This is a genomic window from Acinetobacter lwoffii, assembly GCF_015602705.1.
GTDB lineage: Bacteria > Pseudomonadota > Gammaproteobacteria > Pseudomonadales > Moraxellaceae > Acinetobacter > Acinetobacter lwoffii_E.
Genome location: NZ_CP059081.1, coordinates 115343 through 230685, shown reverse-complemented (window position 1 = coordinate 230685; position 115343 = coordinate 115343). Strand labels below are relative to the sequence as shown.

The window sequence follows — 115343 nt, the reverse complement described above, 5'->3', positions numbered from 1 at the left end:
TCATCGACATGGCAAATTCACGACCTGCAAGTAATCCCAGGAATACCCAAGTGGTACTCATTGGAATATTGCTCCACTCTTTGAAGATCAACAGGATAATGGCATACAGGAAGTCGATAATCGTCGCAGCACGAATGTCGGTCACACCGGTTTTGGTATCGACAATTTTCTGGATGGCCCCACCACGTTGATACAGAATCACGCCCAGCAACACTACGAATACCGCAATCGCAAACATCAGGAATTCAAACGGTACCTGACGCGGCACATACACGAAGATGTTAGCCAGATCCTGAATCAGCCATTGACTCCACAGGAAACCGGTAGAAACCCACTGCAAGCCCATCCAGACCTTGGAGTGCTCCTGATGACGTGTCTTGGCAAAATGCCGTGCCAGCTGCTTGACCACAAAACGATAGATGACAATCGCTACAATAAAGGCGACGGCATAGCCCATCATCGATTTGACCATCATCGAGCCTAAGCTGGCGGGAGAGAAAATCGTAAGCACCAGGAAAGTGGTACTGACTGGAATCCCGTATCTGGTCAGTAGTAACAGGAGAATTGGCGGCACAATATACAGCCAGGTAATACCACCTTCAGGGAAAGGAATCGTTTCTAAACGACCGTATGAGGCATCACCCACCCCAGATGCATACCAACCATAGACCAATACGACAATTAAAATTGAGCTGATATAAATCCACAACACCCACCATGGGCGATGTGAATTCGAAGAAATAAATGTCCCTAGGGTTTGAGGTACATCATTTCCGACAATAGAGTAAGCGGCCAAACAGAAGCCGATCACCATCAAAATCTCGATTGTCATAAAAACAAACCTATACGCGAGGAGATTTCAGCATTGCTGAAAAGTTGGCCCAAGATTATGACGGTTTTATTTCATTTTAATGACAAAAATGTCATATATGCGGTCACCTTACAAAAAAGAGCACCGAAGTGCCCTGAATTTAAAAGCTTTTGACTACTTGAGATTTACTTGATAAATCGTGGTACTGCCACTGACTTCATGGCCGACCACCAAGAGTGGTTTCTTATTCGGGGAGTCTTTTGCAGGAATAAATACCAAACCTTCCGGTCCTAAATCACCGGCTTGTCCTATTTCAATCTGCTCTGTGGTCGCTTTAAAATCACGTGAATTGATATATTGCACGAAGATTGGTGATGCAGGTGTAGACACATCATAGACCATGATGCCACCGACACGCTCCAGCCCAATAAAGGCAAAGGTTTTTTGACCAATCTGCCCCAAGGTCACCCCTTCAGGTTCCGGCCCTTTATTGTCACTGCGATTATCCAGTCCGGCTTCTTCATGATTAAAGTTGAAAATCTCAGGATGATGTTTGGCAATATACTGCTCAAACTGACCGCCCGAATCCCATACCAGTTCTAAACCGGTCTGCTGATCATTTTCCACCCAGATACTGACCGAGCGTGTACCAAAGCTATATAAATGATCATAGACCAGATTGCCCCGTTCATTCAGTTTGGCTGTACCATCGGCATTTTTTTGATAGCCTTCGGTCCACGTAATATTTAAACGGCCCAACAGATGATCTTCACGGCAGTCTTTGGCATCCCCTACAATAGCACCGCAGTAGGCAAAGTTAGTTGGATTGAGTTCTGCACCTTTGGCCAATACCCGAAGATGAGCTGGTAAATCATCACCCAGACGGCGGTCAAAGCCTTTAGCATGCACCAAGTGTTTCACCCGCCATTCTTCTACAAAGCCTTGGCTTGTATCGTTATTGAAATATGCAGGATTGTTTTCATCCCAGGCACGGGCATCGCCTTCATTGGCAGACACAATATAGGTTTTACCCGCGACCTCGAAACTTGCAATCGCATCTGGCATATATAAGCCACGGACATTGGCCCAAGTTTGAATATCGATTTTGCCTTTACCCTCGACACCATCCGCATCGCTGACATCCATACCATGACCCTTCATGCCATGATCTTTAAAGCCAAATGGATAAACAGCGAGCACCTTGGCAGAAGCCACATCAATTTTGGCCAAGGCATTGTTTTCCTGTAAGGCAACCCAAGCAGTTTTTCCATCTTTTGAAACAGTGATGTACTCAGGTTCAAAATCCTGAGCTGTGCTGGCCTTTGGTCCGAAAATGCGGATGCCCTGTTCACGCAATGCTGCTTCCCATCCATTAAAGGCCTTAAAGTCTGCTGTACGAACGATCGGGGCTTTTAAATTGGCCAGACTAATGACAGACACTGAACCTTCTGGATCGACCTGATAATCATCAGAAGGCTCGCCTTCATTGGCCACCAGCAAGCTTTGACCATCCGGTGTGAAAGTCAACATGTCCGGCAAGGCACCCACCTGTACGTGGGCCAGCTTACTCAGGTCTTTGGCCTGATATAAGGCCACATAGCCAGGATCGGTTTTCACAGCAGCCTGAATCGCAATGGCGACAATGCCATTATGTACCGCGACACTGTTGACCTCAGCCTCTGGCGCAATGTCATCGACCGTGATAGATGTTATTTTTTTCGGTTGATCAGGTCGACTTAAATCCAGTACATCCAATACGCCTTCTTTGGCATTGACCACGAATAGGCGTTGACTCTCGGCATCAAAGGCCGGAATTTCTGCTGCACTTTGCGCAAACATACCCGATTCATAAGCAGCTAATTTGCTTAACTCGATCGAGTTCGGTGTAGCCTCGACGATTGGAACCGGTGTTTCATTTTCATTCTCACTTCCACATGCCACCATCCCCACAGCCAGCATGGCCACTATCAAAGACTTTAATTTTAATTTCATTTTTTTGTTGATCTATCATGAAGAATTCGTGACCAATTTATAACCAGAGCATTGCAGTGCCATGACAGATCGGTTGCAGTTCCTTGACACAACACTGCTATAAAAGTTGAAACGCTTTATATACGACAGACTCGGCTGATTCCTTTAAACTATTCAAAATTTTCAGTTTTCCAGAATTATGAATGCCACGCCTACGCATCAAGCCTTAGATCCCGAGTTTAGATTGTTGGTCTTGTTGGTCTCGATTGGCTTTTTCATGCAGGGGCTGGATACCACCATTATTAATACCGCCTTACCTGCAATTGCCCAAAATTTGCAGGAAGATCCGCTACGCATGCACAGTGTGGTCGTGGCTTATGTGCTGTCTGTGGCGGCCTGCATTCCCTTAAGTGGCTGGCTGGCAGACCGGTTCGGGGTCAGAAATACCTATTTTGCTGCGATTATTATTTTCTCTTTGGCCTCTTTGGGCTGTGCCTGGTCAAGTAGCCTGAATGAATTATTGGTGTACCGGATCTTTCAAGGGATCGGTGGTGCGTTATTGCTGCCGGTCGGCCGTTTGGCGATGCTGAAGATCATTCCCCGTACCCAATTTCTGGCCGCCATGAGTCTGATGAGTCTGGCCGGTCTGATTGGTCCGTTGATTGGCCCGACCCTAGGTGGCTGGATGGTCGAATATCTGTCCTGGCACTGGATTTTCCTGATCAATCTGCCGATTGGCTTGCTGGGCGCACTGATTACCTTTAAGGCCATGCCGAATGTACTTGAACCTACAGTCGCCCATTTTGATTATTGGGGCTTTATCTTGCTGGTCGTGGCCATGGTGGGCCTCTGTCTCGGAATTGAAAATTTTGCCAGTCCACACAACTCGCTGTGGTGGAGCCTCAGCCTGATTCTGGCCGGTTTATTGGCCACCCTGATTTATGCCTATCATTCACATACGCATAGCAACGCGCTGTTTCGCAGCCAGCTGTTTAAAAATAAAATTTATGCGATTGGCATTTTGGGTAATTTCTTTGCCCGTCTCGGCGGCAACTCGATTCCATTTTTATTGCCTCTGATGTTGCAAGTCGCATTCGGTTTTGAACCTTTTATTACCGGTTTATTGATGATTCCGACTGTGCTCGGTTCGCTGGCCTCCAAACCGATTATCCGCAACATCATTCAGCGTTTTGGCTATCGTCGGGTCTTGCTGGTCAATACTTTGCTGGTGGGTCTGTGTATTGCCAGTTTTGCCCTGACCACGGCGGAAACCCCAATCTGGCTCCGTGCGATTCATTTCTTTATCTTCGGCATTTTAAATTCACTGCAATTCGTGTCGATGAATACCCTGACCTTAAAGGACTTAAGCCAGCAGGATGCCAGTAGCGGCAACAGTTTCCTGTCGATGATCATGATGCTGTCGATGAGTATCGGGGTGGCACTGGCAGGGACACTGGTGAACATGCTGAGTGCCTATTACGGCGCCGACAATCTGGTGGCTGCTTTTCATGTGTCACTGATCTGTTTAGGCTGTATCAATATTATTGCGGCCTATATTTTCTGGCATATTCCTAAAAACACCCCGGTTTGATGCGATCTATTCACTTTGAGCTAATTGTAAGTTTTAGGCTAAATCACATATAGACAAGGACTGAAATGCAAAAAAATCAGGCTCCGAACAGAGTTAATAAATCGCTCTTGATTGGGCTGGGCATTCTGATCACTGTGATCACTAGCGCCATGGTTTATCTCTGCCTGATGAAAGCACCCTCTGCCCATGCGGCCGATTATCCAATCCAGGGTTTTGATGTATCGCACCATCAGAAAGAAATTCAGTGGCAGCAGATTTCGCCTGAAAAATACCGTTTTGTTTATCTGAAAGCCACTGAAGGCGGCGACTTTAAAGATACCCGTTTTCAGGAAAATTGGTTGAAAGCACGTGAACGCGGCTTTTTGGTCGGTGCCTATCATTTCTACCGGCTCTGCCGCGATGGCAGCATTCAAGCCCAGAATTTTATTGACTCCGTACCCAATAAACCGGATGCCTTACCGCCAGTAATTGATCTGGAATATGACAGTAAATGCATCAATAGCTATTCTAAAGAGCAGCTTTTAAACGAAATTCAGGTGATGCACGATGCCCTGAAAAAGCATTATGGCAAGCAGCCGATTTTCTATATTTCTAAAGCTTTTTATAATATTGTACTGGCAGGACACTTTCCTAACGTACCACTCTGGGTACGTGAATACAAAGGTCTGCCTGATTTAAAAGATCAGCCTAAATGGGCGTTTTGGCAACATACCAGTCAGGGGAAAATTCCCGGTATTACCACACCGGTAGACCTGAATGTTTTTTATGGCTCAGAACAGCAATGGCTGGATTTTCTCAAAAAGAATGCGATTGTAGTACCTTCATCTGAGAATAAAGCGAAATAAAGCTGATCGCCTGAAAACAAGTTCTTTATAAAAACAACAAGGAAATAAAAAGATTGAAATGGATAAAAGGCATTTTACTCGGTCTGGTGATTCTACTCCTACTCATCGCGGGTATGCTGGCTTATCTGTTGCAAGCTTCGGGCAAGGTTAGTGACTTTAAAGCGTGGCAGCCGCAAACCGGTATATCCGTTCACGGGCTTACAGTCAAATTTTTTGGTGTGTCCATCCTGTTACTCGATGATGGCCACGATCAGATCCTGATCGATGGTTTCTTTAGCCGGCCATCTTTGCGGCAAGTAATTACTCGACCTATTCAAAGTGATAAGCTGCTCTTAGAACAACTGGTACAATGCCATGAATTGAGCCGAACCCAAGCCATTCTGGTCAGTCATTCTCATTATGATCATGTTCTGGATGTCCCGGCTTTACTAGAGATGCTTCCCGAAACTGCTGTGGTCGGTTCGCAAAGCACCCTGAATATCGCCCGGGCAAATCCCAAAGTTACTCCACAGCAATTACAGCCGATTAAGCCTGGGCAAGTACAGCAATGGGGGCATTTCCAGATCACTGCAATTCCCTCACAACATACCCCGCCCACAGTGGTAAATGATGATTTAGGCAAAGAGCTGCTACAGCCTTTAACCCTTCCGGCCAAATTTTCCGAATTTAAAGAAGGCGGCAGTTTCGATTACCTGATTGAGCATGCGAGATATAAAATTCTGGTCAAGGCCAGTACCGGATTTATCCCGGATCAATTTAAAAACCTACAGGTCGATACTTTATTTTTAGGCATTGCCCAGCTTTCCAGACAATCTTCTGCCTATCAGCAACAATATCTAGCTGAAACCCTGAACATGCTCAAGCCCAAAGTGGTGATTCCAATGCATTGGGATGATTTTTTTCAGCCTTTAAACCAGCCGCTGCAATTTTTACCTCGTCTTGCCGATGACACCCCAAAAAGTTTGCAACTTCTGATTCAGGCTGCCGAGGCACAAGGAACAAAAGTCGTTCTTCTCAGCGGACCGCAGCCCTATTTACTCAACTCAGCCTTCGCTTCCCAATCCGATTAAAGCCCCTTAAGATAGCGGATATGCGCAAAATTATTCATATTGATATGGATGCGTTTTATGCCTCGGTAGAGCTGCGTGAACGTCCAGAACTGAAAGACTTACCTGTGGTGATAGCCTCGCATCATCCTCGGGCGGTGGTCGCGGCTGCCTCCTATCCGGCACGGTTTTATGGCCTGCGTTCTGCCATGTCCATGGGGCAGGCGCGCAAACTGTGTCCTCAAGTTATCGTGATTGAGCCAGATTTTGCCAAATACCGGCAGGTATCGGCACAGATTCATCAGATCTTCCAACAATATACTTCCCTGATTGAACCACTGTCTCTGGATGAAGCCTTTCTGGATGTCACGGAGAATTTACAGCAGATTCCCAGTGCCACCGAAGTCGCCATGCGGATTCGCGAGGATATTTTTCAAGCGACCGGACTGACTGCTTCTGCCGGTGTGGCACCCAATAAATTTCTCGCTAAAATTGCTTCGGACTGGCACAAACCGAATGGCATCTGTGTAATTAAACCTTCGCAGGTACAGCGTTTTATCCAGGATCTGCCGCTGAAAAAAATTCCCGGCGTGGGAAAAGTCACTCAGGAAAAACTGAAAAGTCTGAATCTAGAAACTTTAGGCGATTTACAGCAAATTGATGAAGCCTTACTGATTCAACATTTTGGCAAATATGGCCGGCGGCTGTTTTTGTACGCTCAAGGTATTGATGAACGACCGGTCGAAGTAGAACGGGAACGCCAGCAAATTTCCAAAGAAACCACTTTTGATGATGACCTGCATCTGAACCAATGTCGCCCCTATTGGGAACCTTTACTTGGACAAGTATGGCAAAGTCTGCAAAAGAAACAGCTTTCGGCTCGCGGCGTTACGGTCAAATTAAAACTCAAGAACTTTCAGGTGATGCAACACAGTAAAAGTTTTAAACAGGTGCTGCGTAGCCCACAGGAATTAGCCCAAGCCTTGGACTTACTGCTCGACGACCTGCATATTGCCCCGCAGATGCAATTCCGGCTGATCGGTGTTGGCGTGTATCAGCTCAGCGTCCCCGAGACTGAAACCCAGTTATTGCTGCTCTAAACCTTTTTTGATCACGTTTTAGGCATCAGTTTAAAAATACGGCAACTTTGTTTTTACATTTTGATTTTTTAGAGTACTCTATCTGCGCAATGCATTATCCATGTATGTGCTGAGATGCTGAAAATCACCTTTACTTTCAGCATGCTGTCCTGTGATTAGCGTGACGATCAAATCCGAATATTACAGGGCAACTCTGATGTAACTCATGGAATCCCCTCCTGCATGTCTTCTGTAAATTCTTCTATTGTTCAAGAACAACGCGCACGTAAAGCTGCGCTATCTAGTTTTGTTGGTGCTGTTGTCGATTGGTATGATTTTCTCCTTTACGGCATTGTTGCAGCCTTAATTTTTAAAGATCAGTTTTTCCCTAGTATTGGCGAGAACATGGGCACCCTGGCGGCACTAGCCACCTTTGGGGTCGGCTTCCTGTTTCGTCCTTTAGGCGGTGTGGTATTTGGTCACTTTGGTGACAAGCTCGGCCGTAAAAAAATGCTGGTACTCACGGTAATCCTGATGGGAATTTCCACGGTCGGGATTGGTCTACTGCCAAATTTCGAGGCAATTGGCTGGTGGGCTCCGGTGCTGTTGGTGTTTTGTCGAGCCTTGCAAGGCTTTGCTGTCGGTGGTGAATGGGGCGGCGCAGCTCTGATGGCAGTTGAAAATGCACCCAAGGGTAAAAAAGCCTTTTATAGCAGTGGCGTTCAGGTCGGCTATGGTGTTGGCTTGGTATTGGCCACCGGTGCAGTGTCGATTATTATTGCGACACTGGGTGAAGAAGCCTTTGCCGAGTGGGCATGGCGTATTCCCTTTCTGGCCAGTATCGTATTGTTAGCTGTAGCGATGTGGATTCGCCGTGATCAGGATGAATCACAAGAGTTTGTAGAAAAGGTGGTGAAAGCAGATCATCAGCCAGAAAAGCTGCCGATCTTGCAGGCCATCAGTAAACACCCTAAAGCTTTCTTCTATATCATTGCTTTACGCTTGACCGAATTGCTAACCATGTATCTGGTCACCAATTTCGCCTTGAACTATTCGACCAGTAATCTGGGCATGGACAAACAGTTCTTCCTGAATATTACCTTGATGGTCGGGGCCATCAGCTGCTTCAGTATTCCCTTCTTTGCCTGGCTGGCAGATAAATTTAATCATCAGAAAATGTGTGTCTGGGGTGGTTTGATTGGTGCGCTTTCAGCTTTTCCCTTCTTTATGGCGCTCGATGCACAAAACACCTGGATGATCATTATGGGGGCAATTTTACTGGCGAACGTTGCCCATGATATGGTGGTCAGTGTCCATCAGCCGATTTTCACCTCATTGTTTGGCACCGAATACCGCTACAGCGGTGCCGGAGTTGGCTATCAGGTGGCGAGTATCATTGGTGGTGGTTTTACCCCATTTATTGCAGCGGCACTGGTGATTTGGGCAGATGGTTCATGGCATTATGTAGCCATCTATCTGGCGGTGGGTTGTCTGCTGACTGCATTGGTCGCAGCCCTGATGCCCAAAACTCAGGATGAACAACATGACAGTTGAACGTTTACACGTATCGAAACGCTTTTCGGAAATTGCCATTGCCGGTAATCTGGTGCATCTTGCCGGCCAGCTGGCCACAGATGTTGAACTGGATATTAAAGGGCAAACCCAACAGACTTTAGATATTATTGACCAGTTTCTGGCAGATGCCGGCACAGACAAAAGTCACATCATGTCGGTAACCATCTATTTGAAAGACATTGAAAAAGATTATGCAGCCTTCAATGAAGTCTGGGATGCCTGGGTCGCTGATATCGAAGCGCTGCCTCGTACCTGTGTAGAAGCAAAACTCTATGATCCACGGGTATTGGTCGAACTGACTGTCGTGGCGGTTAAACCGGAATAATGTTTCAAGATCGGTACTCATAAAAAAAGCATGCTTCTGGCATGCTTTTTTGTTTTAGCCCACAGCTTTGATTTTACTGCGCTCTAAATCCGAATATAAATAATATTTTTTCAGATCATTGCTAACTGTATATTTGGGCATTTTCTGCATTTGCGCTTGCTCCTGCAAGAAGTCCTGGCGCAACTGATAATATTCCGGCACATCATCGTAACGAATTACCCGATAACCTGCCATGGTTAGTAATGCATCCTGAAAACCCGTCTGCTGGGGACGCTTTAAGATTAAGGGATCATCTACTCCCACCACGGCCAGAATCTGGTGCTGCTGATCCAGAATTACAAAATCTGCAGTCAGGTTGCGGTACTTATGTCGAGTCCGGTTAAATTTAGTCGTCATTAAGGCATCATAGGAAACATGTGCCAAAATGATGTATTCAGGTAATACTTCCCTCAAACGGGTGAAGGTCAATTGCTCATTCAGGTTAAAAATAGCACGTTGCTTTAACGCACTGTCTTGTGGTTTGGAATTATTTCCGAGCTTTTTCCATGCCATGAGCACGACACAGAAGAGCAGGAAACTCCCAATCATAATATAGGTGGTCATGCCTAAATCCTTGAATTCTTATAATCATTTTTGTTTTATTGTTGTGCAGTATAAACCCACGCTTTATTTTAAATAGAGCTAACAACTAATCTGTTTAAATACCCATACAACTGGTATCAAAACTCGATTCTGTGTTACCTAAAGTGACATCTCTCTGGATGCCAATGAAAGTGGATTTAAAGTACTGATAATGCACTCTAAAACATCCATGGAATTGATCACAATACATATCTGCCCAACTGTAGGACAATTCCGACAAAGTGTTATTTTTATATCACTTTTTTAAAGAACTTAATGCAAATAATATATTCTTTTACACTTTCAACGAACAAGCTCAGGCTACGTTACTTTACCCAAGAGCTAAAAAAAGACACCGAAGTGTCTTTTTATTAACTTAATTATGCACGTGATTTGGGCTTCGCTTTAGGCTTTGGCCCACCAAACGGTTTTTTGGCATCGCCTGTTTCACGCGGCGGCAAACCTGTGTGCTGGGTCAGAATTTGCCCACGTTCAGGACGCTTCTTGGTATTTGAAGGACGAGACTGAGCTTGTGCAGCCTTGCTACGATTCCCTTGCTCACCAGTACGTTTTTGCGAATCACCGGCAACCGTCGAGTTTTTCTTACGCGCCGATTGATACTGACCGTCTGCACTGCCTACAGGCTGATAAGTCGGAATCAAATGCTGTTTCGAGTTACCAATCAAATCCTGACGACCCATTTCTTTCAGGGCTTCACGCAATAACGGCCAGTTGTTTGAATCATGATAACGCAAGAAAGCTTTGTGCAAACGACGACGCTTCTCACCTTTCACAATGTCGACATTTTCAGTATAACGCGCCACTTTCGCCAGCGGGTTTTTACCAGTGTAGTACATGGTAGTTGCAGTCGCCATTGGTGAAGGATAGAAGGTCTGTACCTGATCGGCACGGAAACCATTCTTCTTCAACCAAATCGCTAAATTCATCATGTCGTAATCGGTAGTTCCCGGATGCGCCGCGATGAAGTAAGGAATTAAGTATTGTTCCTTGCCTGCTTCCTTACTATAACGATCAAACATTTGCTTGAAGCGGTCATAAGTCCCAATACCCGGCTTCATCATTTTATTGAGTGGGCCTTTTTCGGTATGTTCAGGCGCAATTTTTAAGTAACCACCGACATGATGGGTGACAAGTTCTTTGACATATTCAGGGTTTAAAACCGCAAGGTCATAACGTAGGCCTGAACCAATCAGAATCTTTTTAATGCCTGGTAAAGAACGCGCTTTACGGTATAACTGCGTCAATGGAGCATGATCCGTATGCAAATTCTGACAAACGCCCGGGAATACACATGACGGTTTACGACAGTTCTTTTCAATCTCAGGATCTTTACAGGCCAAACGATACATATTGGCTGTTGGGCCACCCAAGTCCGAGATAATACCCGTGAAGCCCGGTGCGGTATCACGGATTTTTTCCACTTCACGCAGAATCGATTCTTCAGAACGGTTCTGAATAATACGACCTTCATGTTCCGTAATTGAACAGAAGGTACAACCACCGAAACAGCCACGCATGATATTCACAGAGAACTTGATCATGTCGAATGCCGGGAAACGTGCATTGCCATAAGCAGGATGCGGCAGACGTGCATAAGGCAGGTCAAACACATAGTCCATTTCTTCGGTAGTCAACGGAATTGGCGGTGCATTCAACCAGACATCACGTTCACCATGCTTTTGCACCATGGCACGCGCATTCCCCGGATTGGTTTCCAGATGCAGAATACGGTTGGCATGTGCGTAGAGCACTGGATCTGCAGCCACTTCTTCAAAAGCAGGCAAACGAATTACGGCCAATTCGCGCGGCGGTAACTTATGTTTAATCGCTTTAGAAGCCGGTTGCAGTTGCACAATTTGTGTATCAGGATCTAAGTCATCCCCTGCTCGCACAATCGGGTTAGCGACATGTTCTTTTTGAAAACCTTGGTACTGGCTAGAATCCTTGCCTTGTTCAATCTCACAACCCTCGATATCTTCAGTCATGACATACGGGTTAATAATTGGATCAACACGGCCAATGGCATCGACATCATTCGATGCAATTTCCACAAACTTGGCTTTAGAGGCACGGTTGTGTTTATTCACAATAAACGCTGTACCGCGAACATCAGTAATCTCGTGAATTTTCTCGCCACGCGCCAAGCGATGCATGATTTCAGTGATTGAGCGTTCGCCATTACCGTACATTAAAAGATCGGCTTTTGAATCCATCAAGACTGAACGACGGACTTTGTCTGACCAGTAATCATAATGTGCAATACGACGTAACGACGCTTCAATACCGCCGAGCAATACTGGTACATCCGGATAAGCTTCACGAACACGCTGGCAATACACAGTTGCCGCACGGTCTGGACGTTTGTTTGGCTGATTGTCTGGTGAATAGGCATCATCAGAACGGATTTTACGGTCAGCCGTATAACGGTTGATCATGGAATCCATATTCCCTGCTGTTACACCCCAGGCAATATTTGGTTTACCCAAAACGCGGAACGCATCCACGCTGGTCCAGTCTGGCTGTGCAATAATACCGACACGGAAGCCTTGTGCTTCCAGGGTACGGCCAATAATGCCTGAACAGAAAGATGGATGATCGATATAAGCATCACCACAAACTAAAATAAAATCACAGCTGTCCCAGCCGAGTTGATCCATTTCCTCGCGTGACATCGGCAAAAATGGCGCAGGGTCAAAACAAGACGCCCAATATTTGTCGTAATCAAACAACGCTTTTGGCGCAGTCTGCATGGTATAAGCAGTAGACATGGCTAGCAATTCTCGGCTGGCAGATGATAGGAGATCTAAAAATAAGATCAAAGATGAAAGCCGATTATTTTACCATGAATCGGCCCTAGCTTGCTTGATTATAATTTATACAAAATCAGAGACTAACTGAATCACGCTCTATTTGTCACTTGAATCTAAAGTTTAAATATTTCAAAAAAGAAATTGATTCTATTTATGAGGAGGAAAGCTTGGAAATAATCTCTAATTTGAACGGAGTTTTAAACTGAATGACAAACCCGTCAGTAATAACGCGGCAATAAACACAGTTAATCCTATCCAGCCATAATTTTCCCACACCAATCCGCTTGAGCTCCCCAACACACTTGAACCTAAGTAATAGCAAAATAAATACAGCGACGAACCGACTGCCCGATACTGTAACGACTGGATCGACACCCAGCTACTGGCGGTAGAATGGGCAGCGAAGAAAGAAAAAGTAAAAATCAGCAATCCGGTAAAAACAACAACCAACTGATTGATCAGCATCAGCGACAAGCCCACAAGCATCATCAGGATCATGGCTGCCAATATTCTAAATTTTCCGTAATGCCGCCCCCAATGTGCTGCTCGAGGGGAACTATAAATGCCGGCCAAATAAGTAATCGAAATCACACCAATCCAGACATGAGATAGCTCAAATGGCGCTTGGATCAAGCGATAGCTCAGATAATTAAATACCGAGACAAAGCAGCCCATCAAGATAAAACCTTGCAGGAATAAAACCCGAAGTTTTGGATCAGCTAGATTCTGTCTAAATGAGTTTTTAAAACGATTCAGCTTGATTGGATAGGCTTTAAAATGTTGCGAAGCGGGTAAGAGGTAATAAAATAAGCCTGCAATACAGAGATTTAAAATACCAATCAACAAAGTAGCAGATTGCCAAGAGATAAAATCAACTAAAACTCCGGCAATTAAACGCCCTCCCATACCACCTATCGCTGTGCCAGAAATATATAAGCCCATGGCAAAACCGATATCCTTTTCTGCAATTTCTTCCCCGATATAAGTCATCGCGACTGCTGCGACACCACTGACTGTCAATCCAATCATTACTCGTGTGGTCAGAAACACGGACCAGATCGGCAATATTGCACTTAATAGTAATAATACTGAGACTGAAAATAGAGACCAGACCATAATCGGCTTACGACCGAATCGGTCTGATATTAGTCCAGTAAAAATCAGGCCAACTGCCAAGGCAATGGTAGAAAAAGATAAAGGGAAACTGCTTTGAGTCGGGCTGACCTGGAAATAATCAGCCAGAATCGGCATCATCGGCTGTACGCAATACAGTGATGAAAAAATGGCAAAGCCAGCAAGGAATAAGGAAAAAAGCACTGCTTTAAAAGCAGAAGAGCCATATTCAATATGGCTTGAAGATGAATTTGAGGACATATCCGCTCCATAGACCGGTTCAGTATACGCCTCTCAATTTTATTTTTATGTGATGTTTCAGTCGAAATAGCACATAAATAACATTTATTTGACTAAATTCCACGCATAAAAAAAACACCCCCGGCCTTATGGTCGGGGGTGTTTAGGAATAATGAGCTGGCGATGACTTACTCTCACATGGGTAACCCCACACTACCATCAGCGCTAAGAGGTTTCACTTCTGAGTTCGGGAAGGGATCAGGTGGTTCACTCTTGCTATGGTCGCCAGCACAACTGTTTATGGATACTTGCTAGGTCTTATTGAGATGCCTTGCTTTCTACCAAATAGAATTCATTAACAGATTTATCTGAGTTGGATAGTTTGTTCGTTTAGCGTAACTAAATCAAGTCACTTTGTTTAATATCGAATCAATCGAGCTTTTATACAACAACTGTTTGGGTGTTGTATAGTCAAGCCTCACGAGCAATTAGTATTGGTCAGCTTCACATATCACTATGCTTCCACATCCAACCTATCAACGTCGTAGTCTTCAACGGCTCTTTAGGAGACATAAAGTCTCGGGGAAATCTTATCTTGAGGTAGGCTTCCCGCTTAGATGCTTTCAGCGGTTATCCCTTCCGAACATAGCTACCCGGCGATGCCACTGGCGTGACAACCGGTACACCAGAGGTTCGTCCACTCTGGTCCTCTCGTACTAGGAGCAGATCCTCTCAAATTTCCAACGCCCACGGTAGATAGGGACCGAACTGTCTCACGACGTTCTAAACCCAGCTCGCGTACCTCTTTAAATGGCGAACAGCCATACCCTTGGGACCTGCTTCAGCCCCAGGATGAGATGAGCCGACATCGAGGTGCCAAACACCGCCGTCGATATGAACTCTTGGGCGGTATCAGCCTGTTATCCCCAGAGTACCTTTTATCCGTTGAGCGATGGCCCTTCCATACAGAACCACCGGATCACTAAGACCTACTTTCGTACCTGCTCGACTTGTGGGTCTCGCAGTTAAGCGCGCTTTTGCCTTTATACTCTACGCGTGATTTCCGACCACGCTGAGCGCACCTTCGTACTCCTCCGTTACTCTTTAGGAGGAGACCGCCCCAGTCAAACTACCCACCAGACATGGTCCTCGTCCCGGATAACGGGACAGAGTTAGAACCTCAATATTACCAGGGTGGTATTTCAAGGACGGCTCCATCGCAACTAGCGTCGCGACTTCAAAGCCTCCCACCTATCCTACACAAGTAAGATCAAAGTTCAATGTCAAGCTGCAGTAAAGGTTCACGGGGTCTTTCCGTCTAGCCGCGGGTACACCGCATCTTCACGGCGAATTCGATTTCACTGAGTCTCTGCTGGAGACAGCGCCCCCATCATTATGCCATTCGTGCAGGTCGGAACTTACCCGACAAGGAATTTCGCTACCTTAGGACCGTTATAGTTACGGCCGCCGTTTACTGGGGCTTCGATCAAGAGCTTCGCTTACGCTAACCCCATCAATTAACCTTCCAGCACCGGGCAGGCATCACACCCTATACGTCCACTTTCGTGTTTGCAGAGTGCTATGTTTTTAATAAACAGTTGCAGGGGCCTGGTTTCTGAGGCTGTCGGCCGCTCAAGGAGCAAGTCCTATCACAGACAACAGCGTACCTTCTCCCGAAGTTACGGTACCATTTTGCCTAGTTCCTTCAGCAGAGTTCTCTCAAGCGCTTTGGTCTACTCGACCTGACCACCTGTGTCGGTTTCGGGTACGATTCCTGTGTAACTGAAGCTTAGAGACTTTTCCTGGAAGCATGGTATCAGCCACTTCACTGTACAAGTACAGCTTGCTATCAGTTCTCAGCATAGAGTACCCCGGATTTGCCTAAGATACATGCCTACAACCTTCCACCTGGACAACCAACGCCAGGCTGACTTAACCTTCTCCGTCCTCTCATCGCATTACACAGAAGTATTGGAATATTAACCAATTTCCCATCGACTACGCCTCTCGGCCTCGCCTTAGGGGTCGACTCACCCAGCCCCGATTAACGTTGGACTGGAACCCTTGGTCTTTCAGCGTGCGAGTTTTTCACTCGCATTGTCGTTACTCACGTCAGCATTCGCACTTCTGATACCTCCAGCAGACTTCTCAATCCACCTTCATCGGCTTACAGAACGCTCCCCTACCACGCATAATAAATTATGCATCCGCAGCTTCGGCATATAGTTTTAGCCCCGTTACATCTTCCGCGCAGGCCGACTCGACTAGTGAGCTATTACGCTTTCTTTAAAGGGTGGCTGCTTCTAAGCCAACCTCCTAGCTGTCTATGCCTTCCCACATCGTTTCCCACTTAACTATAATTTTGGGGCCTTAGCTGGCGGTCTGGATTGTTTTCCTCTTGACTACGGACGTTAGCACCCGCAGTCTGTCTCCCGGATAGTACTCATTGGTATTCGGAGTTTGCATCGGTTTGGTAAGTCGGGATGACCCCCTAGCCGAAACAGTGCTCTACCCCCAATGGTATTCGTCCGAGGCGCTACCTAAATAGCTTTCGGGGAGAACCAGCTATCACCAAGTTTGATTAGCCTTTCACCCCTATCCACAAGTCATCCCCTGGCTTTTCAACGACAGTGGGTTCGGTCCTCCAGTTAGTGTTACCCAACCTTCAACCTGCTCATGGATAGATCACCTGGTTTCGGGTCTATACCCAGCAACTAAACGCCCTATTAAGACTCGGTTTCCCTACGGCTCCCCTATGCGGTTAACCTTGCTACTGAATATAAGTCGCTGACCCATTATACAAAAGGTACGCAGTCACCGAACAAGTCGGCTCCCACTGCTTGTATGCATGCGGTTTCAGGATCTATTTCACTCCCCTCACAGGGGTTCTTTTCGCCTTTCCCTCACGGTACTGGTTCACTATCGGTCAGTCAGGAGTATTTAGCCTTGGAGGATGGTCCCCCCATATTCAGACAAGGTTTCACGTGCCTCGCCCTACTCGACATCATCATATAAGCCCTTTCGTGTACAGGACTATCACCGTCTACGGTCGCACTTCCCAGAGCGTTCCACTAGAACTTATATGACTTAATGGGCTCTTCCCCTTTCGCTCGCCGCTACTGAGGGAATCTCAATTGATTTCTTTTCCTAAGGGTACTGAGATGTTTCACTTCCCCTCGTTCGCCTTGCAACACTATGTATTCATGTTGCAATACCTACCTTATGGTAAGTGGGTTTCCCCATTCAGACATCTCCGGATCACAGGATATTTGCCGCCTCCCCGGAGCTTTTCGCAGGCTATCACGTCTTTCTTCGCCTCTGACTGCCAAGGCATCCACCACATGCACTTAATTACTTGACTATACAACCCCAAACAGTCGTTTATCCTTACAAGTGGGATAAGCAACAGATTGTGTCTTTCAACACTCTCATACAGTTGGCGTTTCGTAGATTCAACTACTGTACAGCTTCAATTAGATTCATATACCAAAACGCTTGATTCAGTTAATTTCGCTAGAACTCATTTCTTTAATCTTCACATCACAGTAATAAATCACTGTTAGTGTTGATCTTAAAAACGAGTTTGAACAAATTATTTCAACTCAAATATATTCTGTTAATGATTTTTCCAGCCTTCGTCAGGTCAGGAAACTGTGATAAATCACAGAGATTATCAAGTGCGCGTATCATAACGCTTGTACTTGTTAATCTCTAGGATCTAAACACCTGATCGCTTAGGAACTAAACAACTTCATCACTGTATGCTTACATACTGCGCGAAGCGTAGCTTCTTGCTTAAATTTCAAGTAAAAGCAGTGCTTTTATGATCTTGAAATTTGGTGGAGACTAGGAGAGTCGAACTCCTGACCTCCTGCGTGCAAAGCAGGCGCTCTACCAACTAAGCTAAGTCCCCAGCTTATCAATAAGTCAATGTATCGTTCTGTTCTGTTTGCTTCAGCACTTTCATGCTTCGTTAGTCAGATTTGGTGGGTCTGACAAGACTTGAACTTGTGACCCCACGCTTATCAAGCGTGTGCTCTAACCAACTGAGCTACAGACCCTCAGATACATCGTATGAAGAACAACTTGTTGTGGATTCTTACCAATCGTCAATCTTTCGTTAAGGAGGTGATCCAGCCGCAGGTTCCCCTACGGCTACCTTGTTACGACTTCACCCCAGTCATCTGCCACACCGTGGTAAGCGTCCCCCCTAAGGTTAGACTACCTACTTCTGGTGCAACAAACTCCCATGGTGTGACGGGCGGTGTGTACAAGGCCCGGGAACGTATTCACCGCGGCATTCTGATCCGCGATTACTAGCGATTCCGACTTCATGGAGTCGAGTTGCAGACTCCAATCCGGACTACGATCGGCTTTTTGAGATTAGCATCCACTCGCGTGGTAGCAACCCTTTGTACCGACCATTGTAGCACGTGTGTAGCCCTGGTCGTAAGGGCCATGATGACTTGACGTCGTCCCCGCCTTCCTCCAGTTTGTCACTGGCAGTATCCTTAAAGTTCCCGGCTTAACCCGCTGGCAAATAAGGAAAAGGGTTGCGCTCGTTGCGGGACTTAACCCAACATCTCACGACACGAGCTGACGACAGCCATGCAGCACCTGTATGTAAGTTCCCGAAGGCACCAATCCATCTCTGGAAAGTTCTTACTATGTCAAGACCAGGTAAGGTTCTTCGCGTTGCATCGAATTAAACCACATGCTCCACCGCTTGTGCGGGCCCCCGTCAATTCATTTGAGTTTTAGTCTTGCGACCGTACTCCCCAGGCGGTCTACTTATCGCGTTAGCTGCGCCACTAAAGCCTCAAAGGCCCCAACGGCTAGTAGACATCGTTTACGGCATGGACTACCAGGGTATCTAATCCTGTTTGCTCCCCATGCTTTCGCACCTCAGTGTCAGTATTAGGCCAGATGGCTGCCTTCGCCATCGGTATTCCTCCAGATCTCTACGCATTTCACCGCTACACCTGGAATTCTACCATCCTCTCCCATACTCTAGCCAACCAGTATCGAATGCAATTCCCAAGTTAAGCTCGGGGATTTCACATTTGACTTAATTGGCCACCTACGCGCGCTTTACGCCCAGTAAATCCGATTAACGCTTGCACCCTCTGTATTACCGCGGCTGCTGGCACAGAGTTAGCCGGTGCTTATTCTGCGAGTAACGTCCACTATCCAAGAGTATTAATCTCGGTAGCCTCCTCCTCGCTTAAAGTGCTTTACAACCAAAAGGCCTTCTTCACACACGCGGCATGGCTGGATCAGGGTTCCCCCCATTGTCCAATATTCCCCACTGCTGCCTCCCGTAGGAGTCTGGGCCGTGTCTCAGTCCCAGTGTGGCGGATCATCCTCTCAGACCCGCTACAGATCGTCGCCTTGGTAGGCCTTTACCCCACCAACTAGCTAATCCGACTTAGGCTCATCTATTAGCGCAAGGCCCGAAGGTCCCCTGCTTTCTCCCGTAGGACGTATGCGGTATTAGCATCCCTTTCGAGATGTTGTCCCCCACTAATAGGCAGATTCCTAAGCATTACTCACCCGTCCGCCGCTAGGTAATGTAGCAAGCTACATTTCCCCGCTCGACTTGCATGTGTTAAGCCTGCCGCCAGCGTTCAATCTGAGCCATGATCAAACTCTTCAGTTTAATACTATGTAGCACCTTAAAGGGTGCCAATCTTGGCTCATCAATTTTCTGACAAATATTTCTCAAATAAACTTCGAGTAATTTCTACCATCAATCAATGAAAATAATTTCGATCGATCAACCAGTAAAAATCCACACAAGTTGTTCTTCATAATCTTTTAATGATCTTCTTGCTGATTCGTCACCAGCAAGCTAGGTCGGCTATATTACTCTCTATCTCTAGAAAGTCAACCAGTAATGAAAACTATTTTTAAAATTTCTTTCTAAAACCCAACCCAATCAATCTTAACTAAGTCACTGTTTTATCAGAAGTTTTAATCTTCATCACCGCCGATGGATGTGCATTCTACAGTATTTCAGAGCCCTTGCAACACTTCTTGCAAAGATTTTTTATCATGTGTTTATTTTTCAAACCAATAAAAATATAAGTAATTGTTATATATAGTTAATTTATTTTCATTGTTTTTGAATTTTATTGAGCACATTCAATAAAACCCCTCCACAAACACAATAAGATATTGTTTTATTTCAATTTAAATTGTGAAAATTTTTATCACATCACTTATATCGTTCATTTCCCATTCTATTCTTGTTTGATTCTTCATCAATCTGGCGTTTATATACACAAAACTTGTTTTATTGGGTCTTCTTTCAATATACATAGGCCCTATTTAAATATGGAAATATTGATTGCAACGCTAAAAATTAAAAAGCCATCGCTATTGAGCAATGGCTTTTGGAGTACTGAGGAACAATTAGAATTTCATACTGACACGTGCCCAGTAATTACGTCCCATATTATTAAACTGCTCGGTTGTTGGTAAACCTGTCCCGGAAGCCCCCATTTTATTTAAGTGCTCGGTATAAGTCCGGTTTAGGACATTATCGACTCCGACTGATATATCCACGCTATCCATGACATGGTAGCTACCATTTAAAGACAAAGTGCCAAAGCCTGCGCTCTGCTTATTGTCATAACCCACAATATTACCTTCGTTACGACTGATCCGGTTTTGACCATCTACTACACGCCATAGCAATCCAAAATTATATTTGTCTTGAACATAACGCAAGTTAACACGGGCTTCTAAAGGTGAAATTTGTGGCAACGGCGTATTGTCTGTGGTGTTTTCACCCCAAGCATACATGGCACTGATATCTGCCTGAATTGCATCAGTAAACTGATAACCAATTCCAGCTTCTGCGCCTGCAATGGTTGCATCGATATTTCTTGAATCCGCACCATTGATTTTTACTGACTGCATTCCCCCCATATCACTCTGCATATGATGACCATGTCCAGAGTTTGCAGACTTAGGATAAGTCATCAAAATAAAATCCTGAATCACACCGGCATAAGCCGATACCCAAGAATTAAACGCGCCATGATGATGTTGATAGCCCAGATCGAGTTGTAAGGTCTTTTCTGTTTCCAGTTGTTTAAATGTATTTGCAGTTATTCCATGATAATCGGTCTTAAATAATTCCCAATAATCAGGCACACGCTCCACATACCCCAGTCCGATATAGGTTTTACCTTCATCATGTTCTGGATGGGTATTTTCAAAACGAATGAAGCCGCTTGGCAAGGTTTCCTGACGGTTCTGTCCAGTTTTTAAGGCATCAATGTCCACTTGATCGACCCGCACACCAGTAACCAATTTGTTGTTATCACTTAGTTCATGACTTAACTCAGCAAACGCTCCATATGACTGGAATTTCATATCTGGAGTGAGCGGCATATTCATGCTTGTGGATGTCATTCCTCCAGCATGCGTATTGCGCTGAGAATCCATCCCGGCAATCAATTGGTTTTGATCCCATTCACTCGTTAGCACCATACGGGTATTTAAAGTACGGCGCGTAACCTGCATTTCAGAGGGTGCTGGCTGCATGCTATGAGTATGCTCATCATGCTTCATCGGCACTGGACGCAGGCTAAAATTATCCATGATGTGGTCGTTATAGTTATAGTTGATCTGTGCCTCAACTTTCTGAATTACATCAGTCAGATTTTTCTTTTCAACACGTAAACCCAGACTTTCACGGGCAAACTGTGATCCATCCATATCACGACCAGCATAAACAGCTTCACCATCTGCCTTACCACCCGTCAATTCTACCCAAGTATCTGCATCTGGAGTCCATCCCAAAGCTAGATCCGCATTCCAGCGCTCCCAATCTGAAGGCACAGTGGTTCCATCACCATCTTGATAGCTATTCGATACCGAACGATTGGTATTGAGTCGGACATATTTCTGTTCATCGCCTGCTGCGACTTCCACATTATGATCAAGACGTCCGAAAGAGCCCATCAAGACACTGGCCTGACCACGATAGTTTTGATCTTGATCAAACTGTTCCGGTGTACGTTCAAAAATCACTGTGGCCGCAGAGCCAGTATTGGCATACTGAACCGTCTGCGGGCCTTTAATCACCGAAATACGGTCATAGCTTTCCGGGGAGATATAGGAGGTCGGCGAATCCATACGACTTGGGCAAGCGCCCAGGTTTTCGGTGCCATCGGTCAGGATCTTAATTCGTGAACCAAACATGCCGCGGAACGTCACATCACCATTGGTACCGGCACCGCTATTGACCGAACTAAAACCGACAATACTTTGCAAATAATCCGCACCATCACTGGCAGGAATCGGTTGAATCGGCTGTTTTGGATCAGCGCGAACAATCAGCCCATTGGCATCATTACCTGCTGCTGACGTCACCACAATCGGGGCAAATGTCTGAACCGGCATGGCGTCATTGGCCATCACCACCGAAGAATAACAAGCAACACAAATCGCAGCCGCAAGTGGCTGTAAAGAAAATTTAGGCTGAGCCATTTCTCTATCTCACTAAATACATAAATTAGGCACGGCTTGAGTCAATACCAACCCAAGCTGAAAAATGCAGATTTATGCAGGCAGTGGTGGCGCTCGCCCCTGAGGAATTAAGAAGAGTTGTTGAAGGACAAACCAGACATGCTTAAAGGTTTTTTGATAGGCAATTAAACGGACATGAATCCGGTCAAGTACCTGTTTGATGTCCAGATCCGGCGGTAAGACTAAATTGGCATGAACCTTACAGTACTGACACTGATGATTGGCATCATGATGATCATGTTGAAGATGATCAGATTGGACAAGGTGAGTATGCTCGCCGGCGCTATGCTGCGCATGGGCATCTGTTGCGATAAAAAGCGCACGCGTGATGGTTTCACAGACCGGAGCAACCTGATATTGCTTCGGTAACAAAGGCTGTAAAAATACAGCAATCTGTAGAAACACAGCTGCAAATGCAAATAGCAGCCCCGCGCGTAAAAACACAGGCTATTCCTAAAATATGCTTATGTTGATTATAGCAAAGCCCAATCAGAATTGGGCTTTGCTATACCATTTAAATAAACTTTAAAATGATCCTAGCGTTTCACTGCCACTTTGTCTTTATTACGCTGGCGGACCAGTTTTTCCACTTTTTCACGTGCACGTTGACGTTTTAATGGCGATAAATAATCGACAAATAATTTGCCATTTAAGTGATCCATTTCATGTTGGATACACACAGCGAGAAGTCCGTCAGCATCGAGCTCAAATGCTTGACCTTCCAGATTAATTGCCTCAATTTTTACGCGTGACGGACGATCAACTTTATCGTATATTTGAGGAACTGATAGACAGCCTTCTTCGTAGGGCTGCGTTTCTTCAGTCAATGGTGTGATTTTGGGGTTAATAAACACCATCGGTTGATCTTTATTTTCAGACAGATCCATAACAATCAGCTGAATATGACGATCCACCTGAGTCGCGGCAAGTCCGATACCTGGTGCTTCATACATGGTTTCAAACATATCCGCAGCGAGCTGACGAATTTCATCAGTCACTTCTTCGACAGGTTGTGCAATGGTACGAAGACGGGGATCCGGGAAACTTAAAATAGGTAATAAGGCCATACTGCGTCCTCAATTATGCCATTGATCAAAAAACCAAATGAAGGGAATGCTTCATCAAAAAAATGTGTGTAAGATCGTTATTATAACGCAACTACGCACATAATTTTAGGAATTATGATAATGAAAAAGGTTTTGAAGGGCATGCCATTTTTTAGTGCCTTGGGGTTTAAAAATCAGATGCTGGCACTTGCCGTTTGTGTAGGCGTCAGTATGGGGACCATTCATTCTGCCGAGGCAGCACCTGCACGCAACGTCAATCCACCGGCATTAAAAGCCAATGCACCGAACGTTTATGTGGTGAAAAAAGGCGATACGCTTTGGGACATCTCGAAACGTTTCCTGAAAAATCCGGTACGTTGGCCGGAAATCTGGGCCAGCAATAAGCACGTGAAAAATCCACACTGGATTTTCCCGGGTGACCGCCTGTTAATGTGCGATTACCAGGGCCGTCCAATTATTGGTAAAGACGAAGGTGATGGTTGTGAAGGTATTATCAGCCGCTATCTTGGCAGTACTTCTCTGCAACCCCAGATTCGGGTTGAATCTTTAAATAATACCATTCCAGTGATTCCGCTTGAGCATATCAAGCAGTGGCTGGAACGCTATACCCTTCTGGCACCTGATTCAGTTCAGGGCACACCCTACATTCTCGGAACTGCAGATCAGCGCGTACTGGCTGGCAAAGGCCAGAAAGTTTATGCACGTGGTCACGGTCTGGTAGTTGGCCAACGCTATGCGGTGTATCGTGAAGCGGAACCGTATGTATTTACGGATGCAAACGGCAAGAAATATACGGCTGCACTGGAGCTGCAACAGGTGGCATCTGGTATTGCAGTTCGTGGCGAAGGTGATGTGACCACACTTGAACTGACAGATAGTTACAATGCTGAAGTACGTCGCGGTGATCGTGTCTTACCTGAATACGATCCAATGTTACCGACTCTGTTCTATCCGACCAATGCAGAAAATATTGCTGCCGGTGGTCAGATTGTGCGTGTATTGGGGTCAATTGGTACAGCAGCACGTCATAGTGTCGTTACCATTGACCGTGGTACGGTACATGGGGTTCAGACTGGACATGTCTTTAGCGTGAATCAAAAAGGTGAAGTGGTAACTGATCCTAAAACCAAAGAACGGGTGCAATTACCGGGCGAGCGTATTGGTCAGGTCATGGTATTTAAAACCTTCGATCAATTGAGCTACGCTTATGTGCTGGAAAGTGAATTACCAATCAAGGTTGGTGCCAACATTCAGCCGCCACTATTAGAAGACTAAGCTTTTAAACGGGATGATGTGGATTGATCGGCATCATCCCTCTTGTTTGAACTCATACCCATAATAAGAAGACACCGAAATAGGTCTCACCATGTTGAATACATTGTCGACAGCGCAAATCCATGCCATTACGCTGTGGTATTTACTGCAACACTCCCTCAGCAGCTTTTATAAAATCAGTCAGCATTATGCAGACCTCGCCCATGCAATTGATGGTTCTCAAACCGAAACCTGGCGTAAGTTGGGCATTCATAAAAACCACATTCAGCGCCTGCAAGATTTCCAGTCAAGTGAGTCGCAGCTCCATTTTCAGCGCAGTCTTGAGCAGATCCAGTTGCACAGTGACTTTGTGCTTTTACATACAGATGCCGAATATCCACAGCAATTGAGCCATTATGCGCATAAGCCGCCAATCCTGTTCGGGCAAGGGTATGCAGATCAATTGCTGCAACCGCAAATCGCGATTGTGGGGAGTCGCAAGCCAAGTCTGCACGGCCGGCAAGTCGCTTATGACTTTGCTTTTTATTTGAGTGAACAGGGTTTTTATATTAATAGTGGCCTGGCACAAGGGATTGATGAAGCAGCACATCAGGCCGCATTACAACATCGGCGAACGATTGCAGTGATGGGCACAGGCATTGAACAGACCTACCCTGCCGCCCATCAAACACTACGTCAGCAAATCATCGAACATGGAGGTACGGTCATTACTGAGTTTTTGCCATTTACTCCCCCCTTACAGCAGCATTTTCCACGGCGTAACCGAATTGTCAGTGGCTTAAGCCTCGGGGTGATTGTGGCAGAAGCCGCCTTGAAAAGCGGTTCATTGCTGACCGCACAATGGGCAGCGGAACAAGGCAAGACCACATTCGCCATTCCGGGACATATTTACAGCGAGCATCATCAGGGCTGCCATCAACTGATTCGTGAAGGTGCAATTCTGATTGATCACCCGCAGCAGGTCATCGAAGAACTGGCACTGGCGACGCAATGGCAGGCTTTGGAAAATACTCCCAAACTGGAAGTCGCTGCAGCAGAATCACAACAGATCCCACCACATCTTCTTAGTCTATATAACCAGCTGGACTGGGTGGGACAGACTCTGGATCAGCTGGGAACGCAGGTGCAGCAAGAAGTATCTGCCTTGACCAGTCAACTGATGGAACTGGAATTACTCGGTTTTTGCACCCAGCAAGCCGGCCTGTATCTACGTTGTCGGATTCTTAAATAAGGTTCACAATAGCGCTTTGTTGTTTAATATAAGGTATCCACATGATCACTACCTCTGTTGCCGAAGCAGCAGCATGGCTTAAAGACGGACAAGTCTTGGCATATCCTACAGAGGCTGTTTGGGGCTTGGGTTGCGACCCCTATAATGAACAGGCATTTCATCAGATTTTAGAATTAAAACAGCGCCCGATTGAAAAAGGCGTGATTCTGCTGGCAGCTCATCTTTCACAGGTAGAACATCTGTTGCAGGATTTAACTGAAGAAATGCGTGAAAAAGTGATTGAATCCTGGAGCAATGACAAGCCTGCTGATCGCGCGACCACCTGGTTACTTCCTGCAAATAAAGACATTCCTGACTGGATTAAAGGTCATCATCCTAAAGTAGCCGTCCGCGTGACCACTCACCCGCTCTGTGTCGCATTGTGTCAGGCCTTTGGCGGTTTTATCGTTTCTACCAGTGCCAACCCTGCCGGTATGGAACCTGCCCGCTCACTGCAGGATGCGATCCGCTATTTTGCCCAGAACCTGAATTATCTGAATGGTGACCTCGGTTTAAGTCAGCAACCAAGCCGGATTATCGATGCAGTGACTGGCGTAGTTATTCGTGACTGAGTCCTGTCTGATTTAGTCGGGACACTCAAGCCCGACTAAAGTTTTAAGACAAAAAAAAGCTCAGCCATATAGGGATGGCTGAGCATAAAAAAGGATGTGCATAAATCACATCCAGAGGGTTCAGAAAATCTCTGGGAGTCTGATAAAACAAGGATTTTCTTGCTTGATCATTCTCGATGGGCGCATTATGAAAGAAACTGAATACAACAACAAGTACAATAAAACAATCAAATAATACATATTTTCTATTAATAGCAAACAATTTTTAACCAATATTCAAAATATCTTGCTCTTTCTATTCTCTTTTTAAAATAAAACGATATTTTTCTATTTGTTTTAACATTTGAAAATTAGCATTTAAAAGGGGATTTCAATTAAAAAAGTTTTGATCAACCGCTCAATATTTAATCAGAAAAAATGCTTAATCAGCTCTTTTAATTCCTGATTAAGCAGATCTTCCGGGATATTGAGCCCAGAGGATTCCGAGTAAAATGATGCCACCGCCGATACTGTGATACATGGTCCAGGCTTCACCTAACCACAAATATGCGACTACCGCGGTAAAGATCGGCATCAGGTTCATAAAAATACTACTGCGATTGGGACCAAGTTGCTGCACAGCCATCATCCAGAATAACGGCGCGGCAATAGAAGGGAAAATTCCGGCATAGATAATGCTGGCTGCATTAGCGTGATTGATGCTGTCCAGACCTAAAATCAATACCAAAGGAATATGATAGAGAAAGGCCATAAAAATCTGGATATACAGGCTCACTAAGAGTGGAATCTGAATCTGCCATTTCTTCAGAAACACGCCATAACAGGCATAGAAAAATACTGCGATCAACATCAACAGATCGCCAATATAACTTTCACCGACAGTTAAAAACTGCAGGCCCTGCCCTTGTGCCATGACATACATCAAACCAATAAAGGACAAGAGACTTCCCAGCACTGCAGCCTGTGTCGGGCGAATCTTTAAAACAAAAATACCCACGATAATGGTAAAAATAGGAATAAAGGCATTGATCAGGCCCATGTTGGTGGCAGTAGTGTAGTGTGCCGAGCTATAAGCCAGCCCCTGATACAGCACCATTCCCAGCGCACTCAAAATGGCAAAATGTCCGAGATGCGGACGAATCTGCGGCCACGCTGCTTTGACTTTGGGCAACATGAATGGAGTTAAAATCAGCAAGGCCAAGGCCCAGCGATAAAAACTGATACTGATGGGAGAAATATAATCTGCCACATAACGGGTAACCGTCATATTCAGAGACCAAATCAAAACTGCGGCCAGTGGTAAGGCCATGGCCCACCAGACTGCCTTTTGTTGCTGTGTCATACTTTCATCCATGATTCGCTGGTCTTGTTATTAAGCTATGCCTATTCGCGCATCCTAGCATAATAGATTTTTCACATAATATTGAGGCAATTTGCAGCTTTAAGTAACTAAGCTCACCTGTTTCTACTTGTACTGAAAGCGAATACCCGTTAAAACAAATACCGTTCAGTAGCAATAAACAGGAAATCTAATGACTCGCTCTGTATATGACATTCCAGTCAAAACCATTGACGGAACAGAAACCACTTTAAACCAGTACCAAGGTAAGGTTTTACTGGTGGTTAACGTCGCATCTAAATGTGGCCTGACGCCGCAATATGAAGGCTTACAAAAACTGTATCAGGACAAAAAAGCGGAAGGTCTGGAAATTCTGGGCTTCCCTGCCAATAACTTTTTGGAACAGGAACCCGGTAGCGAAGCCGAGATTCAGGAATTCTGTTCAGTAAATTATAAAGTCGACTTCCCGCTATTTGCTAAAATCTCTGTCGCGGGCGAAGACAAGCATCCTTTATATACCACCCTTACGCAAGCGATCCCGGAACGCATCGGTGAAGGCCCTTGGTGGAAAGATCTGGTCGATTATGGCCTAACGCCAAACCAGCCACCAGAAGTACTATGGAACTTTGAAAAATTCCTGATCAATAAAAATGGTGAAGTGGTGGCACGTTTTGCACCGGATATTACTGCGGATGATCCACGGATTGTCGATGCAGTGAACGCAGAACTTGCAAAATAATTCTCGATTATTCTCATAAGCTTCAAGCTTGAAATAAGTATCTATTTTTTGATAGATACTTATTTTTTTTATTTAAAAACGATTATTTAATTGCATTAAAATTCACCTAAAAACATTTTCAAAGTGATTGCAGGCCAAACAAGCCAATTTGGTGAGAGCAAAGTACTTCTTTACCAGCTTTTAATAATCTTTTTCTTGTTTTTGAATAGAGCAACGTTCGCAACCCAGAAGAATTGTTATGAGTTTGCAACAATCTTTTTTATCTCCATAGTTTGTCCTTATATTAAATACTACTCAAATTCCATCACCTGTATCGAGACCCTGATTCCATGTCCAAGATTCTTGCCAATGCTGTCCTTCCTTTCGCATTATTTAGCTCTGGAATTTTACTGATGGGCTGTGAACAGGCTGTCGAAGCACCGGCTGAACAGGCAGATACCACGACCTCAGATCTGGAACCAGCCTCTCAGCAACAGAGCTCAACAGCGCAAACCGAGCTTAAATCGGGCAATATGTTTTATATGGTTCGTGATGTCGCCGACTTGCAGCTCAAGGCCGGCAGTTATGTGGAACAGTTAAAACAGACCCAGACCGAACTGCAAACGGCGGTCGAAGCCAAGGATACCCAGCAACTGCAGTCCACTGCGACCCAGCTTCAACAGCAACTCAGCAGTTTTAATCAGGTGTTGAGCAACCTGAACTTGAAAAGTCAGGAAATTGACCAGATTCGTGACAACATTATGACCGCTAATCAGCAAGTTCTGGCTTCTCCCCTCTTAAATGGTCAGGTGGATTTCAGCCAAGTGAACTTGAAAAAGATTGAATCGCAGATGGTTAATGTGCAATCCGAAATGGTCAAACTGGCCGGCTTGCTGATCCAGAATCCAGATCAGGAAGCAGAGAACAATACTGATCAGGACAATACTTAAAATATTCAAAATCATATTTAAGGTGATTGATCGAAATACGTCTTCCTCAGTCGCCTTGCAGGCTATACACTGTTATGGATTATAAAAATTACATTTAGATCAAGAATTTTCATCCAATCGGATCATCAGGAGTTCAATCATGTCGAATTCAGTGCTGTATTCTGTGGTTCCAGTCACATCCCGGCTTGATCTGAAAGATCCTTTTATTTTTACCGTTCATCATCAAGATCATTATCCGCAAGGCAATTCTAAATTAGGCCCAGTTTCCCCGCCACAGCAGCATGAATATGACATGTATTATGGCGAGAGTATTCCTGGCTTTCCGGAGCATCCGCATACAGGTTTTGAAACCATTACCATTGTCGAGCGCGGTTATGTCGATCATTTTGACTCGCTGGGAAACTCGGGACGTTATGGTGCAGGTGATGTGCAATGGCTGACTACCGGCAATGGGGTGCGGCATTGCGAGATGTTTCCCTTAGTCCATCAGGATCAGGACAATCCTCTGGAGCTTTTTCAAATCTGGCTGAATTCCTCACCGGAACAGAAAAAGCAGCCGGCCGATTATAAAATGTTGTGGCGTGAACAGATTCCACATGTATTTTCAGCCGATGCGGCCGGACGTAAAGCGGAGATCCGGGTCATTTCAGGGCAGTTTAAAACAACTGAAGCACTGGACCGTCCAGCACATTCCTGGGCAGCACCCGTTGAAAACAGGGTTAATATTTATATGATCACGCTTGCGCCTGAGGCAGAGCTGATTATTCCGGCAAGCACTGCGAGTGCAACGCGGTTTTGTTATTTCTATCAAGGCAAAAGACTGGAGCTGGAAGGACAAAAAATACAGGTCAAGCATCTGGTAGAACTGAAACCAGATCAGGATATCCACCTCAAAGGCGGCCTACTAGAATCGCATATTTTATGGCTGGAGGGTGAACCGATCGGTGCACCGGTTGCTATGCATGGGCCTTTTGTGCTGAATAGTGCACAAGAGCTAGATACTGCTTTTCGTCGTTATCGTGAAACCCAGTTTGGTGGCTGGCCTTGGCCAAGTGCTGAACCGTCATTTCCACCAGAACACCCACGTTTTGCCAGTTATGAAGGTGGCAAACGTGAAGAATATCCAGACAAATAAGCCACTGAATAGTGGCTTATTTGATATCGGATCAGCTCATATTATTTTTTCGGGCTTTTGACGACGACCAGTTTCTTCTGCACAAACTCTCTAAAACCATCAATCGACAGTTCATGCCCATAACCGGAATTTTTGATTCCACCAAATGGCAATTCGGGCGTGGTGTCAGTAAACCAGTTGATCCAGATCATGCCAGTTTCTACCCGTGACGCCAGTTTTTTAGCGCGCTCGATATCCTGTGAATGAATCACGCCACCTAAGCCATAATTAGAATCATTGGCAATTTCGACAATTTCATCATCATCCTTGGCCACATAAATTTGTGCTACCGGACCAAAGAATTCTTCATACCAGGCTTCATTTTCACGCGTGATATTTTCCAGAATAGTCGGTGCATAGAAATTACCTTGATATTCTACAGCTTTGCCGCCAGTGACTACGGTCGCACCTTGTGCTACTGCCTTATCAACCTGTTTGCTGAGTTTTTCTAGCGCGTCTTTTGAAGACAGCGGTCCTAACGTCGTTTCAGGATCGAGCGGATCACCCAGTTTTAACTGTTCAAAAGCTTTCAGCATACCGGCTTTGAATTTTTCGGCAATTTTTTCATGCAGAATAAATCGTTTCGCCGCCGTACACACCTGCCCGGCATTATTGACCCGCGCCTGACAGCCTAACTTGATCGCGCGTTCCAAATCTGTATCATCGAGCACGATGAATACATCATTACCGCCCAGTTCCAGCGTTGATTTTTTAAGATGTTTCCCGGCCTGTTCAGCCACAGCACTGCCCGCACCTTCTGAACCTGTCAATGCCACACCACGCACACGCTTGTCTGCAATTACTTCAGCAACCTGATCACTGCTGATAAACAGATTGGTCCAGACACCTTTGGGTGCGCCTGCATCCAAGACTAGTTGTTCAAAGGCTTCCGCACATTGCGGTACAATGCCAGCATGTTTTGCCAGAACCGGATTACCAATCGCACAGTTCGGCGCAAAGACGCGCATCAGTTGATAAAATGGGAAATTCCACGGTTCCACCGCCATGATAATACCCAGTGGATGATGCTCAACCCAGGCCTCACCCAGTTCCGTTTCATAGGACACGGGCGCTAAAAATTCTTTGGCATGATCAGCATAGTATTCGGCAATTTTGGCGCAGGTTTCGATTTCACCTTCACTCTGCTTGATCAGTTTACCCATATCCAGCGTCATGAGTTTAGCGAGTTCAGATTTTTGCTCTCGCATATTGCTGGCCAATTTGCGCAGTACTTCAATACGAGTATCGACCTGTTGTGACCAGTCTGACTTTAGGATTTGTTCTGCTGTATCGAGTGCATTTTGAATATCTTGATCGCTATGGGATGGATAGTCTTTCAATTTTTGATTGGTAAATGGATTAATAGATTGATAAGCCATGATTTTCCCTTTTTCAATTATAAGTTTCGCCCGTTCAAAACCCAATCGCATCAAGTTATAACAAGCGAGTATCTGTTCGAATTATTTAACTTATCATTGATTTTTTTATGGCGTCTGTCTGCTTACAGATTGGTTCAAAACATTACTGAGAGCAGGTAAAAGTTATATTGAGTGGTACAAATTAAAAAAGTAATTCTATTTATAAGAGATTAAATACAATAAAAACTAGGGAATAAATTAGAAAACACTCAATAAATTGTTTTATTGAAATACTGCGTTTCATAGGTAAGATATTATATAACTAAATAACCAAATTATTAAAAATGAATAAACCTCAAATTATTTTCGATTTTCTTTGTAGAATTGAACTAATTGTAAAACAAAAGAAAGAGAGTCCTTTTGAATGCATGGCTAGAGGGTTAGAAATATCTGATTATAATGATCTAAATCTTTTAAGAATAAAATTAGCACAAAATGTATATGATGTTGCCGAATTCATAGAAGCTGATCATGGTATGGATTTACTGGATAAAACATGGATCAAAGATCTAATTTCTTTATTAATGGCTGATTTAAGCAATGCTCACGATTTTTATAATATAGCCAATAAACTTTTTCCATCGACCAAGAATTTTATAGGTTCACAGATTCGTCTTTGGAAATTGGTTAATGGTCAAAATGAAAAATTGGCTAGTGAATCTATATTAAAAATTAAAGAAAATACCAATCTTTTACTTCAAGATTTGGTTCAAAACTCATTGATAGATGATCATGTTAAAGCATTTTTAATAAAAAAATTAAGAAAAATTCTCGAAGCTTTGGATTACTACCAAATATATGGTAATGAAGGACTTATCGAAGTACTCGAAGAATCAATAGGTCATGCTTTTACAAATAAAAAATATGAAGATTTTCTAAAATCTGAAAATAGCAAAGCGTGGAAAGAATATTTAGTAATCGTTAGTACGACCTTGGCTGCATCTGATAGCTTTATATCTATTACAAATAATATCAGAAATTTTCTCCCATAAAAAAACCACCCTTTCGGGTGGTTTTTTCAATCTCAAACCGTCTCTTATTGAGCGCGGTTTTTGATTTTGCGGATCGTTTCCAACTGTGCAGCAGTTTCTGCAAGAGCAGCCAAAGCAGCAGCAGAGTCCAAATCGCTCTTTTGATTCGCAAGCAATGCTTCAGCGTGTTTACGCGCTTCAACAATAGCTGCTTCATCTAAGTTTTCTGCACGGACTGCAGTATCTGCAAGAACCGTAACAACATGCGGTTGAACTTCTAGAACACCACCAGATACATAGATCAACTCTTCTGTACCGTTTTCCAAAATAACGCGGATCGCGCCAGGTTGGAGCAAAGTTACCAACGGAGCATGGCCAGGCATAATACCCAACTCACCGCCAGCACCTTTTGCAATTAGCATAGTTATAGTGCCTGAGTACAAAGACTCCTGAACACTTACAACATCACATTGCATAGTCGCCATGAGAATCTCCTAAATTAGAGTAGCTAATTAAAGTTTCTCGGCTTTAGCAATAACTTCGTCAATACCACCAACCATGTAGAACGCTTGTTCTGGGATGTGATCGTATTCACCAGCTAGAAGACCTTTAAAGCCACGAATCGTTTCTTTAAGAGATACTAATTTACCAGGAGCACCAGTAAATACTTCAGCTACGTGGAACGGTTGAGAGAAGAAACGCTGGATTTTACGCGCACGGTAAACAACCAGTTTATCTTCTTCAGCAAGCTCGTCCATACCAAGAATCGCGATGATGTCTTTAAGCTCTTTATAACGTTGCAATACGTTCTGTACAGAACGTGCAATTTCATAATGCTCTTGACCAACAACTAACGGATCTAACTGGCGTGAAGTTGAGTCTAGTGGATCGATCGCTGGGTAAATACCAGAAGATGCGATGTCACGGCTCAATACAACAGTTGCGTCTAAGTGAGCAAACGTTGTAGCAGGCGATGGATCTGTTAAGTCATCGGCAGGTACGTATACCGCTTGGATTGACGTAATAGAACCAGACTTAGTCGATGTAATACGTTCTTGAAGAACACCCATCTCTTCTGCAAGTGTAGGCTGGTAACCTACTGCAGATGGCATACGACCTAGAAGTGCTGATACTTCAGTACCCGCTAGTGTATAACGATAGATGTTATCTACGAACAATAGTACGTCACGGCCTTTACCGTTTTCGTCTTTCTCGTCACGGAAATATTCAGCCATAGTAAGACCAGTCAACGCTACGCGTAAACGGTTACCCGGTGGCTCGTTCATCTGACCGTAGACCATTGCTACTTTGTCTAGAACGTTAGAATCTTTCATTTCGTGATAGAAGTCGTTACCTTCACGAGTACGCTCACCAACACCAGCAAACACAGATAAACCTGAGTGAGCTTTCGCGATGTTGTTGATCAACTCCATCATGTTTACAGTTTTACCAACACCGGCACCACCGAACAGACCAACTTTACCACCTTTCGCGAACGGGCAAAGTAAGTCGATGACTTTAATACCAGTTTCTAAAAGGTCAGTAGAAGCCGCTTGTTCTGCATAAGAAGGCGCTTGACGGTGAATTGGTAAACGCGCTTCAGTCGCAACAGGACCAGCTTCGTCGATTGGGCGACCAAGAACGTCCATGATACGGCCTAGAGTCGCTGTACCTACTGGTACAGAAATCGGCGCGTTAGTGTTAGTTACGTTCAAACCACGCTTAAGGCCTTCAGTAGAACCCATTGCAATAGTACGAACTACGCCATCACCAAGCTGTTGCTGAACTTCTAAAGTAGTTTCAGTACCATCTACTTGGAGAGCGTCATAGATCTTAGGAACGCTGTTGCGTTCAAACTCGACGTCGATAACCGCGCCGATGATCTGAATGATACGACCGCTATTCATTGCTGTCTCCTCAATTCAAAATAATGTTAAACGGCAGCGGCACCACCAACGATCTCAGAAATTTCCTGAGTAATCGCGGCTTGACGCAGCTTGTTATAAATAAGTTGCAGGCTCTTAATGATCTCGCCTGCGTTGTCTGTCGCTGCTTTCATAGCGACCATACGTGCAGACTGCTCACATGCGATGTTTTCAATCACACCTTGATACACCACAGACTCGATATAGCGAACCAACAAGCCATTTAAAAGCTCTTCAGCTTCAGGCTCGTAGATGTAATCCCAACCGTATTGACGGTTCAGATTCTTGTCTTCTTCAGCAGCAGCCAAAGGAACAAGTTGTTCGATCTTTTGATTTTGAGTCATGGCATTGACAAAGCCGTTTGACACTAGATAAATACGATCTAACTCGCCTTTATCATAAGCGTCCAACATCACCTGTACAGAACCAGATAACTGCTCAAGACTTGGGGCATCGCCGACTTGCGTCGTCGCACCAAGCACTTTACCGCCGTAGTTTTTAAAAAACGAAACCGCTTTTTGACCAATTAAAGCAAATTGAACTTCAATTGACTGCTCTTGTTGCTGTTGAACGTGTTTAACCACTTTCTTGAACAGGTTAATGTTCAAACCACCAGCAAGGCCACGATCTGAAGACACAATGATATAGCCAACGCGCTTAACCGGGCGTTCAACCATATAACGGTGTTTGTATTCAGGATTCGCTTGGACCAAATGAGCAATTACACGGTGCATATTTTCGGCATACGGACGGCCTTGAGCCATGCGCTCTTGCGCACGACGCATCTTAGAAGCTGCTACCATTTGCATCGCTCGAGTAATCTTCTGCGTGCTCTTGATACTAGCTACTTTGGCGCGAATTTCTTTTAAATTTGCCATACGCTTAACCTAGTATTCGAAAGCCCTTGCGAGCTTCCGAAGGTTGATTCCGTGAACCAAACCGACACTAAATTCAACAGAGGTTGAAATTAGTAAGTTTGAGTCGCTTTAAAGCTTTCAATACCTGCTTTGATTGCAGCTTCGATGTCTTTGTTGTAATCACCAGAGGCATCGATTTGTTGCATTAACGCAGCATGTTCTGAACGGAAGTAAGAAATTAACGCAGCATCAAAGTCTACGATTTTCTTAACGTCTACGTCAGCCATGTAGCCTTCGTTAGATGCATAAATTGAAACAGCTTGGTCAGCAATTGAGTATGGAGCATATTGTTTTTGCTTCATTAACTCAGTTACACGTTGACCATGTTCAAGTTGCTTACGAGTTGCTTCGTCAAGATCAGAAGCGAACTGAGCAAATGCTGCCAATTCACGGTATTGCGCCAAAGCAGTACGGATACCACCAGACAATTTCTTGATGATCTTAGTTTGCGCTGAACCACCAACACGAGATACAGAGATACCCGCGTTCACAGCAGGACGAATACCTGCGTTGAATAATGATGTTTCAAGGAAGATCTGACCATCAGTAATCGAAATTACGTTGGTTGGTACGAATGCAGATACGTCACCCGCTTGAGTTTCAATAATCGGCAATGCAGTTAATGAACCAGTTTGGCCTTTAACTTCACCGTTAGTGAATTTCTCAACGTAGTCAGCAGATACACGAGAAGCACGTTCAAGTAGACGCGAGTGTAGATAGAACACGTCACCTGGATACGCTTCACGACCTGGTGGACGGCGTAAAAGCAATGAAATTTGACGGTAAGCAACAGCTTGCTTAGACAAGTCATCATAAATGATTAACGCATCTTCACCGCGGTCACGGAAGTATTCGCCCATTGTACAGCCAGAATACGGAGCTAAATACAGCATTGCTGCTGGATCAGCTGCAGCTGCAGCTACAACAGTTGTATACGCCATAGCGCCAGTTTCTTCTAGCTTGCGTACCACGTTAGCGATAGTCGATTGTTTTTGACCGATTGCTACGTATACACATTTAATGCCAGAGTTTTTCTGAGCGATGATCGCGTCGATCGCCATTGCTGTTTTACCAGTTTGACGGTCACCAATGATCAACTCACGTTGACCACGGCCTACAGGGATCATTGTATCTACTGATTTATAACCAGTTTGTACAGGTTGATCCACTGATTGACGCCAAATTACGCCTGGTGCTACTTTTTCAACAGCATCAGTTAATTTTGCATCAATAGGGCCTTTACCATCAATCGGGTTACCCAAAGCATCTACTACACGGCCTAAAAGTTCTGGACCAACCGGAACTTCTAATACACGACCTGTGCAACGCGCTTTTTGACCTTCTTGAAGGCTTAAGTAGTTACCTAAAACAACGACGCCCACTGAATCCTGTTCTAGGTTCAGTGCCATACCGTAAAGGCCGCCGTCGAATTCGATCATTTCACCGTACATAGCGTCAGCTAAGCCGTGAATACGCACAATACCGTCGGAAACCATAACAATGGTTCCTTCGTTCTTAGCGGTTGCGCTGGTGTCCAGATCGCCGATACGCTGTTTAATGAGCGCACTGATCTCGGATGGATTCAGTTGTTGCATTGCGCTATACCTCAATCTTTTTAAAGTTCAGTCTTCTAAATGCAATTAAGCAAGAAGACGAGTACGCATTTTTTCAAGCTTGTTAAGCGCAGAATCATCTATCACTTGGTCGCCTGCACGAATAACTACACCAGCAATCAGCGCTGGGTTAACTTCTACAGAAACATTTACCGCCGCTTCGAATTTTTTCTCTAATGCGTGAGTAAGAAGTTGTTCCTGTACAGAAGTCAATGGGAATGCTGATTCAATCACAACATCCACAGTATTGTTATTCTGTGATTTAAGCTGCTCATATTCTGCTGCAATCTCAGGAAGAAGAACCAAACGGTTATTCTCTGCAAGCAATGTCAGGAAGTTAGACACTGCTGCAGTTTGGTCTTCACCTAAAACTTTCGCAAAAAGAGCCACCTGCTCAGCAGGTGTAAGCTCAGGGCGATTTAGATAAGCTGAAAATGCTTCGTCTTGCACCGCAGCACTGAGCAATTCAAGTGCTGTTGACCAAGAGTCAGTTGCACTTTGCTCAGAAGCGTAAGCAAATGCTGCTTTAGCGTATGGGCGTGCCAACGTCAAGAGTTCAGCCATAATCCGCCTCTCTTAAAGTTTAGCAGCCAGCTGAGTCAGCATGGCATTGTGAGCTTCTGCATCAACTTGCTGGCTAAGAATTTTCTCAGCACCAGTTACTGCAAGAGCAGCCACTTGTTGACGCAATTCTTCGCGAGCAGCATTGATTTCAGTATCAACAGCTTCTTTAGCCTGTTGACGAATACGCTCACCTTCAGCCGCAGCTTGGGTACGCGCTTCTTCGATCAATTGTGCACCACGACGGTTCGCTTGTTCGATCAATTGAGCCGCTTGTGCTTTTGCCGCGTCTAACTCAGCTTTCACTTGTGCTTGCGCATCTGCAAGGTCAGCCTTCGCTTTTTCAGCAGCATTTAAGCCATCAGCGATTTTACGCTGACGTTCACTAATCGCATTGATTAGTGGTGGCCATACAAACTTCATGCAGAATGCGACAAAAATCGCAAACGCAATCGCTTGGCCAAACAATGTGAGGTTGATATTCATTGCAAATTCCTCAAATAGTGAATTTCGGAATTAAGCTGATTAACCTACAAATGGATTAGCGAAGATGAAGAACAAGCCAATACCAACACCGATCATAGGCACAGCATCAAGAAGACCCGCGATTAAGAACATACGAGTTTGAAGTTGTGGAGCCAATTCTGGTTGACGAGCTACAGCTTCAAGGAAACGGCCGCCTAGAAGACCAAAACCAATCGCAGTACCTAAAGCACCGAAAGCGATCAAGATAGCAGATGCAATTGCAACTAGACCTAAAGTGAGTTCCATGATAATTCCTCAGAGGTTAGGTTTTATACCAAATTAAGTTAAAAAATTGTGTGCCCAACCATCCGTTGACAGTTAGGCAATACCATTAATGCTTTTCGCTTGCCATACTCATGTACACGATAGTCAACATCATGAAAATGAATGCTTGTAGCGTAATAATCAAAATGTGGAAAATCGCCCAAGGCACAGACAACGCCCACTGGATCCAGAACGGTAATAACGCGATAAGAATGAAGATTAACTCACCCGCATACATGTTACCGAACAGTCGTAGAGCCAATGAAACTGGTCGCGCCAAGAAAGTAGTCAATTCCAACAATAAGTTGAATGGAATTAAAAGCACTTTAGCAACTGGATTACTTGGGTTAAATGGGTTCAGTGCTAACTCACCAACGAAGCCGCCAACACCTTTCTCACGAATACTATAGAAAATAATTAAGAAGAATACAGAAATAGACATACCGAGGGTAATGTTTGGATCTGTAGTCGGAACAATTTTAAAGTAAACCTGATGAGGGTCTACACCCAGCATAGAAGCAATCGCGTGTTGAGCTACATAAGGAATAAAGTCAACAGGGATCAAATCCATCAAGTTCATGAGGAAAATCCACACGAAAATGGTTAATGCTAAGGGTGCAATTAATCGAGACTTCCCATGGAAGGTATCACGTACACTTGAATCTACAAACTCGATAATCATTTCAATTGCAGACTGGAACTTGGTAGGAACACCAGCATTAGCCGCTTTCGCAACCAACCAGAACAACAAACAGAAAATCAGACCCAGTCCGATAGACCAACCCATTGAATCCAAGTGAATAGCAGTGAACCCCATCTGTTGAGCTTCAGCACCGCTCTCGGCCAATTTCCACGTACCGTCCGGCATTTTGCCATAGGTCATGTTGGTCAAGTGATGCTTGATATACTCGGTCGAAGTAAGGGCATGTTCTTCAGCAGCCATAAATCACACCTGGTCAATGTCAAAAAACTAATAGAACAAACGAATATCGCGTGCTGCTTGATATCTCGCCTGCTCCTGAAAAACTTTTCAATTTCTTGTTGTGCTTATACTCATTTTTGTAGACGTGACGCCCAAAACGGAGCGACCCACGACATGGCTTGAACAAGTATAAAACCACAAAACAACGCCACCGCTGACAACGGTTTAACATTGCTTAAAATTAAAATGAAACCAACAATCACAATGGCAAACTTTCCCATCAAGCCTTTATACATGTTCGAAAGAACTTGTTTAGACGCGCGGGCTCCTGCTGCTCGAAACGATTGCCACGAAAAATAACAAGTCGCGAGCCAACATACCAGTGCACCTAATGCTGCACTCAAGGCTGCGGTTGAGTCTTTCACGACCCAGCCGATCAAGGCTGAAACAGGGATCATACAGGCTTGCAGGAGGACCAAAGCTTTCGCTAATCGTCGGTCAATCAAGCGACTAGTTCGGCTCATTATTTATTCACTCACAGCAATCATGCTTGACAAGTTTAACAGGTGATTATTTTTAATCGCAGGCATTATAGAGTTACACCCCTGAACATGCAATCTTTTCCCGACCTTAGTCGTGTTTTTTTAAATCGGGTCACTGCTGTTAAACTAATCAAAATCTGTCTATTTTTTAAACCATTAGCGTGCATTTAGTACACATTTCTGGGTTTCTGTAGCCAATTGCTGCCAAGCCTGCACAAAGTCCCTTGCCCCGCTCATGCTTTCATCGACATGCTGGAACAGTACCGGATTGAGTTTGCGGTACTGGTTTTCACTGGCATGACCTTCGGCCAGCAGACACATTTTGCGCTGTGGACGATGATCCTGTAAAAACTTGATTTGGGCTACGGTTGGCGAAACATGCGGATCATCGGTCAATGCCCCCATGAATTTTAAATTGAGTGGGCGCTCAAGATACTGGTAGGCATCGTGATAAGACCAATAAGGTTTGGCCTTGTTGCTTGAACTATAACGCTGGGCCGTAGCAAACATGTTTTGTGCAAAGTCACGGGCATTTTTCCAGTAGCGTTCACGATGCTCCGGCAGTTGCTGCGAACGTAGCGCCGCAATAAAGAAACCTATCCGTACCGCATTATTCGGATCGAGCCAGACATGCGTGTCTACCGTATTTTTTAAGGCCTCGCCACGCGGATTACGCATCGGCAAGGTCGTCAAAATTCCGGAGTCTAAAAGTGCGATACCTTTATTACTTTCATTCAGCACTTTCGCCAAGGGTGCTTCATGCGCCTGACCCAGCCAGATCACCAGACCTGCATTCTGAATAGTTTTTCGATGCGCCGGAGTCAGACTCACATCATGTCCACTTTGGTTGGCCAGCAATAAAGTCGGCTGTTCCACACCTTGGGTAATTTTCTTGGCAATCAGATGGATCGGCTGCGTAGACACCACCAGACTTTGTGACCAACTGAGTGTACTGAACAATGCGAGCAGACTGATTGCAAGAAGACGGAACATGAGTAGAAATCACTTAAAAACGATAAAAACAGGAAGTGTTATAATATAACAAAAATACAAAAATACCTATGCCCAATCGAAACTCAGAACGCTTCATGTTAAGATTTGAAATCTATTAATTTTCAGTTTCGCACTTGAGGTGAACTATGGGTTCCTGTTCGCACGAACACCACAACGCATTGCACGGCGTGCACGACCATCCCAATGTCGCACAACGTCTTGCTGAAGCGGAAAGTCTTTGTGCAGCAAGCGGCGCACGCCTTACACCTTTACGTAAAGAAGTGCTGGAACTCATTCTGAATGCGCATGGCCCGATGGGCGCCTATGATCTGCTGGCACAAATGAAAAATGCCAGTGATCGTCCTGCAGCCCCACCAACGGTGTATCGCACTCTGGATTTTTTATTAAGCAAAGGGCTGATTCATCGCCTGACCTCGATCAATGCCTATATTCCCTGTTGCCATCCGCGTGAAGGTCATCAGGCTGCTTTTTTAATCTGCACCGAATGTAAAGCCGTGAAAGAAGCGTCGGCTCAGGGCCTGCTCGATCAACTCGATGCACTGGCCAGCTCGGACGACTTCACGGCACATCACAGCATTATCGAAATTTCAGGAATTTGTCAGCAGTGCCGCAACAAAGCTTAAGTGCCTCTCCCTTGATTCAGCTTTCCAAGATCTGGGTCAAAATCGATGAGCGCGATATCTTAAAAGCCATTGATTTCTCGTTACAAGAGAAAGAAATTGTCACACTGATTGGTCCCAATGGTGCTGGTAAATCGACCTTGATTAAAGTCATGCTGGGCATACTGAAACCACAATCGGGTGAAATCAAAACTGCGCGCAAACTCAAATTTTCCTATGTGCCGCAAAAATTCAATCCCTCACATAGCTTACCGCTACGGGTAAAAGATTTATTAGCACTAGAAAAGTGCCCGTCCCAGATTAAAACTGAAATTATCCGGGATACCGGTATTAGTAAACTGCAAGATTCTAAAGTTCAGCAGTTGTCTGGTGGCGAACGTCAGCGGGTGCTATTGGCTCGTGCCTTATTACGTCAGCCGGACATTTTAGTTCTCGATGAACCGATGCAGGGTCTAGACATCCAGTCCGAAGCTGAACTGTATGAATATGTGCGTAACTTGCCGGAAAAATATGGCTGTGCCGTACTGATGGTTTCACATGACCTACAATGGGTGATGCAAGGTACGACTCGTGTGGTCTGCTTAAACAAGCATATCTGTTGTAGCGGGCTGCCGGAAAGCGTGCAGCAACATCCTGAATATCAGGCGATTTTTGGCACCAATCGCGTATTCTATCAACATCATCATGATCATTGCGCGCATGGCGATTCTGCCACACCCTGTCAGCATGATTCACGCCCTCATATCCACCCCGAGCCGGAAGCTTAAACCATGATGGATTGGTTACAACTCCTTTTACCTGCATGGATCATGGGAACGCTATTGGTATTTCTGACTGCACCGCTGGGCTGTCTTATGCTCTGGCGGCGTATGTCATTCTTTGCCGACACCATGGCACACGGTACTTTACTCGGTGTTGCCATTGCTGGAGCTTTAAGTTTACCGCTGTGGATGGGAGTCACTTTTATTGCCTTATTATTGGTCGGGATTTTGTGGGTACTGCATGACCCACGCCTGCCGAATGATGCCTTGCTGGCCTTATGTTCAGCAACACTGCTTTGCTCGGGATTATTGTTCATTCAGCATTTACCGAGTTTAAGACCGGAACTTCTCAGCTATCTATTTGGTGATCTACTGACGATTTCTTGGACGGACTTACCCACCTTTGCTATCGTGATTATTCTGGCCTTAGCCGTCCTCTATAAGAGCTGGCAAGCGCAGATTCAAATCGCGATTGATCCGGACATGGCGGTCAGTGAAGGTGTAAATGCCAAATGGCAACGCCTGATCTTTATGTTGTTATTGGCATTGTTTACCGTGCTTGCCCTAAAAGCAGTGGGTTCATTACTCATGGGGGCATTACTGGTGATCCCTGCTCTGACTGCACGACTCCTTGCACATTCACCAAAACAAATGGTGATCTGGGCATTCGTGATTGCGCAAATTGGGGTGACCGTGGGCCTATGGTCGAGTGCAGGTCTCAATACTTCGACAGGTTTAACCATTGTCCTGACCATGGCGGTGCTATTTGCACTGATCTTCTGTGTGCAGAAGTTTAAAAAGCTGAATTAATCTTTCTGTTAAATCATGATGATTTTCTAATGATCTATTCAGCCTCTCTCCTTTAAGGAGAGAGCAAACACTCGTTATTGATGCACCAAACTCAATAAAAATGCAGCACCTGCAAATAAACCGGCAAAAGTCCGGTTCATGACTTTTTGTTGTTTCGGTGATTTTAGTAGCCTTAAAACTTTAGCAGCCAATCCGGTATAACCCGCCATCACAATCAGATCAATCGTCACCATTGTTGCAGCCATAATCAAATACTGAATCCATTGTGGCTTAGACAAATCCAGAAATTGCGGCAAGACGGCCAGTAAAAATACGATGGCTTTAGGATTAGTGATATTAACCAAGAAACCATGCAGTACCAGTTTTCCTCTCGATTTTCGCGTCAATTCATGTTTAATTTCGATGTTCTGTGCAGGTGCTTTCCATTGCAAAACTGCCAAATATAACAGGTAGCCAACACCAAACCATTTCACCACTAAAAATGCCCATGGGGTTGTCGCAAACAAAACTCCCACGCCTGCTGCAACCACTGCAATCTGTACCAGTAAAGCCAGTTGCAGACCCAGCGCATTCCAGTAACCATGCCGAAAACCATAATTCAGTCCACTCGACATCGATGCAATTGCACCAGCGCCCGGAGAGACACTAATCACCCAGCAGGCCAACATATAGGCAAACCACATTTGATAGGACATGGATATTTAACTCAGCAAAACTTACCCAATATTATATGAATTTTCCAATAAAATCAGGCTAAAAACCTGCTTAAATATAAGGCACTGCACTATTCACTCTGTCTGGCTTCAGGCACAATATGTACATTAAAAAACAGGATCTATCCTTACAGGAGCCATGAATGACAGCCCAATCGGTAATCTTGCCACTTCCTTCAGATCATGCTCGCTTTATTGTGTTACGTCTTAAAGATTTGAGTATTGAAAAATTAAAAGAACAACTTGAACATCTGTTTACTTCACGTGATCGGCTGATCACGCAACACCCTCAAGCACAAATTAAAACAGGCGTAGCTTTTGGTCCTGAACTGTGGGAAAAACTTTATGATCAAGCTCCTGCAGGCTTTAAACAGCTTGAACCCATTCAAGGTTCGTTTGATATGCCGGTTGTTCCAGCAGATGTATTGATTCATATTGCCAGTGCCCGTGCTGATATCTGCTTTGCGCTCAGTCAGGCTTTTTTTGAAGGCATTCAGGACCAGGTTCAGGTGCTGGATGAGCGGGTTTGCTTCCGATATTTTGATGGTCGTGACATTACTGGCTTTATTGATGGGACTGAAAATCCGCAATTCCTGGATGATCGTGCAGAAGTCGCGTTATTAGGTGAAGATTCAGGTATTTTCCAAGATGGTTCATTTATTTTTGCCCAGCGTTACGCGCATAACCTGGAAAAATGGAAAAAGCTAAAAGTTGATACTCAGGAACAGGTTATGGGTCGTACCAAGCTTGAATCTATTGAATTGGATGATGAGGTCAAACCTGAAAATGCGCACGTAGCACGTACTGTAGTTGAAGATGAAGAAGGCGAAGAAATGGAAATTCTGCGTCATTCTCTGCCTTATGGTGACGGACGTGGTGACCAGGGTCTATTCTTTATTGCCTACACCAAAGACCTGAAAATTATTGATGCTATGTTAGAACGTATGTTCGGTACCTCTGGTGATGGAATTCATGACCGCCTGCTGCACTTCGTAACTCCGCTGGATGGCGCATATTACTTTGCACCGAGTGAGGAGCTGCTGGAAGAGGTTTTGGAAGGGTAAAAGTAAAAAAGCCGGCGAGAGCCGTCTTTTTTCTATAATTCTAATTTAATATTTTTCTTACTTCCTGAAGAATCGCTATAACTTAAATTAAATTTTTTATCTATAGAATAAAAATTTCCAATTCTTCTAACTTCAATATCAGGCTTTATTTTAATGAGATAATATACAGATGAAGACTCTTCATCTGTATCTTCATATTTTTCACCTATTAAATATTGAGATTTTTCTGAATAAGGTAAAAATTTAAAACCATCTAAATTCAGTTTTTTTATTTTTTCATTATTTAAAACATCTCCTATTTCTTGAGAGTTTTTCTTTATCTCATCAAATCTATAAATATGATTTTCTGAGTCACTAAGTTTCTCACACTTATTTTTCGAATTAATTTTCAAACATTGATTAAAGTAATCTGAAGAATTTGGCAACAAAATTTGTTTAAAGTTAGATAAACTTATATATTTTATATTTTCATCAATGCTTATTTTTACAAATGCATCCTCTATAATTCTAAAGCATATTTTTGAATCATTATAAGTATTCCGATAGCTATATAAATTACCGGTAACACATAAATTTCCATTGGAACTGGAGAATTTAATTTGTGATTTTTCTTTTTCAATTTTATAATTCAAGGGATAGATAATTAATGTTTTTTGGTTCAAAGCCGCTAGTCGAATATACTTCCCATCATCAATTTTAATAACTGTATAATTTTTATTGTAATTTACATTTTTACCAATATTATTTTCATATAACTTTATATTTTCAGCTTTACAATAATAATTGTCAATATCATAGTCAAATCCACAAGGCTGTACTTTTATTTTTGATGCCTTATTACTTTCAATTACTTTTGCATTACCACCCACTATACAAAAAAAACCAAAAAATAATAATATACTAATTTTTTTATTCATTCTATATCTCACACGTCTACTATTGTTTATGATATTTATTAATTTTTTCTAAAATTTCTTTAACTATTTCTGTTGATTTTTTATTAGCATGATTAGCAGTACTTTCATAAAAAGATTTAGTGCCATCTGAAACATGACCACCACAGTTTTGGCTAATTTGATAGCCTTTTGGAGTAGCGATGGATGCCCATTCTTTTGCTGCTTCATATTGAGCATCTTCCGTATTTCCAATCCCTTTAAGAACAAAATTTCCTAGTTTAGGCCTTTTCGAAGGAATCAGGTAATCTCGAAAAATTCTTTCTTGTAGATTTTCATCAAATTTCTCATTTCCGCTTAGTTTAAGTTTTAATTTTGCCTCTCTCATAGGATCTGGAGTTATCTGATATTTACCCACCGCAAACATTCTAGAAGTATCTCTAGGAGACAAAGTATAACTTTCAATAATTTGATTAATTGTTTTATTAGTGACTGTACCTTTTGCTGGATACAAAAAGGAATGTATCACTTTATTTTTAATAGTTCCTGTATTGTATGATTCGTAATTCCCTTCACCATGTGAAATTGCAGAACCTAGTTGCTTGATCAATTCTTCTAAAGAACTGTCCTTTAAAGCTGGGCTGTTCATAGGCGCAGCCGCAAGTCCAGTGCATCCTAAAATTGTACTAGCCTTACCGTCTCTTCTAAACAAATTAACTAGATAATCACCATTTAAACCATTTGCAGTCTTGGAAAATAACTTATCGATTTTAAATTCATCTGAAAACTCTCTTACGTCTAAATGAACCCAAGTAGTTGCTCCATGAGATAAGCGCTCTAATCCAAATCTATTATTCGACCACCCCATCGTTGCGTTTAAATATGTGCAAAACCATTCTTTTCTGACTGTATTTTCCAATTCATCTAGACTAACTACTTGACTATTTTTATTATAGATAACTATATCTATAGCTGTACCCATATGATTAGTTGTAGCTCTTCTCTTTTTTAAGTTATTATCTATACAACGATAACCTGATGATATTTTAGATATTTTATATCCTTGAGGATTACTTTTCTTATCAAAGTAGAACATCATTGCTTTTAACCCCCACACAAGGCTTCGATGCATCCCTTCTGATTCCTTAAGAGTTTTTTGAACTTTTACATATTTTCCTGAGGTTTTCTGATAGTTTTCGAATGTAAACGTACCGATCCGTCTCATTCCAAATCCACTACACTTACCGCATGAACATTTAAAAGAATCTATAAATTTAGCAATTCCATATTCATCACGGAACTTATCTAAAGCTGCTAAAAAACTTCCGCATATTTTTCCAGTTTCAGGAACCCCCATATAATCCCGTTGAAATTGTTTTATACATTCCGCTGTTAAAGGAGTAAATTCATCTGTAGGTAATGCGCCACCAAAGCCTGCTAGCCTGATATTAACCTCTCTAATAAGTTCACTTTTGCCTTGAGATATACATTGAGGATTAGTTTTACATAAATTGGAAGTATCAGTTTTCGGTGTTCCGCCATCCTGACTGCGATCCTCTTTCATATCAATTTTTATTGCATCCGATAAAGCTTTCTTACCTTCTTCATACCATTCATTAAGCTGCTCTAATGCTTTCTTCTCATACTCTTCAACTGTATTCACAATTCCTTTATCAGCCTGTTTAGTCTCTTTTTTACTTTTCTCTGATGATTGAGACTTATTATTTTGAGAAGCATTTTTTTGAGGGTTTGGCTTTCTATCAATACTTGTATTATTTCCTGTAGCAGGCATATTAATTGGAAGTTTAATTACTTGTCCTATGCTGATTTTATTGACATCTTTTATCCCATTCAGCCTTTCGAGCACTCGGATTGTGGTGTGATACTGTTGTGCAATAGATGATAAAGTTTCACCTTTTTTAACCTTATGTGTTTTACGTTTATAACTTCCTTTATTTCCATTATTTTCTACTGTTTTTAAATCCAAGAGAATTTTAGGACTTATAACCGTAACCAGCATACGGTCTTTCGCCATTATGAAGGTCTGAACTTTTTTCATACCTCCACCCAAAAGGCTTTTGACATATATGTCTAAAACCGTTCCTTTGTCTCTTTGAATTTCATAAAGGCACCCCTTGGAATTGGTAGAACCCTTTACTACATGTTGACCTGTCTTACTATTTTTGACTTCATATTGAACTTTAGGAATTGGATTGCCTAACAAATCTAGAATTTGTATGGTTGCTAAAGACTTATTTGTCATTTTTATATCCTATTTATTATTCTGCTCAATCAGGTCATCAACATCATAACCTTGGACACTTAATCCCCATTCATCATTGAGCCCTACCAAAATTTCTACTTTAGAGGGATCAGCTGTAGTAATTTTTCCAGTACGACCATGCGTATCAAGCTGACCTGAAATATACGAATTAGTATCAGGAATAAAAGCTTTATAATTTATTGAACTGAAATCGGACTGCCAAAATAGATCATATATATCTAGCCTATTGCTATATAAAGCATTATTCAGAAGCTGAGGTATTTCATAAGAGACTTTAGCCCCTCCCATAAAATTATGCTGCCCTGCCTTACACTCAAATTTTCCACCAGTTGTGACCATTACTCCACCGCCATTGATCTTAATTTGAGACCCTCCAGCGGTCAGTACGATCTCCTTCGGACTGGTGATTTCGATCTTGTCTTCAGTCGAAATAAGCTTGATTACCTTGCGGGCAATCGCTTCAATTGCATCATCTTGGGCTTGTATTTCAATTTTGCCTTGAGCTGCATAGACACTTACGCCTTCTTGAGCAGCGAACAAACTGATCCGGTCCTGTGCATGAGCAACTAAAGATTTCTGTGTGGAAAAATGAATATTGTCCCCCGCACTCTGATTGATTTGCTGATCAGCGGATAAATGGATATTTTCCTTTGTGCTCAGTGCAATCGATTGGGGTGCGGTTAACAGCATCACCGCCTGTTTAAATGCAGTAGCTTTGCCCCGGTCTTCAGCTTCAATCTGATTCAGAAACTGTTTTAAACTATCAAAAAATTCCAATGGATCAGCCTGCTGTTTTTCTGCAATATCACTCAAGGCTTTACTATGATTGAGATTCGATTCAAGCTGTTCTTTGGCTGGGTCAGCCTCTAGGTGATTGCCTGCTGCTGAATCTTGTCGATAAGTGGAAATCAGCAAGCCGTTTCCTGCTCGTAGGGCACCCCACTGGTCTGTCCTTAGTTCAAAACCTTCACCTCGACCTTCGCTGCTTTCACTTTCTTTAGGATGGCTTAGATTTCCCAGATTGAGCTGACTGGCTGCATGACTACTTTGCAGCTGCGCACTAATCTGTTCAGGGGTATCATCGAAACGCAGCTGGTTAAAGCCATCCCCATCGACCTCCTGAGAACGGATGCCACTGAGCTTTTTGGTCGCAGGAAGTTCTCCCTTCGCATCAAACATGGCCGGACGGCGTTCTGCTTCATGAATCCGCCCCACCACAAAGGGCCGGTCGATATCACCTTCAAAGAAATCAATCACCACAATTTCTCCAATTCGTGGATGCAACCTGATGCCATAACCTTCACCCGCCCAAGGGGTCAAAACATCTACCCAGGCAGAATCGCTATCATTGTCATTGCTGCCTGCACCGCCATCATGCTGATGATCCTCGCTCCGGGTAAACAGAAAACGAACTTTTACCCGTCCCCATGCATCGACATGAATCGTTTCACCCTCAGGTCCGACCACTCGAGCCCGTTGCGGATATGCAACAGGCCGATGAATAAAAGGCTGATACTCAGGTACGACCGGGATTTCACGGCGCACGATATGTAGTTCATTGGCTTGTCGTTCCTCCTGTGTCATCTGCCAACCACTCTTCTCAAGCAAACTGTCCAGCTGTGATAAAATATCTTTGGGTAAATTGTTCTGGTTATAAAACCGCTTAGCTAAAATCAGAAATTCACGTTCATGAGTAGGATGCTGATCAATTTCAGGATGCTGTTGCAGTTCAAACCAGTATCCGACCTGAGCATCTCTTACGCTGCTACTGGCTTTAAAATATTTGGACTGTAAAGCATGATAGTCACTGAGCTGCCGATTGAGTCGATCCAGTTGCGCTATACCAGATGCTGTCACCTGATCCTCATGATTTAAGTCGCCGGTCCAGGCCGGACTGATGTTCCATGCATCTTCAAGCTGAAGAGTGGCATTTGCGTGAATATCACTTTGATGATGATTACTGAACAAAGGGTGGCTTTGATCCTGGGCAAGTTGCTGGGCATGCCAACGCTGGGTCTGGGTACTATTCGGATTGAGCTGACGTACCGCAATCAGACTGTTCAGCGTGTCGAGCTGTTCGGTGGCATGACTGCGATGAAACCGGATGGAGCGGCGTTTTAAAGCTGAAAAATATTGGGAATGATCGACCAGTTTTAAAAGCTGATCTTGAATCTCGCTGGCTGATACAGGCACAGTTAATTGCCTTTCATCAATCAGCCAGTTAATTCCTTCGCTACGCCATAAACGGGTCAGAAAATCATAATCCGATTCATTCGACTGCATTACAAAAGGTCGGACATCATAGTCCCGGCTGAGTCCTGTCAAATCCAGGCTAAGACTGGCCGCGAATAATACACTTCTGTTTTGCCATTCACTGAACAGGATTTCACTGATCTCGCGCACCGTCTTATTCATAAAAACCCGACTGTTACGGCGCTTCTGCCAGAGTGCAGTCGGATCATTTAGCGTCAATTTATACAAGGTCAAAGCTCCATCATTCTGCCCTTGACTGGCTGCAGTAATAATGCCCGTAGTCCGGAAAAGTTCACCCCGGTCTGTGACCTGATCAATGGCCACCCGACAGCCGATAAACTGTTTCAAGGCAATATGAGCATGAGTGGAAAGACAGATCAGTTCAGCCTGCAGACCTTGATTGATCTGATGCTGACCCTCAATCCGCTGAATCAAAACCTGATGATTTATAGGGGGATGTGAAAACTGTAAATGTAGCGCACGATGCTGTCGCTTAAGCCCGAGCTGCTCCAGCAGCATATGGATAGGTTTTGGCATTTTATAGTTATAATTTTAAGCTTTATTATTGTGCGGCAAATTTTAGGAAAAGTTATCCATTTCGTCCAGTTCACGATGCATTTCACATAATTAGGCCTTTAATTTATGACTCTTCAATTAAAAATCTTAAATCGCATGTGGTACATCTTAATTAAAAATATTGCCCAATATGCCCTATTTTTCTGATTATCCTATACGGAACTTGCTGTTACACTCATTCAGATCTCATTCTTCAAGGCCAAAGACATGCTGAAACTCCCTTCTAAATTACCTGATTTGGGCGTGACCATTTTTAGTACCATGTCGGCCTTGGCACAAAAACTCGGAGCCTTGAATCTTTCTCAAGGATTTCCAGACTTTGCAGCGCCTCCTGCCTTGATTGAAGCTTTAAACCGGGCCAGCCAGAATGGATTTAACCAGTACACACCGGGAGATGGTCTGCCAGTCTTGCGAAGTCTGATGGCAGATCTCTATCAGCAGCGTGATCAACTGATTATTGATCCTGTCGAGGAAATCACGATTACCCCTGGGGCGACAATTGCGATTTTTTGTGCCATTCAAGCCACGGTGCGTGCCGGGGAAGAAGTGATTATTTTCGACCCGAGCTATGACAGTTATGGACCTGCGGTACAACTGGTCGGGGCAAAGCCAGTGCATATTGCTTTGCAGCATCCTGATTTTTCTGTGGACTGGAATCAGGTCAAAGATGCCATTAATGACCGTACCCGCATGATTATCGTGAATACTCCACATAATCCGAGTGGGAGTGTCTGGTCCAAGGCAGACTGGCAGCAACTGATCGAACTGATTCGCGAGCGCAATATTGTGGTGCTGTCCGATGAAGTCTATGAACATCTGGTTTTTGACGGCGTTCAGCACTATTCGGCCTGGTCATTTCCAGAACTTCGCGAGCGTAGCTTCGTAATTGGCTCTTTTGGTAAAACCTTCCATGTCACTGGCTGGAAAACCGGATTTTGTATTGCTGCACCGGCACTGATGAAAATGTTCAGACAGATTTATCAGTTTGCCAGCTTCTGCGGTGTGACACCCGTTCAGGTTGCCTTGGCGGAATATATGCAACTGCATCCTGAGCATATACCTGAACTGTCCTCTTTTTATCAAAATAAACGGGATTTATTTAACTCATCCATTAAAACATCACGCTTTAAATGGACACCTTCTCAAGGGACTTATTTTCAGAACTTAGATTATTCAGAGATTCGGCCTGAGCTCGATGATTTTTCCATGTGCCATTTTCTGGCAGAACAACATGGGATTGTCGCGATTCCAGTCTCCGCGTTCTACCAACACCCCCCTGCAGATTTACGTCTGCTCAGGTTCTGCTTTGCAAAAAAAGAACAAACCTTGATCCAGGCAGGTCAAATTCTTTCAAAGATTTAACTCATTTTTTAACTAAAAATCTCATAAAATAAATGCCTTAGTTACTTAAAAGCTAAGGCTTTTTTTTATATTCTGCCGAATAATAGCTGCATCAATAAATAGATGATAATTCAATCACAGGATGTCGCATGGCACAGCACTCACTGATTCATCAACAGAATTTATGGAAAGCCTTTCTGGTTTTTCTATTGCCATTAATTGCGACCAATATCCTGCAAAGTCTCTCCGGCACGATCAATACGGTTTTTGTGGGACAAATGCTCGGAGTGAATGCGATTGCTGCTGTTGCCGTTTTTTTCCCGATCCTGTTTTGTCTGATGGCCTTTGTGATTGGTTTGTCTGCCGGTTCTACCGTACTGATTGGACAGGCTTGGGGTGGAAAAAATATAGAAAAAGTGCGCTGTGTGGTCGGTTCAACTTTATTTATGACCTTGATTGGCGGCAGCTTGATTGCGCTTTTCGGGGTAATTTTTGCTGAGAATATTCTTTTGGCCCTTGGCACAGATCCTGATGTAATGCATTTGTCCTTGCCCTATGTACAATGGATGCTGGCGGGTAGTCCCTTAATTTTTATCTATATTATTTATACTTCCATCTTGCGTGGCGTTGGGGATAGTACCACGCCCCTGTTTGCTTCCGCACTTACCATTGGGGTCGGTTTGGTGGTGACACCGGTCCTGATTGCCGGTTATTTTGGCTTTCCTAAAATGGGCATTATCTCACCGGCGATTGCCACCATTCTGGGAAATCTGGCGGTTCTGTTGTTTTTAATCCTGTATTTGAACTATAGGCAACATCCGCTCAAGCTGGACTGGGCCTTATTAAAAAATATTCGTCATCAACCACAGTTGAGCAGAATGATCTTGAAACTGGGGGTTCCTACTGGTGTGCAAATGGTCACGACTTCAGTTGCCGGACTGGTAATTGTCGGACTGGTCAACCGCTATGGCGCAGAAGCAACAGCGGCCTATGGTGCAGTCAATCAGGTCTTAAATTATATTCAATTTCCGGCTTTGTCGATTGCAATTGCCGCATCTGTATTTGGTGCGCAAGCGATTGGCGCAGGTAAATCGGATCTGCTCAATAAAGTGACCCGGACTGCGCTGAGTATGAATATCCTGTTTACCGGCGGTCTGGTGATTCTGGCCTACCTGTTCTCCAAATATCTGATGGCGCTGTTTATTACCGATCCTAAGGTTGTAGTACTGGGACAACAACTGCTGTTTATTGTGCTGTGGTCGATTCTGTTCTTTGGTGCCAGTGCCATTTTTGCTTCGATCATGCGTTCAAGTGGAACGGTGACCATGCCAATGCTGATTAATATTTTTGCCATTCTCTGTATTGAAGTTCCCGCCGCTTATCTGTTTAGCCGGTGGTGGGGTCTGGAAGGTATCTGGTATGCCTACGCGTTGGCCTTTGTCAGCCTGTGTATTTTGCAGGGACTGTATTACCAGTTGGTCTGGAAGAAAAAAACGGTTGAAGCGTTGATTTAGATGCAGGTTTTTTTACGTGCCTAAAGCATTACAGGAGTTAATACTCTCATTTGCAAAAAATTAGCCCCTATCACAGCGATAAAAAAACCCGCTTTCGCGGGTCTGTTTTACAATTTCTTAAGCAGACTTTTTCTTCTTTTTGCCAAACTGGGTCGCCAGTGCAGTGACATGCTGATAACCGGTTGGTAAGATCCGCTGAATCAGGTCAATCGCTTTGGCATCATTGCCGATCAGCAGACGGCGCTTGTCTTTTTGTACCGCCTCCAGAATTTGACGTGCAGCTTCTGCAGGTGGACAACGCAATAATTTATTAAAATTACGGGCTGATTTTTCCGGATTCATACCTAAAGTGAGCAGGCTGTTATTCATTTTTGCGGCATTGGCAATGTTGGTACGGATACCCCCCGGATGCACACACAGTGCACTCACGCCACAATTTTCCAGATCCAGTTCCTGACGCAGGGATTCAGTAAAACCACGTACCGCAAACTTGGTTGCATTATAGGCAGACTGGGTCGGTTGTGCAGTCAGACCAAACAGGCTGGAAATATTGATGATATGACCATCGCCGGTTTTCTTGATCAAAGGTAAGAATTCTTTGGTTCCGTAAACTACACCCCAGAAATTGATTCCGACAATCCATTCCAGTTCTTCATAAGATGCCCCTTCAACGGTTGAACCCAGCGCGACACCAGCATTGTTAAAGATCATATTGACACTGCCATGATCTTGTTCGACCTGTGCCGCCCAGTTACGCACTTGTTCCAGTTCAGCCACGTTCACTTTTTGAATGGTGAGACGAACATCAGTCCCTTGGAGTAATTCCACGGTTTGCGCCAGACCCTGTTCATTGATATCACTCAGCGCCAGATGACAACCCTGCTGGGCCAGTAATACTGCCAGTTGCTGGCCAATACCTGAACCGGCCCCGGTAATCGCAGCGACTTTATTTTTAAAATTTTTCATTCAATTTCCTTATGTAAAGAACTGCCATTCCATGACAGCAGGATCTTGTTCTGTTGTTTCAGGAGCTAGCACAGATCCTCAATATAGTTTTGACAATATAGATTGTCAATAATTATCCCATGTCCTTAGAGGCCAAATTTCAGGGGAGTATTTCTATATAGGTCTAAGCGTGATTTATTGCTAAGATATTCAAAATCTTCATGCAGATGAGCACACAGGCCTTATGACCGATTCAATCGACTCAGCAGCAAAATTACGACCCTCCAAAACCAAGGAACGTCAGTTTAAAGGCCTGTCGATGGCTGAACGGCAGCAGGCACGTCGTGAGAAGCTGATCGAAGCCGGAATTGAAGCCTATGGCAGTTATGGTTTTTTTTCAGTTACCGTCAAAGATATCTGCAATGAAGCCAAACTGACTGAACGTTATTTTTATGAATCTTTCAAGAAAAGCGAGCATCTGTTTCAGACCATTTTTTTGAAACTGATTGATGAACTGCAACAGAATGTGATGCACGCCATGATGCAGGCCTCGACCGATCCGAAAAAAATGATCGAAGCCGGTCTTACTGCTCTACTCACTACCCTGCGTGACAATCCGCGCATGGCACGGATCATTTATATCGATGCCATGCTGGTACAGGAGCTGCATAATCAGGCCACTATTCATGAAACCATGTCACGTTTTGACCGCATGATTCATGCCTTTGTCATGTTGATGATGCCGCAGTTAAATCGCAGCGAGCAGGAAATTTCATTGGTGTCGACCGGTTTAAATGGCTATGTCACCCAAATTGCCATTCGTTGGGTGATGAGTGGTTTTAAGCATTCGCTTGAGGAAGTTTTATCGTCGTGCAGTGTGGTTTTTTTGGCGCTGCTCGAGTCATTTTCCGAGAAAAAATAGCTGTTAAATCCTGTGCTTAATCGGCTTTCCTGCATTTACCAGTGAGTTGAAGATTTATGCTGTACTACGGAAATGAGTAAAATTAATTTATGATTTTTTAACAAGTTTCTGCATTATATTTGTCACAAATCTTTGCGAATATCAGCAGTTTTTCCCTTTCTGCAATGATACTGTCATAATTAGTCTTTGTAATAAGCCTGTCATAAATATAAAACGGTTCACCGTTTACATGAAATAGGGTATTGCGTTGTGAAAGATGACTACATATTAATCGTCGATGACGAGCTCCCGATTCGGGAAATGATCCATACCTCTCTGGATATGGCCGGTTTTCAGTGCTTGCAGGCAGAAGATGCCAAGCAGGCGCATCAGATGATTGTGGATCAGCGTCCGGCACTGATTTTGCTGGACTGGATGATGCCAGGTGGCGTCAGCGGTGTGGACCTGTGTCGTCGTCTGAAACGTGATGAAAGCCTGTCAGAAATTCCGGTGATTATGCTCACAGCGCGCGGTGAAGAAGACCACAAGGTACAAGGTCTGGATGCCGGTGCCGATGACTACATGACCAAGCCATTCTCGACCCGGGAACTGGTCTCGCGGATTAAGGCAGTACTGCGCCGCGCCAATGCCCTGAGCGGTGAAAAAACCATTGATGCCAATGGACTGATTCTGGATCCGGTCAGCCAGCGGGTGAATTTTGGCAATAATATTCTGGAAATGGGGCCGACTGAATATCGTTTGCTGGCATTCTTCATGACCCATCCGGAACGTGCCTATACCCGTGCGCAATTGCTGGATCAGGTGTGGGGCGGTAACGTCTATATTGAAGACCGGACTATCGATGTGCATATCCGTCGCCTGCGTAAAGTGCTGGAACCTTATGGTGTAGACCGTTTTGTACAGACCGTTCGCGGAACGGGCTATCGTTTCTCGACCCGTTCAGATGTCGCTTTAGGTTAATATCTTTTAAGGTAAATCTTGTTTTATGTATGAACCCTACCCTGTCCCCGAACTGGCACGCGAACACAAAAGAATCCGTTACAGCAGTTTATGGGATTTTGCGAAGCAGGATTTACGCTTACTGGCTTTTTTCCTCATTATCGCCAGCTTTATCGGTTTTGGGATTGGGTATTTCTGGGTTTGTATCGTAATTGCTTTCGTGGCGTTCTTTGCGACCCAAATGCGTTCCTTATATCTGGTCAATGAATGGATTTCCAATCGCCCCTATGATGTTCCGCCTAATATTGGCGGAATTTGGGGTGCACTGCTTTTCAATGTTTACCGCGCCCAACGTCAGGAACGGATTGTTCAGGCGGAAATGGTCGAATTGATTGATCGTGCACAATCTTCGCTGGTGGCCTTGCAAGAAGCCGTGGTACTACTTGATGAAAACCAGCAGATTGAATGGTGGAATCCGGCAGCCGAACGTCTGCTCGGAATCTCCAGTGATGACCGTCGCCGTAATATCCTGACCTTGTTACGCCAACCAAGCTTTATCGAATACTATTACCATATTGATGAATCCCCGGACGGCCTGAAAATGCGTTCTTCGCTGTTTGAAGACCATTATGTTCAGGTCAAAATGACCCGTTTTGGCGGAGAAAGTCGGGTACTGGTCGCTTATGATGTGACCCGGATGCACAATCTGGAACAGATGCGAAAGGATTTTGTCGATAATATTTCACATGAACTACGCACTCCTTTGACCGTGCTCAGTGGCTATATTGAAACCTTTACCGATCAGGAAGATATCAATCCACGCTGGAAACGCGCTTTTGATCAGATGCAGTCGCAAACCCGACGCATGAATGCCCTGGTCAACGACCTGCTGCTGCTGTCACGTCTGGAAAATGATAAAAATATTGCCAAAAACCAGATCATTGAAATGCCAAGTCTGATGAACCAGCTATTCGATGATGCCCAGGCCTATAATATTGATTATGGTCATACCCTGAATCTGGACATTGACAGTCATTGCGATCTGATCGGTTCAGATATGGAACTGGCCAGCGCCTTTAGCAACCTGATTACCAATGCCATCAAGTATACGCCTAAAGGCGGCACCATCACCATCGGCTGGCATGATGACGGTGAATCGGCCTATTTTGTGGTGCAAGATAACGGCATCGGTATTGATCCCAAGCATCTGCCACGTCTGACCGAGCGTTTTTACCGGATCGATTCAGACCGCAGCCGTCGTACTGGCGGTACCGGTTTGGGATTGGCAATTGTTAAACATGTACTCATGCAGCATCAGGCACATCTGGAAATTGAGTCCAAGGAAAACCAAGGTTCCACGTTTAAGGTAGTTTTCCCCAAAGAACGTCTCAGCTTTCCGGACTAATCTCACAAAATCAAAAAAGGTACCATCGGCACCTTTTCTTTTAAGCGTTTAAGAGCTGATCTGTTTTTCTTTGGACAGTGCACGCGCATAGGCAGCACGTTGCGACACCCGTTTAAGATAGGCTTGAATCGCTGGATAGCTTTGACCCGTCCGGCTCTGCATGGCCTCCAAAGGAAAACTCATCTGAATATCGGCAAAACTGAAATGCCCGGCAAAATAATCATGCTCACTCAAATAGCTTTCCAGAAACTGGATATGATCTTTTAAACGGCTCTGTACAAATTGCTTTTTCACCCCATCACAGATTTTCTTGGCCACAGGTCGAATCAGCAAAGGCGTATGTTTAGGCACTGTGGTCATTACCAGTTCCATCACCAGCAGCGGCATTAACGAGCCTTCCGCATAATGCATCCAGTAACGGTACTGGGCCTTGTCGGCAATATCTTCTGGGCGAAACTGCTGCTTTTCATCATACGTTTCCTGCAAATATTCCAGGATCGCCGCAGATTCTGCCAGTACCTGAGACTGATCGACCAGAATCGGCGCCTTGCCCAACGGATGGATCTGTTTCAAGGCCGGTGGCGCAGAAAGGTTGGGCTGACGTTTATAGTATTTAACCTCGTAATCCAGTCCTAATTCTTCCATGGCCCACAGGATACGAAATGATCGTGATTGTTCGAGATGATGTAAAACACGCATATTAGACTCATGATTTTATTGTTCTTGCTCACTGAGCATAGCAAAAAGCAGCAGACTCTAGCTCATTTTTTGATGACTGTAATGATATGTATCCTATGTTGCAGATTCACTATTTGAGTTCAATTCAGACAGCGCTCCATATTCCCATCATTTTTAGCATTTATCGGGAAGCACGCATCTGGTCTGGAAATGCAGGGGCTTCTAAACGAGGCCCATCATAGGCAGGAATGGAACCAAAACGTTCATGACCTTCAATCCATTGTTCCCGCGCAATTTTAAGTTCCTCTGTCGTGCGCCCGACCAAATTCCACCACAGTAAAATCGGGCTTTCAAATGGCTCCCCACCAATCAATAGCAGCCGGCTCCCGGCATGAACTTCAGCATTGACCTGCTGTAAGCCGGGCTCCAGGATCAGCATATTATCTTCATTTAGTTCATGCCCATTTATACTGGCCGTCCCCTCAAGCACCATAAAGCCATATTCAAATTTCGGATTCAGAGGCAAGCGCGCACTAGTACTTTGAGCTGCATACAGGTCTACTCCGAGTAGTTCGCTATGTACTTTAACCGGTGATCTCGTTTTTAAATATTCTCCGACCAGCACGGTAAATTCAATGCCTTGCTCATTGACGACCGGCAATTCAGGATAATGTTCAAAACCTGGTGCCATATTGATCTTGTCGTCCGGCAAGGCAATCCACAACTGTGCTGCATGCATATGGGTCTCACTTTCCGGAGAAACTTCAGTATGTGAGATACCATAGCCCGAGGTCATCAGATTGACCTGCTTGGGACGAATCAACTGCTGATTTCCCAGACTGTCATTGTGCATCATGCTGCCTTCGATCATCCAAGTAAAGGTCTGCAGACCAATGTGTGGATGAGGGCCGATATCCAGACCATCTCCTTGCGGGAAAATGGCCGGACCCGCATGATCCAGAAAACACCAGGCACCTATCATGCGCTTATGTCTGCTTGGCAAGGCACGTTTAATCACGGTGCCCTGTCCGATTTCCGCGCGACGTAAAGGAAACTCCTGAATAAACTGATTCACATACTTTTCGCAATCATCAGAATTCGACAGTTCAATATCACTATTATTCGACATGGCTGAGCTTACCTCGGCATTTTCATTCTACTTTTTGAGTGGGTGAGACATGTATTTGACCGATTCAAGATGCCTCTCTGTTCAGGACAATGTACAGGGTCTATGGGCAAAATCTATCCCTGGAAATATTTAGATACGTATAAAACGCCTCACTAGTCCCATCAATTTAAATTCTGAAAAGCTGATGAGATTTATATTCAAAGCCCCAAACTTGAGTTTTAACAAGTCAATCATGATTTAGGTACATGACGTTAGGAGTTTAAATAAACTGAAGATCAGGAATGTCATTTATGTTTCACGTGAAACGAATCCACAACAACTAAAGACCCCAATGAATAAGATGATTATTCATGTATTTCAATCACTTTCAATTTTATAAAACACAAATTTTGTTACGTTTTAGCTTTAAAAACTTCCCGGATACCCAATTTTTGGGAGGTTATTTTTTACTCAAACACGGCATAATAGGCACCTATAAAAATAATACTGGACCAGGACATGTCTGCTCAGAATGAGAATATATATTCAACGGCGAATGTATCTTTTCAAAATTCGACGACCGATAAATCACTGAAATTATCTGAATGTGATCTGCAAAACCGTCAGCTGATTGAACAGGCGCTGACAGATCCTCATGCCCGTATCCCTGCCCTGTTTCAGCAGTATTTTCATGATTATGTCTATACGCATAGTCATCATAACTTGCGTCAAATTAACTATCTGGCGCAAATTGCCTTTTTACTGTATTTCTTTGCCGATATCCTGATTATTCCAGACATGTTTTTTATTTCTGGTCTGATGCGCGTCGTTCTGGTTCTGGGGGCGATGTTTTGCTGTTATTACCTGTTTAAAAAATATAAAAATATTCAGATTTTGGACAGAATCTTGCCGATAGGCACCACTGTAGCTGCAGCGGCCTGGATTAGCTTACTCGCGCTTTCAACCAGTCCCCATGTTGCCACCTATATTTATGCCTCTGCGATCTTTATTCTTATCGCCAATCTCTGTGTGCAGACCCAGTTTAAAGTCGCAGTCTATTGCTCCATCTTGATTGCGCTGTTTATCATGCTTGGGGTGACCCAGTTCATGAGTGCCTCTCAAGCCTTTATTTTTAGTGTGGTCTTTAGTCCACTGTGGTTTTTTAGCATTTATATTAACTGGAATAATATTCTGAATGTGCGGCGTTCTTTTCTGCGCTCCCTGCTTGATGAATGGAACTATCAAACTTTAAAGAATCTGGCACATACCGATGATTTGACCCAGCTCTACAACCGTCGCCATTTTGTCGATATGGCTGAACGCTCTATTCATCAATGGCCCAAACATGCCAGTAGCTGCCTGTTGATGTTTGATGTGGATCATTTTAAAAATATTAATGATAGCTATGGGCATGATGTCGGTGATCGGGTGCTACAACTGATTGCTGAAGTGACCCGTAAAGAAATGCGGCATAGCGATGTACTGGCACGTTTTGGTGGGGAGGAATTTATCGCCCTCCTAGAAGATACTCAGCTGCAAGACAGCTGGGTGATTGCAGAACGAATTCGTTGTGCAATTCAAAAGCAGTACATTTATGTCGAACCCAATCATGCCATCCGGTTCACCATTTCGATCGGTGTAGCAGAACTGGAATCCCATACCCAACCCCTGGAAGACCTGATTAAACAAGCCGATATTGCCTTGTATCAGGCCAAGAAGTCTGGCCGAAACCGGATTGAGGTCTATCATCCAGATATGCTGAATAAGCCCAAGCCTGCGACAGAAAATCCCTGGAATGTATTTAAGCCAGACACTCAACCAGCCCAGTCAACGGCGAATTAAAGCTGGATCATTAGTCTGTTCTATAAGCTAGGATCATCCTTAGAATGCACTAATCGGGGATTTCATTTTATAAAATAAATTTGATTCTTCCACTTTTAAAATATCCAACAAAAGAATAGAATATTTTTTATACAACTATATATAAATTTCATCTTATTCATTTTTATATATTTTAATTTGGGAAGGCTGCATGCCGCATGATAACGAAAAAGAATCACGTACCCTGATTCAGGAGGCTCTTCAAGATCCGCTTGTTCGTATTCCTGCGCCTCTAAAACCGGCCTACTATGCCCATCAAAAGAAGCTCACTTTAAAATACCTATTACAGGTCAATTTATTCGCACAGCTGGCATATGCCTCTTATACCCTCGCCGATATTCTGGTGCTGCATGATATTCTCAATTTGCTCATTTTGACCAAAATTAGCTATACCATTCTGATCGTACTGATCACGATCTGGATGTATCACTCTTACCGCAATTTACCTGTGTTTGACTTACTCTTACCTACCTCAATTATTGGCGCAAGTGCCATCTGGTTTTTTAATCTAAATCAGTCTGAAAGTGCTTATACCCTCATTTATCAATATGCCTCCTTGGTTTTTATTGTGTTGGCCAATTTATGTGTGCAGATCCGGTTCTGGCCGTCTTTGATTACTTCGAGTCTGATTACTTTGATGATTTACATCGGTGTATATTTCAATACTCGATCTGACCTGTACCAGATGTTTTTATTTTCCCTGATTTATCTGCCAGTATTGACCTTCAGTCTATATATTAGCTGGAGCTCGACCTTAAAATCACGCATGGTATTTTTGCAGCATACCCTGAATGAATATAATCGGCAGGCCTTTGAAAATATGGCTCACACCGACTCACTCACTGGCCTGAATAACCGTCGCTGTTTTGAATATCTCGCGCAACAACTGGTACAACAGAATTTTGATCAACCGGTGCCTATGAGTTTACTGGTCTTTGATGTCGATCATTTTAAGCAGATTAATGATCGTTATGGTCATGATATCGGAGATCAGGTCTTACAGACGATTGCTCTAAATACACACAGCGAAATGCGGCAGCATGATATTTTGGCACGCTATGGCGGTGAGGAATTTATTGCATTTTTACCTGAAACCTCTCTGGATGAAGCGCTAAAAGTTGCCGAGCGTTTAAGGCATAAAATTGAAAATATTGTGATCGATCTGGACAGCCAACATCGTTTCAGTTTTAGCATTTCGATTGGTGCTGCCATTCTGGAAAGCTGTGAAACGGATTTGATGACCCTAATTAAGCAAGCCGATATTGCCTTATATCAGGCTAAAGCCAATGGACGCAATCGGGTTGAAGCTTATGATCCAGATCTGGAGCAAAGTTTAGCTGGGGAGCTGCAAAACTGGCAGGTTAAACCGGCATAAGCATCTTTTCCGAAAAGCATAAAAAGAGCGCCGAAGCGCTCTTTTTTATTAGGTTATATCTGATAAATCAGATACTGCCGCGCGCATAGCGCTTGGCGTAATTTAGGCGGACAGCAGTGCTTCGTGAAATCCCTCACTGCCGCGAGCATAGCTCTTGGCGTAAAATCGGCTAAAAGCTATCGCTTTTAGAAATCCCGATTTTACTCCCATTCAATTGTTGCTGGTGGTTTAGACGATACGTCATACACAACACGAGAAACTTCAGCAATTTCATTCATGATACGGGTCGAGATCTTATCGACTAAATCATAAGGAAGATGCGCGAAACGAGCCGTCATAAAGTCCACGGTTTCTACCGCACGCAGTGCAATCACCCATGCATAACGACGGCCATCACCGACTACACCCACCGATTTTACTGGCTGGAATACTGCAAATGCTTGAGCAGTCTTGTCATACCAGCCGCTGGCACGCAGTTCCTGCATGAAAATGTCATCCGCAAGACGTAAAATGTCTGCATATTCTTTTTTCACTTCACCCAGGATACGCACACCAAGACCTGGGCCCGGGAATGGATGACGGTAGATCATGCTGTGTGGCAAGCCTAAAGTCGTACCCAATTTACGTACTTCATCTTTAAATAAGTCACGTAATGGTTCAACCAGTTCAAACGCTAGATCTGCTGGTAAACCACCCACATTATGGTGTGATTTAATCACATGCGCCTTACCCTGCTTGCTTGCAGCAGATTCAATCACGTCTGGATAAATCGTACCTTGTGCAAGGAATTTTACGCCATCTAATTTACGTGCTTCTTCAGCGAAGACAGCAATAAATTCACGGCCAATAATTTTACGTTTTGCTTCAGGATCAACTTCACCTGCAAGCGCAGTCAAGAAACGCTCTTCAGCATCAGCACGAATCACGCGGATACCCATGTTATCAGCAAACATTTGCATCACTTGATCGCCTTCGTTCAAACGAAGCAAACCGTTGTCTACAAATACACAGGTCAGCTGATCACCGATCGCTTTATGCAACAGCGCTGCCACTACAGATGAATCCACACCACCAGAAAGTCCTAGTAATACTTTTTCATCACCAATCTGTTGGCGAAGCTGTTCTACACGTAGATCAATAATGTGTTCTGGCGTCCACAGACCGCGACAGCCACAAATTTGATGCACGAAGTTCGACAGTAATTCTGCACCTTTAGAAGTATGTGTCACTTCAGGATGGAACTGAATACCATAGAAACGGCGAGTTTCGTCAGAAACCATCGCAATTGGACAGCTTGGCGTCTGTGCAGTGATCTGGAAGCCTTCTGGAATACGGGCAACTTTATCGCCATGGCTCATCCAGACATGCAACTGGTTTTCACGGTCCTGTAAATTACCGATCAGCTTGTCACGTACGACAATATCTACTTCTGCATAGCCAAACTCATGTACATGACCCGGCTCAACTTTACCGCCAAGCTGTTCGCACATGGTTTGCAGGCCATAACAAATACCCAATACCGGCACACCCAGCTCAAATACCACTTGCGGCGCACGCGGGCTGCCTTCAAGGTGAACGCTCTCAGGTCCACCAGACAAGATGATACCGTTTGGATTAAATGCACGAATGTCTTCTTCAGACATATCATAGGCATACATTTCAGAATATACACCAGCTTCACGGACACGACGTGCGATGAGCTGACTATATTGAGAACCGAAATCCAGAATCAGGATACGATCTTCAGTAATTTGAGTATTGGTAGTCATGACGAACAACTATGAAAGGCAAACGAAAGATAAGCGCCGTATTCTAACATTTTTCAGCGCATTAAGCACACAATTCGCATTAGGTATACATTTAGTTGATTGCATTATATTTCTAGCACAACAAAGCGTCCCTTCGGATGCCTTGTTTGGTCTGTCATTTTTATATTTTTAAGCTCAAGATTTAATCCAACTAAGCATGTTTTTATAAAAATCTGAAGATAATATGTAAGAGAAATTTTTGCTCAATTGAAGATGGATGGAGCGTTAATTATTTTACTTTCTGGTACTGACTTTCATGCCCCGGGCTGTTAGGATTTGACCACACTTTTGCTTGTACTGGGCTCATGGAACTGATTGATTTTATCTTGCATGTTGATGATCACTTGCTTGAATTTATCACCAATTACGGGATCTGGATTTATGCCATTCTTTTCCTGATTATCTTTGTAGAAACAGGTCTGGTGGTCATGCCGTTCCTGCCTGGCGACAGCTTGCTATTTGCAGCAGGTGCACTGGCAGCCTCTACTGGTGCAATGGATCCATGGGTGCTGATTCCACTCTTGTTTGTTGCGGCAGTTCTGGGTGACACCCTGAATTATCATATTGGTAAATATATTGGTCCTCGGGTTTTCGAGATCGAATCGCGCTTCATCAATAAAAAACACTTATTGGCGACCCAGCAATTCTTTGCCAGACATGGTGGTAAGACCATTATTTTTGCGCGTTTTGTTCCTTTTGCCCGTACCTTTGCACCCTTCGTTGCCGGTGCTGGCAGCATGAATTACAAATATTTCCTGACCTATAATGTAGTAGGTGCATTCGCCTGGATTAGCTCATTTGTCATTTTGGGCTATATGTTTGGCAATATGCCGATCGTTAAGGACAACTTCACTTATCTAATTTTTGGCATCATTATTTTAAGTGTATTGCCAGGTGTGATTGGCTTTATTCAACAAAAGCTCAAAAAAAGTAAAACAGCTTAAGAACTTTTTACATTAAGATTCTTTTACAGCCTATGCTTTTAATCCCAGAGCTTGATTAGGAGTGGGATCAGACAAAGCAGGACAAATAAAGCCGCGCCTTTATAAATGAGGCCGGCTTTTATTTTTTCAGATGGACTGGTCAAAATGGCCTGACCAAAGACCATCCAGAAAATCCCGACCGGAACGGTACTCAAGCTAAAGGCAGCAAAAACCAGAACGAAGTTGGTCGGGCTTTGCCAGGTTTCCATCGGTAAAATCCCGGAGGCCAACAATGCTGCTTTAGGATTTTTTAGGGTAGTTGTAAACATTTGCCAGGGACGTATCTGCGGATGGTTTTTGCTGTAACGTTCTAACTGCTGAGCCTTATATAAATGCAAGGTCATCCAGCCCACACAGATGGTACTCAGTACATAGACCAAGCCTTTAAAATTTGGCCAAATTGGTGACGCCAGATGAATCAACAAGGCCCATACATTAATGGCATAAAAATAGCCGAGCAAAATGGCAGGAAGATAGAGACTGGTTTTGGCCTGCCCCTGCTGATGAGCGGAACTGGCCACCAAGGCATTGGCAGGCCCTGGAACCATCAGCACAGCAATGAGTCCTAAAACAAATAACCAATTTTCAATCATCGCAATGAACTTTTCCGGGCCAAGGTTGTAGCTTAATCAATATGGGAGTGTGATAACAAGCTTATAAATTTCAGATTTTTATACAGTCTGGTCAATTTCCAGTGAGTTTTATCTTAATTTAAGCCATACTTTTCTTGTTTAAAGCAATAAAAAATGCCGACCTGAAGTCAGCATTTATCTGTTTTATATTGAATGATTTATTTAGGCGTTGCCTGCCGAACGATGATCGGACAGTTCTTATAACGCGCGGCCTGTACAATTGCTTCCTGCTCGCCTAAAAGCCGTGCCAGTTCGGTTCTTTTGGTATCGGATGATTGTCCCATATTGACTGAAACACTCGGGCCGATGCCCCAACCACCGCGACTGCCCCAGCCACCGCCAAGACCTACGCCCACACCAACGCCAGTACGTTTTGCTGGCTCAACGCCATTGTCGATATACTGCTGAATACGGTTATATTCACCCTGTAGTTGCGAACAACCCAAAGTCTGATACAGGGTTGGCGACACATAAGTCGGTTTTACCGGCGTTGCACAGGCACTCAGTAATGCAAGTGCAGCAATACTCAGGCTTATTTTCACAAGTTTCATAGCTAACTCGATCTTAATTCTGCTCTATCTCATTGAACAACGATTGATAGGCCTGAGTCAATTTATGATCAGTAGCCAAATGAATCAAAGGCTGATTTTTCTGATGAGATTCTTTCATCAAGATCGACGGCGGCAACATACTGTCAAGCACCGGTAAGCCTTCATCTTTGAGCTGCTGTACCACTTCACGCGGCAATTTGGCCTGTGCCTGAAACTGGTTCACCACAATCCCTTCAATTTCCAGACCTTCATTATGGTCATCCTGGGTTTCAATGACATTTTCAATCAGGGTCTGTAAGGCACGTTTAGAAAATACATCACAGTCAAATGGAATCAGCACGCGGTTTGCCGCAATGAGTGCAGAGAGCGTAAAGAAATTGAATGCAGGCGGTGTATCAATAAACACCCGATCATAATGTCCTGACAGTTGTTGCAAGGCATCTCTTAACTTGTAGATCTTGTGCTTGGACTCCAGTGCATGGGCCAATGCACCCAGCGTTGGACTAGCCGGAATGACATCCAGATGTTTAAAAGAGGATTGATGCACATAACTTTCCAAGCCTTTGCTACGACTTTTTAAAATCGAGCCAATCGCATTGCCGAGTAGGCCCTTGCTTTGCTGATTACCGAGTACATCTTCAAAATAGTTTTCTATATTTGGTTCGAGTGCCGGTTTGTCACTGGAATACGTCGCATCATCGCCCAGCACATACTGGCTGGAATTGGCCTGCGGATCCAGGTCAATCAATAAAGTCTTTAAGCCCTGATGTGCACTGATCGCTGCCAGATTGACAGTAATACTCGACTTGCCTACCCCACCCTTTTGATTAAATACCACACGTGTACGCATGTCCCCCTCCTCACATTTTTAATTACTTTTACAACATTTGTATTTTCTAATTATTTGCATGGACTGGCTGTGCTGATCATCACAGCTAGCCTGCTTTTAGCCAAAATTCGGCTTGATCATCACCAAAGCCAGAATAGACACCAATGAAACTACAGCAATAACTAAGCCAGCCCGGCGTTGTGCCAGCAAGATTGAATCATCTTTTTTATAGGCTTTAGCTAAAGAGGATACCAGCACAAAAAATAAAATAACCTTGGCATAAAACCAGGGTTGCACATCAAAATCCTTGATCACCAATGACACAATACCTGTAAGCGCGATCACCGTAATGGCCAGATGCTGTAAAGCCACCAGCGCAATTCGTGCCTTTGGATTCGGTAGGTTGCCTTGTGTACCAATAAACAAAGTCAAGGCACGGGCAAGAATGGCGACAATCGCCAGTCCTGCTACCGACATATGGATAATCTTGACTAAAAGTTGGGTTTCCATCATTTCCTCTTAGTTTTTAGGTGCGTGTGCACAAGCAGGACTGGTCGTATCCTGACCTGCCCATTCTTCAGGCAAAAATGCATGAATGGCCAGCGCATGAATTTTGTCTTTTGAAAGCAGATCACCTGCAGCAGCATAAACTTTCTGATGACGCTGGACTGGACGTAAACCGGCAAAAGCCTGACTCACAATCACGGTTTTAAAATGCGATTCTTTTCCCGGGAAATAACCGCCATGACCCGAAGATTCATTCACCACTTCCAAATAGGTTGGGGATAATTGCGCCAAACGGTCTTTCAGTTGTTGTTCTAAGCTCATGGCCTGACTCCGATCTGCAAAAATATAGTCTCAGTATACCTTGTTCTGTCGAGTATTTCGGTAATCTGTACAGGTGCAATCCGTTGATTGTGGCCAAGTTTCATTGATTTTTATATGAATATTGGTTATTTATTGGCTAGTCTACAGCATTTTGCTTTTATTTTATGCAATTGATGCAAGATTTTTAACAAAGGTGTTGACCACATTTTTGCATGCTGTATTATACACGGCATGCGGGAATAGCTCAGTTGGTAGAGCATAACCTTGCCAAGGTTGGGGTCGGGAGTTCGAGTCTCCTTTCCCGCTCAAATTTTTTTCATTTAGTTTTTTCATTTAAAAAACTTTATAGACTCCGCGGGAATAGCTCAGTTGGTAGAGCATAACCTTGCCAAGGTTGGGGTCGGGAGTTCGAGTCTCCTTTCCCGCTCCAGATTCAAAAAGCCCTCATCGAAAGATGGGGGCTTTTTTTATGTTGATTTTATTATGTTTTTTAAAAAACCTTCTTCCTTTGTTATTCGATTCAATAAAAAATATTCTTAATGTAATTTGTATTTTGTGACCAAGATGTGACCATGGCGTGCCCACGACAATAAAAATGGCCTCAATTGACCTTAAATGTCCTCAATCGATCACCACTTTCAGAGCTTTTTGAAAGCAAAAAATCACCCTGTTCTCTTCCAAACAAAGTGTTTTTTACCAAACGATCAAAGATTTGTGACCATTTCACTTTTTGATGTGACCATTTGTGACCAAACTAGCTATTATCATTTTGATTATTATCAATTTTCTTAAAAATCAATAAATCGCCCACTTCTACATCTAATGCAATACAAATTTTATCAATGGTTTCAAAATCAATCCGTACAGATTCATCATTATAAAGTTTATGCAAAGTAGATTTATTAATTCCAGTACTTCTCACCAAATCAGCAACCTTAAGTTTCCTTTCTGCTAATAAAACCGCCAAGTTTGAGATAATCATAAAATCTCCTAGTTAAATCATAAAAAGTACTTGCAACAACATAAAAATATGATAATTTATGTCTTAGGAATAATTTTTCCTAGTTACCTAGTAAAAAATATGAGGCTCTATTATGTCATATACCTATCTCACAGCCCAGCAACTGGCTGAAAAAATCCAGTACGACGCTCGTACTATCCGCAACCAACTGAAGGACAGTGTCTTTATTGAAGGTGTTCACTACATCCGTCCTTTTGGTGGTCGAAAAATTCTTTTTGTTTGGGAACGCATTGAAACTGAAATGCTTAAATTCACCGGTTTAAGCATGGATGCCTTGCAATAAGGCTTAGGAGGTTTAACTGATGGCTACCATCCGGGAACGAAGTGGCAAACTGATTGCCGACTTTCGCTACATGGGCATTCGTTGTAGAGAGACAACCAATCTTGAAGACAATGCTTATAACCGACGCATTTTGAAAAAACGTCTCGAACAGCTTGAAGCTGAAATTACTTTGGGAACTTTTGAATACGAAAAGTACTTTCCAAAAAGTAACCGTGTTGAGGAATTTAAGGAAAAAAGAAGTCAGCAAATTGCTGTACAGACCAAAGTTCCTCTTTTTAAAGAGTTTACTGAATTGTGGTTTAAGCAGAAACAAGTTGAATGGAGAACCTCATATCAGCAAAAGGTTTCAATTGTGATCAAAAACTATTTGATTCCTGCTTTTGGTAATCAGGTTCTCTCGAAAATCAAGAAGTCAGACTTGCTGAACTTCCGTGCCTCTCTCGCCAAAGTGACACACGGAAAAGATCAAACAAGTCTGAAAGCATCGAGGATCAATCAAATCATGACGCCTTTACGTATGATACTCAATGATGCGGCTGAACGATACGAGTTTGAGTCGCCTTATAAAAATATTAACAATCTGAAGGAAAGCAAGATTGAAGTCACACCTTTTTCTCTGGAAGAGGTGCATAAAATTCTTACCACAGTGCGTGAAGACTTCCGCCCCTATTACACCATTCGCTTTTTTACGGGTATGCGTACCAGTGAAATCGATGGTCTGCAATGGAAAAATATCGACTTACAGCGTCGTGAAATCCATATCAGAGAGGCGTTAGTGAATGGTGTGCTTGGTGGAACCAAAACTTATGGTTCTGACCGCACGATCCAGATGAATGACCGCGTTTACCAAGCCTTTCTCCAACAGAAAAGCTTAAATAATGGTAAATCAGAGTTTGTTTTCTGCAATCGTGATGGTGGACCTCTCGATTATCGTCTGGTGAATAAACGTGTCTGGCATCCGATCTTGCGCTTTCTAGGATTGAAGTCTAGAAGAGCCTATCAAACACGCCATACAGCAGCAACTCTTTGGCTGTCAGCAGGAGAAAATCCGGAATGGATCGCACGTCAATTGGGACATTCAACGACTGAAATGCTGTTTCGAGTCTATAGCCGTTACATCCCCAATGTTACGCGCCGCGATGGCAGTGCATTTGAAGCCATGCTGGAAAAACTAAATACAGAGGAGCTTGCACATGAATAGTAAAGCTTTCTTTGGTGGTGTGGTCGTCAGCCCTGAAGCAGATATGGTCGCTCGTGAATTAATCCATGAGCTACACATTCCCAAACTTCACAATCTAGCTTTTTTGTTGGAAATCAATAAATGCTTCGATGATCACCAGGCGTTGAGACTCTGGTTACAGCGAATGTTGGATGAAGGGCAAGCCCATTACGATGACTTGGCCCAACAGGCCCGTCTCCGCTTAATGAGTCTCGCTCACTAATAAAACAAACACAGACAGAAGGTCATCCAATCGATGACCTTAGCCCCTCTATACCTATAAAAAGGTGAACACATGCATAAAGATATTTCAATTTGGATGCCACTCTATATTGGCGACCTACAGGCAAAATTTGCACGAATGACGGCAGAACAAATTGGTGCGGCACTGCTGTTAATGATGGATTTCTGGAAAAATGGTGCCATTCCTCATGACCTAGCTACTGTATGTAGCATCACGAAATTACCTCAGCACACCAAGGCTAAAACTTTGTTGAATACGCTGATGGCTCTGGAATTGTTTGAAGTCGAGTCTGAGCAGATTCATTCAAGTTTTTTAACCAGTTTAAAAAGCCAGGCATTGCAAAATCAGCAAATGAAATCTGATAAAGCTAAAAATGCAGCTCAAGCACGCTGGAATAAATCCGCAAGTAATACTCAAGCATCAACTAAGCAACGAAAAGTAAATGCTCAAGCAGCTCCTGAGAAGAGCCCGAGTATTACTCAAGTCATGCTTGAACCATGCCCTTCATCTTCATCTTCATCTTCATCTTCATCTTCATCTTCATCTTCATCTTCATCTTCAAATTTTGAAGAAAAAAATGAGAATTTTTTAGAAAATTCCAAATGGATTTAGGAGAATAATCATGAATACCATGCTTAAAACGCTCCAGTTTCGCGCAGAAACAATAGAAACACTCTGCCCTACCCACCATATACCCCTGATGGAAATCGCCGGTCACAGGCTCTGTAAATTGTGTGCCAAAGAAACCGTCCATCACTCACATGCAGCCTATGCAGATGAGCTGCAACAGCGGTTGCTGCAACAGAAAATCAAAAACTCAGGGCTCAATAAACGCTACCTGGACCGTGGCTTCAAGAATTATGTAGTTGCATGTCCTGCTCAAGACAATGCCATCAAACTATGTCAGGCTTTTGCACAGCAGATTATTTCTGACCACAACCCAAATATGTTGATGATTGGTACACCGGGTACAGGTAAAACCCATCTGAGTGCATCAATTATTCGCAACATTCTGCATAACAGTACAAAATCTGCGCGTTACTATACCAGTGCAGAAATTGCTCAAAAAATGATGGACACCTGGTCAGATGCTTCACGCTCTGAGAAAGAAGTTATCGACCATTTCTCCAGTTTTGATTTATTAGTGATTGATGAATATGGCCTGCATGACCGGCATGAAAAACGCCTGGAGATGGTACATAAGGTTTTGTATAGTCGTTATGACAACATGAAATCTACCCTTCTGATTTCCAATTTCACAGTCCAAAATATGCAGCGAGATTTAGGTATCCGATTATGGTCACGATTACATGAAAACAATTTGATTGTAGTACCGTGTTATTGGGATGATCAGCGGATAACCAAATAATACGACTCTTTACTTAAGCCAATTATCTCGCTGAAATAATTGGCTTTTATAATTAGATTTTTCAAAATTGCATTAATTGCATATTCTTATTAAATGGACAGATATTCTTATTTGAAGCTAAACACCCGTTCTTATTTGGTGGTGTTTCAAAAAGTATGCTGAAAAAAACAATATGGCTTTTGATAAAATAGAGGTATGAAAATAACGCTACAAATCAAATGTCCTACCTGTCTAAGTAACAATATAAAGAGAAATGGCATCAAAGTAGATGGGAAACAAAACCATCAATGCAAAGATTGCAAACGTCAGTTTATTGGTGCTCATGCATTAAGCTATCAAGGGTGTAACTCAGGTATTACCGGCAAGATATTACATTTAATGATCAGAGGAAGCGGTGTAAGAGATATTGCTGAAGTCGAGCGTATCAGCATTGGCAAGGTATTACGAACCTTAAGTGAATCGATCTATCAGATTCAGCCTAAACAAAGCCACTACGAATGTCTTGAAGTCGATGAACTTTGGACTTTTGTAGGGAATAAGAAAAATAAACAATGGCTTATTTATGCCTACCATCGAGAATCTGGAGAAATTGTTGCTTATGTTTGGGGTAAGCGGGATTTAGCAACGGTTCAACGTCTTAAAGCTAGACTTAAAAAGCTTGGGGTTCAATATGCTCGAATTGCGAGTGATCATTGGGATAGTTTTATTACAGCATTTCAATGTTGCAAGCAAGTGATCGGTAAGTTTTTTACCGTCGGTATTGAAGGTAACAATTGTAGAATTCGTCATCGAATCAGGCGTGGATTTAGGAGAAGTTGCAACTTTTCTAAAAAGCTCGAAAATCATTTTAAAGCCTTTGATTTGACTTTCTTTTACCTTAATAACGGATTTGTTTAACGCCAGCATACTTTTTGAAACACCACCTAGTGATTTATTTCGTCATCTTCAAGTTGGTCAAACTGAATGTCGTAAACGACGTATTTGGGTTGGTCGAGTGAAACTGTATATTAGTGCGCTACGATTAGAAGATGGAGAACTTTTACTTGTTGTTTCTCCTATGTTGAATGCTTCAGCTATTCGTGATTATGCATTACGCTGGGAAATCGAAACCTTATTTAGTTGTCTCAAAGGACGTGGATTCAATCTTGAAAATACTCGTTTAACAGACCCTAGACGAGTCAAGAAATTGATAGCAGTGCTAGCTATCGGTTTCTGTTGGTGCTATTTAACAGGTGAATGGCAACATGATCGAAAAAAAGCGATAAAAATAAAGAAGCATGGACGACTTTCAGTAAGTTTATTTCGCTACGGTTTGGACCATGTTCAAATGGCTATTCTACGTTTGATTGGTTTTGGGAAAAAAGAAGAATTTAAGAAAGTGCTAGCAATTTTAAGAAAGAAAAAGCCTGATAGGACAAGGGCCCTATGAAATTTGTCGTGTACAGAGTTAAAATTGTTACAAAGCCGCATTTTATATACATTTTTAAATTATCAACTTTATTTAAAATATGAGTGCAGTTATTTTGATCAATAAAATTAGTTTGGGGGTTAGTCGTTATGTTGAGTCGCTTTTTAGTTATTTGCCTGAGTAGTATGTATATTTTTTCGACTTATACTCTTGCAGCTGAACCACAAAAATCACTTCCTCCTACCACTAACAATCTAAACAATTTAGCACTGTTAAACCAAGCCGACACATGGTCTTTAGATAATCTAAATAAAGCGGAGTGGTCGGACAATCTTGAAAAAGGCTATCTTCCTGTTTACGCAAAGTTACAAGTGCTGTTGAGTCGCCATTACTCATCCTCAGGTGCAATTGATGGCATATTGGGCCTAAATACTGTGAAAGCCATTTCCGCTTTTCAGATTATGAAGGGTTTAAGTGGTGACGGAATCTTAGACGCAAATACTTGGCAGCTTTTAAATGAAGATACGACTCAACCGACGTTTATTAAGTACACCATTACCACACAAGACTTAAAAGTTCCTTATGCTCAATCGATCCCTGTAGATTATGCTGAACAATCAAGAATGAAGGGCTTGTATTACACTCGTGTGACCGAAATGCTCGGTGAAAAATTCCATATGGATGAATTGTTTCTACAAAAAATTAATTCAGGCGCAAATTTTAATAAAGTCGGTGAAAAGATTATTGTCGCAAATGTAATAAATGTTTTGCCAAATAATGTGCAAAGCATTATTGCACACAAAGGTTCTAAACAATTATATTTGCTTAATCGACAAAATAAGATCATTGCATCTTTTCCTGCAACGATCGGGAGCGAAGATAATCCCTCACCCACTGGCACGCATGCCATCGGCAGTATCGTGTTCAATCCACATTATAGTTATAACCCTAAGAATTTTATTCAAGGCAAAAATCTTAAGCCCTTAAGCCTCCCCCCAGGACCCAACAACCCTGTAGGAAATATTTGGATTGGTTTATCTCGACCTTCTTTTGGGATTCATGGTACGCCAAATCCCGCCTTAATTTCTAAAACAGCATCGCATGGTTGTATCCGATTGACTAATTGGGATGCTAATAACTTAGCTAAAGTCCTCCATAAGGGGTTAACTGTAATTTTCTTGGAATGAAAAAATTTACCTCGCTATTTGAAAAATCAAAATTTAGCAATCAAGCGCTTGCGTTCTCAAGCTCAATTCCTCTTGTCTCTTCCCACAAAGCCAAGATTTCGCTAGGCGTATACTTTTCCCACTTTTCATAGTTGCCAATAATTGGGCACTAACAAACAGCTCAATCTCGGAATACGTCCAATTTCCAGGAAGATTCCTCGGATACTTAGGTTTTTCATCTTTATGGTCTAAATAATCTAAATAAGTCGATATTTTCTTAGCAAAAACAGTATCTTTAATAAACCTAGCGTTTTCATCACCGGATAGCTCTAAGGTGCGTAACCGATCACCTACAAATTTCGACTGATACCAAAACAAGCTCAAAATATGCTGTAAATCATATTTAAGAAGCATCCGCATTAAATCCAATTCCAAAGCATTATTTTTCTTTACAGGGATTTTTTTTATTGGCGAACAAAATCAAGCAAGGCATACACTTCATTTAATCTTTTATTTTTTATATATTTTCCAATTTCCTTGAAGTCTTTGATATAAACTTTTGAACCCATAATTTCCTCATACAGCCCAAAGGTCCACTGCTCTAGGTAATCGTAGCATTCAGGAATCACAAGATTTATGTCTGCCTTAAAATTTAAGGCTAAGTAAGTTTGAATTTCATGCGTTATATTTTCATTCAAATATTGTCTACAATCTGAATGTAGCTGGCGCAAATCAGCTTGTTTTTGTATAAATTCGTCAAATTCATTTGTTTTAAAAAGATAGCCTTTTTCAAATATTCTTTTTACAAGATCACCAGCACCATTGGCTTCGAGTTCAACAAATGAACGCCACTCATGTTATGGCAAAACATTGTCTGTGCCAATCTTAATTTTGCTGAGCATAACATACAGAACTATTTTTTCTAAGTAACTGAGCTGCTGCTTCGGTGAATCTATTGGCTCATCTGACAATGTTGGAATACACAATTTAAACTCATTGAGATATTTGTTCATGTAATTTTGTACAGAGCGTCTACGGCAGTCATAGCATTCTAATTCTCTCTTGTAATTCTTCCAATCTTTAAAGCCTATGTCTTTACGTATAAAAATTTCATAATCGAAATAGCACTTTTTGCAGTTTTTTATTCCCGTATATTTTAAATGTCCACTGTGTTTAACGATTCTTTCCAATTTTGCAGATGAACTAATATCATATTTTTCCACTAATTTTTTTACAGAATAAGTGAACTGGTGCTTTTCAATTTCATTAAATTGCCAATAGTCTTGTAATAATTCTAAATTAAAATCTTCATATTCAGGATTCATCACAAGTTCATATTGTCCTTGGCTTTGTTGCACAAATAGACGAAAGGTAGAGTTGTTCTAATCTTCAGATATTTATACAACAGCCACCGTTTTAGCTGTACCAAGTTGAGTAAATTTATTCAAAATATCGACTCTTATTTGCAAGTCAACCACCTGACGATTAAAGCATCGACTAGATACACCTTGTCCAAGTCGTTTCAAGGCAAACATTTTAGCCTCTATTCGGGATCGTCGATGATAACCAATATCTCGTTTCCACTGCTTTTGACCCCTGTCCCAACAGCCTTGTACTGCATGATTCCTTGCTTTACCAATTTCATTTTCTACCCATAAAGCAGCATTGGAACGAGGAGGGATAATTACATTTGCTTGCCGTTTCAAAATCGCATCATAACAATTCACTGTGTCATAAGCACCATCAGCCGTGACAGATGCAATGGGTTCATCAATTTGATCTAAAAGAGGTTGGAGCATTTCAGCATCACCATATTGGCAGGTCGTGACTTCAACCGCTTGTATTTCTCCACTGTTTGCATCTGTCGCAAGATGTAATTTCAGCCATTGACAATGTTGGTTTACGCCATGTTTTTTACGCACCCATTCCCCATCACCTGTAACTTTGATCCCTGTGCTATCAACTAAAATATGCAAGTCTTCCTGTGGATTTTTTGCTGATTTATGTAGAAGTGGCTGGAGCTTATCTGCTCGCCGACTCAATGTTGAGAAGTCTGGAACATTCCAGTCGAGGTGAGCCATTTGAAAAAGGCTTTGAATGAAACCTTGTGTTTGGCGTAAAGCCAGTTGGAACAGGTTTCGTATCGTCAGGGCAAATTGAATTGCTATATCAGTCTAGATAGGTTGACATCCTTTTTTTCCAGTAGGTGTTGCAGACCATTGCATTTGGGGATCAAACCAAATGGTGAAAGCACCCCGTTGACGTAAAGCCTGATTGTACTCAGACCAGTTCGTTGTTTTGTATCGGCTTTTTGATTCTGTATTCATCTAACATGTATGGGGATGAAATTTATTTATGCAACAAAGACTTTTGACATTGTTTATGATGGCCTTATAGTCTAATGCCATAGATAAGTGCGTTTTTCCTACTCCGCTAGCCCCCAGAAACACCACATTTTCTGCTCTAGCAATAAAGCTCAGATTGAACAGTTCAATCACCTGTGATTTAGGGGCCCCTAGGGCATAATTAAAATCATAGTCTTCCAGGGTTTTGACTTGAGGCAGGCCTGAGAGTTTCATCAGTACCTGCTGACTGCGCTGTTGCCTGGCAGCATATTCATGCCTCAAGATCGCTTCAACAAAGTCGGCATAACTTCCATCTTGACCTAATGTTTGTTGTGCATGATGTGACCATTGTGATGCGATGGCAGGCAGATTGAGCTTTTGGCAAAGCTGCTCTATACGGTCGTATTGCAGATTCATCAGGAAACTCCTAGCAACTGATCATATACCGATAAGGGATGCTGCAAACTCTCGTAGGGCATGACATGCTGTGCTGCTGCAACAGGTACAGTGCTAGAACCTGTATCTGATTGCGGTAATGGCGTAAATTTTTGCTGCTCCTGTTGCAGTCGAACAGCCGGTTTTTCTTGCGTGGTGGCATGAATCCGCTGATTGGCGGTTTCATGCAGCCACCGGCCAATGTGGGCATTGGCGACATCAACATCTAACAGTAAACCCGAAGTCTTCAGGCTTGCTTTCAATGGCACAATAAAGCTTGATTTGAGGTATCCATTAAAGCGTTCAACTTTGCCTTTGGTCTGTGCACGGTAGGGCTTACATACGCGAGGACGAAAGCTGTATTTCTTGGCGCAGTCGAGCAGTTTGGGATTCCATTTATGCTGCCCCTCCTGATAGGCATCCCGTTCAATCATGATCGTTTTAGCGTTATCAAACAGGATTTCCTGAGGTACTCCTGCAAAGAACTGAAATGCATTTTCCAGACCATCGATCCATGCATCGGTACGTTCATGATCATAAAATTTCACGAAAGTCGCTCTGGAATACCCTAATGTTGCGACAAAGGCTTTCAAAGTCGTGTTGTTGCGTCGAATCGTGGTGAAATCCACCTGCATTTGTTGGCCAGGTTGGGTTTCAAAACGAATGATCGGTTCCGGTTTGGCAACTGGTTTTAATGTTGCAAGATATTCCCTCAAGATCCTGATCTTTCCTGGATATCCCAACCTTAAAATTTCCTGGTAGAGCACGACAGCAGGAATCCATTCAGGATGAGCTGCGTTTACACGTTGGAGTAAATAAGGTTTATATGGGTCAAGGATACTTATTCTAGGCTGTATACGCTGATACTGAGGTGTGGTGTTTTGCCGTAAATATTTACGTACGGTATTTCTGGACACCCCCAGTTCACGACTAATGGCTTTAATAGATTTACCTTGTTGATGAAGTATTTGGATTGTCACTGCTTGCTCCAAAGTTAACATGTTGAGCAGTCCAAAATGACCGCTATATTAACCAAGGGGGTCAGTTTTTAAATGCCATTAGGGGGTCATTTTTACACTGCCGCTAACAGCAGCAATCTGATGATCATTTAATTCGATACCATCCTGTGCCACTTTAGCTGCGAGTGCTTTCAAACGCTTCTTAAAGTTCTCTAAATCATAGCGTAACCAAATAGAGCGAACACCGCTACCTGAAACAAATACACCCTTCTTGCGTAATTCGTTACTAGTACGATGCTGCCCATAAGCTGGATACTGAGTTGCGAAATCAATGACTGCTAGTTCTGTAGCATCATCTACACGATTTTTTAGATTAGGTACTCGACGGGATTTATTGATCAATGCATCCATGTCACCAGACTGTACTAGCTCCTGATAGCGATGAAAAGTATCTCTAGAGACACCCATCACTTTGCATGCTCTAGAAACATTTTGAAGCTCTTCAGCTAAATTGAGTAAGCCTACTTTGTGTTTGATGATTTGATTGTTAGTATGCAACATAAGAAAGTTACCTTTGTTTGATTAAGATTTCGACACCTTTATCAAAATGGGTAACTTTCTCTTTTTCAAGAGTTATGTCCGATCAAGTCTGAACTAATACATCTGATGAATAAAAAAATTTGCTAGAGGTGCACTATGAAAAATATTGCTTATCATTCTTTTATATGCAGTCTATACTTTTTACTACATGGATGTTCAAATTCACAACCACAACAGCCTTTGCAGCATCAATCAAATAAAACCATTGCAAAATCAACAACGATACCCACTCAAAAAAATCCTCAACAGACTTTAGCCTCTTTTGACAAAATCTCTTGTGATGACATTAAAAATCCACAATATCAGCAAGCCGTTTTAAATGCCATTAACGTGATTCGGCATCAACCGCAACAATGTGGAAAAATAGCTTACTCTGCTACCCACTCGCTAAAATGGAATAATCAATTACAAACAAGTTCAACTGCACATGCGCTGGATATTTCGCAACGTCAGATTTTAAGTCATGTCGGTCGAAGTGGTGAAAATCTGAGAGCTCGTATTAAAAAAACAGGATACAAAGGTGGTGGTGGGGAAAATTTAGCAACAGGTCAAAGCAACCTAAAACAAGTTTTAGAAAATTGGCTGGCGCTCAGTCCCGGACATTGCGATAACTTAATGAAACCCCAATTTAAAGATTATGCGATTACCTGCGTTCGAAATGATGTAACTCATCGAACGTATTGGGTGCAACATTTTGGCACTGGAAAAAACTAAAAATGAATTTAGATTTTTTATCTGCTTCAATAAAATGTAAATTTCGCGCGTTTAAAATTTACTTTATAAATCAAAAATCCCTCTTTTCAAAAGAGGGATTTTAAGAGATTTCGGTTTTTATTCGACTTAACGTTCGGTTAAGGCATTATTTTTCGCTTTAAGAATTGGTTTAAGCAGATAAGAAAGAATAGTTTTCTTCCCTGTCATAATATCCAATTGAACGGTCATGCCGGGAATCACGGATAATCCTTTACCAAACGTTGGTTTATCAGTCACTGCACGGACGATATAAAACATATTGCCTTTTTCATCGGTAAATGTGTCTGGGCTAATATGTTTTACTTTCGCATTCATTCCGCCATAGATTGAAAAATCATAGGCCGTAAATTTAATCACCGCAGGCAAATCTGGTCGTACAAAAGCAATATCTTTCGGAGACACTTTTGCTTCAACAATCAATTGTCCATCTAAAGGTACGATTTCCGCGACTTGATCACTCGGTTTCACCACCCCACCGATGGTATTAAAGAAAATTTTCTGCACGATACCATTGGTCGGTGAACGAATATCTGTGGTTTTTACTCGATCTGCCACGCCTGAAATACTTTCCTTTAAACTCACTAGCTGAGCTTGCGCTTCTGCCAGTTCATTGCGCCATTGATTTTTTAAACTCACCGCAGCCTCAGAAGTGCGTGATTGCGCTTCCCCAATAGATGCCTGCGTAGCTCTTAAATTCGCTGCCGCCTGTTTGCGTTCGCCATCGGCATTCGATACGTCACGTTCAAGGCGCAAAATATCCATTTCTGACACTGCACCCGTCTTTAACAACGGTCTTGTGGTATTTAACTCCCGCACCGCAATTTGATATGCTCTTTCGGCTTGGCCGAGCGCAGCTTGCGCCCGTTGTGACTCCTGTTGACGGGTCGAAACCGTGCCTTGATTGGTCATGGTTCTTTGACTCAGTTCACGCAGACTTTCTGCATAATATTGGCTTTCTTGCGCCATAATGATTGCAGCTGCATCAGGTGAAACCCCCGCAGGGACACTGCCTGAGGTATAGCCCGAGCCATTTAATTGTGCACTTAAACGTCTAACTTTGGTTTGCAAGGCAAAAATCTTGGCATTAACTTCATTCAAATTTGAGGTGAACCGTGTCGGGTCAATACGAATCAATAGATCGCCTTTTTTGACGTGCTCACCTTCCTGCACATACACCTTTTCAACCACGCCACCATCAACCGATTGAATCACTTGCATCTGTTGAGATGGAATCACTTTTCCTTCACCACGAGTAATTTCATCGACTTTGGCAAAACCTGCCCAAAGCAACAGGCAGACAAAAGTCACCACAATAATATAAAGGGTCATTCGTGTCTTGAGTGGTTTTTGTGATTGTGTGACTTCCTTAACCTGTCGCTGCCAATCATTTGCATCGGCAGGTTGATATTGTTTAAATAAACGCAAACGACCGAAAATAGGATTCATCACCTTTTCAGAGTTTTCGATACTTTTACCTACACCTTGAAATAATTTCTCGCGATTGGTTTTATTTTGTTCTTCGCTCACGACGTTACTCCTACAGTTTTTTCTTGTTGAGGAAACATCGCTTTCAAGACAGTTTCTTTCTCGCCATTTGCAATGACTTTGCCATCTTCAAGAATGATAATTCGATCGACCAAAGCCAATAACGCAGGTTTATGCGTGACCAAGATCAAGGTGTGTTGGGCTGTCATGTATTGTTTTAAATGATGAATCACATGATTTTCCAATGGCGTATCCATGGCACTGGTCGGCTCATCGAAAATCAAAATTTTCGCATTTTGAGCAATTGCACGTGCAACTGCGATTGCTTGACGTTGCCCACCCGACAGTTTGTGCCCTCGCTCACCGACTTGCAAAGACAAACCATCTTCATGTGCTTTTAGAATCTGCCCTAAACCCGAAATGACTAAACTTTGTTCCAAAACCGTTCGGCTGACATGTGGATTGCCCAACACAATATTCGACAACACCGTACCATTCAATAAGTCGATGTCTTGTGGAATATAACCAATTTGGTTGCGTAATTCCGCAGGATCAATCTGTGCAATATTGGTTTGATCAATAAATACCGTACCCTCTGTAGGTCGATAAAGTGACAATAATATTTTTTCAATCGAGCTTTTACCAGAACCGACTTTACCCAATATCGCCACTTTTTCACCTGCGCGAATCGATAACGTAATATCTTCCAAAGCTGAACGTGAATCATTCGGATAGCGCAAACTGACATTTTTAAATTCAATATTACCAATAAGATTGGTATGACTGACCCAACCTTTTAGATTTTCTCGCTCTTGTTCCGCTTCAACTGTTTTGTTCAATAAATTTAATGCACTTGACGCTTGATAATATTGAGTAAGTAAGCCTGCAACCTGTGCAATTGGGGCCAACGCACGAGTCGAAATCATATAACAGGCAATGAGTGCGCCTTGCGTGAGCTTGCCTTCAACAATCAAGTAAACCCCGATGATGATAATGACCACGCCAACGGTTTGTTGAACCCATGACGCAAAGTTTCCAACCGTTCCACCCAAAAAACGTAACTTTGCAGAATAATGCACGGTAAAACGGGTGGCTTTTTCCCACAAAGCTTGCATACGACCGTTAGCATTAAAACTCTTAATGGTTTCTTCATTGTTTAAAGTTTCAATTAACAAGGCTTGACGTTGTTGTGAAGCTTCTGCCATCGCATCAGATAATTTTTTCAAATTGACATGCACTGACAACGCGTGCAATAAAATGATAAATGCTGCAATGAGCAGCGGAATCACAAACACCCATGAAATGATACAAATGACCGCAAGGAACAATACAAAAAACGGCAGATCGACTAAGGAAACAACAGTCAATGAACTGGTAAATGAACGAATCGATTCATAGGATTGAATATTTGATGCCGTCATACCAACCGACATATTATTCTGCTCCATGCGACGACCAAGCACTTTTTCCATGATATAAGCAGATAGTTTATTGTCTGCACGCGTCGCAGCTAAATCGACAAAATAACTGCGTCCTAACTTTAAAACAAAATCGGCGGTAATAATAATCATGATGCCGAGTGCCAAAACCCATAACGTATCCAATGCATGATTTGGTACAACTCGGTCATAAACGTTCATGACAAAAAATGGAGAACATAAGGCGAAAATATTGATGAATAATGCACCGAGCAAAATATCTTTATAAATTGAACGGTGTTCACGAATTACACGCCAAAACCAGTGTTGCTGATTTTTTTCCATTTTCAGTTTGTTATCGACAATAAACTGACGTTGCTGTAAATAAATCACCGAACCTGCATATTGCGCTTGTAATTCCGCAATTGGAATTTGTTTAACGGTATCGGCCAATTCTGGAAAATAAACAGTTGCTAGTTGCTGTTCATGATCAATTCGATACAACACACACGCAGTATTATTTTTTAACAATAAAATTGCAGGAAACACAAAGTGATTTAACTGTGCTAAACCTTGCTGCACTATATTACTGCTTAAACTCACACGATCTGCAGCACGTGCTACAAAGTCAGGAATCAGCAAGCCATTCGGCAAAGGTAAACCCGAAAGCAGCCCTTCTTGCGTAATACTTACCTCATAATCTTTAGCGACCCGAATGAGGCATAACGCTAAAGGATCAAATATTTGTGTTGTCACTTATTCACCATAGGTCAAAATGTATTTTGATTCTTTTGAACTTAAACTTGCAGATGAGTTAATGTATTGCTTCCAATTGTTCAATAACAAGAACTTCTCTTATATAAAATGTATATTTACAAGTAAAATAGGGTGCACGTTGCACCCTATTTTTAATTCATCAGATCATTATTCAGCCACTTGTGCTTGCACATTCGCAGAACAAACATTTGCAGCATTAATTTCACGCTGACTCACGTCTGATACAGCAGGTAAATTATCACGTTGAATACCGAGCGCAGGCAATAATTGTCCCATGCTATACAGTGTTTGGAATTGTGCAACTTTCAAGTCATATTGCGTAGTTACATAAGCACGGTTGGCTTGGAATGCTTCATTTTCCGAGTCTAAAACATCAAGTAATGTACGACGACCAATATCAAACTGATCGTTATATGCTTTTACAACTGAAGCCGATTCATCACGATGACGTTGTAACCATTCTAACTGGCTGCTGTAGTTATTCACATTGTTATAAGCCACAGTTGATGTTTGGCGAATATCGACACATGCTTTGTTTTTCAAATCATTAGATAATGAAACACGTGCATTGGCAGCATTCATGGCTGCTCTGTCTGCAAAACCATTAAATAGATTGTAGTTGAGTCTTAATTCAACTGCGCTATCTTGCCCGTATTTATCGTTATCGGGATTGCTACGCTCATCAAAACTATTACGGTTTTGATATAAACCTGTACGCGCTACAAACGAAAGTTTCGGGTACATATTGGCTTTAAATTCTTGAGCACTCGCACGCGCATATTGCATTTCACTTAACGCAGCTTTTAAGCTGTTGTTATTGTTATACGCAGAGGTAATCAATTCTTGTGTGTTGTTTGGCAGTGCCACATTCACACTTACTGGCGCAAGATTACTACTTGGCTCCACCCCAACAATTCGTGCAAAACGTGCAGATACATCATTTAAGTTGGCTTGTTCAGTCATCAAGTTGGTTTGAGCAAGTGATAAACGACCTGTGATTTGTGACAAATCTGCTCTATTACCTACACCCTGATTGGTACGTTGTAATACTTGATTATAAACACGTTGATGATTGGCAAAATTTCCTTCTGCCAAACCAACCAGTTCGCGATAACGCTGTACATCTAAATATGCTTGAGTTGCTTCAAGTGCTTTTTGTTCAATACCTGCATTCAAATCGTAATAACGTTTTAGCGCAGCATAATCGCCTTGTTCAACTTTGCTTTTAATACGAAAACCATCGAACAAAACTTGAGTTAATGCAATTTCTGCCTGACCTTGATTAAACCAACCACGATCACCATCGAATTCACGGTTGCCTTTGCCGTAAGCTGCATTCAAATCTAACGACGGTAAATAGCCAGCGCGTGCTTGTTTTTGATTTGCTGTTGCTTCAAGGAAGCTAAACCATTGTGTTTGTATTTCTGGGTTATTTTCAATAGCAGTTTTGGTCACCGAGGTCAAATCTGCTGCAGATACTGTCATTGCAACTGCTGTAAATGCAACCATGCTCGCCATTTTGGTTAATGCTAATACTTTCACAGGTTTCCCCTTGTTTTAAATTTTTTAGGTTTTTTAAGATGCTACCATCTTATACATAAAGATTACTGAATACATTAGGGAGTGAGGTCACTCCCTAATTGAGATTTAGGTCTGGAAATTAGTTTTGGTAATCATATCGCTGATGTCGCTAAAGCTATGATTTTCGACAACGATATTGACACTTTGAGTCCGAGCAACATCATGAATGTTAATAGTATTACCAGTTACACTCACAAAGTCACTTAATGAGCCAGAAGTCCAACCTAGAGCATTTAGTAATGCTTTGGCATCGATCTTGTCACCTTCGGCTTTGTTAAAATCCTTAATGGTATCGGTATCTGGTAGTGCGGTTGTGCCTATGTCTTTGGCTGCCCATGCAAAAATATCAGCACCTGCATTACCCCAAAGCACATCATTACCTTTACCACCGTAGAGAATGTCATTACCATCACCACCATATAAGGTATCGATACCGCCTTGACCATACAGAATATCATTACCTGCATCACCATACAGGATATCGTTACCGCCGACATTAATACTATCGCCATTGAAAGCAGCATGATTGGCTTTAATAAAGTTATAACGATCTATACTTTCAACAGTACCGCCACTACCTGTAGCAAACCCATGTGATTGCAAGTATTTATCCAGTGCTGCAATACCCGAACCCAAACCGTTTGGCGCATTGACATCATAGATGTCACGACCTGCCCACGATAACCAGTCAGTATTAATCGAATCACCAAAAATGATGTCATGCCCAGCACCGCCATGCACTGTATCGTTACCACCTCCGTTTGGATTAGGTTTAACGCTACCAGATTTCAGTACTTCAACCAGTTCTGGACCTGTCATCACTGTGCGAGCTTCACCTACATTTTTGGTAATCGTGTCTGTACCACTATCTGGATAATGTAAACGAATATTATCAATTCTGACCTTGTAGTTATCAGTACCTGTCGTCTTATCTTCAACAGTAAAGATATAGCGGTAAGTTTTACCATTCTCAAGGAATTGTGAAGACATTGGTACGTTCGATGTTTCTCCACGTGTACTCGCAGCATTGGTACCTGTATCAACAGCCAGCCATACACCAGGAGATACCTCTTTTTGCAATGTCCAAGTAAACAAATCACTATTGTAATAAAAGTTTGTATTGGATGCTGAGCTACTTGTACCTTGTTCAGTATTCACAACCGTCGCAGGACCTCGATTAAACCCTGTATGACTATAGTCAAACACTGCATAAGCATTGTTTTGGTTTACTGTAAAGGATGCACTGGTATAAACTGCTGCCTGACCATTAGCTTGTGTCGCATCATCTAATTCAAGACGTTTAGAAGATACTGTTGTACTACCATCAGGATTAGCGTTGCCCGTAGCATAATTTCTGACTGAAGTCGTAACGATCGCAGGAGCAACGGCATCACCCGAAGCAGTCCATGCAGAAAGAGGATTTAAACCAGTTGTTTGTCCTGTTTCAAAAGTCGCTAGAGATGTACTAATAATAGCTGTTGAACGCCAACCTTCGCCAGTACCTGCATCAATGGTATGTCCTGCTAACCCATCTATACCACTAAAGCCATCTGTCACCCCTTTCACAGTATTATCAAATAATGATAGATAAGACTTATTCGCTGCTGCACCTAAACCAATCGCACTTACAGAACTATTAATCCCTGTTTTACTTACGAGTGTTTCAAACGTAGTCCGAGCAGAAAGTAAAGCATCGGGTACTGTTGTAGATGTGCCTGAACCTGTACCCTTGTGATTTGGGTCACCATCTGTCAGGAAATAAGTCATATTGACATAACCATTCACTGCTCTACCACTGGCATCAGTATAAGCATTATTTAAACCCTGGAACCATTGGATTGCTGAGTTAAAACCTGCTTCATAATTGGTAAAAATAGAACCAGTAACTGCATTGATTTTATTATTTACACTATCCCATGTGTCTCCTCCTACTAAGGAGATACGCATGGTCTGTCTCGTTCCTGCTGCTGTTCCAAATGGAATTAAACCAATATTTAGCTCAACATTTTGATTGATAAGACCATTACCTGGTGTGCCATCCAAGGCATCCATGAAGTAGCCACCGATATACTCTCTTAGTGCATCTTTTAAGATCTCCATACGAGTATTACCGCTATAAGTAGCCCCACCACTTAAAGAGTCCATCGACCATCCCATACTACCTGACCCATCAATAATAAAGGCAAGATTGTATTTCGCAGAGATCTGTTCAGGCATACCTAGACCACCCACATCACTCACGATAATGTCATCACCATTACCACCAGTAATATTATCATCACCATTGGTTGGACCACCTGGCTGACCTGGTGCTTGAATCACATTGACAACAATTTTACTTGTTGCTTCATTGCTCACGTTATCGCCAATATCTGTGACCTTAACTTTGATGATACGTTCTACCGTTTCATGTGGTGTAGTATCGCTCGCTTTAAAAGTCACTGCTTTAATCGCTGCTTCAAAGTTTGCAAGGGTTGAACCTGAGGCACTGGTTAGTGTAATGGTATTACCCACTTTAGTCGCTGTAATACCTGATGGCATCACACCGTAAGTAAACACATCTCCTGTCTGTGCATTAGTGAGTTCAACCGTTGCACTCTTGATATGTTGCTGCGATGGATTAGTCACATTAGCATCTGTAACACGAACATCTGTATCACCGATTGATACTGCAACACCACTACCTGCTGTATAAGATGTACGGTAATCAGCACCTGTTTCACCAGAGCTATTATTCGCATCTAAATCAACCACAGGCGCAACATCATCATCAATAATCGTTGTCGTTACACTCCCTGTGCCTATCGTCGCATTGGTTGGAGTATTCAAAGAGATCGTATAGTTCTCATTAGATTCAATCGTATGATCATTGAGAATCGGTACTGTAATAGTTTGCGTTGTTACACCCGGCGCAAAAGTTAATGTACCTGATGTCGATGTGTAATCCGTACCTGATGTTGCAGTACCATTATTAGCTGTTGCAAAGTTCACCGTGACCGTAGACGTACTTGAAGGAGATAATGTGACTGTATAAGTCGCAGTACCTGCTGCTTCGTTTATCGTTGCAGGTCCAGTAATATTTAGGACAGCAGCGACATCATTGTCAGTAATCGTACCTTTATTTGTGCCTACAGGCGCATCACCAGCAACCTGTTTCGGTGTTGCTACACTTATTGTATAACTTTCATCAGATTCCACGGCTGTATCATCAATACTGCTAATACGTACCTGGAAACCGCCTGCTTGTTCTGTCGGGGTCAAGGTCAGCGTAAAGTCACTACCTGTGCCTGTTGCCTTACCTTCGCTAATCAGGGTCGCAAGTGTCTTGGTTGTACTACCAATCACGATATTAATTTGCGATGGGGTCAAATCAACGTCCGCACCTGCACCGCTAAGCGTCGCTGTGTCACCTGTACCGTTGCTTAACGTCACCTTAACTGTGGTGTTGGTCTCACTGGTATTACTTAACGTTACGTTGTGAACCAGAACAGAACCTTCCACTTTGGTATCACCTGTCACTGTCGCTGTCGGACGGTCATCGTTTGGCGTGTTGCCATTCGGTGCAGTCGGTGGCGTGGTCGGCGGTGTAACTGGTGGCGTTACTGGTGTCGGTGGCGTAATGGTCGAACCATCATCAACAATCGTACCTGTGCCTGTGCCTGAGCTGCTGTCTGCTACCTGTTTTGGTGTCTGTACACTGATTTCATAGGTTTCAGGTCCTTCCAGTACGGTGTCCTGCGCACTCACTACACGGATTTGTACCTTGCCAGCTGTTTCATTTGCCGGATGCGATACCGTAAACCCAGCCAATGCGTCCGCAACACTCACTGGTGTCCACGTCGTGCCGCCATCTACGGTGTAGAACACGCCGCTGATGTCACCGCTTTCGATTGCATTGGTACCGTTTGGTGTCAGCTTCACTACGATATTAGTCGCTGTGTCACTTGCATTGCTTAACGCTACATCATGTACCAGCGTATTACCTTCGTATTTGCTGTCACTATTCACTATTGCCGTCGGACGGTCATCGTTTGGCGTGTTGCCATTCGGTGCAGTCGGTGGCGTGGTTGGCGGTGTAACTGGTGGCGTTACTGGTGTCGGTGGCGTAATGGTCGAACCATCATCAACAATCGTACCTGTGCCTGTGCCTGAGCTGCTGTCTGCTACCTGTTTTGGTGTCTGTACACTGATTTCATAGGTTTCAGGTCCTTCCAGTACGGTGTCCTGCGCACTCACTACACGGATTTGTACCTTGCCAGCTGTTTCATTTGCCGGATGCGATACCGTAAACCCAGCCAATGCGTCCGCAACACTCACTGGTGTCCACGTCGTGCCGCCATCTACGGTGTAGAACACGCCGCTGATGTCACCGCTTTCGATTGCATTGGTACCGTTTGGTGTCAGCTTCACTACGATATTAGTCGCTGTGTCACTTGCATTGCTTAACGCTACATCATGTACCAGCGTATTACCTTCGTATTTGCTGTCACTATTCACTATTGCCGTCGGACGGTCATCGTTTGGCGTGTTGCCATTCGGTGCAGTCGGTGGCGTGGTTGGCGGTGTAACTGGTGGCGTTACTGGTGTCGGTGGCGTAATGGTCGAACCATCATCAACAATCGTACCTGTGCCTGTGCCTGAGCTGCTGTCTGCTACCTGTTTTGGTGTCTGTACACTGATTTCATAGGTTTCAGGTCCTTCCAGTACGCTGTCCTGACTACTCACGACTCGGATTTGTACCTTGCCAGCTGTTTCATTTGCCGGATGCGATACCGTAAACCCAGCCAATGCGTCCGCAACACTCACTGGTGTCCACGTCGTGCCGCCATCAACTGTAACAAATACTTGCGATATGTCACTGGCTTCAATGGCGTTACTGCCTGTCGGATTCAGCTTCACTACGATATTAGTCGCTGTGTCACTTGCATTGCTTAACGCTACATCATGTACCAGCGTATTACCTTCGTATTTGCTGTCACTATTCACTATTGCCGTCGGACGGTCATCGTTTGGCGTGTTGCCATCCGGTGCAGTCGGTGGCGTGGTCGGCGGTGTAACTGGTGGCGTTACTGGTGTCGGTGGCGTAATGGTCGAACCATCATCAACAATCGTACCTGTGCCTGTGCCTGAGCTGCTGTCTGCTACCTGTTTTGGTGTCTGTACACTGATTTCATAGCTTTCAGGTCCTTCCAGTACGGTGTCCTGCGCACTCACTACACGGATTTGTACCTTGCCAGCTGTTTCATTTGCCGGATGCGATACCGTAAACCCAGCCAATGCGTCCGCAACACTCACTGGTGTCCACGTCGTGCCGCCATCAACTGTAACAAATACTTGCGATATGTCACTGGCTTCAATGGCGTTACTGCCTGTCGGATTCAGCTTCACTACGATATTAGTCGCTGTGTCACTTGCATTGCTTAACGCTACATCATGTACCAGCGTATTACCTTCGTATTTGCTGTCACTATTCACTATTGCCGTCGGACGGTCATCGTTTGGCGTGTTGCCATCCGGTGCAGTCGGTGGCGTGGTCGGCGGTGTAACTGGTGGCGTTACTGGTGTCGGTGGCGTAATGGTCGAACCATCATCAACAATCGTACCTGTGCCTGTGCCTGAGCTGCTGTCTGCTACCTGTTTTGGTGTCTGTACACTGATTTCATAGGTTTCAGGTCCTTCCAGTACGGTGTCCTGCGCACTCACTACACGGATTTGTACCTTGCCAGCTGTTTCATTTGCCGGATGCGATACCGTAAACCCAGCCAATGCGTCCGCAACACTCACTGGTGTCCACGTCGTGCCGCCATCAACTGTAACAAATACTTGCGATATGTCACTGGCTTCAATGGCGTTACTGCCTGTCGGATTCAGCTTCACTACGATATTAGTCGCTGTGTCACTTGCATTGCTTAACGCTACATCATGTACCAGCGTATTACCTTCGTATTTGCTGTCACTATTCACTATTGCCGTCGGACGGTCATCGTTTGGCGTGTTGCCATCCGGTGCAGTCGGTGGCGTGGTCGGCGGTGTAACTGGTGGCGTTACTGGTGTCGGTGGCGTAATGGTCGAACCATCATCAACAATCGTACCTGTGCCTGTGCCTGAGCTGCTGTCTGCTACCTGTTTTGGTGTCTGTACACTGATTTCATAGGTTTCAGGTCCTTCCAGTACGGTGTCCTGCGCACTCACTACACGGATTTGTACCTTGCCAGCTGTTTCATTTGCCGGATGCGATACCGTAAACCCAGCCAATGCGTCCGCAACACTCACTGGTGTCCACGTCGTGCCGCCATCTACGGTGTAGAACACGCCGCTGATGTCACCGCTTTCGATTGCATTGGTACCGTTTGGTGTCAGCTTCACTACGATATTAGTCGCTGTGTCACTTGCATTGCTTAACGCTACATCATGTACCAGCGTATTACCTTCGTATTTGCTGTCACTATTCACTATTGCCGTCGGACGGTCATCGTTTGGCGTGTTGCCATCCGGTGCAGTCGGTGGCGTGGTCGGCGGTGTAACTGGTGGCGTTACTGGTGTCGGTGGCGTAATGGTCGAACCATCATCAACAATCGTACCTGTGCCTGTGCCTGAGCTGCTGTCTGCTACCTGTTTTGGTGTCTGTACACTGATTTCATAGGTTTCAGGTCCTTCCAGTACGGTGTCCTGCGCACTCACTACACGGATTTGTACCTTGCCAGCTGTTTCATTTGCCGGATGCGATACCGTAAACCCAGCCAATGCGTCCGCAACACTCACTGGTGTCCACGTCGTGCCGCCATCTACGGTGTAGAACACGCCGCTGATGTCACCGCTTTCGATTGCATTGGTACCGTTTGGTGTCAGCTTCACTACGATATTAGTCGCTGTGTCACTTGCATTGCTTAACGCTACATCATGTACCAGCGTATTACCTTCGTATTTGCTGTCACTATTCACTATTGCCGTCGGACGGTCATCGTTTGGCGTGTTGCCATTCGGTGCAGTCGGTGGCGTGGTTGGCGGTGTAACTGGTGGCGTTACTGGTGTCGGTGGCGTAATGGTCGAACCATCATCAACAATCGTACCTGTGCCTGTGCCTGAGCTGCTGTCTGCTACCTGTTTTGGTGTCTGTACACTGATTTCATAGGTTTCAGGTCCTTCCAGTACGGTGTCCTGCGCACTCACTACACGGATTTGTACCTTGCCAGCTGTTTCATTTGCCGGATGCGATACCGTAAACCCAGCCAATGCGTCCGCAACACTCACTGGTGTCCACGTCGTGCCGCCATCTACGGTGTAGAACACGCCGCTGATGTCACCGCTTTCGATTGCATTGGTACCGTTTGGTGTCAGCTTCACTACGATATTAGTCGCTGTGTCACTTGCATTGCTTAACGCTACATCATGTACCAGCGTATTACCTTCGTATTTGCTGTCACTATTCACTATTGCCGTCGGACGGTCATCGTTTGGCGTGTTGCCATTCGGTGCAGTCGGTGGCGTGGTTGGCGGTGTAACTGGTGGCGTTACTGGTGTCGGTGGCGTAATGGTCGAACCATCATCAACAATCGTACCTGTGCCTGTGCCTGAGCTGCTGTCTGCTACCTGTTTTGGTGTCTGTACACTGATTTCATAGGTTTCAGGTCCTTCCAGTACGGTGTCCTGCGCACTCACTACACGGATTTGTACCTTGCCAGCTGTTTCATTTGCCGGATGCGATACCGTAAACCCAGCCAATGCGTCCGCAACACTCACTGGTGTCCACGTCGTGCCGCCATCAACTGTAACAAATACTTGCGATATGTCACTGGCTTCAATGGCGTTACTGCCTGTCGGATTCAGCTTCACTACGATATTAGTCGCTGTGTCACTTGCATTGCTTAACGCTACATCATGTACCAGCGTATTACCTTCGTATTTGCTGTCACTATTCACTATTGCCGTCGGACGGTCATCGTTTGGCGTGTTGCCATCCGGTGCAGTCGGTGGCGTGGTCGGCGGTGTAACTGGTGGCGTTACTGGTGTCGGTGGCGTAATGGTCGAACCATCATCAACAATCGTACCTGTGCCTGTGCCTGAGCTGCTGTCTGCTACCTGTTTTGGTGTCTGTACACTGATTTCATAGGTTTCAGGTCCTTCCAGTACGGTGTCCTGCGCACTCACTACACGGATTTGTACCTTGCCAGCTGTTTCATTTGCCGGATGCGATACCGTAAACCCAGCCAATGCGTCCGCAACACTCACTGGTGTCCACGTCGTGCCGCCATCAACTGTAACAAATACTTGCGATATGTCACTGGCTTCAATGGCGTTACTGCCTGTCGGATTCAGCTTCACTACGATATTAGTCGCTGTGTCACTTGCATTGCTTAACGCTACATCATGTACCAGCGTATTACCTTCGTATTTGCTGTCACTATTCACTATTGCCGTCGGACGGTCATCGTTTGGCGTGTTGCCATCCGGTGCAGTCGGTGGCGTGGTCGGCGGTGTAACTGGTGGCGTTACTGGTGTCGGTGGCGTAATGGTCGAACCATCATCAACAATCGTACCTGTGCCTGTGCCTGAGCTGCTGTCTGCTACCTGTTTTGGTGTCTGTACACTGATTTCATAGGTTTCAGGTCCTTCCAGTACGGTGTCCTGACTACTCACGACTCGGATTTGTACCTTGCCAGCTGTTTCATTTGCCGGATGCGATACCGTAAAGCCTGTCGCTGATAGTGCAGTCGCTACTGGAATTTCTGTCCATGTCGCACCACCATCAACTGTAACAAATACTTGCGATATGTCACTGGCTTCAATGGCGTTACTGCCTGTCGGATTCAGCTTCACTACGATATCAGTCGCTGTGTCACTTGCATTGCTTAACGCAACATCATGTACCAGCGTATTACCTTCGTATTTGCTGTCACTATTCACCAATGCCGTTGGACGGTCATCGTTTGACGTGTTGCCATTCGGTGCTGTCGGTGGCGTGGTTGGCGGTGTAACTGGTGGCGTTACTGGTGTCGGTGGCGTAATGGTCGAACCATCATCTACTATCGTACCTGTGCCTGTGCCTGAGCTACTGTCTGCTACCTGTTTTGGTGTCTGTACACTGATTTCATAGCTTTCAGGTCCTTCCAGTACGCTGTCCTGACTACTCACGACTCGGATTTGTACCTTGCCCGCTGTTTCATTTGCCGGATGCGATACCGTAAAGCCTGTCGCTGATAGTGCAGTCGCTACTGGAATTTCTGTCCATGTCGCACCACCATCAACTGTAACAAATACTTGCGATATGTCACTGGCTTCAATGGCGTTACTGCCTGTCGGATTCAGCTTCACTACGATATCAGTCGCTGTGTCACTTGCATTGCTTAACGCAACATCATGTACCAGCGTATTACCTTCGTATTTGCTGTCACTATTCACAACTGCCGTTGGACGGTCATCGTTTGACGTGTTGCCATTCGGTGCTGTCGGTGGCGTGGTTGGCGGTGTAACAGGTGGCGTGACTGGTGTCGGTGGCGTAATGGTCGAACCATCATCTACTATCGTACCTGTGCCTGTGCCTGAGCTACTGTCTGCTACCTGTTTTGGTGTCTGTACACTGATTTCATAGCTTTCAGGTCCTTCCAGTACGCTGTCCTGACTACTCACGACTCGGATTTGTACCTTGCCCGCTGTTTCATTTGCCGGATGCGATACCGTAAAGCCTGTCGCTGATAGTGCAGTCGCTACTGGAATTTCTGTCCATGTCGCACCACCATCAACTGTAACAAATACTTGCGATATGTCACTGGCTTCAATGGCGTTACTGCCTGTCGGATTCAGCTTCACTACGATATCAGTCGCTGTGTCACTTGCATTGCTTAACGCAACATCATGTACCAGCGTATTACCTTCGTATTTGCTGTCACTATTCACCAATGCCGTTGGACGGTCATCGTTTGGCGTGTTGCCATTCGGTGCTGTCGGTGGCGTGGTTGGCGGTGTAACAGGTGGCGTGACTGGTGTCGGTGGCGTAATGGTCGAACCATCATCTACTATCGTACCTGTGCCTGTGCCTGAGCTACTGTCTGCTACCTGTTTTGGTGTCTGTACACTGATTTCATAGCTTTCAGGTCCTTCCAGTACGCTGTCCTGACTACTCACGACTCGGATTTGTACCTTGCCAGCTGTTTCATTTGCCGGATGCGATACCGTAAAGCCTGTCGCTGATAGTGCAGTCGCTACTGGAATTTCTGTCCATGTCGCACCACCATCAACTGTAACAAATACTTGCGATATGTCACTGGCTTCAATGGCGTTACTGCCTGTCGGATTCAGCTTCACTACGATATCAGTCGCTGTGTCACTTGCATTGCTTAACGCAACATCATGTACCAGCGTATTACCTTCGTATTTGCTGTCACTATTCACCAATGCCGTTGGACGGTCATCGTTTGACGTGTTGCCATTCGGTGCTGTCGGTGGCGTGGTTGGCGGTGTAACAGGTGGCGTGACTGGTGTCGGTGGCGTAATGGTCGAACCATCATCTACTATCGTACCTGTGCCTGTGCCTGTGCTACTGTCTGCTACCTGTTTTGGTGTCTGTACACTGATTTCATAGCTTTCAGGTCCTTCCAGTACGCTGTCCTGACTACTCACGACTCGGATTTGTACCTTGCCCGCTGTTTCATTTGCCGGATGCGATACCGTAAAGCCTGTCGCTGATAGTGCAGTCGCTACTGGAATTTCTGTCCATGTCGCACCACCATCAACTGTAACAAATACTTGCGATATGTCACTGGCTTCAATGGCGTTACTGCCTGTCGGATTCAGCTTCACTACGATATCAGTCGCTGTGTCACTTGCATTGCTTAACGCAACATCATGTACCAGCGTATTACCTTCGTATTTGCTGTCACTATTCACCAATGCCGTTGGACGGTCATCGTTTGGCGTGTTTGGTGCTGCTGAAACGTTGATGGTTTCAGTCGCAGTTGCGCTGCCGCCTTGGCCATCGCTGATGCTGTAGCTGAAGCTTTCTTGACCTGTAAAGCCTGCGTTCGGTGTGAAGGTGATGTTGCCTTGGGCATCGATGTTCACCACACCGTTCGGGGTGTTGATTTGTTGTGCGGTGCCCGGGGTCAAGGTTACGCCATTGATCGCGGTGATGGTCAATGGGTTGCCATCTGCATCGGTATCATTTGCCAATGGATCCAACGCAACTGGCGTGTTGAATGCGGTGTTGTAGGTGTCATCGCTTGCAACAGGTGGTGTGTTCGGTGTAGGTGCAAATGGAGACAAAGGTGTCCAACTACCACCACCCAAACCATGCTCAAATGGTTTGATAACTGAAGATAATATTGGGTACTCAATTCCTAAAGGCGGAATATTATCTAACACTCGATTCAGCATTAACGGTTTTATACCGTCGGCGACAGATGTTTCGCCCACACGAGTAAGTTGAACAAAACGATGACCACCTTGAGTTACATCAGGATCGCCATCAAAGGACTCTCCCGCAATTTCAACATAATCTTTACCTTCTTTTTTAAATACTCGACCATCATCCAAACGAACAACATCATTTTGTTGTTCTGTATCATTCATTTGCTGAAATGATTTTGCAAAATTTACAATTTTATCTAGATCCGAGTTTGGTTCACCTAGCAAAGAATTGAGGCTAAAATTGCCGTCATTATTGATTAAATCTTTACCATGAATTTCAACAACTCGGCCATTTGAAAGCTGCAACACGACACTACTTTCTTCTGAAAGATGCAATACATCTTTCACCTGAAGCTTTGCCCCCTTTTTTAGAATTATTTTTTTATTTGTCTTTGAAAAACGCCAAACATCACCATCCACAGAGATTATTTTTACCGATGTATTCATTTATAACTTTACCTCAATTTGAAAGTTTAGCCATATCAATTATTTATGCTTTACATGACCAAATTTATTTAGCGCAGACAAAAAACCATCCTAGATTAGTTAATTAATATACAATATTAATAGATGTCTTTCATAAATCATTTTTTACTCAGCTCCAAGTTGTAGATTCCAGCGATTAAATTGAATCTCAAACCAAGCCTTTTACCTCTATTTCGATAACGCTCAGCAAGAATTTTGAAGGTTTTCAGGCTGCCAAATACATGCTCAATTCCGATTCTTCTTTTATTGATTTCTTGATTATAGATTTTCAATTCAGGATCCAATTTACAGTGTCTTTTGGCTTTTAATGGCAACAGGCTATTCGGATACAACACATAAATCCCCTGATAGCCTTTATCTGCAAGGATAAAAGCCCCAAAAGGAATCTGGTTTAAATTGCGTTTGAACAACTCGAAATCATGCACTGCACCGCGACTGGTACATAAACTCATAATTTGCTGAGTTTTGTAGTGAATCATGGCCTGTACTTTAAAGGTATAGGTCTTTTTCTTGCCGCTATAGCTTTTCTTCTGTTTTTTTAGGTCTTTGGATTGGAATTTCCGTGGCATCCACGATCACAACATTCCAGTCGATGCCTTCGCCCTCGGGTAAATCTTTGGGTAAATTAAACAGATTGGACCGAATCAGGCAGTCTTCAACATGACGGACAATTCTTGAGGCTGTGGGCTCTGAAACCCCGTAACTCGTCGCAACGTGAAATAAGGTTCGGTATTCCCGCCAATAGCTCAGACAGAGCAGAACCTGATCCTCCAGGCTTAACTTGGGCGGTCTGCCTTTGGCAGAGACATGCTTCTGCAATTGCTCAACCATCAAATAGAAAGTTGACCATGAGATGCCTGTGTATCGCTTGAACTGAGGATCAGAAAGCTTGTTTGAATCGATGTATTTCATCCGCAGATTATGCACGAATGCCAAGAAATCCGGAGTGCAAATATTAACCAAAAAGAAGGTCGTTTTTTGATTTATGAAAGAGATCTAATGTTACAGCTCATATACAATTGCGTGCTTTATTTCGCATTTCTTAATTAAAATTGCTGGTGGTGTCTCAAAAAGTATGCTGGCGTTAAACAAATCCGTTATTAAGGTAAAAGAAAGTCAAATCAAAGGCTTTAAAATGATTTTCGAGCTTTTTAGAAAAGTTGCAACTTCTCCTAAATCCACGCCTGATTCGATGACGAATTCTACAATTGTTACCTTCAATACCGACGGTAAAAAACTTACCGATCACTTGCTTGCAACATTGAAATGCTGTAATAAAACTATCCCAATGATCACTCGCAATTCGAGCATATTGAACCCCAAGCTTTTTAAGTCTAGCTTTAAGACGTTGAACCGTTGCTAAATCCCGCTTACCCCAAACATAAGCAACAATTTCTCCAGATTCTCGATGGTAGGCATAAATAAGCCATTGTTTATTTTTCTTATTCCCTACAAAAGTCCAAAGTTCATCGACTTCAAGACATTCGTAGTGGCTTTGTTTAGGCTGAATCTGATAGATCGATTCACTTAAGGTTCGTAATACCTTACCAATGCTGATACGCTCGACTTCAGCAATATCTCTTACACCGCTTCCTCTGATCATTAAATGTAATATCTTGCCGGTAATACCTGAGTTACACCCTTGATAGCTTAATGCATGAGCACCAATAAACTGACGTTTGCAATCTTTGCATTGATGGTTTTGTTTCCCATCTACTTTGATGCCATTTCTCTTTATATTGTTACTTAGACAGGTAGGACATTTGATTTGTAGCGTTATTTTCATACCTCTATTTTATCAAAAGCCATATTGTTTTTTTCAGCATACTTTTTGAAACACCACCCCAAGTTGGGTGGTGTTTCAAAAAGTATGCTGGCGTTAAACAAATCCGTTATTAAGGTGGCTTTGTTGCACAAAGATTTGAAATGCAAAGCGCCCCTAATTGAGTCAAATTTAAGGCGTAACTTGGGTAAGTGGTCGACCTAATTCCGTAAATCTGTTAAGGACTGCTACACGTGCATGGATCTCATTCACTTGGCTATCAAAACTCCTTGCGCTGAGTTTATCTCCTAATAATTTAATGCAGTGCATCTTAGTTTCAACCAAACTTCGCCGATGATAGCCTGACCATTTTTTCCATAGTGTCCTGCCTAAACGTGTAACTGTTCGAAGTCATTCGTTTCGCTCTAGCGAGCTACTCTTTGTATCTTTCCATGGTTTCGCATTTTTTCTAGGTGGAATCACCGCATGCGCTTGCCGATCTGCAATGACCTGACGGCATTGCTTGGTGTCATAAGCTCCATCGGTATAAACAGAATCAATCCGCTCATCTTGTGGAATCTGATTAAGTAAATCACCAAGCACCTGTGAATCACTGACATTATTGGTTGTAAGCTAAACTGCTCGTATTTGCAGGGTTTTAGCATCTATACCAATATGTAATTTACGCCATTGGCGACGAAATTCAGGTCCATGTTTCTTGCGTTTCCATTCGCCCTCATCTAGCAACTTCATGCCTGAAGAGTCCATGAGTAGATGCAGCCCATCGCTACTTTTTTGGTAGCTGATTACAATATCAATATGCTTTTGTCTTCTACAAAGCGTGGTGTAAGAATATCACTGATATTCGGGGCTGCTCATCCGCAAAGTTTAATCAGACTTTGCACAAAGCCAGTAACCATACGTAAAGACAGACGGAATAAGGATTTAATCATTAAGCAGCATTGGATAGCTGCGTCGGAGTAGATTTGATTTCGCCCTTGTTTGCCTTTTGATGGCGCATACCATTGCGTAGCAGGATCAAACCAAATGGCAATATTTCCGCGACTCATGAGTGCTCGGTTATATGCGGGCCAATTGGTTGTGCGGTAGATTTTCTGTGTGGGCTTCTTCATTTGAAAATTATATCGCTGAAAAAGCCTTTACAGATAGGTTTGTGCAACAAAGCCCTAAAAAGATTAAAAACACTATATATAGTGAAATTTACAATTTAATAACACAATATAGGGTGCGCAACCCTTGACTCTCCTATAAAAAATACGTGAATATTATAGCTTATTTTTCAGCCACTTGGCATAAATATGGGGAGACATCAGCATATGTCTATAAAAAAAAAGCTATTAAAAGTCATCGTGTATCTTCAAAAAACTTACAATTAATGTGTTATCCAAAATGTATGCATGCCTACCAAATCTGGATTGCTCTATTTTTTCAGCTTAATGAGAAACAGCAAAACTATCACTTGAATTTAACTTTTAAACAGAATATCGAAATTCCTCTTCTGACAACAGACAAAGCTGATCACTATTTTTTTAGTAGTCATTTCAGCTGGATCTATGCTTATTTTTACAATAAGTATAAAACTGAATTTACGTTTAGAGCTTATGAAAAAAATAATTCCTACGAATTCACCATCATGGCTTTAAGCGAAGTAAAGGCATTACTATGTTCCGGATTACATCACTCAATTCATGGCTTAGATATCATCGCACATTGGCTAAATGAACAATACTTAGCCGCACATCTTCAGGAAGTTTTCGGTCAGGAAGTTCTAACTATCAATCATCTACGAGAATTATCAGGGCTGTCTAAATCCAAAAGTCCAGTAAGTCCTATTTCAAATTATGCTGGTCCACTTTCATTAGAAAAAATTCTGGCTGGAATATCATCATGAACGGATATAGTTACTTAGAAGATACTCAAGAATTAAAGCTTGAGCCGTTTCGAGAATTCTATCAAACACTAGCAGAAGCAAAGCTGGAAAATTATCAGGATTCTATCAAACTCAATGAGTTCATTAAACCTACTAAAATTATTGAACTTAACAATATTATAAATCAAAAACTTGTAGAACAATCAATCAGTGAATATCCTCTCGTTCATTATCTTATTGCAGTCATTAATACGCCTTCAGCATATCAAGCTAATGCCCTGAAATGGGCCATTTTTAATACTCGATGTATTGAATTGCTTGATAGCAAAGAACATGCAGCCACTGTAGCTAACCTCTGTAGACGTTTTCGTTTAGCCAGCAAAAAACAGGAATACCATTGGCTTTATAACTTATTACCACCTCTCCCTATTGAGTTGGAGGATCTTCTTAAGTTTTTAAATAAAGCTGAAACAGAGAATAGAGAGTTACTTAACCGCTCCACACCAAATTTAGATGAAAAACAAATTGGCCAGCTGGCAAATCTACGTGTCATCTATCAATATGTCTTTACTCAGTCTGAACGTTTAAAACGAAATCGCCAAAGCAGTTCAGGTGCCAAAGAAGCTCCTCAAACTGATGTTCAAAAGATATCAAGAATATCTCTCGATGATGAACAAACGTATCAGACTCATTTTGAACAAGGTACAGCTAAACAACCACGCGAAGATAAAACTATAGAAAAAGTTGAAGATCATAATTTTGAATTTAACTCACTAGAGCAATGTTCTATCACAGCTCAGATCAATAATCTCAAAAATCAAATTCTGCATCAAAACAAGAATGAGCTAATGAGCAAGCCGAATCCTCGGGTCTTCGATTTGCCTACCGCACAGTACATTATGCAAATTTTATTAGAACAGGCAGAAAATTCTCCAATTCATACCCTGCTTTTATTTTCAGTCCTCAGTCTTACTCATTATAAAGATCTGCCGGTATTTCAAAAAAATTTACGAGTCAGTACAAAAAACAAAGAAGTATCACTGCAACCCCAAAAATGTTTCTTTAAGCAAAGCTTTGAAGTCTCTAAATTCAAGGATTTTGTTTTAAGAAAACATCGGTTGAATACCGTGAATTCTTTTACGATTCCTCTGCCTCAATATTATCTGGAAAATCTAAGTCAGTTGAAAAAAATGGATGGTGTTGAGATTGATTCCAAGATACAGGAGTATTTACAAAAAATTAATAAAGGGCTGACCTTCCAGTTAACAACACAAAATCTTCCGCGCTTACTCAGTGATATTGCATTGAATGAACTTGAGTATGAACTGGAAAGCAAATTGCTTAATGGAGAAAGTGTTCAGCACTATATTCCATGCCATTACTCTTCAACACAAATCGTGGATATTATTAATATTTATACTCAAATTCTAACTTTGACTGTTCCTCAGCTGGAAACTGAATATCTTGAAGAATTCAGTAACCCGCATTCTTTTGGTAGTCAGCAGACACCTAATCTACCATTTGTTAAATCATTTTTTCACCAGCTTGACCAACGAGTGAGGGAACATCCGAATCCTTTTGAGACTTTAAAATATTATTCAATCTGGCTATGGCATATTTGCATGCTGATAACGTCAGCACGACCAAGTGAGTCCTTCCCGCCCAATCTAGATTATATTGACCTCGACAATCAATTGATGGCTGTTGCAGATAAAGAGCAGCGTTATTCGGGCACCATTGGACGATATCTACCGTTTAACGATTATCTTCGTGATGAAATACAGCATTACCTAAAATATTTAAAACACTTTCTCTACCTCACAAAAGCCTATCTGTCCAATGAACAAGTACAAGCAATCCATGAGGTCTTCGAGGGTGAACGCCCCTTTCTATTATTTTACGATCCACAAGGATATATCCGAAATTTAGAACTTTCTGATATTCAAAAATACTGTACAGAAATAGCCCTTCAGCGCAATTGGACCCGCCACTTTGCTCGTTATTTTTTTGCACAAGACTGCAATGAAGATGTAGTTAAAGGCATCTTTGGTCATGACGAAGCAATGCAGGGACTGTTTGACCGCTATTCAGCTTTTCAGGCGACTGATTACGATCAAATCAGAACAGCACAAGATAAGCTAATTGAAATATTAGAGCTTAAAAGTATGTCGACATTCAACGGGATCATGATTAAATGAGCAGACATCCACACTCCCTAAAACGACAAAAAAAACTTATAAAAAATAAGGAATTTCTTCTTAAATTATTTAGTGAGAAATGCCTAGAGCTTACACCTGAAAACTATTCCGATGTATATAGACAAGTCGATAATCAACTTTTGGAAAAGTACAAATCTAATACTCGTAGTCATAAAATGGCACGCTTAGAATTCGCGAAATATATCAAGCGTTTTAATCGTTTATCAAATCAAAACTACCCTATTCCTGCAACACCTGTTCGTCATGAAAGCCCCCCACCCCAACAAAATATTGAGACTTTAAAACATGGTAAAAGGGTGACTCAATTTGCCAAAAATTTGATTGCTCACTGGACAGAACATAATGACTTCAGTCCAACTCAATCCCTCGCTTTTTGTTTGATCAGCACAATATTATTTAATGGCATTTATAATGAGAACGAACTACAAAAGTTTTTAAAAATCATTTTAAAAACAAAGAAATTTCAAAGCTTTTCAAACCTAAATCATATTGTTTCACTTGAGATCCCGAACCGGCATTTCGGTAATCAGCGTATAAATAACCTGAATTTTTCAGTGAGCTATACAAAAACGTTTGTGTTAAACGATATTGTGAAATGCTGGATCTACAGACTAAAACATCAAAAATTTGATTTATTTTCAGATATTGATGACGCAGAACAAGTGATCAACACTTGCATCATCGAATGCTTTCCTGAGGAAAAGGTACGTTATAAAGACCTGTTAAAATATGGTTTTTACTACACACAGTTCCTAAAAAACAGTGGACTGGATCAAATGTCCATTTGTATCTTAAAAAATGAAATTTACAGTTCCAGTCCTCTCGAAAAACAATTAGCAGCTTATTTTATTCAGCCTGAACCCACGCCTACCCATACGATTCAGGAAGTTTATGAAAACCCTCAAGACCAGTCTAAAGTCACTATTGCATTAGATGTTGCCGATATTTTAGTAGAAATACGTCAAGCTATTCGTGCAAAAAACTATAGCGATCAACTCATAGAATTATATGCCAGAGAACAATCTTCAGCCTTGGAACGTTTGCTGCTGTGGAGCATTCTACGCTCAAAATTAACGGAACCTCAACTGGACCTTCTCAATCATATTATTCAGCAGCAGCAACGATTTAAGCGCAAGCTTATACGTGCAGATTTTCAGCCGCTCAAGCAAAGTTCTCTGAAGACCATGTTTTCACAGTTTGCAGTCCATTGGCTGCAGGCAACGCAAGACAAAGATATTTCATCATTTTCAGATGCTGATTTTGAAGATCTGTATGGAGAAATGCTTTTATTAAAGAAAGAAACAACTAGAGCGACTTTACAAAAACGTCTACAGGAGTTTCATCACAAACAGACCTTATTCTTTAACGCACCCACTATCGATCTAGATAATTTAATCCAGGTAAAAATCTGCAGAACCGCATTGATCTCGCCCCATATTTTTCACCACATGCTAGAGCAGCTCGAAAATACTCAAGATATTTCGATTCAGGATAAAAATATATTTAAACTGATTTTTATTCTAGGATTCAGAGTCGGACTACGGATCAATGAAACATTGAATATCTTCGTACGTGATCTATTTATTAGTGAAGATGCTGTGATACTCACCATTCGCAACAATCGCAATAAAAATCAAAAAAGCTACTCAGCTTACCGCAAGATTCCCCTGCATCATCTACTTAAAGCCGACGAATTACATGCATTTAAAACATACAGTCAGAATAGAAAACGTCTGCTAAAAGAACAAGGAAAATCAGTTGCACACCCGCTGTTTTTAAAACAGTCCTTAGAAGAAACTCATGAAAATGAAGTGAATTCCCTATTGAAACAATTGATCCAGCCAGTTTTTGGAGAACACAATTTTACTTACCATAGTCTGCGCCATTCTGCATTTAATCATCTTTACCTGATTTTAAAAAACTCAACACTTTCAGATGCATTTACTGACTATAGCCCACATGAGCAATTACGTATCCGTTATGCATTGTTGCGAAACAGAAATACTCAGCAAACCTGGTATGCACTTTCTCATTTTGCCGGGCACCTAACCCCTGACACGACCTGTTCAAGCTATCTGCATTTAATGCATCTAGCAATTAGCTACCAGCTGAATCAAATGCACAGCCCGCTTCCTAAAGAAGCCTATTTTAACATTCTGAAACATGATGATGCCATTAAATATCCTGTTCAGCAGCGGGCGATCAAACAGTTTTTATTTCATCAACTCACTAAAGACCGTTACAGGCAACATGATCATCAATTTCAACTAGGTCAACAGAAATCGCCTGATTCACTGATGCTAGGAGCTCATGACTCAGAGATGACTTTTGAATTATTGCATCACATTCTTGCAGTAGAAAAAGAACAAGACCTTATGTTACCTGAAACTATTCCTTTGCAAATCGCGCAAAAATTACGTGCTAAAGCCCAGCATTTGAAAACCTCCTGTGTAAACCAAAAAAAATCATCGAGGTTATTTACCACAGATTTTTTAAGGAAAACTCCGAATGCATTGGTCACCATGTTGCCAACCAATCAGGAGGAAAAAAAGGTCATTCAACATGTTCAGGAGCGTTATGCAAATGTACAAAGTAAATACAAAAAACAGCTTCATACAATCTACTCAATTTATCTTGAAAAAGCTCAGCCCAATTCAGCCCAGTTAATTTTTGAACTCAATGAAAAACGGCAACTGAAGAAACTTCTTTCTTTTATTCATAGCTTATTTCCCAAAAAATATCTTCATTTAGAACTCTCTCAGCAGAGCAAAACAGAGCTCAAAAAGACATTACAGGATTTAACATTACGGGCAGAAAACTTCAGCCTGACTGAAAATGAAAGGCGAATTAAGTTCTGCTTCAAGGATAAAGATGCAAAAGCACTTGGGGTATTCAAGTTACTGATGTATCTGATGATAGTTTCTCATCTTTAATGCAAATTATTGGATAAGTTTGCCACGCATTCTTATTCGTGGTTTACCAGTCATTCCTGTAATGATTTAATATAGACTTCCAAGCGTGAGTGGTAAAATTAATCATCTTAAAGAGCAATAACTGTTTGTCCCACTAGCCAAATAATGTCTGTCCAAGTTAGCACAAAATTTAATGATCATTTAAACAAGAATTTGCAGTATTAGTTTACAATTCGAAGTGAATAAAAAGCATAAATTGCCGCAGCACAATGAAATTGAAGAAATATTTTCAGAATATGATGAATAAGTTGTGAATCGGTACCCAATAAGTTATCAGAAAAGATAAAACCCTGCCCAACCTCATTGCTCCAAACCACTTGTGCCAAATATTCCAGATTAACCTGATAGCAAATACTGGTTCCTCGCGACATCAGGCGAAACTGATTAAGCTTAAAGCAGGTTGTTAGACTCTATTAAATTGTAAATGTCTAATTAGACTTTTTTAGTCTAATTAGATCTAATCAGGCCAATTAAGCACCCTCCTTACATCAAATGGTTTATTTCTATAAATCCATTATTTTGTGTTTTAATAGATATATATAGATATAAGACCCAATATTATGGATTTAAAATTCAAAAAGCCTGAAGAGGTTGTCACGTTATTATGTGAAAGGCTTCGCAAAGAACGACTTTATCTGGAAATGACTCAGGCAGACGTCGCTACACGTGCTGGTATTAGTGTGAATACAGTATCTAATCTGGAAGCCGGTCGAAATGTTTCATTTGAAAATTTAGTACGCGTTGCCATGGTATTGGGCCGATTAAAAGAATTAGAGGAACTCTTCAAACCTCATTTAAACAGTGTAAATGACATTCTCCGCTATGAGAGCAATACGGCTCGCCAACGTATCAAAAGGAAATAAGTCCATGCTCAAAAAACTTAATGTTTACTACAATGGATGGGGTGAATATTGGCTTTGGGGTACACTGGTCTCCTCAACCGCAATCACAGGTCGGCCATTAATCGCCTTTGAATACAGTGCAGAAGCGATCAGTAAAGGTTTAGAACTTTCCTCTTACCTACTTCCGTTAAAAGGTGACCCATTAAGAACGAACTTTCCTGCACATCAAATGGGATTGCCAGGTCCTATATATGATGCCTTGCCCGATGGTTGGGGCATGCTTCTTATGGATCGCTTATTTAAAAAAAATGGATTTAATCCTGCACGGATTGGGCCATTAGAAAGACTCACGTATATTAATACACATGCGATGGGAGCATTATCCTTTGAACCTTCAGCAACTGAGTTAGCATTAACTGAAAATATCCCACTGATTAAACTCGCTCAAGAAGTTCAGGAAGTTCTCAAAGGAGAAGGTGCAGAATTTTTACAGCATTTATTAATTATGGGTGGATCTCCACAAGGTGCAAGGCCAAAAGCGCTCATCTATCGTGATCCTGTCACCAACGAATTCTCAACAGTTAGCTCACATCAACATGAAGCTTGGCTGATCAAATTTCCCGCTCAGCAAGAGCATCCTGAAGTTTGTGCAATTGAAGCTGTTTATGCAGAATGTTTGCGTCATTGTCATATTGATACCCCTGACACTCAATATTTTACTCTTCCGAATGGATTAACCGCATTTGCATCAAAGAGATTTGACCGCCACGATGGCATGCGTATCCCTATGCAAAGTTTAGCGGCCTTCACCGGAGCTGATTTTAAATCACCAGGGAGTTTAGACTACAGTAACTTTCTTCGCGCTGCACACTTTTGCACCAACGATGTTCGCGAAAAAGCAATTGCATTCAAGCGAGCTGTTTTCAATGTAGTCTTCAATAATCGAGATGATCATTGCAAAAACTTTTCATTTCTGATGTCCCAAAATGGGCAATGGAAACTCTCCCCTGCCTATGATGTTACTTTCTGTGAAGGGCCAGGTGGATATCATCAAATGGATATCATGGGTGAGGCACTGGATATTCCTCGACAAGCTCTTGTAAAACTTGGTACTCAGGAAGCGGAACTTTCTGCCCAAGAAGTCGATGAAATTATTAGTTCGATTTGTAAGGTTGCAATCCGATTCAGCAATATCGCTCATGATCTATTACCTGGACAAATTCAAGCAGAGACTATCCAAATGATCCAAAATAGGATTGAGCATAATATTCATTTATTGAATTGAATATAAAAAAATTTCATGAGGATCAAGAATCATTATATTAAATTATATAATGTTGTTGTTTCTCATGAAAATTCGCACCAAAATACAGGTGACTTTTATAGACTAAAATTTCCAATATGAAGTGACCAAAATACCCTTAAATGATCTAAATTGCTAAAAATTTCAACCCACTAAAAACTATACACAATCAATTAAATCATATACTTATAGTTAACATCATTTAATGGAATAAATCTCGGTGACCTTGCCAAGGTTGGGGTCTGGGAGTTCGAGTCTCCTTTCCCGCTCCAGATTCTAAAAAAGCCCTGATCGAAAGATCGGGGCTTTTTTTATGCTGATGTTATTTTCTTTAAATGATCCTTTCATTTTTATTTCACTCAATAAAAAATTCTTAAAGTACTTTCTGATTTTATAACCAAGATGTGACCATAGTACCCCCCCTACGGCAATAAAAAAGCCCTCATCAAAAGATCAGGGCTTTTTTAAATTCTATCCATGCATCAGATGAACTCTGGTGAGCAAACCACTAGCGACGACATAGCGTTCATCTTGAGTTCAATTAAAAGGTTATCCGCTGATAATCACGGTATTGCGGTGTCCAAAAATTACGTTCAATAGCCAACTGCAATTCTTCTACACTGACTTTCGGTGCTACCCCATCTTCAATCGCAACAAGTGCTACTTTTAAGGCAATCTGCTTCGAAATTGACTGTAAACAATCCAGATTCGGCAATAAATCTGCCTGAGGATCTTTCAGTTTCGGAGAACAGTCCGCCAAGGCATTACTTGAAGCCATCAGCATATTATCCGTGACACGTTTTGCACCTGAAGCAACTACGCCCAGACCGATACCCGGAAAAATATAAGAGTTATTGCATTGGGAAATATGATGAATCTGTCCCTGATAATTCACTGGTGCAAATGGGCTACCCGTTGCAATCAATGCTCTGCCATTAGTCCATTGCAAGATGTCAGCCGGAACAGCTTCTACGCGGGAAGTCGGGTTGGATAAAGGGAAAATAATCGGTTGCACACTGTTTTCAGCCATGGCTTCAATCACTTCCTGAGTGAATAAACCTGGCTGTCCAGATACGCCAATCAATACTGTCGGCTTGGCACGTTTGACCACATCTAGCAGAGAAATCATGCTCTCAGCATCTGCCCAGCTTTCTACATTTTCAAGAGGCTGTGCCAGTTTGCGCTGGAAATCCAATAAATTCGGCTGATTTTCTGTGATCAGACCAAAGCGGTCGACCATAAACACGCGTGCACGCGCTTCAGCATCACTTAAACCCTCAGCAACCATTTGCTTAATGATCTGCTCTGCAATCCCGCAACCAGCTGAACCAGCACCCAGGAAAGTAACCACCTGATCTTTGAGGTGTTTACCGGCTGCACGCGAAGCAGCAATCAGGCTGCCGACAGACACTGCTGCGGTGCCCTGAATATCATCATTAAAACAACAGATTCGATCACGATATTTTTCCAGCAAAGGCATGGCATTTTTCTGTGCAAAGTCTTCAAACTGAATTAAGGCATCTGGCCAGCGCTGTTGAATCGCCTGAATCACCGTCTCGACAAAAGCATAGTATTCATCGCCGCTGATTCGTGGTTCACGCCAGCCCATATAAATCGGGTCATTTAACAACTGCTGATTATTGGTACCGACATCAAGAGTAATCGGTAAGGTATAGGCCGGACTGATCCCGCCACATGCGGTGTAGAGTGCCAGTTTTCCAATGGGAATCCCCATACCACCGATGCCTTGATCTCCAAGACCCAAAATGCGCTCACCATCTGTAATCACAATCACTTTCACGTTCTTTTTATTGATATTGTGAATAATCTGGTCGATCTGATCACGGTCAGGATAGGAAATAAAGATCCCACGATGACGGCGATAAATATCAGAAAAGCGCTGACATGCCTCACCCACAGTCGGGGTATAGATAATCGGCATCATCTCACTGAGGTGATTTTCAATCAGATGATAAAACAGGGTCTCATTGGTATCCTGAATATTCCGCAAATAAATATGCTTGTTAATATCACTGCTAAAAGCACAATACTGCTGATAAGAACGCTGACTTTGTTCTTCAATCGTCTCGGTGACATGAGGAATCAAGCCATGCAAGTTAAAGCTTCTACGCTCTTCTTCAGAAAATGCAGAGCCTTTATTGAGTAGTGGGAGTTCTAGCAGAGTATTTCCAGCATAAGGAATATATAAAGGGCGTTTACTGTTCAAATTTTCTCTGGGCATTATTTAACTCATCTAATCAATCTTCGGCAGTTCTGCCAAAATAGTCACATCACTTTGTTTATTTTATATAGCTTAGCCTGATTTTAAGCTGTTAGGTCATTTAGCAAATTTATAATACTTGTAGCAGGATTTTATAATCTGATAACACTCATTTTCAGCCTAGGTTTTGGACGGTTTCTAAAATTAATCCCTATTCGTATTTTTAATTTAAATCGGCAGCAAGATCTGTTTGACAAAAAACCTCAGCTCATCAAGGATAAAGCATAAATTTAATAAGACCAACGAGTATAACAATGAGTGAACTGCAACCGCTTTATCAGCCCGATATTTTGGGGACAGGTTATGAGCAAGCGACCTTAAACTTTCCCGATGATTATGAGGGCAAAGTCGTAGCAACCCTGATCCGTAAAAAAGCAGCCCAACCTACAAAAAAAGCAGTTCTATATATTCACGGCTTTATCGATTATTTTTTTCAGACCGAAATGGCAGAGCGCTTTAATCAGCATGGTTTTGATTTTTATGCGCTGGATTTGAGAAAATACGGCCGTTCGATTCTGCCGCATCAAAAATATTATAACGTGTATGACCTGTCTGAATATGATGCCGAAATCACCCAGGCACTGGATATTATCGCAGCCGAAGGTCATGATGCGGCCCTGCTCTGCGGTCATTCTACCGGCGGCCTGACCACGACCTTGTATGCGGCACATCATCCGCAGCATCCTTTAATCAAAGCACTTTGGGTCAATAGTCCATTTTATGACTTCAACATGAATCCGATCAAACGCGCGCTCGGCATCCCGCAATTGAGCAGACTGGCCAAAATTTTTCCCAACCTTAAATTCCCAAGCGAGCTGAATAAGTGGTATGCCACCAGCCTGCATAAGGATTTAAAAGGCGAATGGGACTTCAGTCTGGACTGGAAAAAGACCCGCTACCCGATGGTTCGGATCAGTTTTATTCGTGCCATTCATGAGGCACAGAAAGAAATTCATCGCGGTGTTCAGCTCGATGTTCCGGTACTGATCATGCATTCACATCAGACTTTATATCCTAAAAAATGGGGCAAAGCGGCGCAGAGCAGTGATGTAATTCTAGGCATTAAAGACATTCAAAAATATGCCAAAAAAATCAAAGGCGATGTCACGGTTCAAAGTATCCAGAACGGTTTACATGACCTGGTGCTTTCAGAGCAGTCTGTGCGTGAGCAGGTTTATCAGCAACTGTTTCAATGGCTGCATGACAAAGGGATTTAGATAAACGCGGAAGGAGAAATGAAACTTACCCCTCATTTCTCCTGCTTGGCTTCTTTTAAATCCTGACTAGGTCGAAATGTAATCAAGTGCATTGAAAATATGCCAATCTTTCGATGGTGTATAAATGTTATAAACTCTTGTTTTTAAAATTAAGGCTTTAGAATTTATAAATTTTATTTTTCTGCTGCTTGTCTCAAAATATTGTCTTTTGTAGCAAGCCTGTAAACAAACAACCGCCCGTCTTTTTCCCTCTTTATAGTAGAGCTGAATGCAGAAGCGCCTATATTTTTTGATCGGCAACATGCGCTCGACCTGCACCACTAACAATCATATAAAGGAATAGATTATGCGTTATGCAGACCCCAATACTGACGGTTCAAAAATTCAATTTAAAGCACAATACGATAATTTTATTGGTGGCGAATGGGTCGCCCCGGTCAAAGGCGAATACTTTGACAATATCTCTCCGGTAGATGGCAAGGTCTTTACCAAAGTGCCGCGCTCTTCTGTAGAAGACATTGAATTGGCGCTTGATGCAGCGCATAAAGCCAAAGAGCAATGGAACCGGTCATCACCGACCACCCGCTCCAATATCCTGCTGAAAATTGCAGATCGTCTGGAACAAAATCTGGAACTGCTGGCTGTGGCAGAAACCTGGGACAATGGTAAGCCAATTCGTGAAACACTGGCTGCCGATATTCCATTGGCCATTGACCATTTCCGTTATTTTGCCGGCTGTATCCGTGCACAGGAAGGCGGCATTTCTGAAATTGATGAAGATACCATCGCCTACCATTTCCATGAACCGCTTGGTGTAGTCGGACAAATCATTCCCTGGAATTTCCCGATTCTGATGGCCGCCTGGAAACTGGCACCCGCCCTGGCTGCAGGCAACTGTATTGTGCTGAAACCTGCAGAACAGACCCCGGTCAGTATTCTGGTTCTGGCTGAACTGATTCAGGATATTTTACCACCGGGCGTATTGAATATCGTCAATGGCTATGGGGTCGAAGTCGGCCGTCCACTGGCGACCAATCCACGCATTGCCAAGATTGCCTTTACCGGTTCAACCGCAGTGGGTCAGCTGATCATGCAATATGCGACTGAAAATATTATTCCGGTGACTCTGGAACTTGGCGGTAAATCACCAAACTTGTTCTTTGCCGACATTATGGATCAGGAAGACGATTATCTGGACAAGGCACTGGAAGGCTTTGCCATGTTTGCCCTGAACCAGGGTGAAATCTGTACCTGCCCTTCCCGGGCCTTGGTACAGGAAAGTATTGCCGATGAGTTTTTAGCGCGCGCAGTAGAACGGGTACAACGCATTAAAACCGGTCATCCGCTGGATACGGAAACCATGATCGGGGCGCAGGCTTCGCAGGAGCAGCAGGACAAGATTCTGGGCTGTATTGCCACTGGCCGTGAAGAAGGTGCACAGATCCTGACCGGCGGTGAAGCACGTCAGGAAGTCGGTCAAGGTTTCTATATTGAACCGACCATCTTTAAAGGTACCAATGACATGAAGACCTTCCAGGAAGAAATCTTCGGGCCTGTACTGGCTGTAACCACCTTTAAAGACTTTGATGATGCGATCAAGATCGCCAACGATACGATTTACGGACTCGGTGCCGGTGTCTGGTCACGCTCAGCGCATACTTCCTATCGTGCCGGTCGTGCCATTCAGGCCGGTCGGGTCTGGACCAACTGTTATCATATCTACCCTGCGCATGCAGCTTTCGGCGGTTATAAAAAATCAGGCATTGGACGTGAGAATCACAGAATGATGCTGGATCATTATCAACAAACCAAAAATCTGTTGGTGAGCTATTCAACCAAACCGGCAGGTTTTTTCTAAACAACCTGATGATTAAAAGCGGGCTTCGGTCCGCTTTTAACCTGATATTTTTTAAAAATTTTAATACTAGGTAAAATTTTCCAGCATTGTTCGTCTAGAATTCCCTTGAATGACTGACAATAAATTAAAATACTTTCTGAAAACACCTTAATGTCTGAGCTTATGTTGATTTCACCTAAGTTTCTCATTTTTTATGCTTTTTAATTGCTCAAAAAACCTGCATAAAGCCCAGGCTTTCATTTAAAGTCGGCTTTTCATGTTTATCAAGACTGTGTATAACAATGAACCACTAGAGGGAAAGCAATAAGCATAGGCAAAATTGCGCAAAAAGCGTTAGACTATGTACCCAATAATGTCATGATTCGGTCTGATCAAGATCAAAAAAGAAGGTGAAGGTTGATGCCGCTCAATACTGTTGAAGAGCTTGTAGCAGATATCCGTGCAGGAAAAATGGTCATCCTGATGGATGATGAAGACCGTGAAAATGAAGGCGATTTGGTGATTGCTGCCACACACGTACGTCCTGAAGACATCAACTTCATGATCACCCATGCACGTGGTCTGGTCTGCCTGACTTTAAGTAAAGAGCGTTGCCAGCAGTTGAATCTGCCGTTAATGGTGGATGCCAATGGTGCCCAGCATGGGACCAATTTCACCCTGTCGATTGAAGCGGCTGAAGGTATTTCTACCGGTATTTCTCCGGCTGA

87 protein-coding genes, 4 tRNA genes, 3 rRNA genes and 5 pseudogenes (2 of these 99 running past the window's edge) are annotated in these 115343 nt (G+C 43.1%); 44 read left to right on the top strand and 55 right to left on the bottom strand.

The window, feature by feature from the left end:
• Together H0S56_RS01000 and H0S56_RS00995 are read right to left on the bottom strand one after the other, a co-directional pair.
• Positions 1-832: the 5' portion of a hypothetical protein gene (locus H0S56_RS01000; RefSeq protein WP_195725455.1), read on the bottom strand. It extends 143 nt beyond the left edge of the window; the window shows 832 of its 975 coding nt (coding positions 1-832); its start codon is at positions 830-832; the stop codon falls past the left edge of the window.
• Positions 833-985: 153 nt separating this feature from the next.
• Positions 986-2803 carry a choice-of-anchor I family protein gene (locus H0S56_RS00995; RefSeq protein ID WP_406935369.1) on the bottom strand — a complete coding sequence of 606 codons (1818 nt, stop codon included), beginning with the start codon at positions 2801-2803 and terminating at the stop codon, positions 986-988.
• A gap of 178 nt (positions 2804-2981) precedes the next feature.
• On the opposite strand from H0S56_RS00995, the gene mdtD reads away from it, so the two are divergent.
• The 6 genes from mdtD to H0S56_RS00965 all read left to right on the top strand — a co-directional run bounded on the left by mdtD (position 2982) and on the right by H0S56_RS00965 (position 9243).
• The gene (gene mdtD, locus H0S56_RS00990) at positions 2982-4373 is read left to right on the top strand and encodes a multidrug transporter subunit MdtD (protein WP_195725454.1); all 1392 of its coding nucleotides are present in this window, start codon (positions 2982-2984) and stop codon (positions 4371-4373) included.
• A 65-nt stretch (positions 4374-4438) separates the two neighbouring features.
• Positions 4439-5218 (top strand): glycoside hydrolase family 25 protein, encoded by a 780-nt coding sequence (locus H0S56_RS00985; protein ID WP_195725453.1) that lies wholly within the window; start codon positions 4439-4441, stop codon positions 5216-5218.
• A 53-nt stretch (positions 5219-5271) separates the two neighbouring features.
• Positions 5272-6288 (top strand): MBL fold metallo-hydrolase, encoded by a 1017-nt coding sequence (locus H0S56_RS00980; protein WP_195725452.1) that lies wholly within the window; start codon positions 5272-5274, stop codon positions 6286-6288.
• Between the two features lie 20 nt (positions 6289-6308).
• On the top strand, positions 6309-7364 hold the full coding sequence (dinB, locus tag H0S56_RS00975) for a DNA polymerase IV (RefSeq protein ID WP_195725451.1): 1056 nt from the start codon (positions 6309-6311) through the stop codon (positions 7362-7364).
• A 222-nt stretch (positions 7365-7586) separates the two neighbouring features.
• Positions 7587-8897 (top strand): shikimate transporter, encoded by a 1311-nt coding sequence (shiA, locus tag H0S56_RS00970; RefSeq protein ID WP_174894107.1) that lies wholly within the window; start codon positions 7587-7589, stop codon positions 8895-8897.
• Positions 8887-9243, top strand: a complete 357-nt coding sequence (locus tag H0S56_RS00965; RefSeq protein ID WP_005101539.1) for a RidA family protein — start codon at positions 8887-8889, stop codon at positions 9241-9243. Before shiA ends, H0S56_RS00965 begins: the two co-directional genes overlap by 11 nt.
• A gap of 54 nt (positions 9244-9297) precedes the next feature.
• On the opposite strand, the gene H0S56_RS00960 is transcribed toward H0S56_RS00965, so the two are convergent.
• The 11 genes from H0S56_RS00960 to def all read right to left on the bottom strand — a co-directional run bounded on the left by H0S56_RS00960 (position 9298) and on the right by def (position 23656).
• Positions 9298-9846, bottom strand: a complete 549-nt coding sequence (locus H0S56_RS00960; RefSeq protein ID WP_004732580.1) for a DUF2726 domain-containing protein — start codon at positions 9844-9846, stop codon at positions 9298-9300.
• Between the two features lie 398 nt (positions 9847-10244).
• Entirely contained in the window at positions 10245-12653 is a 2409-nt protein-coding gene (locus H0S56_RS00955; protein WP_004644879.1) for a YgiQ family radical SAM protein, read from the bottom strand.
• A 222-nt stretch (positions 12654-12875) separates the two neighbouring features.
• Positions 12876-14069 carry an MFS transporter gene (locus tag H0S56_RS00950; RefSeq protein WP_004644878.1) on the bottom strand — a complete coding sequence of 398 codons (1194 nt, stop codon included), beginning with the start codon at positions 14067-14069 and terminating at the stop codon, positions 12876-12878.
• A 154-nt stretch (positions 14070-14223) separates the two neighbouring features.
• Positions 14224-14338 (bottom strand): 5S ribosomal RNA (gene rrf, locus H0S56_RS00945).
• A gap of 177 nt (positions 14339-14515) precedes the next feature.
• Positions 14516-17409 (bottom strand): 23S ribosomal RNA (locus tag H0S56_RS00940).
• A 476-nt stretch (positions 17410-17885) separates the two neighbouring features.
• Positions 17886-17961, bottom strand: a tRNA-Ala gene (locus tag H0S56_RS00935).
• Positions 17962-18032: 71 nt separating this feature from the next.
• Positions 18033-18109, bottom strand: a tRNA-Ile gene (locus H0S56_RS00930).
• 60 nt (positions 18110-18169) lie between these two features.
• Positions 18170-19707 (bottom strand): 16S ribosomal RNA (locus H0S56_RS00925).
• Together the 16S, 23S and 5S rRNA genes with 2 tRNA genes alongside form the textbook arrangement of a ribosomal RNA operon.
• 755 nt (positions 19708-20462) lie before the next feature.
• Positions 20463-22550, bottom strand: a complete 2088-nt coding sequence (locus H0S56_RS00920; RefSeq protein WP_195725450.1) for a TonB-dependent copper receptor — start codon at positions 22548-22550, stop codon at positions 20463-20465.
• A 72-nt stretch (positions 22551-22622) separates the two neighbouring features.
• Positions 22623-23033, bottom strand: coding sequence for a DUF2946 family protein (locus H0S56_RS00915; RefSeq protein ID WP_191112935.1), 411 nt, complete (start codon positions 23031-23033; stop codon positions 22623-22625).
• Between the two features lie 92 nt (positions 23034-23125).
• Complete coding sequence (def, locus tag H0S56_RS00910) at positions 23126-23656, bottom strand: peptide deformylase (RefSeq protein ID WP_004644875.1); 531 nt, start codon at positions 23654-23656, stop codon at positions 23126-23128.
• Positions 23657-23776: 120 nt separating this feature from the next.
• Here def and H0S56_RS00905 point away from each other — a divergent pair, with 120 nt between their 5' ends.
• From H0S56_RS00905 to H0S56_RS00895, 3 genes are all read left to right on the top strand, one after another.
• Positions 23777-24931, top strand: coding sequence for a LysM peptidoglycan-binding domain-containing protein (locus H0S56_RS00905; RefSeq protein WP_195725449.1), 1155 nt, complete (start codon positions 23777-23779; stop codon positions 24929-24931).
• A gap of 91 nt (positions 24932-25022) precedes the next feature.
• Positions 25023-26162: a DNA-processing protein DprA gene (gene dprA / locus H0S56_RS00900; RefSeq protein WP_071850174.1), complete on the top strand. Its 1140-nt coding sequence runs from the start codon at positions 25023-25025 to the stop codon at positions 26160-26162.
• A gap of 41 nt (positions 26163-26203) precedes the next feature.
• A complete protein-coding gene (locus H0S56_RS00895) occupies positions 26204-26773 on the top strand; it encodes an L-threonylcarbamoyladenylate synthase (RefSeq protein ID WP_195725448.1) in 570 nt (189 codons plus the stop codon).
• 445 nt (positions 26774-27218) lie between these two features.
• Here H0S56_RS00895 and H0S56_RS00890 read toward each other — a convergent pair whose 3' ends face one another.
• Complete coding sequence (locus H0S56_RS00890; RefSeq protein WP_195725447.1) at positions 27219-28115, bottom strand: DMT family transporter; 897 nt, start codon at positions 28113-28115, stop codon at positions 27219-27221.
• A gap of 190 nt (positions 28116-28305) precedes the next feature.
• Between H0S56_RS00890 and H0S56_RS00885 the strand changes: the two genes are divergently transcribed.
• The 3 genes from H0S56_RS00885 (at position 28306) to H0S56_RS00875 (ending at position 30915) form a co-directional block, all read left to right on the top strand.
• Complete coding sequence (locus H0S56_RS00885; RefSeq protein ID WP_195725446.1) at positions 28306-28851, top strand: glutathione peroxidase; 546 nt, start codon at positions 28306-28308, stop codon at positions 28849-28851.
• Between the two features lie 329 nt (positions 28852-29180).
• The gene (locus tag H0S56_RS00880; protein ID WP_195725445.1) at positions 29181-29780 is read left to right on the top strand and encodes a hypothetical protein; all 600 of its coding nucleotides are present in this window, start codon (positions 29181-29183) and stop codon (positions 29778-29780) included.
• Between the two features lie 139 nt (positions 29781-29919).
• Positions 29920-30915 carry a pirin family protein gene (locus H0S56_RS00875; RefSeq protein WP_195725444.1) on the top strand — a complete coding sequence of 332 codons (996 nt, stop codon included), beginning with the start codon at positions 29920-29922 and terminating at the stop codon, positions 30913-30915.
• Between the two features lie 41 nt (positions 30916-30956).
• On the opposite strand, the gene H0S56_RS00870 is transcribed toward H0S56_RS00875, so the two are convergent.
• Complete coding sequence (locus H0S56_RS00870) at positions 30957-32333, bottom strand: NAD-dependent succinate-semialdehyde dehydrogenase (RefSeq protein ID WP_195725443.1); 1377 nt, start codon at positions 32331-32333, stop codon at positions 30957-30959.
• A gap of 323 nt (positions 32334-32656) precedes the next feature.
• Here H0S56_RS00870 and H0S56_RS00865 point away from each other — a divergent pair, with 323 nt between their 5' ends.
• Positions 32657-33364, top strand: a complete 708-nt coding sequence (locus H0S56_RS00865; protein ID WP_195725442.1) for a hypothetical protein — start codon at positions 32657-32659, stop codon at positions 33362-33364.
• 44 nt (positions 33365-33408) lie between these two features.
• Here H0S56_RS00865 and H0S56_RS00860 read toward each other — a convergent pair whose 3' ends face one another.
• The 10 genes from H0S56_RS00860 to H0S56_RS00815 all read right to left on the bottom strand — a co-directional run bounded on the left by H0S56_RS00860 (position 33409) and on the right by H0S56_RS00815 (position 41605).
• Positions 33409-33828, bottom strand: a complete 420-nt coding sequence (locus tag H0S56_RS00860) for a F0F1 ATP synthase subunit epsilon (protein ID WP_004644865.1) — start codon at positions 33826-33828, stop codon at positions 33409-33411.
• 27 nt (positions 33829-33855) lie between these two features.
• Positions 33856-35250: a F0F1 ATP synthase subunit beta gene (gene atpD / locus H0S56_RS00855; RefSeq protein ID WP_004644863.1), complete on the bottom strand. Its 1395-nt coding sequence runs from the start codon at positions 35248-35250 to the stop codon at positions 33856-33858.
• Between the two features lie 26 nt (positions 35251-35276).
• Positions 35277-36146, bottom strand: a complete 870-nt coding sequence (gene atpG / locus H0S56_RS00850; RefSeq protein ID WP_004644862.1) for a F0F1 ATP synthase subunit gamma — start codon at positions 36144-36146, stop codon at positions 35277-35279.
• Between the two features lie 89 nt (positions 36147-36235).
• Positions 36236-37780, bottom strand: a complete 1545-nt coding sequence (atpA, locus tag H0S56_RS00845; RefSeq protein ID WP_004644861.1) for a F0F1 ATP synthase subunit alpha — start codon at positions 37778-37780, stop codon at positions 36236-36238.
• Positions 37781-37825: 45 nt separating this feature from the next.
• Positions 37826-38362 carry a F0F1 ATP synthase subunit delta gene (locus tag H0S56_RS00840; RefSeq protein WP_004644860.1) on the bottom strand — a complete coding sequence of 179 codons (537 nt, stop codon included), beginning with the start codon at positions 38360-38362 and terminating at the stop codon, positions 37826-37828.
• Between the two features lie 12 nt (positions 38363-38374).
• Positions 38375-38845: a F0F1 ATP synthase subunit B gene (locus H0S56_RS00835; protein ID WP_004280990.1), complete on the bottom strand. Its 471-nt coding sequence runs from the start codon at positions 38843-38845 to the stop codon at positions 38375-38377.
• A 39-nt stretch (positions 38846-38884) separates the two neighbouring features.
• Positions 38885-39130 (bottom strand): F0F1 ATP synthase subunit C, encoded by a 246-nt coding sequence (gene atpE / locus H0S56_RS00830; protein WP_000424060.1) that lies wholly within the window; start codon positions 39128-39130, stop codon positions 38885-38887.
• Between the two features lie 85 nt (positions 39131-39215).
• The gene (atpB, locus tag H0S56_RS00825) at positions 39216-40091 is read right to left on the bottom strand and encodes a F0F1 ATP synthase subunit A (protein WP_004644859.1); all 876 of its coding nucleotides are present in this window, start codon (positions 40089-40091) and stop codon (positions 39216-39218) included.
• A 110-nt stretch (positions 40092-40201) separates the two neighbouring features.
• Complete coding sequence (locus tag H0S56_RS00820; RefSeq protein ID WP_004280982.1) at positions 40202-40594, bottom strand: ATP synthase subunit I; 393 nt, start codon at positions 40592-40594, stop codon at positions 40202-40204.
• 174 nt (positions 40595-40768) lie between these two features.
• Positions 40769-41605 (bottom strand): metal ABC transporter solute-binding protein, Zn/Mn family, encoded by an 837-nt coding sequence (locus H0S56_RS00815; RefSeq protein ID WP_005105131.1) that lies wholly within the window; start codon positions 41603-41605, stop codon positions 40769-40771.
• Between the two features lie 146 nt (positions 41606-41751).
• On the opposite strand from H0S56_RS00815, the gene H0S56_RS00810 reads away from it, so the two are divergent.
• The 3 genes from H0S56_RS00810 to znuB are packed head-to-tail and all read left to right on the top strand — an operon-like array spanning position 41752 to position 43817.
• A complete protein-coding gene (locus tag H0S56_RS00810; protein WP_004280980.1) occupies positions 41752-42249 on the top strand; it encodes a transcriptional repressor in 498 nt (165 codons plus the stop codon).
• Positions 42231-43013, top strand: coding sequence for a zinc ABC transporter ATP-binding protein ZnuC (gene znuC / locus H0S56_RS00805; protein ID WP_005105130.1), 783 nt, complete (start codon positions 42231-42233; stop codon positions 43011-43013). The genes H0S56_RS00810 and znuC overlap by 19 nt, the downstream gene beginning before the upstream one ends.
• 3 nt (positions 43014-43016) lie before the next feature.
• Positions 43017-43817: a zinc ABC transporter permease subunit ZnuB gene (gene znuB, locus H0S56_RS00800; protein WP_004280978.1), complete on the top strand. Its 801-nt coding sequence runs from the start codon at positions 43017-43019 to the stop codon at positions 43815-43817.
• 74 nt (positions 43818-43891) lie between these two features.
• Here znuB and H0S56_RS00795 read toward each other — a convergent pair whose 3' ends face one another.
• Positions 43892-44512, bottom strand: coding sequence for a LysE family transporter (locus tag H0S56_RS00795; protein ID WP_004644856.1), 621 nt, complete (start codon positions 44510-44512; stop codon positions 43892-43894).
• A gap of 161 nt (positions 44513-44673) precedes the next feature.
• Between H0S56_RS00795 and H0S56_RS00790 the strand changes: the two genes are divergently transcribed.
• The gene (locus tag H0S56_RS00790; protein ID WP_195725441.1) at positions 44674-45594 is read left to right on the top strand and encodes a Dyp-type peroxidase; all 921 of its coding nucleotides are present in this window, start codon (positions 44674-44676) and stop codon (positions 45592-45594) included.
• 32 nt (positions 45595-45626) lie between these two features.
• On the opposite strand, the gene H0S56_RS00785 is transcribed toward H0S56_RS00790, so the two are convergent.
• The 3 genes from H0S56_RS00785 to H0S56_RS00775 are packed head-to-tail and all read right to left on the bottom strand — an operon-like array spanning position 45627 to position 51561.
• Positions 45627-46511 carry a hypothetical protein gene (locus H0S56_RS00785; protein ID WP_180038379.1) on the bottom strand — a complete coding sequence of 295 codons (885 nt, stop codon included), beginning with the start codon at positions 46509-46511 and terminating at the stop codon, positions 45627-45629.
• 19 nt (positions 46512-46530) lie between these two features.
• Complete coding sequence (locus H0S56_RS00780) at positions 46531-48750, bottom strand: LysM peptidoglycan-binding domain-containing protein (protein WP_195725440.1); 2220 nt, start codon at positions 48748-48750, stop codon at positions 46531-46533.
• Between the two features lie 9 nt (positions 48751-48759).
• A complete protein-coding gene (locus tag H0S56_RS00775) occupies positions 48760-51561 on the bottom strand; it encodes a type VI secretion system Vgr family protein (RefSeq protein WP_195725439.1) in 2802 nt (933 codons plus the stop codon).
• Positions 51562-51807: 246 nt separating this feature from the next.
• Between H0S56_RS00775 and H0S56_RS00770 the strand changes: the two genes are divergently transcribed.
• A complete protein-coding gene (locus tag H0S56_RS00770) occupies positions 51808-52962 on the top strand; it encodes a methionine aminotransferase (protein ID WP_195725438.1) in 1155 nt (384 codons plus the stop codon).
• A 128-nt stretch (positions 52963-53090) separates the two neighbouring features.
• On the top strand, positions 53091-54455 hold the full coding sequence (locus H0S56_RS00765; protein ID WP_005108395.1) for an MATE family efflux transporter: 1365 nt from the start codon (positions 53091-53093) through the stop codon (positions 54453-54455).
• A gap of 117 nt (positions 54456-54572) precedes the next feature.
• Here H0S56_RS00765 and H0S56_RS00760 read toward each other — a convergent pair whose 3' ends face one another.
• Positions 54573-55421, bottom strand: coding sequence for an SDR family NAD(P)-dependent oxidoreductase (locus tag H0S56_RS00760; RefSeq protein ID WP_114542018.1), 849 nt, complete (start codon positions 55419-55421; stop codon positions 54573-54575).
• A 223-nt stretch (positions 55422-55644) separates the two neighbouring features.
• On the opposite strand from H0S56_RS00760, the gene H0S56_RS00755 reads away from it, so the two are divergent.
• From H0S56_RS00755 to phoR, 3 genes are all read left to right on the top strand, one after another.
• Positions 55645-56322 carry a TetR/AcrR family transcriptional regulator gene (locus H0S56_RS00755; RefSeq protein WP_195725437.1) on the top strand — a complete coding sequence of 226 codons (678 nt, stop codon included), beginning with the start codon at positions 55645-55647 and terminating at the stop codon, positions 56320-56322.
• A gap of 249 nt (positions 56323-56571) precedes the next feature.
• Positions 56572-57282 carry a phosphate regulon transcriptional regulator PhoB gene (gene phoB / locus H0S56_RS00750; protein ID WP_004280972.1) on the top strand — a complete coding sequence of 237 codons (711 nt, stop codon included), beginning with the start codon at positions 56572-56574 and terminating at the stop codon, positions 57280-57282.
• Between the two features lie 25 nt (positions 57283-57307).
• Entirely contained in the window at positions 57308-58666 is a 1359-nt protein-coding gene (gene phoR, locus H0S56_RS00745; RefSeq protein ID WP_195725436.1) for a phosphate regulon sensor histidine kinase PhoR, read from the top strand.
• 48 nt (positions 58667-58714) lie between these two features.
• Here phoR and H0S56_RS00740 read toward each other — a convergent pair whose 3' ends face one another.
• The gene (locus H0S56_RS00740) at positions 58715-59365 is read right to left on the bottom strand and encodes a glutathione S-transferase family protein (protein ID WP_195725435.1); all 651 of its coding nucleotides are present in this window, start codon (positions 59363-59365) and stop codon (positions 58715-58717) included.
• 160 nt (positions 59366-59525) lie between these two features.
• A complete protein-coding gene (locus H0S56_RS00735) occupies positions 59526-60473 on the bottom strand; it encodes a pirin family protein (RefSeq protein WP_195725434.1) in 948 nt (315 codons plus the stop codon).
• A 498-nt stretch (positions 60474-60971) separates the two neighbouring features.
• Here H0S56_RS00735 and H0S56_RS00730 point away from each other — a divergent pair, with 498 nt between their 5' ends.
• Together H0S56_RS00730 and H0S56_RS00725 are read left to right on the top strand one after the other, a co-directional pair.
• Positions 60972-62294: a GGDEF domain-containing protein gene (locus H0S56_RS00730; protein WP_195725433.1), complete on the top strand. Its 1323-nt coding sequence runs from the start codon at positions 60972-60974 to the stop codon at positions 62292-62294.
• A 190-nt stretch (positions 62295-62484) separates the two neighbouring features.
• Positions 62485-63708 carry a GGDEF domain-containing protein gene (locus H0S56_RS00725; protein WP_191112473.1) on the top strand — a complete coding sequence of 408 codons (1224 nt, stop codon included), beginning with the start codon at positions 62485-62487 and terminating at the stop codon, positions 63706-63708.
• A 200-nt stretch (positions 63709-63908) separates the two neighbouring features.
• On the opposite strand, the gene guaA is transcribed toward H0S56_RS00725, so the two are convergent.
• Positions 63909-65477, bottom strand: a complete 1569-nt coding sequence (gene guaA / locus H0S56_RS00720; RefSeq protein WP_004280963.1) for a glutamine-hydrolyzing GMP synthase — start codon at positions 65475-65477, stop codon at positions 63909-63911.
• 344 nt (positions 65478-65821) lie between these two features.
• Here guaA and H0S56_RS00715 point away from each other — a divergent pair, with 344 nt between their 5' ends.
• On the top strand, positions 65822-66460 hold the full coding sequence (locus H0S56_RS00715) for a DedA family protein (protein ID WP_004644839.1): 639 nt from the start codon (positions 65822-65824) through the stop codon (positions 66458-66460).
• 38 nt (positions 66461-66498) lie between these two features.
• Here H0S56_RS00715 and H0S56_RS00710 read toward each other — a convergent pair whose 3' ends face one another.
• The 5 genes from H0S56_RS00710 to H0S56_RS00690 all read right to left on the bottom strand — a co-directional run bounded on the left by H0S56_RS00710 (position 66499) and on the right by H0S56_RS00690 (position 69339).
• Positions 66499-67092 (bottom strand): threonine transporter RhtB, encoded by a 594-nt coding sequence (locus tag H0S56_RS00710; protein WP_174894084.1) that lies wholly within the window; start codon positions 67090-67092, stop codon positions 66499-66501.
• Between the two features lie 197 nt (positions 67093-67289).
• Positions 67290-67682: a hypothetical protein gene (locus H0S56_RS00705; RefSeq protein WP_195725432.1), complete on the bottom strand. Its 393-nt coding sequence runs from the start codon at positions 67680-67682 to the stop codon at positions 67290-67292.
• A gap of 13 nt (positions 67683-67695) precedes the next feature.
• Entirely contained in the window at positions 67696-68532 is an 837-nt protein-coding gene (locus H0S56_RS00700) for a ParA family protein (RefSeq protein ID WP_004280959.1), read from the bottom strand.
• Positions 68533-68628: 96 nt separating this feature from the next.
• Complete coding sequence (locus H0S56_RS00695) at positions 68629-69021, bottom strand: SirB2 family protein (RefSeq protein ID WP_195726022.1); 393 nt, start codon at positions 69019-69021, stop codon at positions 68629-68631.
• Positions 69022-69030: 9 nt separating this feature from the next.
• Positions 69031-69339 (bottom strand): BolA family protein, encoded by a 309-nt coding sequence (locus H0S56_RS00690; protein ID WP_004644834.1) that lies wholly within the window; start codon positions 69337-69339, stop codon positions 69031-69033.
• Between the two features lie 233 nt (positions 69340-69572).
• Here H0S56_RS00690 and H0S56_RS00685 point away from each other — a divergent pair.
• Both H0S56_RS00685 and H0S56_RS00680 read left to right on the top strand, forming a co-directional pair.
• Positions 69573-69645: transfer RNA gene (locus H0S56_RS00685), tRNA-Gly, on the top strand.
• 48 nt (positions 69646-69693) lie between these two features.
• A tRNA-Gly gene (locus H0S56_RS00680) sits at positions 69694-69769 on the top strand.
• A gap of 324 nt (positions 69770-70093) precedes the next feature.
• On the opposite strand, the gene H0S56_RS00675 is transcribed toward H0S56_RS00680, so the two are convergent.
• A complete protein-coding gene (locus H0S56_RS00675) occupies positions 70094-70321 on the bottom strand; it encodes a helix-turn-helix domain-containing protein (RefSeq protein ID WP_005094613.1) in 228 nt (75 codons plus the stop codon).
• A gap of 112 nt (positions 70322-70433) precedes the next feature.
• On the opposite strand from H0S56_RS00675, the gene H0S56_RS00670 reads away from it, so the two are divergent.
• The 8 genes and pseudogenes from H0S56_RS00670 to H0S56_RS00635 all read left to right on the top strand — a co-directional run bounded on the left by H0S56_RS00670 (position 70434) and on the right by H0S56_RS00635 (position 76070).
• Positions 70434-70643 (top strand): hypothetical protein, encoded by a 210-nt coding sequence (locus H0S56_RS00670; RefSeq protein WP_000122748.1) that lies wholly within the window; start codon positions 70434-70436, stop codon positions 70641-70643.
• A gap of 19 nt (positions 70644-70662) precedes the next feature.
• Complete coding sequence (locus tag H0S56_RS00665; RefSeq protein ID WP_005094618.1) at positions 70663-71844, top strand: site-specific integrase; 1182 nt, start codon at positions 70663-70665, stop codon at positions 71842-71844.
• Positions 71837-72085, top strand: coding sequence for a hypothetical protein (locus H0S56_RS00660; protein ID WP_004895356.1), 249 nt, complete (start codon positions 71837-71839; stop codon positions 72083-72085). Before H0S56_RS00665 ends, H0S56_RS00660 begins: the two co-directional genes overlap by 8 nt.
• Before the next feature lie 72 nt (positions 72086-72157).
• Complete coding sequence (locus H0S56_RS00655; RefSeq protein ID WP_195725431.1) at positions 72158-72718, top strand: DUF1376 domain-containing protein; 561 nt, start codon at positions 72158-72160, stop codon at positions 72716-72718.
• A gap of 10 nt (positions 72719-72728) precedes the next feature.
• Entirely contained in the window at positions 72729-73475 is a 747-nt protein-coding gene (locus H0S56_RS00650) for an ATP-binding protein (RefSeq protein WP_195725430.1), read from the top strand.
• A 195-nt stretch (positions 73476-73670) separates the two neighbouring features.
• Complete coding sequence (locus H0S56_RS00645) at positions 73671-74372, top strand: IS1 family transposase (protein WP_005401920.1); 702 nt, start codon at positions 73671-73673, stop codon at positions 74370-74372.
• 28 nt (positions 74373-74400) lie between these two features.
• A pseudogene (locus tag H0S56_RS00640) lies at positions 74401-74904 on the top strand (IS4-like element ISAba33 family transposase); the annotation flags it as partial.
• A 128-nt stretch (positions 74905-75032) separates the two neighbouring features.
• Positions 75033-76070, top strand: a complete 1038-nt coding sequence (locus H0S56_RS00635) for a L,D-transpeptidase family protein (protein ID WP_005249581.1) — start codon at positions 75033-75035, stop codon at positions 76068-76070.
• Positions 76071-76103: 33 nt separating this feature from the next.
• On the opposite strand, the gene H0S56_RS00630 is transcribed toward H0S56_RS00635, so the two are convergent.
• The 7 genes and pseudogenes from H0S56_RS00630 to H0S56_RS00605 all read right to left on the bottom strand — a co-directional run.
• A complete protein-coding gene (locus H0S56_RS00630) occupies positions 76104-76484 on the bottom strand; it encodes a hypothetical protein (protein WP_227554911.1) in 381 nt (126 codons plus the stop codon).
• A gap of 29 nt (positions 76485-76513) precedes the next feature.
• Complete coding sequence (locus tag H0S56_RS14245; protein ID WP_227554909.1) at positions 76514-76747, bottom strand: hypothetical protein; 234 nt, start codon at positions 76745-76747, stop codon at positions 76514-76516.
• A 159-nt stretch (positions 76748-76906) separates the two neighbouring features.
• A complete protein-coding gene (locus H0S56_RS14240; RefSeq protein WP_227554907.1) occupies positions 76907-77377 on the bottom strand; it encodes a hypothetical protein in 471 nt (156 codons plus the stop codon).
• A gap of 69 nt (positions 77378-77446) precedes the next feature.
• A pseudogene (locus tag H0S56_RS00620) lies at positions 77447-78376 on the bottom strand (IS5 family transposase).
• Positions 78377-78418: 42 nt separating this feature from the next.
• A pseudogene (gene istB, locus H0S56_RS00615) lies at positions 78419-78811 on the bottom strand (IS21-like element ISAba8 family helper ATPase IstB); the annotation flags it as partial.
• Entirely contained in the window at positions 78811-79830 is a 1020-nt protein-coding gene (gene istA, locus H0S56_RS00610; RefSeq protein WP_004669933.1) for an IS21-like element ISAba8 family transposase, read from the bottom strand. The gene istA and the pseudogene istB, both read right to left, overlap by 1 nt.
• Before the next feature lie 84 nt (positions 79831-79914).
• Positions 79915-80349: pseudogene (locus H0S56_RS00605) on the bottom strand (helix-turn-helix domain-containing protein); the annotation flags it as partial.
• 135 nt (positions 80350-80484) lie between these two features.
• On the opposite strand from H0S56_RS00605, the gene H0S56_RS00600 reads away from it, so the two are divergent.
• Entirely contained in the window at positions 80485-81102 is a 618-nt protein-coding gene (locus tag H0S56_RS00600; protein ID WP_004644818.1) for a CAP domain-containing protein, read from the top strand.
• A 126-nt stretch (positions 81103-81228) separates the two neighbouring features.
• Here the strand turns inward: H0S56_RS00600 and H0S56_RS00595 are convergent, their stop codons facing one another.
• The 8 genes and pseudogenes from H0S56_RS00595 to H0S56_RS00560 form a co-directional block, all read right to left on the bottom strand.
• Positions 81229-82668, bottom strand: a complete 1440-nt coding sequence (locus H0S56_RS00595; protein ID WP_004732699.1) for an HlyD family type I secretion periplasmic adaptor subunit — start codon at positions 82666-82668, stop codon at positions 81229-81231.
• Positions 82665-84800: a type I secretion system permease/ATPase gene (locus H0S56_RS00590; RefSeq protein ID WP_195725429.1), complete on the bottom strand. Its 2136-nt coding sequence runs from the start codon at positions 84798-84800 to the stop codon at positions 82665-82667. Before H0S56_RS00590 ends, H0S56_RS00595 begins: the two co-directional genes overlap by 4 nt.
• Before the next feature lie 168 nt (positions 84801-84968).
• Positions 84969-86363 (bottom strand): TolC family outer membrane protein, encoded by a 1395-nt coding sequence (locus H0S56_RS00585; protein ID WP_195725428.1) that lies wholly within the window; start codon positions 86361-86363, stop codon positions 84969-84971.
• A gap of 105 nt (positions 86364-86468) precedes the next feature.
• The gene (locus H0S56_RS00580) at positions 86469-98153 is read right to left on the bottom strand and encodes a Calx-beta domain-containing protein (RefSeq protein WP_195725427.1); all 11685 of its coding nucleotides are present in this window, start codon (positions 98151-98153) and stop codon (positions 86469-86471) included.
• 236 nt (positions 98154-98389) lie between these two features.
• Positions 98390-98860 carry an IS5/IS1182 family transposase gene (locus tag H0S56_RS00575; RefSeq protein ID WP_017482311.1) on the bottom strand — a complete coding sequence of 157 codons (471 nt, stop codon included), beginning with the start codon at positions 98858-98860 and terminating at the stop codon, positions 98390-98392.
• A complete protein-coding gene (locus tag H0S56_RS00570) occupies positions 98808-99203 on the bottom strand; it encodes a transposase family protein (protein ID WP_008306679.1) in 396 nt (131 codons plus the stop codon). Before H0S56_RS00570 ends, H0S56_RS00575 begins: the two co-directional genes overlap by 53 nt.
• Positions 99204-99375: 172 nt before the next feature.
• Positions 99376-100077 carry an IS1 family transposase gene (locus H0S56_RS00565; RefSeq protein WP_005401920.1) on the bottom strand — a complete coding sequence of 234 codons (702 nt, stop codon included), beginning with the start codon at positions 100075-100077 and terminating at the stop codon, positions 99376-99378.
• A 168-nt stretch (positions 100078-100245) separates the two neighbouring features.
• Positions 100246-101186, bottom strand: a pseudogene (locus H0S56_RS00560) (IS5 family transposase).
• A 146-nt stretch (positions 101187-101332) separates the two neighbouring features.
• On the opposite strand from H0S56_RS00560, the gene H0S56_RS00555 reads away from it, so the two are divergent.
• From H0S56_RS00555 to H0S56_RS00535, 5 genes are all read left to right on the top strand, one after another.
• Positions 101333-101965, top strand: a complete 633-nt coding sequence (locus H0S56_RS00555) for a hypothetical protein (RefSeq protein WP_227518639.1) — start codon at positions 101333-101335, stop codon at positions 101963-101965.
• The gene (locus tag H0S56_RS00550) at positions 101962-104142 is read left to right on the top strand and encodes a hypothetical protein (protein WP_005249577.1); all 2181 of its coding nucleotides are present in this window, start codon (positions 101962-101964) and stop codon (positions 104140-104142) included. Before H0S56_RS00555 ends, H0S56_RS00550 begins: the two co-directional genes overlap by 4 nt.
• Positions 104139-107096 (top strand): site-specific integrase, encoded by a 2958-nt coding sequence (locus H0S56_RS00545; RefSeq protein WP_025468541.1) that lies wholly within the window; start codon positions 104139-104141, stop codon positions 107094-107096. The genes H0S56_RS00550 and H0S56_RS00545 overlap by 4 nt, the downstream gene beginning before the upstream one ends.
• 599 nt (positions 107097-107695) lie before the next feature.
• Complete coding sequence (locus tag H0S56_RS00540; RefSeq protein WP_000364388.1) at positions 107696-107998, top strand: helix-turn-helix transcriptional regulator; 303 nt, start codon at positions 107696-107698, stop codon at positions 107996-107998.
• A 4-nt stretch (positions 107999-108002) separates the two neighbouring features.
• Positions 108003-109262 (top strand): type II toxin-antitoxin system HipA family toxin, encoded by a 1260-nt coding sequence (locus H0S56_RS00535; RefSeq protein ID WP_195725426.1) that lies wholly within the window; start codon positions 108003-108005, stop codon positions 109260-109262.
• Between the two features lie 559 nt (positions 109263-109821).
• Here the strand turns inward: H0S56_RS00535 and H0S56_RS00530 are convergent.
• The gene (locus H0S56_RS00530; protein WP_195725425.1) at positions 109822-111522 is read right to left on the bottom strand and encodes an NAD-dependent malic enzyme; all 1701 of its coding nucleotides are present in this window, start codon (positions 111520-111522) and stop codon (positions 109822-109824) included.
• Positions 111523-111815: 293 nt separating this feature from the next.
• On the opposite strand from H0S56_RS00530, the gene H0S56_RS00525 reads away from it, so the two are divergent.
• The 3 genes from H0S56_RS00525 to ribBA form a co-directional block, all read left to right on the top strand.
• Positions 111816-112778 carry an alpha/beta hydrolase gene (locus H0S56_RS00525; RefSeq protein WP_195725424.1) on the top strand — a complete coding sequence of 321 codons (963 nt, stop codon included), beginning with the start codon at positions 111816-111818 and terminating at the stop codon, positions 112776-112778.
• A 346-nt stretch (positions 112779-113124) separates the two neighbouring features.
• Positions 113125-114636 carry an acetaldehyde dehydrogenase ExaC gene (gene exaC, locus H0S56_RS00520; RefSeq protein WP_195725423.1) on the top strand — a complete coding sequence of 504 codons (1512 nt, stop codon included), beginning with the start codon at positions 113125-113127 and terminating at the stop codon, positions 114634-114636.
• Positions 114637-115035: 399 nt separating this feature from the next.
• A protein-coding gene (gene ribBA, locus H0S56_RS00515) for a bifunctional 3,4-dihydroxy-2-butanone-4-phosphate synthase/GTP cyclohydrolase II (protein ID WP_004647616.1) crosses the window boundary here: on the top strand, positions 115036-115343 show its 5' portion. The gene runs 808 nt beyond the window's last position; 308 of the gene's 1116 nt are visible here — the first part of the coding sequence; its start codon is at positions 115036-115038; its stop codon lies beyond the right edge, outside the window.

What these genes read in the sequence shown, in the direction of transcription:
- H0S56_RS00995 (WP_406935369.1), bottom strand. Translation starts at nt 2,803, where the DNA reads ATGAAATTAAAATTAAAGTCTTTGATAGTGGCCATGCTGGCTGTGGGG.
- mdtD (WP_195725454.1), top strand. Translation starts at nt 2,982, where the DNA reads ATGAATGCCACGCCTACGCATCAAGCCTTAGATCCCGAGTTTAGATTG.
- H0S56_RS00985 (WP_195725453.1), top strand. Translation starts at nt 4,439, where the DNA reads ATGCAAAAAAATCAGGCTCCGAACAGAGTTAATAAATCGCTCTTGATT.
- dinB (WP_195725451.1), top strand. Translation starts at nt 6,309, where the DNA reads ATGCGCAAAATTATTCATATTGATATGGATGCGTTTTATGCCTCGGTA.
- shiA (WP_174894107.1), top strand. Translation starts at nt 7,587, where the DNA reads ATGTCTTCTGTAAATTCTTCTATTGTTCAAGAACAACGCGCACGTAAA.
- H0S56_RS00965 (WP_005101539.1), top strand. Translation starts at nt 8,887, where the DNA reads ATGACAGTTGAACGTTTACACGTATCGAAACGCTTTTCGGAAATTGCC.
- H0S56_RS00960 (WP_004732580.1), bottom strand. Translation starts at nt 9,846, where the DNA reads ATGACCACCTATATTATGATTGGGAGTTTCCTGCTCTTCTGTGTCGTG.
- H0S56_RS00955 (WP_004644879.1), bottom strand. Translation starts at nt 12,653, where the DNA reads ATGTCTACTGCTTATACCATGCAGACTGCGCCAAAAGCGTTGTTTGAT.
- H0S56_RS00950 (WP_004644878.1), bottom strand. Translation starts at nt 14,069, where the DNA reads ATGTCCTCAAATTCATCTTCAAGCCATATTGAATATGGCTCTTCTGCT.
- H0S56_RS00920 (WP_195725450.1), bottom strand. Translation starts at nt 22,550, where the DNA reads ATGGCTCAGCCTAAATTTTCTTTACAGCCACTTGCGGCTGCGATTTGT.
- def (WP_004644875.1), bottom strand. Translation starts at nt 23,656, where the DNA reads ATGGCCTTATTACCTATTTTAAGTTTCCCGGATCCCCGTCTTCGTACC.
- H0S56_RS00905 (WP_195725449.1), top strand. Translation starts at nt 23,777, where the DNA reads ATGAAAAAGGTTTTGAAGGGCATGCCATTTTTTAGTGCCTTGGGGTTT.
- dprA (WP_071850174.1), top strand. Translation starts at nt 25,023, where the DNA reads ATGTTGAATACATTGTCGACAGCGCAAATCCATGCCATTACGCTGTGG.
- H0S56_RS00895 (WP_195725448.1), top strand. Translation starts at nt 26,204, where the DNA reads ATGATCACTACCTCTGTTGCCGAAGCAGCAGCATGGCTTAAAGACGGA.
- H0S56_RS00890 (WP_195725447.1), bottom strand. Translation starts at nt 28,115, where the DNA reads ATGACACAGCAACAAAAGGCAGTCTGGTGGGCCATGGCCTTACCACTG.
- H0S56_RS00885 (WP_195725446.1), top strand. Translation starts at nt 28,306, where the DNA reads ATGACTCGCTCTGTATATGACATTCCAGTCAAAACCATTGACGGAACA.
- H0S56_RS00880 (WP_195725445.1), top strand. Translation starts at nt 29,181, where the DNA reads ATGTCCAAGATTCTTGCCAATGCTGTCCTTCCTTTCGCATTATTTAGC.
- H0S56_RS00875 (WP_195725444.1), top strand. Translation starts at nt 29,920, where the DNA reads ATGTCGAATTCAGTGCTGTATTCTGTGGTTCCAGTCACATCCCGGCTT.
- H0S56_RS00870 (WP_195725443.1), bottom strand. Translation starts at nt 32,333, where the DNA reads ATGGCTTATCAATCTATTAATCCATTTACCAATCAAAAATTGAAAGAC.
- H0S56_RS00865 (WP_195725442.1), top strand. Translation starts at nt 32,657, where the DNA reads ATGAATAAACCTCAAATTATTTTCGATTTTCTTTGTAGAATTGAACTA.
- H0S56_RS00860 (WP_004644865.1), bottom strand. Translation starts at nt 33,828, where the DNA reads ATGGCGACTATGCAATGTGATGTTGTAAGTGTTCAGGAGTCTTTGTAC.
- atpD (WP_004644863.1), bottom strand. Translation starts at nt 35,250, where the DNA reads ATGAATAGCGGTCGTATCATTCAGATCATCGGCGCGGTTATCGACGTC.
- atpG (WP_004644862.1), bottom strand. Translation starts at nt 36,146, where the DNA reads ATGGCAAATTTAAAAGAAATTCGCGCCAAAGTAGCTAGTATCAAGAGC.
- atpA (WP_004644861.1), bottom strand. Translation starts at nt 37,780, where the DNA reads ATGCAACAACTGAATCCATCCGAGATCAGTGCGCTCATTAAACAGCGT.
- H0S56_RS00840 (WP_004644860.1), bottom strand. Translation starts at nt 38,362, where the DNA reads ATGGCTGAACTCTTGACGTTGGCACGCCCATACGCTAAAGCAGCATTT.
- H0S56_RS00835 (WP_004280990.1), bottom strand. Translation starts at nt 38,845, where the DNA reads ATGAATATCAACCTCACATTGTTTGGCCAAGCGATTGCGTTTGCGATT.
- atpE (WP_000424060.1), bottom strand. Translation starts at nt 39,130, where the DNA reads ATGGAACTCACTTTAGGTCTAGTTGCAATTGCATCTGCTATCTTGATC.
- atpB (WP_004644859.1), bottom strand. Translation starts at nt 40,091, where the DNA reads ATGGCTGCTGAAGAACATGCCCTTACTTCGACCGAGTATATCAAGCAT.
- H0S56_RS00820 (WP_004280982.1), bottom strand. Translation starts at nt 40,594, where the DNA reads ATGAGCCGAACTAGTCGCTTGATTGACCGACGATTAGCGAAAGCTTTG.
- H0S56_RS00815 (WP_005105131.1), bottom strand. Translation starts at nt 41,605, where the DNA reads ATGTTCCGTCTTCTTGCAATCAGTCTGCTCGCATTGTTCAGTACACTC.
- H0S56_RS00810 (WP_004280980.1), top strand. Translation starts at nt 41,752, where the DNA reads ATGGGTTCCTGTTCGCACGAACACCACAACGCATTGCACGGCGTGCAC.
- znuB (WP_004280978.1), top strand. Translation starts at nt 43,017, where the DNA reads ATGATGGATTGGTTACAACTCCTTTTACCTGCATGGATCATGGGAACG.
- H0S56_RS00795 (WP_004644856.1), bottom strand. Translation starts at nt 44,512, where the DNA reads ATGTCCTATCAAATGTGGTTTGCCTATATGTTGGCCTGCTGGGTGATT.
- H0S56_RS00790 (WP_195725441.1), top strand. Translation starts at nt 44,674, where the DNA reads ATGACAGCCCAATCGGTAATCTTGCCACTTCCTTCAGATCATGCTCGC.
- H0S56_RS00785 (WP_180038379.1), bottom strand. Translation starts at nt 46,511, where the DNA reads ATGAATAAAAAAATTAGTATATTATTATTTTTTGGTTTTTTTTGTATA.
- H0S56_RS00780 (WP_195725440.1), bottom strand. Translation starts at nt 48,750, where the DNA reads ATGACAAATAAGTCTTTAGCAACCATACAAATTCTAGATTTGTTAGGC.
- H0S56_RS00775 (WP_195725439.1), bottom strand. Translation starts at nt 51,561, where the DNA reads ATGCCAAAACCTATCCATATGCTGCTGGAGCAGCTCGGGCTTAAGCGA.
- H0S56_RS00770 (WP_195725438.1), top strand. Translation starts at nt 51,808, where the DNA reads ATGCTGAAACTCCCTTCTAAATTACCTGATTTGGGCGTGACCATTTTT.
- H0S56_RS00765 (WP_005108395.1), top strand. Translation starts at nt 53,091, where the DNA reads ATGGCACAGCACTCACTGATTCATCAACAGAATTTATGGAAAGCCTTT.
- H0S56_RS00760 (WP_114542018.1), bottom strand. Translation starts at nt 55,421, where the DNA reads ATGAAAAATTTTAAAAATAAAGTCGCTGCGATTACCGGGGCCGGTTCA.
- H0S56_RS00755 (WP_195725437.1), top strand. Translation starts at nt 55,645, where the DNA reads ATGACCGATTCAATCGACTCAGCAGCAAAATTACGACCCTCCAAAACC.
- phoR (WP_195725436.1), top strand. Translation starts at nt 57,308, where the DNA reads ATGTATGAACCCTACCCTGTCCCCGAACTGGCACGCGAACACAAAAGA.
- H0S56_RS00740 (WP_195725435.1), bottom strand. Translation starts at nt 59,365, where the DNA reads ATGCGTGTTTTACATCATCTCGAACAATCACGATCATTTCGTATCCTG.
- H0S56_RS00735 (WP_195725434.1), bottom strand. Translation starts at nt 60,473, where the DNA reads ATGTCGAATAATAGTGATATTGAACTGTCGAATTCTGATGATTGCGAA.
- H0S56_RS00730 (WP_195725433.1), top strand. Translation starts at nt 60,972, where the DNA reads ATGTCTGCTCAGAATGAGAATATATATTCAACGGCGAATGTATCTTTT.
- H0S56_RS00725 (WP_191112473.1), top strand. Translation starts at nt 62,485, where the DNA reads ATGCCGCATGATAACGAAAAAGAATCACGTACCCTGATTCAGGAGGCT.
- guaA (WP_004280963.1), bottom strand. Translation starts at nt 65,477, where the DNA reads ATGACTACCAATACTCAAATTACTGAAGATCGTATCCTGATTCTGGAT.
- H0S56_RS00715 (WP_004644839.1), top strand. Translation starts at nt 65,822, where the DNA reads ATGGAACTGATTGATTTTATCTTGCATGTTGATGATCACTTGCTTGAA.
- H0S56_RS00710 (WP_174894084.1), bottom strand. Translation starts at nt 67,092, where the DNA reads ATGATTGAAAATTGGTTATTTGTTTTAGGACTCATTGCTGTGCTGATG.
- H0S56_RS00705 (WP_195725432.1), bottom strand. Translation starts at nt 67,682, where the DNA reads ATGAAACTTGTGAAAATAAGCCTGAGTATTGCTGCACTTGCATTACTG.
- H0S56_RS00700 (WP_004280959.1), bottom strand. Translation starts at nt 68,532, where the DNA reads ATGCGTACACGTGTGGTATTTAATCAAAAGGGTGGGGTAGGCAAGTCG.
- H0S56_RS00695 (WP_195726022.1), bottom strand. Translation starts at nt 69,021, where the DNA reads ATGGAAACCCAACTTTTAGTCAAGATTATCCATATGTCGGTAGCAGGA.
- H0S56_RS00690 (WP_004644834.1), bottom strand. Translation starts at nt 69,339, where the DNA reads ATGAGCTTAGAACAACAACTGAAAGACCGTTTGGCGCAATTATCCCCA.
- H0S56_RS00675 (WP_005094613.1), bottom strand. Translation starts at nt 70,321, where the DNA reads ATGATTATCTCAAACTTGGCGGTTTTATTAGCAGAAAGGAAACTTAAG.
- H0S56_RS00670 (WP_000122748.1), top strand. Translation starts at nt 70,434, where the DNA reads ATGTCATATACCTATCTCACAGCCCAGCAACTGGCTGAAAAAATCCAG.
- H0S56_RS00665 (WP_005094618.1), top strand. Translation starts at nt 70,663, where the DNA reads ATGGCTACCATCCGGGAACGAAGTGGCAAACTGATTGCCGACTTTCGC.
- H0S56_RS00660 (WP_004895356.1), top strand. Translation starts at nt 71,837, where the DNA reads ATGAATAGTAAAGCTTTCTTTGGTGGTGTGGTCGTCAGCCCTGAAGCA.
- H0S56_RS00655 (WP_195725431.1), top strand. Translation starts at nt 72,158, where the DNA reads ATGCATAAAGATATTTCAATTTGGATGCCACTCTATATTGGCGACCTA.
- H0S56_RS00650 (WP_195725430.1), top strand. Translation starts at nt 72,729, where the DNA reads ATGAATACCATGCTTAAAACGCTCCAGTTTCGCGCAGAAACAATAGAA.
- H0S56_RS00645 (WP_005401920.1), top strand. Translation starts at nt 73,671, where the DNA reads ATGAAAATAACGCTACAAATCAAATGTCCTACCTGTCTAAGTAACAAT.
- H0S56_RS00635 (WP_005249581.1), top strand. Translation starts at nt 75,033, where the DNA reads ATGTTGAGTCGCTTTTTAGTTATTTGCCTGAGTAGTATGTATATTTTT.
- istA (WP_004669933.1), bottom strand. Translation starts at nt 79,830, where the DNA reads ATGTTAACTTTGGAGCAAGCAGTGACAATCCAAATACTTCATCAACAA.
- H0S56_RS00600 (WP_004644818.1), top strand. Translation starts at nt 80,485, where the DNA reads ATGAAAAATATTGCTTATCATTCTTTTATATGCAGTCTATACTTTTTA.
- H0S56_RS00575 (WP_017482311.1), bottom strand. Translation starts at nt 98,860, where the DNA reads ATGCCACGGAAATTCCAATCCAAAGACCTAAAAAAACAGAAGAAAAGC.
- H0S56_RS00570 (WP_008306679.1), bottom strand. Translation starts at nt 99,203, where the DNA reads ATGAAATACATCGATTCAAACAAGCTTTCTGATCCTCAGTTCAAGCGA.
- H0S56_RS00565 (WP_005401920.1), bottom strand. Translation starts at nt 100,077, where the DNA reads ATGAAAATAACGCTACAAATCAAATGTCCTACCTGTCTAAGTAACAAT.
- H0S56_RS00550 (WP_005249577.1), top strand. Translation starts at nt 101,962, where the DNA reads ATGAACGGATATAGTTACTTAGAAGATACTCAAGAATTAAAGCTTGAG.
- H0S56_RS00545 (WP_025468541.1), top strand. Translation starts at nt 104,139, where the DNA reads ATGAGCAGACATCCACACTCCCTAAAACGACAAAAAAAACTTATAAAA.
- H0S56_RS00540 (WP_000364388.1), top strand. Translation starts at nt 107,696, where the DNA reads ATGGATTTAAAATTCAAAAAGCCTGAAGAGGTTGTCACGTTATTATGT.
- H0S56_RS00535 (WP_195725426.1), top strand. Translation starts at nt 108,003, where the DNA reads ATGCTCAAAAAACTTAATGTTTACTACAATGGATGGGGTGAATATTGG.
- H0S56_RS00530 (WP_195725425.1), bottom strand. Translation starts at nt 111,522, where the DNA reads ATGCCCAGAGAAAATTTGAACAGTAAACGCCCTTTATATATTCCTTAT.
- H0S56_RS00525 (WP_195725424.1), top strand. Translation starts at nt 111,816, where the DNA reads ATGAGTGAACTGCAACCGCTTTATCAGCCCGATATTTTGGGGACAGGT.
- exaC (WP_195725423.1), top strand. Translation starts at nt 113,125, where the DNA reads ATGCGTTATGCAGACCCCAATACTGACGGTTCAAAAATTCAATTTAAA.